The following is a 115,343-nucleotide window of genomic DNA, read 5'->3' as shown; positions in this document are numbered from 1 at the left end:
CTCGGGAAGAGATCTGTCTGAGAGTGAAGCTGCTCCTGGTTTCTCTCGAACGATGGAACTGGCCATCACAGACAAAGATCGCAGTCGCTGGACTGCATTCTGGAATAAACAGACGGCTGAATTTAAAAGCCGTCCCTTGATCTGTCTGAATCCAGGGGGAGCATTTGGCGCAGCGAAACACTGGCCGACTGCGCATTTTGCATCACTGGCGCAACGGATTACGACCGAACTGAAACGCTCGGTTCTGGTTGTTTGCGGCCCCGCCGAAAAGCAGGAAGCGCTGCAGATTGTAGCACAGGCCGACAATCCCTTTGTCACGTCGCTGGCAGCAGAACCTCTGCATCTGGGGCTCACCAAGGCTGCGATTCAACAGGCCGAACTATTGGTCACCACCGATTCAGGGCCGAGGCACTTTGCCGCACCGTTCCAGGTGCCTGCTGTGACTCTCTTTGGTCCGACGCATCAGATGTGGAGCGAAACGTTTTATGATCGCAGCCTGCCTGTGCAACTGGATCTGGATTGTGGCCCCTGTCAACAGCGGGTCTGTCCTCTGGGGCACCATCGTTGTATGAAAGATCTTGGCGCGGATCAGGTCTTCCAGGCAGTCGTTTCGCTCCTGAATCGAGAGCAGCAAAAAGCAGCTTAAACCGGCTTATGCTGCCCGTGCTGTTTTCTGTTCGATCAGTAAGTCTGTCTGCTGTCCTGCCGGCAGCTCATCCTCGCGGGCATGTGTTTCTACATAGACGATCTGCCAGACCATCAGAGGGATAATTCCCAGTGGCAGGATGGCGGGTGACCAGGAAGCAACAGGCAGCAATAAACGTTCGACGCCGCCAGTCCCCAGGGGAATCAGCATTAACCATGCGGCTACTGCCAGCGTCCGGTGACACTGTTCCTTAAAGCTGACAATCAGTGCCCAACTGGCGACAGGTGCAGCCAGGAGAAATGTCAGCCGCTCGGTTCCCGGTCCGACCAGCAACTGCCAGCAGACCCAGGTTGTGAGCACACCCGTGAAATAAGTTTGCATGGAATCAGATATTTTCGCCAGCCTGATGCACCAGAGCAGGGCCAGACCCGCCATCCCCAGCTGCAGCAGTGTGTAAACACGATCATCCACATAGGTCCCGAACTGTTCGGCAATGGTATAGGCATCGCGCAGGCCGCCTTGTCTGAGCGTGCGGTAAGGGCCGGTCAGTAATCCATACCAGTTCTGATATTGCTGAAGTACTACAGGCAGAGGACGTGTTAAAAAGGGAGGGATCACCAGAAATGCACATGCGGCTGCAAAACGGGGCGAAAGTTTCCAGGGAAAACGGGCCATCAACAGTAATGCCAGCGCCGCAGGCCAGAGCTTAATATGAACAGCAGCAGCCAGCAGGAAGGCGGCACTCCACCAGCGCTCTTTTTTCAGTGAAACAACCGCAAACACTGCCAGCGCGAAGACCAGAGAGTTGCTTTGTGCAGACCAGATCGCCCGCGTACAGCCTGCCAGACTGAGGATCAGAAAACCGGCTTCCTGAAACCGGGACCAGTCACCGGGGAAGATCTCTTTCACCAGTAATCGTAGCGCGAGCACCAGTAACGAAATATTCAAGGCTGTCCAGAGTATGCCTCCCAGTGAGGCAGGCAAGACAGCAAAAATAGAAAACGCCAGCGCAAACGTGGGGCTGTAGCGAAATCCCGTTTTGTACTCTTCATTATCATACAAATTCCGATCAGCCCACCAGTTGATGGACGAGTCGGCAAAGCAGGGATAAACAGATTTTTTCTCAGGTTGCAAAACGAATTTGACACTGACGGCGATCCATAAGACCGCCCAGAGAATCAAGGCGCGTTTCAGCCAGAGGACACCACACGATTCTTCCACCAGGGGGGATTTGAAAAACAGTGGATTTTGAGAGGATTGATTCATGTCAGACCTGAAAAATAGGTGTCTTACATGCAAAGACAGCAGGATAAAGCCGGGAGCGAAACGATCCGTGCTTTTAAGATGTTTCGCCAATCAGGGCAAGGTCAATCAGTCGGCCTGCGACTTGGATCGCGAGGTGATCAGGCTTTTTCTTAACAATTGAAAAAAATGTCGTCGCTCATTACCGGCCATTTGCCCCAGAGCAGCCTGTATACAGATGATCTGAAGAGAAAGGGGGACTGTAACTCCATCATTTAATGGTTGAATTGCCAGTCGATCCAGCATGCAGACCAGTGAATCAGCGAGCGAGAAACTGCTGCGGATTCCCACGGGGTCAATCAACCAGAGTGAGAGCGGGGTCGAATCTCGATGGGATACTTTCACTACGACATTTTCCAGTTTCAGATCGCGATGGCGTAAGCCTGCCTCCGCGATGCGACGGACAATCTTTCCCAGTTCCCTGGCGAGTTCGTATAACAAGTCAGACGATTCAGGGAGTTCTGATTTCAGCAGGTCGTAGGCTGTCGAGCCTTCAATAAAAGGCATTTCCAGTTGATAAAAAGAACCTGCCCGATAAACGGGGGTTGCTGGTTGTGGAGTATTGACGCCTGCCTTGAGTAGTTTCCAGGCGCCCGTCAGTTGGCGGTCAGGCTGAGACTGTCTGAAGAATGTTTTCCAGCGGAGTGGCCAGGTGACCGGCCAGCGTTTGAGTGTCGTCAAACCACGTCCTGGTAATTCCAGCAGCCATACGGAACGTAAGTCTTCTTCTTTCAGGCAGCGAATTGTCGTATAAGTGGTACTGCGATCGAAGAGTTGGAAACAGGGACCTGCTTGAGGATGGGAATCAGACAATTTCAATGCAGCTTTTCATGATTTTGACGATTGCTCTTTTCGAGACAGTAAATTCCTGCCAAACTCTCGGCAATCTTTCAGTAAACAAGTCAATAGATCATAATAACCTGAGACAGTCAGGTATTTTCTTTTAACAGGAACGCGCACGGTTGACAATCTTGAAAATTGTTCGACTCTCCTGTGAAACGTGGCCCGTTCGTCAGTAGCATCAAAGTCAGCTTTATGTCGTTATCGATTATTGTCATTGTCAAAAACGAAGAATCATCCATTCGCGAGTGTCTTGCGTCGGTTGCCTGGGCTGATGAAATCATCGTCCTTGATTCCGGCAGCACCGATCAGACGGTCAGCATCTGCCGCGAATACACCGACAAAGTCTATGAAACGGACTGGCCTGGATTTGGTCCACAGAAAAATCGTGCTCTGGAGTATGCAACGAAAGACTGGGTGCTCTCCATCGATGCCGATGAACGCATTTCGTACGACCTGCAGACTGAGATCAAACGCATCATTCAAATGCCAGCCCGCTTTGACGCCTACACCATGCCTCGCCGCTCGAATTACTGTGGACGGTATATGAAACATAGTGGCTGGTGGCCTGACCGGGTGGTACGCCTCTTTCGACGGGGAAAAGCCAGCTTCAGCGACGATCTGGTGCACGAGCGGATTATCGTGTCAGGCAAAACCGGAAAACTCAAGGAGCCAATTATCCATGAGTCGTTACTCACGCTGGAGCAGATTCTCAACACAATGAATTCCTATTCGACTGCCAGCGCAAAAATGCTGGCAGAAGAGAAACAGCAGGCAGGACTCTGTAAAGCTGTCATGCATGGAATGTGGACGTTCATCCGCACATACTTCCTCAGAGCTGGTTTCCTGGATGGAAAAGAAGGTTTCATGCTGGCTATTTCCAATGCAGAAGGAACTTATTACCGCTATCTGAAACTGATGGTCATTAATAAAGCGAATCAGAAGGAAGTCTGATCAGTTCATGCCGGGCATTGCAGTCATCATCACGACATATAACTGGCCTGCTGCGCTGGAGGCAGTGCTTGTCGGGTATTTATCGCAGATTCGTCCCCCGGATGAATTGATTATCGCCGATGATGGTTCGACTGCAGAGACGCGCGAAGTGATCGACCAGTTTCGCAGTCAGGCACCGTTTCCCGTCAAGCATGTCTGGCATGCTGACGAAGGCTTTCGTGCCGGAGCGATTCGCAACCGGGCGATTCAGGCTTCTGAGGCAGACTATCTGGTATTTACCGATGGTGACTGTATTCCGGCGCCCTGGTTTTTAGAGTCGCATGAACGGCTTGCTGAAACTGGCTGGTTCCTGTCCGGGAATCGGGTTCTGCTTTCCGAAGGTTTCTCCCGTGAACTGCTTGAGCAGAAGATTCCTGTCACCAACTGGTCCTGGGGAGACTGGTTCCAGGCGCGTCGACGCAAGCAGATTAACCGTCTGCTACCTTTATTCCAAATTCCACTGGGGGGCTGGTATCGACATCGGCTGGCCCGGCAGTGGGAAGGAGCTAAAACCTGTAATCTGTCGGCGTGGAAACAGGATTTACTGGCGATCAATGGATTTGATGAAGATTATACGGGCTGGGGAATGGAAGACTCCGATCTGGTACTGCGATTGATCAGAAATGGAGTCTGCCACAAAGATGCCCGCTTCGCGGCGGCTGTATTTCATATCTGGCATCGGGAGAATTCCCGGGATCAGCTGGAAGAGAATCAGCGTCGTTTGCAACAACTCATTGAGACAGACCGCATCCAGGCTCGCATTGGAATTGCGCAGGCGCAGTCTGCTTAAGCGTTCGGGGTCTGAGGAAAGGTCGCCGTCTTAATCTTTCCGCAAAATCTCTACGAAGAAGGCACCACGGGACACGCCATTCCCTTCATCCAGCCATGTCTGCAATTTTTTCTGGCCGCGCATCAGGTCGACTTGAAATGTCGTCGACAGATCGCCTTCTGCGACCGCCTGTTCCCGTTTCACATCACCAATCTGAATCCGAGCCGTTCCTTTTTTCAAAGGCTGACGGGCTGACTCCGGACGAGAGCGTAGGGTGATTTCATACGTGCCTGGCTCAATCACGTCCACAATCCAGAAGCCGTTTGCAACAGGATTTTTGGCAATCAACTGATGATTCCAGGGAACCTGCTCAATGGGCGCATGCCAGTCGTGGCAGGTCAGGTGTGATGGGTTCTCAAAACGGGAACCGATACCGATCGCGACGTAACGATTGAAAACCGGAGTCAAACTGCTCCACCATTTTTCATATTCGGCCGAAAGGTATTTCACGACACCTGCATATTCTGCGGCGACATTTTTTGTCTGGCCAGGATCGTTCTGGATATCGTAGAGTTCCTTTTCATTGACCAATCTCCAGCGTTCCGCCATGACCGATGACTTGCGCCATTTTTCCGGTGATTCAATCCGCTGAGAATGAACAATCAGGGTTCTGTTTCGTAGAGCGTCTTTGTTTCCGTTTAATATGGGAACAAGACTTGTACCGTCCAGCTTGAGTTCACTGGAAATCGTCAAGTCACACAACTCTGCCAGCGTGGGAAGAATATCGATATGTGCGGTTAACTGGTTGATATTCTTTCCCCCCGTCAATCCTCCCGCGGGCCAGTGAATATAACAGGGGACGCGGTGTCCACCCTCATATTCCGAACCTTTTGTTCCCCGCATGCCGGCATTGAATCCCGGCCAGGTTTCCAGTGTGATGGGTTTCCCTTTGGAGAGTCGTCTCTGCTGTTTTTTACTCAGGTCTTTAGGCTTCGGACGCTGCAGTCCTGCCGCGGTGCCATTGTCGGTCATGAATATCAATATGGTATTTTTTTCCAGACCGGAATCTTTCAGGTAGCGGAGCAGGCGTCCCATATTTTCATCGATATTGGTAATCATGCCATAAAAGGCCGCCATTTGTTTTGGAACTTCTTTCTCCTCATACGGATCGCTGTATTTAGGATCGACCAGATAAGGGCTATGAGGCGCATTGGTAGAAAGATAAGCGAAAAATGGTTTTGTTCTGTCTGCTTCAATAAACTTCAGCGTTTCATCAAACCAGATGTCAGTGCAATAGCCCTGAAACTTTTCCGGCTTTCCATTACGCAGATAAGTGTCGTCGAAATAATCGTTCTGCCAGTAATCGGGGGTCTGTCCGACCCCTCCGCCGCCATGCTGGACGACCGTATCAAATCCCTGGTCCTGGGGACGCAAGGGGTAATTATCGCCCAGATGCCATTTCCCAAAGAGGCCGGTGCGATAGCCGTTGCTTTTGAAGACTTCCGCCAGGGTGACTTCATTTGTATCCATCAGTGAACGGCCCATGATTGTGTGCCAGACACCGGTTCGTGTGGAATAGCGTCCCGTCATCAGCGCAGACCGCGTTGGAGCGCAGGTAGGATCGACGTGAAAATTCGTCAGTCGCAGACTCTTCTGATACAGTTGGTCCAGATTTGGTGTTTTGATCATCTGGTTGCCGTGGGCGGCAATATCTCCGTACCCCTGATCATCGGTGATGACGAGTAGAATGTTCGGTTTTACAGATTCGGGAGCCTCTGCCGGGCAATCCTTCAGGCTGACCAGTAAGATCAGGATGCAGGTCAAAAGGTGCAGAATGGGTCGCATAGCCTACTCGTCAAAGTGTTGATGACTCAGTAATCGTTACAGATATAAATCGATTTTTGTATGTATTTTTCCAGATTCCAGTTTAACTACCCCCCTCAGGGAAAGGTAGTAATATTTTAACTTGTCTTAGATTTATACTGACGCTGTGGGGCCTCTGTTGGTCGTTCCCGGGCTGAATTCATCAGAAAGGGAAAAGTAACAGGCTGAGAACCTTCTGACCGATCAATTCCTTTTGATTCGGGACTTCGCTATGATGGGCCGGAATCCGGGGAATATCTTGAAGAAAAGTGCGGATCGACTGCCGGATAAAATATTTCAACATCATTTAATTACTGAAAAGAACCATGGAAGCCGGAATTGTAGGCCTGCCGAATGTAGGTAAATCCACGTTATTTAATGCGTTAACTGCTGCGGGAATCGCCAGCGAAAACTATCCGTTCTGTACAATTGAGCCCAATGTGGGGATCGTCAATGTGCCAGATCCGCGGCTGGAGATTATTCATCAGTATATCCCTACCGATAAAGTGATCCCCGCCATTTTAAGACTGGTCGATATTGCAGGGATCGTGCGAGGAGCCTCGGAAGGTGAAGGGCTCGGCAACAAGTTCCTGTCGCATATCCGCAATGTGGATGCCATTCTGCACGTGGTGCGCTGTTTTGAAAACGGCGACGTGATCCATGTTGAGGGGAAAGTGGACCCGATCAGTGATATTGAAACCATCGATATCGAACTGATGCTGGCTGACATGCAGACTGTTGAATCCGCAAAACAGAAAGCCGCCAAAACCGCCCGATCGGGAAATGCGGAAGCGAAATCACGATTGGCCGTGCTCGAAGTCTGTGCCGCCCGCCTGGCAGAAGAAAAACCATTACGCGGTCTGACATTTGATAATCCGGATCAGCAGAAAATATTCAAAGGCTACCAGTTCCTGACTGCCAAGCCGGTCCTCTATCTGGCGAATGTCGATGAGGATGACATTCAGGGAGAAGGCGAACTGGTACAGCGAGTCCGTGAGCGCGCTGCCGAAGAGGGGGGCGAAGTGGTCGTTGTCTGTGGACGGCTGGAAGCGGAAATTGCCGAACTGGATGAAGCAGACCAGAAGGAAATGCTGGAAAGTGTCGGGCTGGAAGAACCAGCGCTGGCGGTTGTAGCCCGCGCCGCCTACCACACGCTCGGTCTGCAGAGTTACTTCACCGCCGGCAAGATTGAAATCCGTGCCTGGACGATTCCTATTGGTGCCACTGGGCCACAGGCTGCGGGAGTCATTCATACCGATTTTGAGCGGGGTTTTATCCGTGCGGAAATCTTTTCCGTTTCTGACCTGGAGCAGTACCACACGGAAAAAGCAATCCGGGAAGCAGGCAAGCTTCGCGTGGAAGGCAAAGAGTATGTGATGAAAGACGGCGATATCTGTCACTTCCTGTTTAATGTGTGAACAGGAAGTGCAATAAATCGACTTTCTGAGACTTCTTTTATTTTTTTGAGAACTCCAGTCTGAACGAAGTTGTCTGTATTCAGGTCCGATCCTGAGTGTCTCCGCACGTTCAGATTTTCTTACCACTTACATAAACGAATTGAGATTTGCATTATCATGAGTCTGTTTCGTCCCCAGGTAGAGCAAATGACCGGCTACACACCCGGTGAGCAGCCGCAGGAGTCCGGCTGGGTCAAGCTGAATACCAATGAGAATCCCTATCCTCCTTCGCCGCATGTGAAAGAAGCGGTGGAACGGGCGCTGTCAGGTCGGTTGAACATCTATCCCGATCCGCTGGCGACAGAGTTTCGCAAAGTCGCCGCTGACCTGTTTCAGGTGGAACCCGACTGGATTCTGCCTGGCAATGGCAGTGATGAAGTATTAACCATTCTGATGAGAACATTCGCGGATGCCGGCGATCTGGTTTCTGCTCCTTATCCCAGCTATACGCTCTACGAAACTCTGGCGGAAATTCAGGGGGCGCGCTTTCAGAAGATTCAGTTGAACCCCGACTGGAGCTGGCCCGTCTCGCAGGCACAGGAAGTTTCAGCCAAGAGTAAAATTCTGTTTACGCCAAATCCGAATGCACCGTCCGGAAACCGCTGGTCGGACGAGGAGATTATTTCGCTGGTTCCCCCACAAGGCGTGCTGGTACTTGATGAAGCGTACGGCGATTTTTGCGATCAGCCACACAAGGGAGAGTTGCTGCAGTCTGAAGCCGGCAAACGGATCATTGTGACGCGTACCTTCAGCAAGTCGTACAGCCTGGCAGGGATCCGGTTTGGATTTGCAGTTGCGCACCCGGATCTCATTCAGGGCATGCAGAAAGTCAAAGACAGCTACAACTGCAATACCCTCTCACTGGCCGCTGCACTGGCTGCGATCAAAGACCAGGAGTGGATGCAGGCCAACACGAAAAAGATCCAGGCGACCCGGGTCCGGTTGATTGCAGAACTGAATCAACTCGGTTTTGATACGGTAGACAGCCAGACCAATTTTGTCTGGTGCACGCATCCTGATAAAGAGCATGAGCGTCGCTATCAGGAATTAAAACGTCGTAAGATCCTTGTACGCTACATGAAGTTTGGTCTGACTGATGGCGTGCTGGATGGCTTAAGGATCACGGTCGGGACCGACGACGAAGTACAGACCGTTCTCAATGCGTTGAAAGAGATTGGCTGAATCACTGTTATATCGTGCACAGTTTGACATTCTCACAGGCGCGATTGAAACGGTTATGCAATTCAGGCCGACAGCATCTCTGCGAATTGACACCAAGTCGACCTGTCGCAGCGAAGCATTTTTGAGAAACCCGATCCGGGCTGTAAGATTATAGAAATCAACAAGTTGACCTTTATTAAATGAGTTCTCTGAAATGAGCCGCAAAGCATCGATTAAACGTGATACCGCAGAAACGCAGATTGAGTTGTCGCTGGAACTGGATGGCAGTGGCCAGTCGGATATTCAGACCGGCGTCGGTTTTTTTGACCACATGCTGACTCTGCTGGCACGTCATGCTCTATTTGATTTAACGGTCAAAGCCAACGGCGATCTGGAGGTCGACTATCACCACACAGTGGAAGACGTTGGCATCTGTCTGGGAAAAACACTCTGTGAAGCGGTGGGGGATAAAAAAGGAATCACCCGCTATGGCTCCATTACACTGCCGATGGAAGAGACGCTGGTCACGACGGCACTTGACTTGAGCGGTCGCTCCTGGTTTGTGTTTGACGTTCAGTTTCCAACCGAAAAAATTGGTCAGTTCGATACAGAACTCGTGCGGGAATTCTGGCAGGCGTTTGCCTCGAATGGTTTGTTAAACCTGCACCAGGTGCTTCATCACGGCAGTAACAGTCACCACATTTCAGAGGGACTGTTTAAAGGAACGGCGCGGGCGCTTCGGCAGGCGGTTACCATTGATCCACGTCAACAGGGAGTTCCTTCCTCCAAGGGTGTGCTGTAAAAATCGCGGTAAAAATTGCTGAATTAATCTCAAAGACCGCGACCGTTTTTCGCTGAAAACAACGAAAAAATGACGGACTTTTCTGACTGCATTTTCAATGCGAAAGTCAATCTTCGGTAAGTTATCACCGCTGAAAAAAACGAATTTTTTTTTCGTGCGCTTTTTCGTGGCATCTATGTTGACTCTCAGCCTGGAAAAGTTAATCTGAGAATTAGCTCTGGTTCGTTGAAGTGATTTGAACTGAATTTCATTTGATTCAAACCCTTTGGCTTTAACGTTTCAGTCTGTTTTTGAATTTAACTTTTGCCATTCCGACTTGGACTGTTTCCAGTCACAACCTGAATAGACAACATCGTGGCAAGATTGGTTCTTTAAAGTGAACTGAGTCAACACCATCAACGATGTTGAAACCACTCTTCGCAATGAGATCTTTGTTACACCCGGTATTCGGTCCCCGATCGTAATTATCTGTGGACACTTTGCATCTTGATTGCGCGGATCTGTTTGATTCTGGTTTGAAACAGATTTTGTTTCGGAACGCTGTAGAAATTAAATGAGGAAACTCCCGAAATCACCGCTTGTGCCAATACGGATGGCGACTTGGGTTGTTTTGACTGCCGAAAAAAATGGCCAGTAAGTGTCAGCGGCAGCCTAGGACTTGATGGCTCTGTACGGATTATGAGTAAGTTGGTTGGTAGTCAAATTTATTGTGATTGAAGCTCACAATTTTCTATTTCGGGAGTTTCCCTTTTTCTCTCAGGCGGCTGCCTGATTCTCCTCTTCAACTTCGTACAGCAATGCGTTCTTCTCTTTCCCGACCAGTTTAATTGCGCCGGTGTTACGCAGGCAGTATGCCATCTTCTGTGCCAGCCAGCGGGGGATACCAGCTGCTTTGGCCAGATCTTTGGTCTGAAAGGGAGCAGGGAGCTTTCCCGGGATCAGCTTGAGCAGGTCAGCCGCTGTGTTGAGTTCAATCTGTTCCTCGACGGATCGCAGAACTCGATCGGTCACCCGGTAGTCTTTCCCTTTCCAGCGGCGGGGCTTGCGTGCGATCCGATGTTCTTCCTGGATCGTCAATGCGACTTCCAGCGTCAGGCGTGGATGCGGGAACACATTGGAAAAATGCACCATGTCTTCAAAAAGATCAAACACCGAGCCACGACGGGGACTGAAGCGGGCCGAAATCGGTTCGCCATTCTTCTTCTGACGTTTGATCAGATATTTTCGGATCGCGATTGGCTTCACGACGTGCACATCATAGTCTTCCAGCAGGCAGCGGACCTTGTCGCGAATTGCTCCCAGGGAGCCATGCTGAATTTCAATCAGTCGGTCACCGTCGATGGCATCAATCCGGTAGGAACCCAGCGTGATTTCTTCACACTCGCTGTTCGGTGCATAGAATGATTTCAATTGACGATGCAGTGAGGTTTCCATACCAGGTGCACGTTCAGGAGAGGGTAAGTACAGTAAAGCAGACGCTGATTGCCGGGCATGGTAGGTCAGATAGAAAACTGTGTCTATATGAATCTCAAATGCAATCAGGCTGCTCACCTGATGCGGTCAGCAGCCTGAATCTTATGGCAGTCGAGATGATTAACCTATATCAGGAATCAATGATAGACAGGCGACCTGTGCTGTCGCCAAATGACTCGACCGGGGCTCCGGCCCGATCCAGCATGGAGACGTACAGGTTACTCAAGGGGGTTTCCGTTTTAACCTGATGATGGAAACCGGTCTTGATTGTGCCACCACCTTTACCAGCCAGAATAATCGGCAGGTCATGGTGGCTATGGCGGTTACCATCACCGATGGCACTTCCATAACAGATCATCGAGTTATCCAGCAGATTGCTGTTCCCTTCCGGTGTCTCTTTCAGACGTTTCAGGAAGTAGGCAAACTGTGAAGTCAGGTACTCATCAATTTTCTGAATGTCGGCCATCTTCTTCTCATCATTGCGATGGTGCGACAGTTCGTGGTGGCCTGAGTTCACGCCGACCATCGGGAAGGTCAGGTTGCTGCCGGCATTGCCCACCATAAACGTGGCGATACGAGTGGTATCGGTCTGGAAGGCAAGAACCATCAGGTCGTACATCAGGCGGATGTGTTCCTGGAACTCGCTGGGAATACCATCCGGCAGTTGCATTTCCGGTGGCTTGATTTTTTCCTGATGGGTACTGCGTTCAATCCGCTGTTCGATTTCGCGGACGCTGGTGAAGTATTCGTCAATTTTGCGCTGGTCATTGCGCCCCAGTTGTTTCTTCAACTGATCGGCATCGTGCTTGACCAGGTCCAGAATACTCTGGCGGTCTTTCAGGTGACGGGCACGTTGTTTTTCCCGTTCGGCTCCACCACCAAACAGGCGTTCGAATGCCAGTTTGGGGACGATCTCTTTTGATGTCGGAGTAGAAGGACTTCGCCAGGAGATATTGGATGAGTACGCACAACTGTAACCAGAATCGCATTGCCCGGCGTTTCGGCCGCGTGTCAGACCCAGTTCCAGTGAAGGCAGACGTGTCAGATGACCGACCTGCTGTGCGGCTACCTGGTCAACAGAGACTCCCGCTTTAATATCGGCACCGCTGGTTTTTGTCGGATGCACACTGGTGAGATACACGGAAGCACAACGGGCATGGTCGCCGGCACCGTCGCCGAGTGCGCGGGCATTGATCTGGGCTAACCCGGAAATCACATTGATGTCCGACTTCAGACCTTCCAGTGGTTTCAGGGTTTTCGGCAACTCATAGTTCTGACCTGCGGAGGTAGGATACCAGGAAGGACCAATCACCCCGTTCGGGAAAAAGATGAAAGCGGTTCTGATCGGCGCTTTCGCTCCAGCAGGAGCAGCGGCAGCCAGATTCAGCTGAGGCTGCATGATGTCCAGCAATGGCAGTGCCATCGTTGTTCCAAGTCCCTGCAGGAAGGTGCGGCGTTTCAGGAAATTAGTCATTGTGAGAACCTCATTGGCGTTTCAGGAAGGGATCGCTTGTGACAATTTCGGTGACGAGCGCCGAAAAGCGATATCCTCTGGTAGTAAAGTTGTTGGTGATTTCATCCAGCGCACACTTGTCATAGTATTCGACACCACGACCAATGGCGTAAGTTAGCATCTTCTCTGCTAAAGATCGGCAAAACCCCTGTTTCTGCTCTTCCAGAATCCCAATTAATTCTACGGGACTCTTAAAAGTCTGACCACTGGGTAATTGACCAGAAGAATCGATTTTATGCTTTCCTTCCTTGTCTCTCCAGCGACCAATGGCATCGAAGTTTTCGAAACCCAGTCCGAGAGGATCCATCTGATCGTGACAGGCGGCACAACCGGCGATTTTACGATGCAACGCCAGCTGTTCGCGTAATGTGGCATTTGGTTTTGCGCCGGCAACTTCTTCCAGCTCAGGAACATTTGGCGGCGGAGCAGGGGGAGGTGTGCCCAGAATGTTTTCCATGATCCATTTACCCCGTTTCACAGGAGAAGTCCTGCCCGGGTTGGAAGTCAAAGTCAGGATACTTGCCTGGGTGATCAGACCCGCCCGCTTCGATTTATCGAGGCTGACTTTCTGGAATTCTTCCCCTTTGATTTTGTCGTTACCGTAAAACTTCGCCAGATTTTCATTCATGAACGTGTAATCGGCGTTGATGAATTCAATCACACTTCGATCTTCTTTCATGATGTAGCTGAAAAACTCTTCCGTCTCACGACGCATGTCAGCTTTCAACTGCGTATTAAATACGCGGAATTTTCGCGGATCGGGGGTCAGGTCATCCAGGTTGCGCAGATTCAGCCACTGGCCGGCAAAGTTTTTGACGAATGCTTCCGACTTGGGATCTTCCAGCATGCGTTTGACCTGCACCTGCAGCGTACGGCGATCATGCAGTCGTCCCTGGGCTGCCAGATCGAACAGGGTCTGATCGGGCATGCTGCTCCACAGGAAGTAAGAGAGTCGGGAAGCAATTTCGTATTGAGCGATTGTCTTACTGTCGGTTTTGCTACCTGGATCCTGCAGGCCTTCAATCCGAAACAGAAAATGGGGAGAAACCAGAATCGCCTGGACGCCTACCTGGATACCCTGCTCGAAGGTGCGGCCCGACTTCACGCGTGCTTCGACCAGATCTACGATGGGAGCTACTTCTTCCCGGGCGACCGGACGCCGAAATGCCTGTGTGGCAAATTCGCGGATAATCTTCTCGGCACAAAAGTGGACCGAGCGACCGCTGCCTGGTGTGCAGGTGATGATTTTATGATGCGAGGCCGGCAGGTCCGACGGCAGTTGCCCTAACGGCCCCTTGAATGCGACTTCATTCACATACAGGTTCCGGTCCCGTTTATTGGGAGGCCCTTTAGGATCATAAAAGTCGTTCAGGAACGTAATGGTCAGGATATGTTTTCCCTTAGACAGTGGAACTGCCTGGGGCATGGTGAACGTACCGGGAGAGTTCCTGTCCTCTTTGACATCGAACGTTTTCAGCAGTTTGCCGTCCAGCTTGACTTCCATTTTAGCTGGTTCGGTACCTGCGGGAGTCGAGCCGGCAACGATCTGGAAGTCATATTTCCCGGCCTGTTTGATTTCAATTTTCCCTGACAGGGTACCGCGAGAATGAAAGCCGGCACCATTCTTTCTGATGGTGACAGCGCCTTCTTTGTCATAGTTCTTCTGCGAAAGCTTCTGCCAGGGATAGCTGTCGGGAGTGTTCGCAAAAATGGCTTTCTCAGAGATCTCTTCTGCAGCATCCAGATATTTTTCCATCAACAGGGGAGGCAGTGTCAGCACATCCCCAATATTATCGAAACCATAACCCACATCGTCGGAGGGGAAGTTTTCCGCTGGTTCGAAATCAATGCCAATCAGATCGCGAATTGTATTGTTATACTCGCTGCGGTTCAGTCGACGAACAGTGACGCGGCCCGGATCGATCTCGCCGGTGCAGTCCACTCCATACAAAGCATCGTCAAACCAGGCCAGAACGTCTTCCCGTTCCTTGTCTGTTGGCAGAACGCCCGCATCTTTAGGAGGCATCGATTGAATCTGGATGCGCTTCACAATTTTTTCCCATGCTTCGCGTTGTTCCAGAATGCTGTCGCGGGACTGATATTTTTCCAACGCGAGACCAGCCTCGGCTTCCTCTCCTGTGTGGCAGTCAAGGCAGTACTTTGTAATGAACTGTTTTACCTGAGACTTGAATTGCTTTTCCGATTTCTCCAGGCTCAGCGGGGCACCGTGTGCAGCGGAGAGACAAATCACCAGGCTCAGACCGCAGGCTGCGATGCAGACACTTTTCAGAGTCTTGAGTTTTGAGAGCCGGGATGTTGATTCAATCATTCGCATTTATAAAAAACCTTCGGGCGGGGGACTCAGGTTGGTTTCTTTCGAGTGGCCTGGGATCGAAAGTGGTGAGCGCGTTGATTGCACACGTTCAGACTGAGGCAGGTAATTAGTGGCAGGAAAAAATCTACTTATAGCCTAACGTCCCCAGAGACCGTTTTGCAAGATCAGTCTGCCACAGATCTCCTGTATTCAGGCTATTTTATAGCACGATGCTCTCCCTTTCTGTATTCTACCTAACAGCCTGACAATGGGTTTCAATATTTTTAGTTCTTAACTATTTAATGCGAACTTAATGAAACCCGACACTGCCTGATTGCTGGTTATTGACAGGCTCGATCCGGCTCTGCATCCTAGGAACAGGCGATCTGCTGTTCAGGCAGGTTTCTTCTTAAAATTTTGATCTCCCATCCTTTCTGGTACTGAACTGATGAATCAACGCGCGATGATTACTGTTAGTGTCCGGTGGAAACTTCTTTTTCTCTGCCTGTTTCTGTTGAATGGCTGTGCTTCGAGTACGGTCGAAAATTATCCGGATCGACCAATTACGATTATCTGTCCCTGGTCGGTCGGCGGTGCGACAGATCGCACGTCTCGACAGCTGGGCGTGTATCTGGAACAGGAACTCGGCGTTCCCGTCAATGTCATTAATGCGACAGGTGGTCGCGGAGTGACCGGCCACAGCCGCGGTCTCAATGCCCGTCCCGATGGTTATACGCTGGCCATCATTACCGGCGAACTCAACATGCTGCACTGGCAGAACCTGACTCAACTCACGCATCAGGATGCCACCCCGATCGTTTCCCTCGTCGACGGTGCTGCTGCCGTCTTTGTGAAAAAAGATTCTCCGTTTCAGAATATGCAGGAACTGCAGGACTATGTGAAAACGCACCCCGGCGAACTGACAGCCACCGGTACGGCGAGTGGCGGCATCTGGCATCTGGCGCTGGCGGGCTGGCTCGACTTCAGCGGGTTCAATGCCGAAGACATTAAGTGGATCCCCATGAACGGCGCGGGTCCCTCCATGCAAGAACTGGCCAGTGGCGGGGTTGACCTGGTCTGTTGTAGTCTCCCGGAAGCCAAGACGCTGTATGAATCCGGGGAAGTACGCTGCCTGGGAGTCATGGCTGAAGAACGCCTGGCAGAGTTTCCTGATGTGCCGACCTTTGCTTCGCAGGGAATGAACTGGAGCATCTCAGGTTGGAACGGCCTGGCGTTGCCTGCCGGGACGCCGGAACCGATCGTGGAGAAAGTTTCGGCAGCCGTCAAAAAAATTACGGACGGTGAGGTCAAACTCAATGGGATCTCATTTCCAGAGGCGATGCGGGAAGCAGGCTTAAGCACCCGTTATCGTGCTGGTGAAGAGTTCTCGGCTTTCCTGAAATCGAATGACGAGACGCTGGGAAAACTCTTGACCAGTGATGCCTTCGCGAAGATGTCGACACGGGATACCGGACCACTGGTCTTTCCCGGGATGATCGCGGTTGCCATGTGTGTGATCCTGAGTTGCCTGGCGGTACAGAAAAAGGTTCATGCACTCGCCCCGGAAGTAACCGGCGATGCCGTCACGCGGCAGGGCATCGTCAACACGGTTCTCGTTCTGGGTGGAATCGTTTTTTACTTACTGTTCGCCGAAGAACTGGGTTTCATTCTGACTGCAGGTGCCGTTCTGTTTCTGCTGCTCTGTAAGTTTGGTACACGCTGGTGGGTATCTGCTTTGATTACAGTATTGTTCATTCCAGGAATCTATACCCTGTTCGCCCAACTTCTGAGAGTTCCCCTGCCACGCGGTCTGCTTGGCTGGTAGCCTTTCGACTCGACTTTGTTCTGACTCTGACCTTCGCCTCGCAACTTGAAGAATCAACATGGAATCGACATTCATCACCGCGTTACAGAATATTGTCTCACCCGAAGTCCTGCTGGTGATCTTTCTCTCAGCCGTCTACGGACTGTTTGTCGGCTCCATCCCGGGGCTGACGGCAACGATGGCGGTGGCATTGTTGATTCCACTCACCTTTTATCTGGATAACCTGTCTGCCATCGCTGCGATTGTGACACTGGAAGCCTGCAGTATTTTTGCCGGTGATATCCCGACCACACTCGTTCGAATACCGGGGACTCCCTCTTCGGCCGCATATACCGACGATGCATATTCGCTGACCCGCCGCGGTCTGCACGAAACGTCTCTCGGTGTTTCGCTGGTTTTCAGTGTGGCCGGCGGTCTGTTTGGGGCACTCGTGCTGATCCTTGCCGCTCCGCAACTGGCAAAGATTGCGTTTGAATTTACAACCTACGAATACTTCTGGCTCTATGTGCTCGGCTTGAGTTGTGCCGCCATCGTCTCTACCGGTTCGCGTCTCAAGGGAGCGCTCGCTCTGATGATCGGTTTGATGTTTGCGACAGTCGGACTGAGCGAAGTACACAGCGTGCCTCGCTTCACTTTTGGGTTTGATGAACTGTTTACCGGGATCAACTTTATTCCAGCGATGATTGGTCTGTTCGGGTTATCCGAAGTGTTTCGCAATACACTGACTTCGAAGACAGACGAAGAAACCGAAAAACTCAAGTCGGCAATCCCTGTGGAAGAAGACAAGTCGTGGTTCAAGCATCTGAAACCCGTCTTTGGTGGCGTTCTGCCTCAACTCTGGAAACGGAAATTCAGCTGGTTCCGTTCCAGCTGTATCGGTTCGACGATCGGCATGATTCCCGGTGCCGGGGCCGACATTGCTGCCTGGATCTCCTATGCCGTCTCCAAAAAATGTTCCAGAACTCCGGAAGAGTATGGCAAAGGTTCTCTCGATGCGGTCGGCGATGCTACCAGTGCCAACAACTCGGCTCTCGCCGGTGCCTGGATTCCCGCGCTTGTCCTGGGCATCCCCGGCGACTCGGTGACCGCGATCGTGATCGGCGTGCTGTTGATGAAAAATATTACTCCCGGTCCTGGTATTTTCGAAAATCCAGATCAGCTGGTTCTCGTGCACGGGATTTATCTGACGTTTATCCTGGCCAACCTGCTGTTGATTCCCTTGGGATTCCTGGCCATTCGCAGTGGTGCGCAGCTGGTGCGTATTCCCCGCCGCATCCTGATGCCTTTAATTCTGATGTTCTGTGTCGTCGGTTCGTACTCCATCAACGGCAGCTACTTCGATGTCTGGGTCATGCTCGGCATGGGCATCCTCGGATTTATTCTGGAAGTCTTCGCGATTCCGCTCGGGCCGGTTGTGCTCGGCATCATTCTCGGCGGTCAACTGGAACAGTCTTTCGTACAGAACCTCTCCAAAGACGACAGCATCCTTTCCTTCTTTAACCGTCCTATCTCAGCCGCCCTGGGAATCTTCTGCATCGCGCTTTGGCTGGTACCACTCATCATGCCTCTGCTTCGAAAAAAATGGTCGACTCCTGTCTGAGAGGTTTGATTCCCGCACAAGAGAAGCAGTTCAAGCAGGTTTACGAGTCAGCAGCAGTTGGCCGGTGCGTATCAGGCCCAGACTCACGAATGCCAGGCTCGGCAGCAGCAGGGGGATCAGAAACCGTTCGCCGGCTGCGATAGGCAGATACCAGGCAAATGCCAGCCAGAACAGCAGCATCCAGATCAGGTACAGTCGCCGGGCTGGTCCGGTTTCCGACAGGAGGCCGATGATCAGAAACGGCAGCGCCAGCAGTCCAAAGAACAGTCGTCCCTCATCAAAGGGGAGGGGACCCAGACTGCGCAGGAAGATGAAGGTCTGCCACAGCAGGCCTTTGACTTCCCGCTTGATGATGTCAGTCATCGTATGTGTCTGCCAGTAATGCTGCGCCGCATTTCGGAGCGAGCCCCGTTCCTGAATCAACGCGTGGGGTTCACTGAATTCATCTTCAAACAGCAGGTACGAATTGGCATTAAAAGTGGGGCTGCCGTAAACGCGCACATTGCGAATCAATAAAGGAGCGGCAATCACAGAGAAGCTGACGAGGAGCAACATCAGACTGACAGCAACCCGTTTCAAGGGGACAGTCGTTCGTTCTGTCTGATTCTCTTTCGGCTTTGAATTATTTCCAGGCTGTTGTTGCAGCATTGCGGGAAACCAGCGCTGCCAGTTGACTGTGTACGAACACAGCCAGGCGATCAGTCCCAGCATCAGCAGGAGCGCGGTGCCTTTTGTGAGCCACGCCAGCCCGAGCAATAGTCCAATCCCCGTCAGTTTCAAAAAGGGGAAACTTTCTGACTTGCGCAGTTCGGGCATCCGCAAAACGATCAGCCACACTCCCGCCACGAAAATCAGCAACAGTCCTTCACAGACGACGCGGGCCGTCAACTGACAATAAGCGGCATTGATACTGAGCAGAATCCCCGTAAGGCCCCCTGCCAGATTTCCATAGTAACGGGCGATTCCCATTGTGAAGATCAGCAAGGCGCACAAGCCACACATTGCCGACAACCGTTTGCCTGTTTCATAACTGGGGAAATTTGAAAGCAGAGCGACATACAGCGGATGTTGATTCGCTTCGGTATAGTCACCAGTAAGCAGTTGCTGCAGGAGTGTTGCAGGTCCTCCCATCTCCTGAACGGCTTTCGCCTGCATCAGAAAGGAAGCCTGATCGTTATTGTCCGGCAGCGGTTGCTGCGGAAGAATAGTCATGATCACAATAAAATAGACAATCAGGGAACCAGACAGCAGCAGGCTGCCCGTCCAGTGATTCACCATGGGCCGCGGTAATGCCAGTGCCGAATGGAGCTGTTGTCCTTTCGACAGGATTCGTTCCCAGAACCGGCCTGGCATCAGACAGCCAGCGATTCCCAGCAGCACCACACCAGTGGCGCAGGGCGCCAGCAGCGTTGCCAGAGAAAACTGCTGAACGAGGGTTGCCCCTTTCAGCCGCAGCATTTCCATTACCGCCAGCCCTGCTAAAGCGGCGGTGAGTCCTGAGATCAGTCGAGGCACAATCGTGTTCATCTGGAAATCATGCTTTCAACGGAGATTCAGGGGAAAAAACAATGATCAAAGTCAAACCAGGCTGGAAATATCAATTCGGACTAGGCTTAACTCGCAGAATGGTCTATCTTTCGGTCTGTTTATCATAGCATATTGAAGGCATTCTGAAATCTCAGATCGGAACCAGAGATCTGTGCTTCAGAATCCAGGAGTAATGAGTCACGTGAATCCACAGAACGACTATCTGCATTGGGACATTAACCGCGTCCTGTTTGAAATCGGTCCGGTCAAGATTCGATACTACGGTCTCTTCTTTACCGCCGGTTTCATCTGTGGGTATCTGTTGCTGCGCTGGATGTTTCGAACCGAAAAACGGAACGTCGACGATGTGGAATCACTGCTGATTTATATGGTGCTCGGAACCATTATCGGTGCGCGCCTGGGACATTGTCTGTTTTACCATCCGATGGAGTATCTCAGCGATCCCATCAGATTCCTGCAGATCTGGAAAGGGGGACTCGCCAGCCACGGAGCAGCGGTCGGAATTACCCTTTCCGCCTGGCTATATTCACGCAATCATCCGGATCAGCCTTTGTTATGGCTGCTGGATCGTCTGACCATTCCTGTCGCTCTGGCCGGTTTTTTCATTCGCATTGGTAACTTTTTTAACTCGGAAATTCTGGGACGTGTGACCGATGTTCCCTGGGCGATCGTGTTTGAAGACGGCCTGGGTTTAGATCGTCCTGAAGATCGCCTGCTGCCTCGACACCCTGTCATGCTGTATGAGTCGTTCTGTTATGGCTGCTTTTTTATAATCCTCCTGCTGCTCTATCGAAAATATCGCAGCGAAACGCCGCGCGGGTTACTGATCGGCCTGTTCTTTATCATGGTCTTTACAGCCCGATTCGTGCTGGAATTTTTCAAGATGCGACAGGCGGAGTTCGCAGAGAGTCTGCCTTTGAGTGTCGGGCAGATGTTGAGTATCCCCCTGGTGATTGCCGGCATTGTCCTGCTGGTCAAACGGCGTCCGGCACCCCCTCTTGAAACCGAGCTGATGTCAAAAAAATCAGAAAAAACGAACTGATGTGAGATTTTGTATAGATTTTCTGGTTAGCAAGTTCTGCCTCAGACGTCTGTTAAAACGTGCCGATCATAGCTGAAAATGTGTGTTTTTGTATATTTTTCAGGATCGTATTGCCTTAAATCGCAGTTACCAGTAAAGTTCGCGGGCAAAATACCCAGATTTTACTACTAATGATCAGGTTAAAACGATCATTTCGATTTCGGGCATTTTTTTGCAACACGGAGGATGGACTTCGGTGTATAATGAGATGCAGGCTTAACTCGCTTGCTGCCAGACGGCAGCGACTTAAATGAATTGAGGCGACTTGTGGCTCTCACAGACATAGACAAGAATTTGCTCAGGCGTTGTCTCGCTGAAGAGCCGGGAGCATGGAAGGACTTCGTAGACCGGTTCATTGGCCTGTTCACACACGTCATCCACCACACCGCTCATGCACGCAGCATTCGCGTCACTGATAATGATGTTGATGATCTGCTGTCTGAAGTCTTTCTGGTCCTCCTCGCCAACGATTACCGGGTCCTGCGGAACTTTCGTGGCAACAGCTCTCTGGCTACTTATCTGACTGTGGTCTCACGGCGTGTCGTTGTAAAAAAAATGGTTGAGCGTCGCATGGCAGAAGCCTTAGGCCATGTTTCCACTAAATCCAAAATGGAATATGTGTCTGAAGAGCACGCGCGTCACCAGCAGGTAGTCGACGATCAGGAAGAAATCCAGAATATGATCAGGCAACTGCCTCCCACTGATGCACAGATTGTCGAACAGTACCATCTGCAGGGAAAGTCTTACCAGCAGATCAGCAGTGAACTGGATATTCCGGAGAATTCGATCGGCCCTACACTGTCACGGGCACGGAATCGGATGCGGGAAAATCAGTCCAACACTCGTACGCTTTAATCGTCTGCTTGCCCTCCTCTCTGCGAGTTGAGTTGCCGTCGAAAAATCTGCTTACTGTCCTCGGCTCGTGTTCTGAGTCCTGCCAAATGCAGGTGGACCACCAAAAGGGGGAGGACCGAATCCACCACGTCCCGATCCGCCACGCTGACCAGGTCCGGGGCCCCGTTTCTGGAAACTGGGGTCAGGTGTTCCGCGGAAATTTCTCGGCACAAACGGAAATGATTCGGTCAGATAATAGTGATACGTGCCTTCAGGATATTCAGGCGTGACTCCAAAGCGACCGTTGCACTCATCCAGATCACCGGAATCTTTCACATATTCAAAGTCTGCTGTAAAAGTTCCATCATATCTGCCCCCCGGGCCTCCCGACCGACTTCCTTTTTTAAGCTGATAGCTCGATTTCATCTTGCGAAGTTTGCTGGTCGCATCTTCTGCATTGCTGTAGCCGTACTGTGAATAAATCGGGAATCCGTCCGCGGCGACCCCGACCAGGGTCATTTCATTTGCTTTACCCTGTTTGGAAATCAGACCGTGGGGCAGGCCATGATAATGATAAGCTCCGGTAGGTTGTACATGCGCATTGCTCTGATCGAGTCCCAGATTGATCTTGCCGGAAAGTGCTTCGTAATTCCAGCCGGATCGGAAGTCACGATTCCAGAACTCCGCGGTTCCCGGATCGAAGACCACGCCGTTGACGGCGATACCAAAGATCGAATGCTGACTGGGTGTGCTGTTGCGGGAAACCTTGGGTTCCAGAGGCACACGATATTCATAATGTTGTGGCCGAATTGAGTTTGGATTATTCCGGTTGGGAAACTGACCCGCCTGATGATCGGGGATGCCATTAGAATAGATGTACCTGTAGTCGCCTTTGACAACCAGCTTTACCTGATTGGTTGCCGTAGTGCCTGTTGGCCCGAATCCCGGAGGGGGATACCCGAATACAGGTCCCGTACTGCAGCAGATCATGCCTATGGCACAGAAAGCGAGTCGTCGATTATTCAAAGTGAGCCCCTTTTTGAGTCAGATCTCGACTGGACAGATTATTCATCAATTCTTCTCACCAGTTCTGATAACGGGCAGGAAGTCGACGAATCCACCGGGTTTTATGGTTTTTCTTTAAAACATGCCAAATGTCGTCTTCCCAGAGAGTGGCTCGGATCGTGGCCTGAAACGGGCGTACTGTTGACAGCCACACACACGCTCACAAAAATCGAGGGTGAAGCAAGCAGTGGCCGTCATGATCGATCGGCACTGAATTCTCTCACTCACGGATTGAACGACCACCCCTATGATTCGACAGAATCTGGAAACGGATTGAACCAATGCAAACTCTTCGAACACGATTTTCGTTTGCGTTTCGATCAACTCTATTACTGCTGGCCCTGGTACTACTCCCGTCACCAGCTGAGTTGCAGGCACAGAAAAAAACAACGGAGACGGGTTTTGTCAACGCGGTTTACAAGGATGATCAGGGCGAACATCGTTATGTGGTTTTCGTTCCGAAAAACTATAACCCTGAGAAAAAATATCCGGTCATCCTGTTTCTACACGGTGCGGGGGAACGGGGCGACGATGGATTAAAGCCGATTCAGGTCGGTCTGGGACCTGTGATTAAGCAGCAGGAAAACTCCTTTCCGTTTGTCGTCGTCTTTCCACAGGCAGAGATCAGGCAGGAAAGCCTGCTGGCGGGCTGGCTCGCCGATTCACCCGGTGGAAAACGGGCGCTGCAGATTCTTGATAACGTGATGAAAGATTATTCGATCAACGCCGATCAGCAGATCCTGACAGGCTGGTCCATGGGAGGTTATGGTGCCTGGAGTCTGGCCGCCGCGGATCCCAAACGCTGGTCAGCTGTCGTGCCCCTCGCAGGGGGAGGTAAAGCAGAGTGGGCCTCTAAACTCAAAGAAACACCCATCTGGGCCTTCCAGGGAGCCGACGATCGGGTTGTATTACCCAGCGAAACAAAACAGATGGTCGATGCAGTCAAGCAGGCTGGTGGAAATCCCCGCTTCACGGAAGTGCCTGATGTGGGACACGATGTCTGGAAAGTCGCTTATACAAAACCACTGTTCGACTGGATGTTGAATCCGTCAAGTGACGTTGCCAACAGCGCGCCGCTGCTGGTCAAACCCGATCAGAAACGTCCTGCTGAAGTCGACGCTGATACGCCGTTTGTTCCTGCGCTCGTGATTGAGAACGCCGTCTCGGTTCGACTGGGGAACCGTTTCCTCAAAACGCTGGCAGATGCTGTTCCCAGTATGGTCCCTCCCGATATGCTCGAAGGGGGCATCGATGACATTTATGATTCCACGGTCGCCCAGGGACGCAGCTTCAGCGTACAGTTTTCCGGGATCTCTTACAAAGGGGAACTGGAACGTGCCGCCGTTGAAGCCTATGCAGCAGATACTTTAAACATTCAGCTCGGCATTAAAAACGTGGACCTCTACATCAGAAGTACCTATGTGAACGGCAATCGCCATGCTGCTGTCGCAGGGCCGATCTCGGTCAGCATCGGTTACCAGGAGCCAGTCTGGTTGAGTTTCGATGTGAAGCCTTACATTAAAGATAATCGGATCAAGCTGCAGTTACTGCGATCCCGGTTTAATATTCCCCAGAACAACTGGTCTGTCTCCGGACCGGCAGGCGTATCCACACGCGGGATCGGCATGACCTCGGAAAAGGTCTCCAGTGGGCTGGTTGACGGAATTTACGGCAGCAAAGGACGCATTGAAAACGAAGTCAAAGCCATCGTACCTGGCCTGGTTGAAGAACTGGAAAAGCAGATGAACTTCGACGAAGCCAGTGAAATCGTGGATGCCATCTGGCCGCTTCCCGTTTATCACCCTCGGATGCAGCTCGCGCCAAGCCAGGTGCTCACAGACAAGCAGGGGATTTCTCTCAGTTTTGGATTGACTGTTGCTGCTGTTGATTCAGCTGCGCCACCCGCGCAGATCCAGCGATTGAATTCGTTCGGGCGTTCCGTCAACGACATTCCCAAAGTGACTGACCTGCAGATTGGTGTCGCGCCTGGCATGCTGAAACCATTAACAGAAATGCTGGTCCAAGCCGACGTCGCGCGGATTCCCGTACAGGATATTCCCGGCCATTCATTCGACACACTGGTTGATCCTAAAACCATGCAACAGGTCTTTCCCGATCTGAAGCAGTACGGCGATGATTTGAAAATCTGGGCGGAACTGGTACTCACCAGACCCATCCAGGTCGAAGATGGCGGGAAGTCAAAAAAATCAGATATCAAACCGTTCCGATTCGAGGTGCCTCAGGCAGCGATCTCGATGGCGATTAAAAAATCCGCCTCGGATCAAAAATGGACTCCCTACGCGGAATTTACCCTCTCACTCGGACAGGATGTGGAAGCAGAAATTGTGGATCGCACTTATTCCAAACGCGCTTTGAAACTGGACTGGGAAGGGGGAGCTAAAATCGGCGGTACCGCTCGGTTCGCTCCCGATTATAAGCCCCAGGATACCAGCATCGATCAACAGAAACTGAGGGATCTGGTTCAGTCTGCCTGGAGTGGCTGGACGAAGCAGGGGCCAGCTTCCGTCGCAGAGATTCCTGACATCGAACTCGGTTTTGGACGTTATCGTATCAATAAAGTCGACTGGTCTGCCCCTCAACTGCTGGCGACCTTCACGGTACCCGAACTTAAACTGACCAATAACACCAAAGTTGATATGGAATACGAACTCAAAAGTCCTTACAGCGACTGGGGGGGACCTTACAAATTAAAACCCGGTGAGTCGCATACTTTTGATGCGGCCACTCCGTTGCTCTACCGTCGCAAGGTGAATAACCGGATGCAGGTCTTCACGCTGGCCGCGGGCTCCCATTTTGAATTCCTGCCGGAAAACGGTAATGAGAGTGGTACATTATTCGAAGCCGCAGATAACTGATCAGTTTTCCGCGTCTGGTGTTTCAATCTCAGTGATGCGGACAGGAAACAGCGGTAACAGGTTTTTTTCCGCCAGCGAAGCCGGGGAGATGCCTGTTACCAGGATCAGTAATAGAACGGGACCGAATGCCAGCCAGGCGAAGAGACGGTGTTCCTGTTCGTAATTCGTATCATCTTCTGGCTGCGCTTTAGTTTCTGCAGCAGTTTTCAATAATTGCCAGAAACCGCGGATCAAAGCCAGTTGAAACAGCAGACTGCCAGCCAGGTAAAACAGCGCCACCAGCAGGCTGTCTTGTAAGAGGTTCCATAATAAAACAAACTGCACTGCAAAGCCGCCCAGTCCCGGTAGTCCTGCGAGAGACAGAATCACAAAGCCGGCTATCCACACCAGTAGTCGACTGGATTTTCCTGTGACAGTAACTGACAGAACCGGAACCACCAGCAGTAACAGGCAACATGCCAGCCCCTGAATGACATTGTATATGATCAGATTTGCAACGGCGGCAGGTTCAGCAGCAAACAGGAGCGTAAGTGTTAATGCGGTTTGACCCAGCAGGAAACTGACAATGCTTTGCACCAGACCGCCACGACAGGCCAGCAGAGAAAAATAGAGAAAGCCACACATTCCCCAGAAGCTGATCTCTGCGGAGATGCTCTGTACCACTGATTGATTTAACGGGACCATAAAACGCAGCATCCCGTAGATGCTGATTTTGGTGAATAATGCCAGCAGGACCAGGCACCAGGTGGAGCGATCCTTTTCAAACAAAGCGGAATCCGATTCCTGTCTCATCCATTGCGTCATACCGTAATGAGCGGGGAAGATTGCCCCTTTGATGGTGAAACCTGTGATCAGAACCAGAAAAATCCAGGGGGAGATCGTACTCCAGTAAGTTTCTGCCAGCGGGTACAATGCGACATCGTCCACGGTGCCCTGTAAAATATCATTAAATTGAAATGTGACCGGTTGAGGCGATTCCAGCAGCAGCCCCTGCATCCAGGTATAACCCGTTGCTGCCAGCAACAGCCCGGTCACGATAAATGCATCGCCTAGAAACTGCAGAAACATGGTACTTTCCAGCAGCCGGATGGAGCGTGAACCGCTCCAGATGCGGATCAGACAAAGCATACAGAATGTCGAAGCCAGCAGGAAAGAAACAAAACTGATCAGGTCATAAGAAACAAACAGACCCGCCAGTAACGCCTGAAGCAGCATGAGCAGGAAATAATGTCCCCGCGATTCCACTCCTATGCGCCGGGAGAGCAGGATCAGCGCCGGCCAGAGAGCAAAGGGGAGCAGCAGAAACCAGAGGGAGACACGGTCGATTGCCCATTGAAAGTGACGTGGTGTTTCTCGACGCCCATGACTGACTTCATCTGCAGGCAACTTCAGTGTAATGGAAATGGCACGGGTAGGGCTTTCGTCTTTTAAGGCAGGTGCTGTCAGCAATGTGGCCAGAATCAGACAGGATATGAGTGAATTGGAAAATGCGGTCCAGCGATTGAACTCCATCCCCAGCTGGGAAATCCCCCAGCCAAAGCAGGCACCTGCGACGGGCATGATAACCAGTAACACAGGTGACAGTGAGATGACAGTGTTCAGAAACGAGTGCATACAGGACTCAAATGACAATAACTACATAATGAAAAAAGAAAGCGAGAAATAACGGCACTTAAATCTGCAGTACCATCAGCACAAAAATCAGGATCGACATCGTAAAAATCAGAACCAGAGTCGGAAAAGCCGTCTGTCCGTTTTGCATCTGACTCAATAAGTGTCCCCAGTATCCGGGCAGCTTCTCCAGCATGCGACGGCTAAGTGCCGTTACCAGCCAGTCATCGAGAAAAGCCACACATTGAACCAGATAATTCACTGTCTGAAGGATAACCCGGTTCAGAATCTGGTTGGCATGGTAATGCGATTCACCCAGTTGCAGCAGGCTGGAGGTGGCGTGCTGGCTTGTCGTTCCCCTGGTTTGAGGAGCCGTCATCCAGGCCAGAATCAAAGCGACCAGCACTGCGAGACAATATAGTGAGCAGAAAAACCAGTCCCGTTCAAATGACTCCGGACCGAAATTTTTCAGCGGCATCTGCCAGTACCCGGGCACCAGTGGGAGCGGGCAGAGCATCGCCATTGTCAGCAGGCAAATCAATCCGGTGATGCTCCACAGTAACAATGTGGGAAAATGATAATGCGACTTTGTGGTGGTCTGTCGCGAAAGACTGAAATAGAACCGGGTCAGCCCAAACACATACACGCCAACCAGTGGCAGTATCAACCAGATGAGAACGTCATTTCGTAGCTCGGTTACTGACTCACGTGCCGTGATCAGAGGGGGAAGTAATGTCCCCAGGCTAATAAAGGCTGCAGCCAGTAGCAGGAGCAGACAGACTCGGATCGTGGGTAGAATCGTTTCAGAGAGCCGTTGCTGTTGTTGTCGGCAGGCCAGAGAGAGGAGTACGGAAAGGACGCAGATTTGTACTATAATCAGAGGCAATAACACTGCAGGAAGTTCTGATCCGCTGAATCCCAGTGTGGCGACGATGATTCCCGTCAGGGTGGCTGTCAGCCAGCAGAGGCAGCGGCTCCAGTCTGATACTCGCATGAGAGTGATCGCAGAAAATCCGGTGAGCACGGCGGAGATGATTGCCAGTTGTGTGATTAAGTTCCGGGTCGCATCAACGGCCAGTAACAGCGGCGCACAGCGCATTAATAAAAACAGTCCCACAGGCATCGCCAGCAGATTCAACGCCGCCAGCGAACGACCGGGCCACGGGCGAGTATTGCTGATCACCAGCGCAGAAGCCGGAAACAATCCCAGGCGTGGCACCACTGCCAGAAAAAGGGTGACTCCAATTCCCGGCAAAGCGACCCGGTTATGCGCCTGCACTGCCTGAATCGCAGCAGGCTGTAATGTTTTCATAAAATCCAGAGAAGAGAAATTCGTATGGATCAGAAAGAGTGCCAGCAGGAGCAGCGCATCAGAAAAGGTATTCCAGCCCCACCAGTGTCGACTGACTGGCTCTACAGCAGACTCTGTCTGAAAATTGACTTCATGCAGCAGATTCAGGCCGAGTGAGAGAATCAGCCAGAAGAAAAACAGTTCCAGGAAGTTGGTCGACAGCACAATTCCCGTCGCAGCACAAAACCCAAGCAGATAGAGCGGCCACGCATAACGACTTTCGGAATCAAGCCTGTCTGCAGTCCTGGGGCTCAGTAACAGAAAAAACAAAGAGCACAGTGAAATCAGACCATACCATGTCAGGCTCACGGAATCGAACAATACGCCGATCTGTAATTGAGGAGTGGATTTTCCGGCGAGAGCGAGCCAGTTCAACAGTGTCAGTGAATAAGTCTGCTGCTCAAGGCGGGAACTGAAAAAACAGAGACAAGTCACAGCGACGATCGAAGTCAGCGTGACACCAGCGACGACCGGCCAGTGCGGCTTTCCTCGCAAGACGCCACAAGTCACCAGCGCAGCAATCAGCAGCATCACAAACGGTGTGACCAGGCTTAACTGCAGGAGCACTGTGATTGCTTTATCCACCGGAGTCTGTTCCTTGATCGGGGAAGATACGATAAGGGGACTCGGTCGCCGGTTCTTCTTCCTGTACCGGCTTCGGGTTCTGACGTTTCCGTTGTGACTGGAGAATCAGGAAGGAGAGCGTACTCAGCAGCGGTAAGAGAAACAGGAAGATAAGTAGAAAGGAAAAACTACCCTCTCTGACACCGCGCGACTGACCATAGGCGGCACAGATCAGACCGGCACCCTGCAGCCAGAGCAACAAAGAGAACACCATTGAAAAAGCATTCCGCTGCAGGAGCATACCCAGAAATCCCAAAGCAATCAGGAGTACCGCCACCAGTAATTGATTGTGTAACAGTGCGACAGATGTCAGCAGAATCATGGCTGCTTTCCCTGTTCATCAGAAATGAAACGCGTGATTCCCACAAAACAGACCAGAACAAACAGGATGAGTACAATCAAGGCAGGCCAGTGGTCCGTCAGCAGTTGTCTGACCAGCAGCAGGCCTTCTACTTCGACTGCAGCAGGCTCAGGTATCTGTCTGCTCGTCGGGCCCCATTCACGATGAATCACCCACAGAAATCCACACAACAACAGGCTGCAGGCCAGACAGGCTAAAAACGGTTCGCGAAACGATCCTTCCGGGTCTGCATCATCTGTTGGGGAATCTGCATTGGAAATACCCGTAAAGACAAACAGCAGCAGCATACCCCCAGCGATCAGCCAGCAGATCCAGATCAGAGGCAGGAGATCAGCCTGCAGCAACAGCATCCCTCCGCAAAGGAATGAGAGGGTGGCGGCCGTCAGTGACCATTTCAATTCGGAAGCAAAAACTGCTGCCCCTCCGAACCCGATCACGAACAGCCCCACAACGAACGGACTGAACTGCATGACCCATCCCCGGATCCCGCTACCGTCTTCCGTATTAAGGGGCTGCCCGAACCAGTAAAATAAGATGCTGACCGCAAACAGGGATAACACAGGCCAGCCCCACCGCTGTCTGGTCGATTCACTTTTCTGCTGTGTCGGCAGATTCAGGTAGCCGTAGATTCCGGTAATCATCAACAGCACCAGCACCGTCAGTGTCAGAAACAGCAGATTGTCACCCGTGCCCGGCAGATAAAATTTCAGGTCATCCATTTTACGTCTGATCTTCAATGAGGGGTGTCGAATTTTGTTTTGCGGTCGTTGTTAATCTTTTGAGGTTAGCTTTCGGCAGCAGGAACCCGGCCCAGATCGCCAGCAGGCTGAAATTCAGCAGTACATGCATCAGGGGATCGGACATTCCCAGCAGATGGAAGGCGAGAAACGAAGCCGTTAACGCGATCAATGCCAGCCACAAAATCAGCTTCCAGAGACGTTCCGGATCAAAACCACTGCATCTCTGGAGAAAGACTCGTAACCGCAATACAAGAACCACTAAAACGAGTATGAATACCAGCGAAGCTGCCAGTTCCCCGAACTGCATGCCGGTACTTTTCTCCCCCAAAGGAAAAAAACAGCTGGGACTGACTGCAACGAGATCCAGAACCAGGATACCAGTCACCAGCCGCAATTCACGGAGCCAGTTCTGCACCGGGCTCACCCGACGATCAGGGCAGGCATTGATCAATAAGTAAGGTGCCATCCAGGCAAGAATCAATGCGAAAGTTCCAGCAGGCTGAAGCACAATCAACGGGAGAGAAGTATGGCCTCCCTGTACGGCATGACTCGAATAGACTGGTAAATAGGCGACCACCGCGGCCCAGGCCAGTAGCAGTGGCAACCAGAAAAAAGCATTCAGAATCAATGAGATGGAAGCGATTCGCCGTCGCTCTGTGATTGCCAGACTGACTTCACCGGCAATCTGCAACAGGTTCAGCAGACCCAGAAACAGCAGGGGAGCAAAGCGACATGTCACCAGTTCCGATTGACTGGAGAGGCTGCCAGTTCGGGTTGAAAAAATTGTATAAAGCACTGGATACAAACAGAACATCAGCAGACTGCACAGTAGAGAGAACAAAAGCAGATACTGATCAGATCGATTTCGAATCTGCTTCTGTGCATGGGCAATCCTTCTCACCGCACACAACAGTCTCGCTTTGAAACCGGTTTCTGATAAAGGATAAGCCAGTTCCGAAAGTGTAAATGAGAGAACCAGTACCATGCATAATAAGCCCAGCATTCCCAGCAGAAGCAGCACCGTCTCAGTCATCAGACAACTCCTCAGATTCTGATGGCTGAGCGCGGAATGGCTCGTCGGCAATTTGACCCTCATGGAACTCAGAGAAATCTGCGAAATCAGTTTGTTGCACCGGTTCAGGGAAAGCCAGCATTCCCGTCCAGAATGTCATGCCCCAGACCAGCAGCAGTGCACCGGCAAGCGTGAGTGTGACAGGGTGATTCCACGATGCAGTCTGCATGGTAGTCCCCAATACCAGCAGCAGTGTGGGCACGACGATCAAGACTGAAGTAAAATTCCAGTACAGTCGCCGTAGAACTGTGGAGCGAGAATCATCGCCGGGCAGAACCTCGGGTTCAGGGGGAACTGCCTCAATGTCTGTGGAGCTGCGAAATCCGATTTTGATCGTAAACCACACGATCAGCGTGCAGCAGACGGCGATTAAAAGATATTTCAGAAAGAGAAACCAATCCATGGCGGACTTTCAACGCTGTGATGAGGTACAATCGTTGTGATCTTGGTCTTATTGACGCAAACATCACCTGCGGATTTTAAGTGAAATCGCCTCCCATGCGAAACGTCTTCATGCCCGTATTTCGTTCAATTGGAAAAAGTAATTTTCTCTGCATTCGAATCAGAGTATCCTGTAGTCGAAGTATTTCCAGAGATTCACTCAGAGAATAGACGACCTGTCAACCTGATAGAAACATGATGACACCAGATTCAGATAGATTGATTTTTGTCTATGGAACCTTGAAACGTGGTTTCTGTCGTGGACATTATTTGAAGGACCAGACATTTCTCTCAGACGCGTTGAGCACTGCCGATTATACCATGTACGATTGTGGCTCCTATCCCGGCCTGGTCAAAGCGGAGTCGGGGGGCACCAGTATTCACGGAGAGCTCTGGCGCGTTGATTCGCGATGCCTGAAAGTGCTGGACGAGGTTGAAGGAGTTGCCGAGAATCTGTATCAGCGGGGAGAGATTCAGCTGATACAGCCCGAAGTAACGGAACCAGTCCAGACCTACTTCTATCAGGAATCGGTGAATCAGCTGCCGGTTGTGGGAGCTACCTGGCAGTAATCTCTTGAATTCACACAGAATTACTTGTGAGAAATTACCTGTTTCTGCAAAATGAATTCTTCTATTTCTTTGCCGCCAGGACCAGACTCATGTCTTCACAGACCGCCACTCGTAGAAAAATATCGTACGCCACATTGCAGGAAATCATCGATGATGCCACCCGGTTAGCTGCTGCAGATGCACCCACGACGGGTAACTGGTCGAAAGGGCAGATTTTCGATCACCTGGCGCGGCTCATGGATTATTCACTCGATGGTTTTCCGTTCCGACTGCCCTGGCTGTTTCGATTGCTCGGGAAGCACTATTTCAAATCACGGATCCTGAAGAACGGCATGATGCCCGGCATCAATTTAAAAGGGGACTCAGGAAAAGCCCTGCTTCCCGATCCTATTGACGATCAGGCGGGGCTGGATCATCTGCGAACTGCGATCCAGCGACTGATAGCAGAACCCCAACGTTGCCCCAGCCCGTTTTTTGGTGAACTGAGCCGGGATGAATGGGATCTGCTGCATCGCCGCCACGCAGAACTGCACATGAGTTTCATCGCGGAACCATAGTCATAATTCCCGCAGCTGAGAAACAAGCCGAATCCAGATGACAATCAGTAGTGATGATATCGCGGTCTGTTTATAATCCAATTTGAGAATAATCTGACTTACCAGGAACAGACGAGAAAGGCAGCTCATGTCAGGGAAGAAATCAGTGAAGGTCGTGATTGTCGGAGGAGTCGCCGGCGGAGCCAGTGCTGCGACACGTGCCAGGCGCTGTAATGAAGATGCGGAAATTGTCCTGTTCGAGAAAGACGAACACGTTTCCTTCGCCAATTGCGGCCTGCCTTATTATATTGGCGGAGAAATCACCGAACGCAGTAAACTGCTTGTCGCGACTCCTGAGCTTTTCAAAAATCGTTTCAACATCGAAGTTCGCACAAAACATCTCGTCCAGTCGATTGATGTAGACGGGAAAACCGTCTCCGTATTGAACCAGGAGACAGGCGAATCTTTCACTGAAACCTGGGACCGGTTGATTCTCTCTCCCGGTGCGGCTCCCATTGTTCCTCCACTGCCGGGCATCGACGCGCACAACGTCTTTACGCTCCGTAATCTGAATGACACGGATGCCATCAAGGAATATATCGAACAGCATAATTGCCAGCGTGCCGTCGTGGTAGGTGCCGGATTCATTGGCCTGGAAATGGTTGAACAGCTGCATCATCTCAAAATGCAGACCGATCTGGTGGAACTGCAGCCCCAGGTGCTGCCTCCCCTTGATCCCGAGATGGCACAGTTGATTCAACAGGAACTCACGGCGCATGACGTTAATCTGCATCTGGGAACGGCACTGGAAAAGGTGACCGTCGAAAATGGAACCGCGGTTGGTGTTGCGCTGGGAAATGGCACGACAATCGACACCGATCTGATTATTCTCGGGATTGGTGTGGCACCGGCGACGGGGCTGGCGAAAGCTGCCGGGCTCGAAATCGGCAAGTTCGGCGGCATCTCCGTCAACGAATTCATGCAGACATCCAATCCTGAAATTTATGCGGTCGGCGATGCAGTCGAATACATGCATGGCGTGCTGATGGAACCGCTCCGCATTCCGCTGGCTGGACCTGCGAACCGTGCTGGTCGGATCGCAGGTCAACACGCGGTGACCGGATCTGCCGACCCCATGATGTCGCCCGTTGGTACTGCAATTGTCCGTGTGTTCGGCTTAACCGCCGCCATGACCGGCTTGAGTAAGAAGTTTGCAGAAAAAGCTTCCCGTGAGAATCGTTCCGTGATCGTCGTTCCCAAACATCACGCCGGTTATTATCCCGGTGCAGAATCACTGTTCTTCAAACTCACGTATAACCCCGAAACAGAGCGGGTTCTGGGCGCTCAGATCGTGGGAAAAGAGGGCGTCGATAAACGCATCGATGTCATCGCCACCGCTTTGAAATTCCGCGCCTCCATTCGCGATCTGGCCGGTCTCGATCTCGCGTATGCACCACCGTTCGGCTCTGCCAAAGATCCCGTGCATATCGCTGCTTTTGTCGCCGGCAATGATCTGGACGGCCTGGCCTCCATCGTGGAAGTCGACGCCGACCTCGATGAGTATCAGATTCTCGATGTCAGAACCGATCAAGAAGTCGAGGCCTTCCGCTTTCCCAATATCATTCACATCCCCGTTGACGAACTTCGTCAGCGGCTCTCGGAACTCGATCCTGCTAAACCGATCGTCACGGTCTGTCACACTGCTCTTCGGGGTTATATTGCTGCCCGCATTCTCAAACAGTCTGGCTTCAAAGACGTCCGCAACCTGACAGGCGGTATGCTCATGCAACGCTACGCTCGACCGGAATTGTTTAAATAGCATCACCGACAGTCGTAATGAGGATACTTGCCGTACGATGTTCGCCGACTTCGCCATCATTTCCATCCTGCTGGTCATCGCGCATCTGTTACGCTCTCGAATCAGGCTTCTGCAATCCCTGCTGATCCCGGCGCCCATCCTGGCTGGCTTTCTGGGACTGATTGGCGGTCCGCAGCTGCTGGATCTGCTCCCCTTCAGCCTGACTGCAGAAGGCAAGACGGCGATGGAGCGTTATCCCTATGAACTGATCGCGATTCTGTTCGCGACACTCTTTCTCGGGCATCAGCCGCGCCGGCCTTCTCTCCGGACAATGCTGCGCGATGTCGGCGATACCTGGTTTTATAACTTCGCCGCTTACATTGGTCAGTTTGGAGTGGCATTACTGTTCGGACTGTATGTGCTCCCATTTTTCTTTCCCGATCTGAATCCCGGCTTTGCTCTGATGATGCCCGCAGGCTTCGCGGGAGGACACGGCACCGCAACTGCTGTCAGCGAGTCGTTACAGGCAGGTGGTTTCGAAGACGCTTTGAGCCTGGGATATACGTTCGCCACCATTGGTCTCCTGCTGGGTATCTTTGGTGGACTGCTTTTGATCAACATCGCCACTCGCCTGGGATGGAGCCATCTCGTCAAGTCGGCTCAGGAACTGCCTAAAAGCACACGCTCCGGATTTCTGACTCCCGAAGAACAATCCTCAATGGGAACGAACACGGTGAGTGCCATGTCTCTCGATCCGCTTACCTGGCATTTCGCGATCGTCATGGCGGCCTTTGGCGGAGCACATGGCATCGACTACCTGTTTCGTCATATCCTGGAGTCGAAAGTTATCCTGCCCCTGTTCGCAGTGGCGCTGCTGGTGAGTGCGATCCTGCAACTGCTGCTCGAACTCTGTCACCTTGGCAAATATGTCGACCGACAGGTGATGGCCCGCATCGGTTCTTCGGTCTCCGATTACCTGATCGCGTTTGCGGTCGCTTCGATCAAGATCAGCGTGGTCGTCGAATATATGGCGCCTCTCATTGTGATGTCATTGCTCGGCTTTCTGTACGCGGTAGGTATGCTCTGGTTTCTGGGACGACACCTGTTTCACAACTTCTGGTTCGAACGCAGTATCTTCGCTTACGGCTGGATGACCGGCGTCGTCGGCATTGGCGTGCTGCTGTTGCGGATTGTCGATCCCCAACTGAAATCCAAAACTCTACAGGATTACGGCCTCGCCTTTGTCGGCATCTCGCCACTGGAGATCCTGCTGATCGTTGTCGTGCCACCACTCGTTGCGCAGCAGATCATTCTGGCCCCCGCGATTGTGATACTCGTCGTGGCAGTCACCTGCTTCTGTCTTTCTGCATATCTCGTCGGCTGGTTCCGTACACCGCCCGGTCAACTCCGTCCCGGCGAACAGGAAATCATCGACGACTTAAAGAGCTGATTCTGATACTCTCAAACAGAAACAGTCAGGGGATTGATTCACACTCTGGATTATTATTTACCCAGTGCCTGCAGGACCTCTTTCGCACTCGCCCGGTTGCCATGCGTCTTGCTGATCTTCGCATACTTGATCTTGCCATCGATGCCAATCACGAAAGTGGAAGGATACGCGGTTTCCCGTTTGGCATCCCAGCGGAGATGATAGGCGTTTGTAAATTTGTAATCCGGATCGACCAGGAAATAAAAGTTCTCAGGCAGGCTCTGATCGCGGATGAATTCGTCGGCCCGTTTTTCCAGATCTTTCGCGGGGCCGGGATAGACCATGACTACGCTGGCTTTTGCTGCTTTCAACCTGACAGCGTTGGAGATGAACTGGCCTACCTGTCGCGTGCAGATCGGACATTGATAACCCGGGTAACCCCGCAGTACCAGTAACACGACTGGTCCCTTTTTCAGCTGTTCTGACAGCGAAACCTTCTGCCCGCCTGGAGTCGCCAGCTGAAAATCTTTCGCAGTATCTCCGACAGCGGGCCTTGTGGCTTCTTTATTCGCGGTATCGGCTGCAACCGGTTTGCCGCCATGGATGAGTAACAGTGCCAACATGGTAACAGTCAACGGGCGGACGAATTCGAGCGAGCACATAGAGATCAGCTCCTGAAGAAAATAGACAGATAATGATACGTTGATAACATTACATCCAGCCACACAGAGTGGTCACACTGATATCATAGTCATGTCTTATTTTCTGATCTGTGAAATTTTGCACTAAATTTCAAACAGATAAAACGTTTTTTCTAATGATCTGCTTCAGGGATTGGACTGTAATACGCCGATTAACCGTTCAACTTCCCGGTCAAATATTGCTGGATCGGTTTCATTTTCCTGAAAATCAGCGGCGACCCGGTTGCAGAGTACCTCTTTCTGCTGATGTTCCCAACTCCCAAACAGATGCTGGTCCAGATTCAAAGGCAGCAGTGAATGAATGACGTTCGTGTCCCGTTTAAATTCACGGTCTTCATTATTAATCGCCAGTTCGATTTCCTGATTCACCCAGTCGCTCTGCAATGAATACTGGGATGCACACAACAGGACTTTATCCAGAATCTTCATGCCGCGATCGATGGAAGTCTCCCCAGCATGCAGAGTCTGTTTCTCATCCAGCCAGCAGCGAATTCCCTTCGATTGAAGTGCAGCATGGAGTCTTTCAGCAAACGCTGCATCTTCCGGGCTGTAACAGATAAAACAGGAAAAGAATTCCAGAGCGGTCTGTTCAAAATGATCGGTGATGTATGCAATCAATTCGTCCGACAGCCCACATCCCCGCAGAAACTTTGCCGGAATATGTCCTTTAGAACTCATCAATGTATCCATGCCTAAAGTACTTGGTCCCTCATGTACCACCATTTCCAGGTTCACAGCGCGGGAGAGATCTACTTTGACCCACAATGTATTCCGTGAGATTGCTCCATTAAAATCCACTTCGCGTAGATTGGAACCGTGAAAATTCACCCTGCTCAAATCCGTGTTACATAAGTCCGCGAAACAGAGATCGGCTTTTTCCAGGTTGGCTCCGGTCAGATTGGCTCCTGCCAGATCGGCACCACTCAGGTCCGCTCCGGCTAAATTCGCACCGCTGAGATCAGCTCCTAACAGATTCGTTTCCGTTAAATCTGCACCGCTGAGATCAGCGCCGCTTAAATCCGGTTTGACATCCGGATTTTCAGTCCGCCAGCGATCGATGGAGACAGCGCCGGTTCGAAATACATCTACATACTCAGAATTCGCCACAAACGCTCTCCCCGGACCAAATGAATCAATAACCGGCCCTCATTCTGACAATGCCGCCACCGGACTGCAATTCACTACTCAAACAGTTCTATAAAAGCAGTTAATTCTTGATCGAATCGGGGAAAAAGCCGATTGTTACGTCAAAAAAACAGTGAATCAACTTATCTCCATCCTTCCAGCACGATCTTGCCGATGGTGCGCCCGGCTTCCAGGGTTTTGTGTGCCTCTCGCAGATTGGCTGCGTTGATGGGGGAGAGCACCTGATTTGCCGTACAGGAAATCTGGCCAGAGTCAATCCAGTTAGCAACCCGGTTCAACAGATGGTGCTGCTCGATCATGTCGGGGGTTTCAAACATGGAGCGTGTATACATGAATTCCCATACGAATGACGCGGACTTGGTCTTCATCATCGACTGTGCCAGAGGATCTTTATTTTCTACGATCGAAACAATCTTCCCCTGGGGGCGAATCAGATCGACGACGCCGTCCCAGTGTTGATCGGTATTGTTAAAGAGTGCGATCGAATCGATGTATTTCATACCCAAAGCTTCGATCTGCGGTCGCAGGGGTTCATAGTGATTAATCACATGGTCGGCTCCCAGTTGCTTCACCCAGTCTGTTGATTCCGGCCGCGACGCAGTTGCAATGACGGTCAACCCCGCCAGTTTTGCCAGTTGAATTCCAATCGAGCCTACACCTCCGGCACCTCCGATAATTAACAGCGTCTCGCCGGAATTTCCCCCTTCGACATCCAGTTCCAGTCGTTCAAAAAATGCTTCGTAAGCCGTGATTGAGGTCAAGGGGATGGCTGCTGCTTTTGTGAAATCAAGTGACTTCGGTTTCGAGCCGACAATCCGTTCGTCAATCAGTTGAAACTCGGAATTGCATCCGGGGCGTGTGATGTCACCAGCATAGAAGACTTCATCGCCCGGCTGAAACAACTCTACGTCCGGACCAACGGCTTCCACGATGCCCGCAGCATCCCAGCCCAGCACTTTGGGTTCTGACTCGACCTTGTCCTTGGGAGCCCGCACTTTCGTATCCACGGGATTGACAGCGATCGCTTTCACCGCCACCAGCAGGTCCCGCCCGCCCGGCTCCGGTTTTTTCAGTTCCACATCCATCAAAGATTCCGGGTCATCAATGGGTAGATAGCGGGTCAGTCCAACGGCTTTCATCTCAGTATTCCTTTTGTGTATCAGGATTTTAAAAGAGTTTCCCTGCCGTTCATGTTCTTACGAATGTCAGGGGAAATCAAGTGAGCCTGCAACGCAGTACAACCTTTACAAATTGAAATGGCTAACCCAGATCATCAACCAGTCCCCCTTCGACACGCAGAGCGGCACCAGTCGTCGCCGATGAGACAGGCGAGACAGCATATGTCACCATTGAGGCGATCTCCTCCGGTTCAATAAACCGTTCGATCATGGAATCAGGTCGAAAGCGGGGAATGAACTCTTTCCGCATTTCTTCTGCAGAGATCCCTTCCTCCTCTGCAAGCTGCGCCACGAATTCGGCAACGCCGTCTGTCCACGTTGGTCCCGGGAGGACAGCATTCACATTCACGCCGGTCCCCCGCAGGGTCTTCGCCAGTCCCCGCATCACAGCCAGCTGCGCGGTTTTGGTCATCCCGTAGTGGACCATTTCATCGGGGATGCTGATTCCCGACTCACTGCTGATGAAGATAATCCGTCCCCAGCCACGCTCCTGCATCCCCGGTGCCAGCGCTCTGCTCAAGCGGATGCCACTCATCACATTGATTTCGAAAAACCGTGACCATTCGTCATCGGAAATTTCGAAGAAAGGCGTCGGCTGAAAAATCCCCGCATTGTTCACGAGAATATCGATGTTACCCACCGCATTCAGTCGTTTCAGAAACTCAGCCACTCCTTCTGCAGAACCCACATCGCCGTGTACGGGAACCGCTTTCCCTGCCCCCTGAATCGAATTAGCTGCTTCTGCTGTCCGAGCAGCGTCGCGACCGTTCACGACGACCGTCGCGCCTTCATTCACCAGAGTCTGTGCGATGGCCAGTCCGATTCCCGATGTCGAGCCTGTCACCACCGCTGTTTTTCCAGTCAGTTGTAAATCCATATCGAATCTCCAGTTACTTAAGTCTGCGTCGAAAATCCCGGTGGTATTCCTGTGTTCGAATCAGAAAACTCGCGAATTCCACAGGGGAGCTGGTATAATCAGAGAGCACGCAGGAATCATAGGCACGACTTCGACGGCGATCAAATTTCAGCAGGAATTTACCAGTTCCTGCAAGCTGACGGCATTTGATTCACTCTGAATTCACAGGGAGAGCAGTATGGGAAACTGGTTCAGAAAACGAATCTCGCTGATCGCGACACTTTCCATTCTGGCATTCTTCTGGATCATGACCGAAGTCTATGGCACTGTTGAAGTGCAGCAGGCTTATGTGAAGTTCAACCGCGCCGGCATCCCGGCCCAGACCCCCATCTACACAGACCATCGTCCCGCTGATCCCAACACAGTCTGGACACTGATCGCTTATCCTAAAGCTCCCTTACCGTTTATTGTCAGTCTGGAAGTCGATATGACACCTTGTGACATCTGGTGGCACCCCGTGCGACAATACTTCTTCTGGTGCCCCGGCTATCACACCACGTTCCCCATCTGGGGCAGAGAAGTCGCAGGGACTTATGAGGAAATCGAATCGGTAGCCCAATAGCCTGTTCGTGTGCTTTCGTGCTTTTCGTGGTAGTAATAAAAGTCCGTGGAAATCAAATGGAACCCACAATCAAAATAAAGCTGTTCCCCTGGAATGCCGGTGAATTCGGACGTGGGCTCTGCTTCATTCTCGCATTCAGCTTGCTTTATTGTTTTCAGGAGTTTGTGATAACCGGATGGGAATTGGACGGTGCTGTGATCATCGTAGCACTCACGATGATTTATATTCTAATTACTTTCTATCTGGCGCTCCTGTGCCAAAACAGATTGATACCCTGTCTGATCCTGCTGCTGTTTTGGTCAATGGTGGTTTTGATATCTCTGATCGACTCAAAGAGAAGGATTCCGGATTATTACTCGTTCGTCTGCATAGAATTCTTTATTTCCGCTGGTTTCATATTCGTTCTGCAATTGCGTTTCATTGCAGCAGAAAAAATGCGTTTGAGCAGCGAGAGAGCAGAGAAGACTGCCACAAACCAAAGTCTGTTTCCTGTCAGCACAAAAGAAATTGGCTGCGGAGTCTTCTTCTTGTTGATCCTCTGCTCGATTGATATTTTTCAGGTGTTTTATGTAAGAAATCTGGGACTGTTGCGCGGACTCGCATTCTTGATCTATGCATTTCAGATGTTTGTGTATATGAACTGTTTCATGGCGATCTTATGCCAGAACAGATTGATTCCCTATCTGGTGGTTACTTCATTTTGGACCTTCTTTGCACTGCTCGATTATCTGTCCCCGGATGCCCGGCTATACCAGACAGCAGGTACAGCATTTCTGATTAATGTCGGTTGTGTCTTCATTTTGCAACTCGTTTCCGGCGTAGCCGAAAGAAGACTGCGCGTTCGCCAACATCCTGCCATTCCACAGATCAATGAGAGCTGATGCTCTTTCTCTGTTCCGTGTGCTTTCGTGCTGTTCATGGTAGAATATCAGACAGCGATCTACTGACTCTTTGAACTCAGAGAACATATCTATGACTACGGAATTAAAAATCGAGCCCCTGACAGCCGTTGACCCCGAAATCGGCCGCTGGCTCTGGGCACTCGCCGAGGTTCGTCAGCGTACACTCCGGCTGGTTCAGGACTGTGATCTGCAACTGCTGGACTGGCGCGGTCCGGATGGCAAAGAGAATTCCATCGGCTCCTTGCTCTATCACATCGCCATCGTCGAAATGTCCTGGCTGTATCTCGATCTGCTGCAGCAGGAGTTCCCGCCTGAAGTCAAAGAACTGCTCCCCATTACCATGGCGGACGTGGATGACAAAGTCAGTCAGGTGACTGGTGTGCCTCTGACAGAACATCTCAATCGACTCCATGCGACCCGCGAAATTGCATTCTCAATCTTCCAGAAAATGGACCTCACCGAATGGCGGCGGCTCAGGCCTCCCGTCAATGAGCAGAATTACGAAACCACACCCGAATGGGCCATCTTCCACCTCATCGAACACGAAGCCGGCCACACTTTCCAGATCTCCTCGCTGAAGAGACGCTGGCAGCGGTTAGAGCAATAGCCAGATCACTCGACGTCTTCGACTTTTCCTAGTGCTGCCCCCACACCACCCAGGATCATGCCCGCAGTTGCCCCCAGTCCGATGGGTAGTCCAAACGCATACAGAGCCACCGGGTGCGTCGTCGTCATCACATTTTCATTTTCAATGAGATGCCCATTCGCTCTCTGTTCCACATTGACGGAACCAGCCCAGCCAGGGGGAGCAAACGGACTGTAAGCAAGCGAGAACCAGAACAGCAGCAACGACCCTCCCAGCATCAGCCCCGCAAAACCACCGGCAAAACCAAAGAACGCGATCGAAGAGAGAATTCCACTCCGTTTACCAATCGTCTTCCAGTTACCCGATTCCGGAGTTGTCAGGTCTGCTGGTTGACTCTCTGCCTCCGTCCGCTTCACAATACCCCGATTGTGGACGGCCCGTTTTGGTGTGAATGCGCCGATGAGTGCCAGTCCCACGCCCACAAACCAGCCGCAATGCATCCACCAGCCATAGGGTTCTGCTGAGGTAACCCGATCGCCGACAGAACTGACTTCCAGAATCAGAAAGGACCCCAATCCAAACAGATTCGCAAAAACCAGCCCCCCAACAGCCATCGCCAGCAGCAGACCATAGCCCTGTGCGAGTCGTTTCCCCAGCGTCAACAGCATCGGCATTTCTCCCCTCGGAAACTATAGAACAGGCTGTTATTACCTCTTCTCATTAGAATTAACGAGGAATTCTGCCAGGTGGATCAAATTTTTTTCGTGTCGTCATAGCAGAAAAATCACAAAGGCCAGTCAGCTCCGAAGCACCCGCGTTGAATCTCCGACAACTGCTGGATTCCTGCCGTCGCCAGTTCCAGTTGTGCGTCCAGCATGCCCCGGTTGAAGGTCTGTCCTTCGGCGGTTCCCTGAACTTCGATGAAGTCGCCCCCTCCGGTCATCACAACGTTCATATCCACGCCCGCGGTGCTGTCTTCGATGTAATCCAGGTCGAGTACCGGCTCACCATTCACTACGCCGACACTCACTGCAGCGACGCTGTCCGAGAAAATCCGTTTCGGGTCGAAGACTTCCCCCTCGGCCAGTTCGCAGGTTTCGGGAATCGCCAGCACTGTATCCAGCAGCGCCATGAAGCCACCTGTGATACTCAGTGTCCGGGTTCCTCCGTCGGCTTGAAGTACATCGCAGTCCACGGTAATCGTCCGTGGTCCCAGAGCAGCAAAGTCGACCACCGCTCGCAGACTTCGTCCAATCAGCCGCTGAATCTCGCTCGAGCGTCCGTCGGCCCGACGCTGTTTGCGAGGCGACGTACTGCCGGGCAGCATGTTGTATTCCGCAGTCACCCAGCCGCTCGGGTTTTCGTCGTTTTTCTTCCAGGGGGGGACGCTGTTATCCAGGCTCGCCGTGCAGAGGACCACCGTATTGCCTGCAGAAATCAGGATGCTTCCCGGCGTCGCGCGGGTGTAATGGCGTTCGACTTTGATAGTTCGGAGCTGATCGGGCTGACGGGAATCGTGGCGCATGGAAGTATCCTGTTCTGCTGGAGACGTCAATCGTAATCTGTGTTCAGTTGATTTTTCGCTAAAGTTACCACGCTTTCACCGTGCATTTCAATGCAAGAACCCGCGCTTTCTATTAAGATAGACTCATTGACGGTTCCCTTTGTTTGAGGATGTGACTCGCGTGTTGATCTCGGAAATATTTCACTCACCCCAGGGCGAAGGCAAATGGATCGGGGTCCCCTCGATCTTCATTCGCACCAGTGGCTGCAATCTGCGCTGCTGGTTCTGCGATACTCCTTACACCTCCTGGAATCCTGAGGGCGAAAAAATGTCCGTCGATCAGATCCTCGAACACATCTCTCAGTTCGACTGTGAACACGTCGTCGTTACCGGCGGCGAACCGATGCTCAGTCACGAGATCGAATCCCTTACCCAGCGTCTGCACGCCGACGGCAAGATCATCACCATCGAAACCGCGGGGACCATTCTCAGCGACGTGCATGCCGACCTGATGTCCATCAGCCCCAAGCTTTCGAACTCCACACCGGTTGATAATCCCGACTGGGCACATCGTCACGATGCCCGCCGCGATCAGCCGACAGTGATCCATGAGTTAATCAAACGACATCCTTACCAGATCAAGTTCGTCGTCGACCATCGCGAAGACATCGCCGAAATCGAAGACTACCTGATCCGCTATCCCGAAATCGATCGGGCGAACGTCTACCTCATGCCCCAGGGGATCACGGCAGAGATGCTGGCCGAACGTATGCCCTGGATCGAAGAAATCGCCGCCCAGCTCGGCTGTCAGGTGACGAGGCGGATGCACATCGAACTCTGGGGCAACGTCCGCGGCAAATAATGCTAGCCGTGGAAGATCGCGGCCCGTGCCTCTTTCACCCGTTGAACTGCTGCTTCCGAAGTCTCTGCCAGCGCCGTCAGGTGACCCATCTTGCGACCAATCCGCGATTCCTGTTTCCCATACAGGTGCACTTTCACGTCAGGAAACTGCTTCAATGCCGTCCAGTCGGGCGGACCCGGTTCCCAGTGATCTCCCAGCAGGTTCGCCATCGCAGTGGGGCCCAGTGACCTCGTCGAACCCAGTGGCAGTCCGCAGATCGCCCGCACCTGTTGCTCGAACTGACACGTCACGTGCCCGTCGATGGTCAGGTGTCCCGAGTTATGAGGCCGCGGCGCAATTTCATTAAGCATCAGACGCTGATCGCCGGTTAAAAAGAACTCAACACACAACACGCCGACCACATCCAGATGCTCAAAGACCGCCCGTGTCACTTCGACAGCCTTTCGGTTCACTTCGTCACCCATCCCTGAGGGAAAGACCGAAATATCCAGAATATGATTCGCATGGTCGTTCTTCATCGGCCCGTAAAATTCAAACGAACCGTCCAGACCCCGCACACCCACGACCGACAGTTCGCAGATGTAATCGATAAACGCTTCCAGTACGGTTTCATCCGCTCCCACTTCCTTCCAGGCGGCTTCCGCTTCGTCGGGCGAATCAATTTTGACCTGCCCTTTGCCGTCATAACCCGAAGTGGCCGACTTTAACACCGCCGGACATCCCAGTTCCGACAATGCCGTTTTCAGTTCCTCCACCGATCTGACCACCGCGAACGGCGTCACTGGAATTCCCGCGTCCCGCAGTTCCGATTTCTCACGAATCCGGTTCTGCGCGACGTGCAGCACATTGGCTCCCGGACGAACCGGTGCGAATTGCGAGGCGGTGTCGGTTGTCACGGACAGCACGTTCTCGAATTCGAACGAAATCACATCCACCTTTTTCGCGAAATTCGCGACTGCGTCAAGGTCATCATACTCGCCAACAACTTCCAGGTCCGCCACCTGTCCGGTAGGCGTCTGACTTTCGGGTGAAAAGACATGCACGTGGTAACCCAGTCGGCGGGCTTCGATGGCAAACATGCGTCCCAACTGGCCACTACCCAGCATTCCCAGCGTCGCGCCAGGGGCGATCAACTCACTCATAGTTCCGAATTTTCCAGTACGATGTCAGTTTGCTTCTTGCAGAATTCGTGCATCTTCGTGCGCAGCTCAGGACGGGAATTCCCCAGGATCCGAATCGCCAATAGCGCCGCGTTCTTCGCTCCCGATTCCCCAATCGCCAGCGTTCCCACAGGCACACCGCCCGGCATCTGTACGATGGACAGTAGCGAATCCAGCCCCTGCAGCGCCCGGCTCTTAACGGGAACTCCCAGAACCGGCAGCACCGTCTGGGCAGCCACCATGCCCGGCAGATGCGCCGCGCCGCCTGCTCCCGCGATGATCACTTCCAGGCCCCGCTGCTCGGCGTCCTTTGCATATTCGTTCATCCAGTCGGGCGTACGATGGGCCGAAACCACCCGGCACTCATGTTCGACCCCGAATTCCTTCAGGATCGTCGACGCTTCTTTCATCGTATCCCAGTCCGACTGACTGCCCATGATGACCCCCACCAGCGGGGAACTGTTTTCTGACATAATCAACTTTCCTGTTGAGGCAATTCTCGCCCCGCAAGCGGGTTAATTTCTAAGCAAGATTGTGTTATTTCCATTGGTTGTGGACCTGATAATACTCAATTTCCTTACCTGATAGGAGTCTGCCATCCCCTTTTTTTGCAGGCTCCTGCCGACAAGTGCACGTTCGTTTGACATTCTGAGTCCGCTGGTCTAGTGTTAGAGACGATTTCTTCATTCCCAGATGTGACAATTTGAAAGGATCTTCTTATGGCACGCCCTGTAACATTATTCACCGGACAATGGGCCGACCTCCCCCTGGAAGAGATGTGCAAAAAAGCACAGGATTTCGGTTATGACGGCCTGGAACTGGCCTGCTGGGGAGATCATTTCGAAGTCGACAAAGCACTGTCCGACGACACCTACTGCAACCGCAAACGCGAACTCCTCGAAAAATACGACCTGCAGCTCTTCGCGATCTCCAATCACCTCGTCGGCCAGGCCGTCCTCGATAACATCGATCAGCGTCACAAAGCCATTCTCCCCGAATACGTCTGGGGTGACGGCGATCCTGCCGGCGTCAACGAACGGGCCATCGAAGAAATGAAGAACACCGCCCGCGCCGCTCAGAAGCTCGGCGTCAGCGTAGTCAACGGCTTCACCGGTTCCAGCATCTGGCATCTGCTCTACGACTTCCCTCCCACACCACGGGAAATGTACGACGCCGGTTACCAGCTGCTCGCCGACCGCTGGAACCCGATTCTCGACGTCTTCCAGGAATGCGGCATCAAGTTCGCGCTCGAAGTCCACCCCACCGAAATCGCATTCGACATCTACTCGGCAGAAGCGTCGCTCAAGGCCCTCGACAATCGCGAAGAGTTCGGCTTCAACTTTGACCCCAGCCACCTCATCTGGCAGGGCGTTGATCCCGTCGAATTCATTCGCTACTTCCCCGATCGTATTTATCACGCTCACATGAAAGACGCCTCCGTCACCCTCAACGGTCGCACCGGAATTCTCACCAGCCATCTGCCATTCGGCGATCAGCGTCGTGGCTGGGACTTCCGCAGCGTCGGTCGTGGCGGTGTAAGGTTCGAAGAAATCATCCGCGCCCTGAACGACATCGGTTACGGCGGCCCGCTTTCCATCGAATGGGAAGACATGGGCATGAACCGCGACCAGGGTGCCCGCGAAGCCTGCCAGTTCACCAAGAACGTCGACTTCGCCCCCTCCGACATCGCCTTCGACGGCGCGTTCGGAGACTGAATTCAGAGCTTCGGTTAGATCGATCTGAAGAAACAGGGAGAGCGACTTTCGTTCTCCCTGTTTTCCTGCGCATTGAATCAAATTCTCAACTCCCAATGCAAAACATAATTAGCCGCAGGGCATTAGTCCCGGTTGCTTCCCAATCTATTCTTATTCTCACGTTTTGATTTTTACTCTAACAACAACCGCCGGGTGTCACAGTTGGCTTGCCCAACTGTGCCGCTCAGTTCCGACTCTCCTACGTCGAAGGGTAACCCCGAATGTAATTCGGGGTGAGCGCAGCGAGCAGGAAACTGACAGCAAAATCATCCGACCGCTCCTATGAAAAAGCTATCCTCCAGACAAAGTCCCGGGTGGCACTGTTGGTTTACCCAACAGTGAATTTCAGAGTTCGATGCAATATTTCTCAAGATGGATGACGTTCCCCTAAACACTGTTGGACGAGTATTTAGACCGGACACATGATACACAACCGTTCGGACACATAGGTAACACTTTCTATTGTTGTTTACGAGACGTTGAGAGAGTTCTGAGAGCGTAGCGAACAGAGCTCTCTCAACGTCTGCGACTTTTCCTGCGGGGACGGTGTTTTCTCAATTCGATCTTACCAACTTTGAATGTGCGATAATACACGTCCCATTCTCCCTCCTGCCCGTTACTGCGTATCCCCACCAGTTGCCCCCGAAACGAACGACTCAGGTAGTACTCTCTGCTTTGGAATACAATACGCCCTTCAGAACCAACTTTCCGGACAGCGAAGCTGGAATTGTATTCGAATTTCCTTCGTCGTTCCGGGTACTCTCGAGAGCTCACCCGATAACGTTCGATCGGCGTTTGATAGTCCAGGGCTTCGTGCGGACGCTCCTGATTATAAACAGTCTGCCAGCCATCGAATGTTTTTTGCAGTTCAGCATGATTCTTGAAGCGACGGCCCTGCAGGACCTCCTGCTTTAATGTCCGATGAAACCGTTCCTCTTTTCCCTGGGTCTGGGGATGGTAAGGCCTGCCATGAATCACCCGCACATCCAGATCCATCAGCCAGACTGAGAAGCGGGAATAACTCCCGGGACTGACCGTTGAACCCCAGGGCGTCCCGTTGTCCATCAACATTGCATGGGGCAGCCCGTAAAGGCGAAAAGCGTCTCGCAGGTGTTTTTGAACTGTGGGGCCTTTCTGATTTCCACAGGCCTTGAGAACCAGAGAAAAACGGGAATGGTCATCCATCACCGTGAGCGGATAGCACCAGCGTTGATCGAGTGTGGGAAACTCTCCCTTGAAATCCATCTGCCAGAGTTCATTCGGCTCACTACGTTCGAAACGCTGGAATTCCTGTCGTTTCTTTGATTCTTCTGGATCAATCCGCTGATGTCGTTTCAGGATCGCAGTAATCGTACTGGCAGCCGGAACATGTTTGTATCCCAGGGCCAGCAGGCGATGGTGAATTTTGCGACCTCCCCAGGTCGGATGCCGATCACGAATTGACAACACGGCAGTCTCCATCTTTTCCGATGTCGGAGAACGAAACGTATGGGGGCAACGAGAGCGGTCGGACAGGCCTGAATCCCCGTCTTCCCGGAATCGTTGTAACCATTTATAGCCCGTCTTACGCGCGATTCCAAAACGCAGACAAAGCTCTGAGATATTGGCCCCTTCCACCGAAGCCAGCAACACAAATTTTTTACGTTCAGACACCCGATTACACTCCTTCCAGACCATGTCATGCTCCCCCTTAAATGAAGTCACATAACAGTTTACATGAGTGTTACCCATGTGTCCGAACGTGTGTTACCTATGTGTCCGGTCTTTACAACGAGCCAACAGTGCCACCCTGATCATTAGGATGGGATGCCACCACTGCGCAAACCACCCAGCTGCAAATCCAGTCAGTAACCACAACGATCTGGAACAGATTGAACTTGACCCCGCCGCACCAACAGCGATAAACGTTGTTCTGAGTCGCGCGCGTGACCAGTTTACAGTGCACTGAAACACGCGACAGTTGTTCCTGTTCTTCACCATAAAACAGCCCCTTTTTTCCATGTTTTCAGTTCGCATAACCGCACCTGTTCCGAATGTATGCCTGCGGGTCGCCGCACTTCGCAGCCAGTTCACCACAAAACCGCCCCGGCGTCGCTTCATATCGGACCCCTGTCACCCTGTATCGCCACCCGATTCTGTCCATCCCCCCTTGACACCCTCGCGCCCCTGCAGAGAATATCCCTGTGAGCAATGAAAACAGAAGGAACCCGAAATCAGCTTCCACACGATATTCATCAGCAGATAAATCAGAGAAACAATCCATCACGTTACCTCATGCTTTATTTAATAGTCCCACCAAACGTTCGTGTGTTTTCGTATTTTTCGTGGTAGAAAAATTCACCCCGAATTATAAAGATCAGCTCCCATGCCCCGCAGATGAATCTTGCGAACTGATGAACGGCTAACCCCGAAAGTAATCCGGGCTGAGCATCGCGTGCTAGCCGTAGGGGCGTGACCCATGTGTCCGCCCGCCTGGCGATGTTCAAACCAGATTCGCACCGCAATGGCACCAGATGAAACCGGCTTGCTTCTTTTTTCTACCACGAAATACACGAAATGACACGAAAATACCGGGTAACCCCGAATGCAATTCGGGGCGAGCGGAGCGAGCAGGAAACTGTCAGAGCAAACGATCAAACATCCCTCCCATGCACCCACCAGAACAACCCGGCATGATCCGCCATCACACTGGCCATCGATTTTGTTTGATGAATATTGCCAAACTCTGGTACGATTGATTGAGTCTGAAGCGAATGAAGATTCTCTCGTACTCCCCTCGAGTCTCCTGAAATTCAATACCACAATTGGAAGCATGAAATGAATTATCCTCTCGCACCTGAGCCAACACTTCGAGCAGCACTCAGAGTCCTTCATGTCGCGGCATATACAACCCGTAACTGGACATTGAAGGAAGAAATCTCACGAGAGCAGATCAATGATCTATGGGAGGCAATACACGTAATTCCCTCGTTGATCGAGCACTGGCGCGATAACGAAGAGTGTCAACGCGAATTGAGAAGGTATCTACAGGAGTATGACGAGCGGTGGGATGATCTCAAGTTAGAAGTCCGGTTTGACGATGCTTTGAATCATCCTGATCTGTAAAGTGCTTGATTCGGTTATTGCCTGACATCAAGAGTTACCAGGGCTTTTCGTTTGAGGGATCGCTGGTTGATGACCAGGTAAATGATGTTACCCGACCTTGATCGGAGAATACACGATGAGTGTGTCCGCCAGCGAATTACTTTCGACCTATGTCATACGCCTGAAAATGCAGAAAGAAGGTATCACAAATCCATCCGACCATGTGAAAGAAGTAACAAGTCAGCTGGTAAACCGACTTTCCGAACTGGATGGATCAGAAAAAATCACCATTGAGAACGAAGCCGACGTCACCAGGTTTGTCGTAGCAAAGACAGGCGAAGTGCTCGCCGAACTAGAGAACAGCAGAAAAGAAAATTAGCCGCAGGGCGTTAGACCCGGTTGGCTCCCAATCAATTCTTAATCTCACATATTGTTTTCTACTCTCACAACAAACGGTAACCCCGAATGCAATTCGGGGCGAGCGCAGCGAGCAGGAGGTCGCAGCTCCCGCGTTCCCTGCTGAGCCAGGCTTCCCCTGCAAGCTTCCTGATGGATGGCACCAGCTTCTTTTGACCAGCTAACCAACGTCTGCTTCACCCCTCAACGAAAATCAATGCTGTTTGTTCCTCGGGCGTCGGTTACAATGGAACAGGACCGAAAGACGGCTCACGAACATCGAACTTTTGCGGATGTCTGCAATGAAACTGTTTCAGCGTTTTCCCTGGAAGCTGCTTAAGCATAAAGGTGTGATCACTTTTTTGCTGTTCGTCCTGTTCATCTACACGGCTGCTTCTTCCACATACCTGACCTACTTTGTCACTGGTTACGTATTGCGGAGCCCGTTCGAGTCCCAGGGAACGTATCTCATTCGGTCCATTCTGTTTCTGAGTCGTGAGCACAAACATTCGCCGGAAATGTACCGTGCGTATGTGGAAGAATTACAAACACTGGAATGGGACGATGTCAGGGGAGAGCTGATGCCCCGTTATCTGAGAAGCTCTCCATTTATCGGTTCCCGTTCCATGTTTTGTGTGAAAGACATGATGCGTCTCTGGCCCAAAGAGTTGAAGGCGGAATGCGAACATCTCATCGCGAAACAGGAGCAGCACCCGACGTTGACGGAACGCGAGTATTTGAACATTCTCTATTTACACTTCGAGCTGTGCAGCAGCACGCATCCACTCATGCAGGACGTGGCCTCGGGCAGGGGTGCCAGCGAATCCTGTATGAAAATCAGGGAGATCGTTAATAAGAAACCCCTCACCGAGGAGAGTTTCTACTCTGACCATGACATCTATATCATGAAAAGCGTTGTAGAAAACGCCTGCCCCACTGAAGTGGAATCGATGGGGAGCGCACCCGCCAGCGTATTAATCTCGATCTATGTCATCCGCGTCCAGAATCTGGAATCAGACACCCCCAAACCATCTACGCCGGAACAAGAACGAATGTGGCAACTGGTAAACCGACTTCTCGAACTGGACGAATCAGAAAAGATCACCATTGAGAACGAAGACGGCGTCACCAGATTTGTCGTAGCAAAGACAGGCGAAGTCCTCGCCGAACTAGAGAACAGCAGAAAAGAAAATTAGCCGCAGGGCGTTAGCCCCGGTTGTCTCCCAATCAATTCTTAATCTCACATATTGTTTTCTACTCTTACAACAAACGGCTAGCCCCGTATGCAATCCGGGCCGAGCAAAGCGATCTAACCGTAGGGGCGTGACCCATGTGTCCGCCCGCCTGGCGATGTTCGAATCAGTTTCACACCGCAATGGCGCCAGATGAAACCCGTATTCTTCTTTTTTCTACCACGAAATACACGAAACCACACGAAAGCAACGGGTAGCCCCGAATGCAATTCGGGGTGAGCGCAGCGAACAGGAAACTGACAGAACAAACAATCAAACGTCCCTGCCACCCACCCACCAGCACAAACCTCCGGGTGCCATCTGTCGGCTTGCCCGACAGTGCTCAGCTACCACCACACCCCAGACAAATTGACATCATACCCCCGTCCCCACATAATCAAAAGTTGATTCCTGCAACCTGTCACATTGAAATTCAACCTGCAAAGCACGCTCACCATGAACATTCCCCGTCTGAAATTTGCACTCCTCATCTGCCTCCTGGTCATCGCCACTCCGAAGTTCCTCCCCGCCGCACCACCATCAGACACCTACGGCCCCGCATTGACTCCCCATCGGGTCGACGGCGTCGATGCCTGTCAGGCTGTCGCCGTGGCTGGCAACCGCCTCTATGCCACCGGGCGCGGCAAGTTCCACGTGCTCGACATTACCCGGCCCGAAAAACCGGTCCCGCTCGGCGAACTCTCCGGCCTGGGCAACACCCGCCAGCTCTTTATCAAAGACAACATCGCCTATATCACCGCCCGCCAGGATGGACTCTGGCTCGTCGATATCTCCGATACGAACAAACCCCAACTCCTGAGTCACTACGACACCGTCGAGATGGCCACCGGCATCTGGGTCTCCGGCTCTCTGGCCTTCGTCGCCACGCGGCAGTACGGCGTTGAGATCATCGACGTCTCCGACCCTCGCGCCCCGCAACATGTCAGCATGCTGAAAACGGGCGAAGCCCAGTCCTGCTGGGCCCGCGACGGCCTGCTGTATATCGGCGACTGGGCGCCCCGAAAACTCGTCATCGCCGACGTCCGCAACCCGCGCCAACCCACCATCATCAGTGAAGCCCCCCTCGACGGTTTTGGTGACGGCGGCTGCCTGCGCGGCAACTTTTGCTTCGCCGCCACCGGACACCATTCGCGGGGGAGCCGCGATGACGGCAAAGGGCACGGACTCGAAATCTTCAATGTCGCCGATCCCGAAAAACCGACCTTCGTCTCCCGCGTCAAGTTCCCGGCCTCCTATCACATTTCGAACGACATGTGGACCGCCCGCGTCGCCGGTGATCACTGTGTCGTCGCCGACACCTGGAACGGACTCTTCGTCGTCAACATTCACGACATCAAGCAACCGCGGATCGTCGCCCACGCCATCCTCCCGCCCAGGTCAAAGAGTGACAGCACTCCCGACCCGGTTGGCGGCATCGCCCTTGGCCAGGGAGTGATCTACGCCGCCGGCATCTTCACCGGACTCTACGTCGTCCCCGCGCCCGGCATCGCCACTCCGGTCGTCCCCGAACAGGACCAGGCACCTGAACTGAAAGCCGTTGCAGACCAGTCCGGCGATCCCCGTTTCCTCAGCTACCAGCCCGGCGGTCAGGTCCGCTCTGCCACCGTCGTGGGGGACATCGCCTGGGCCGCCTGCGGCAGTGCGGGCATTCATGCCGTGAAGCTCGGTAAAACCCTGGAGCCGGTCAGCGTGACCCCGGGCAAAGGGGAAGTGATGCACCTGGCCGTCTCCGGTTCGCGACTGTATGCCGCCGAGAACGACGCCGGTCTCGCCATCTACGACATCGGCCCCGAATGGAAGCTGACGGAAATCGGTCGCCTCCAGTTGAAGAACCGCAATGTGAAACAGGTCGCCTGTCCCGCCCCAGGGCGGTTCGCCTTATACCACTGGGGCAGCTCCGCCGTGGAGATCGCCGACCTCCAGGATCCCGCCCACCCCCGTGTGGTCCTGAAAGATTCCCAGGTCGGCCTGTTCTACGGCGATCAGCTGGTCCCCGAACTGCTGGGGGGCCGTTACCTGGTCGCCTACTGGCACCGCAGCGGACCGGCCTGGTACGACGTCTCCGGTGAGAAACCCGTTTACCAGGGCAATACGCCCGACGAGCGGCGCTACAGCTTTACCGACGGCGTCTGTCTGTTGGGCGACCAACTGCTGCTCGTCAAACACGGCAAGCTGCAACTGCTCGACCCCGGCGACCAGCGCGAAGTCAGTCAGCTGCCCGCGATCTCAGTCCCCGGCCATCGTCTCCGCGGCCGCCCCAGCACCAACGGCAATTTACTGGCCCTCTCCCGCCGCCCCGATCAACGTGTGGAACTCTTCGACATCACCGACCTCCAGCACCCCAAACCGGTCGGCGAATATGATCTAACAGGCCACCCCGGCGCCTGCCGCTTCTGGAACAACCAACTCCTGATCCCCGCCGGGTATCAGGGTTTGTTGCTGGAGCGGAAAATGGAGCGTTGAGCGGCGCTTTTTCAGGCAAATCAACTCCCTCAACAAATCATTCCGATCCAATAAGGGTGTTACGTTTGGCCTGCTCAACATTGAGAAAGAATTTATCAACCTGGAAAAGCAAAACATTTCTCCCGAATGATTTTGCCAAGAAATAAGATGAGTTCTAATAAAGTTGTGATTCATGAGATGAGAAAAACAGATCAATTTTAGAGTATTTAAGTATGGCTGCTGGGCTGTGTAAATGTTTTTCTGTTATAGACTTGTGTTGATGCTGTGAGTCTAATATGCATTGACCCATTTATGCCGATGAGTATAAAATGCAAAAGAGATATATCTAAAATAGTGGAATATTCACGAACGGTAGGGTTACTATTACAATAATGATCACTTTACTCATTTGTGGTGACATATACTGTGATAGAATGTGATTAATGCGATAAAGGCTGGTAGATGTCTATGCTCAAATTCGGCCTTATATGGAAGAAAAACTCTCAGCATGAGTAACGAAAATTGCCCATCTTTTGACAATCCTCCTGTCATAGAGACTGCTCTTTCAATTCAATTTGATGAATTATCAAATTTCAAGACAACGCACTTTGGTATGTTCTATGAAACAGTCAAAGATAGATTTCCAATTGTCGTTGATAAGTCTAGGCTAGCTCCAGTAAAAGAATATTTCCCCAGAATCCCTCAAATGCAAGGAATTCGGTTTAGATCGAATGAGGGGGGGCCTGAGAGGGTTTGGTATAAAGAGCCTGATAATGGAAGTAAGATGCTGCAAATACAACCAGACAGGTATGTATTTAATTGGTGCCGAAAGGATCTTGAAGAGTATCCTCGGTATGAAACATATTTACCGGTATGTTTAAATGAATTTAAATCCTTTTCTGACTGGGCAGCAAAGAATGATTTGGGAGAGATAAAACCAAATCTCTGTGAAGTTACTTATATTAACCGACTTTATACTAAAGACGGTGAAAACCTAAGTGATTATTTTGGAACCGTCTTCACTGGTTTAGAGTGGAAAACTTCAGACGGATGGCTTCGTCAGCCGCCAGAGAATGCATCATTCAATCGAGTATTTGTAATTGGCGACATGCAGGGTCGATTATATGTTGAGGCTGGTTTTGCCGTAGATAGTGATGGTCAAGATTTTATTCTTTTAAAAATCACAGCAAGAGTGAATATCAATAAAACAGACGAACTTAAGGAATCTATGGATCTCGCTCACCTCTGGGTGGTGAAAGGTTTTGCGAGTCTTACTAGTGATCAGATTCAGAAAGAACGTTGGAAACGGAGTAAACCATGAGTCCAACATGCGTAGCAGATGATATTTCCGCTTTTTCAAAATCCAGCCTCGTGGAATCGATCGCCATGGATACAGGGGAAGGACTTACTGAATGGTGGCAGAAGCATTCAGAATGGTTTCACGAGTGCGAAAAAAATATTTTTAAACTCCAGGAATTGGAACCAAACTGGAATAGTTATGGTGCTAAACCTGTGAGTATTAAATCAATACAACTTGCTCGTGATATTATATTTGAGCTTTCCAAGATGTCTGCTGTGAATTGCCCTCGGATTGGTGCTTCACCAACGGGGAATGTGGTTTTGACGTGGGAATGGCACGATTTCACTCGTGAACTTGAGATAGAAATTGATCCTGCAGTTGGCATTCGCTATTCATATACCGATGAATGTTCTCCCGAAAAAGAATGTGAGGGCGAAACTGTTGATCCAATGGATATCAGGCTTATTCTTACCAAGTAATAAAAGGCACAGGAAGGGCTTCAATAATTTGTGGAATCAATTGACGACGAACAAATTATATTGAGAAGAGTACCACCCACTCAATCATTTTTAGCCACATGTGCTGATCGAAAAGGTGGAGGGTTGAGGGCAACCTCAATTGCAATGGCAACAGCGCGAGACGAAGACTTTCTCTCCTGTTCCCTTCTGAGTCATACTACACCAAAACAATTGTTAGACCAGCTTCAGGAATCTGGTAAAGACAATAATGGGTGGATGGTTTGTATGTTTCTTGCTAAAGACGTAAGAGAAGCAGGCTTTGAAATCTTTTATGATCCGACTCCTATTGACCCCGGGCATTGTAGTATCTCCGGTGAAGGAGGTATTGCGATCCCAAATAAAAAACTTCAAAAGCTCGCGAAGAGAACTCGGATTTTGACACATGAAGAAATAGAAAATCCCAACCAGATCGTTTGATTGTTGTTTTTTTCTAAAAACCTGTTTTTTGAAATTGATCTCATCTTCAATTAAGTCCTGACTCATTTCCCACTACATACCCGGCCCAAACTCAATTCTCATAGAACCACAGACACAGCAATTCCCCCAGTCAGATACCACGTGGCAATGTGCTGCTCCGTGCGTCTCTGCATCCTCCTGTCAATCGACTCCGCCTGAGGAACATTCAACGGACGCTGACGCTGCTGACCACCAGCACGCCGGAAAAACGCAATCGGGTCCGCACCCCGGTTCTATTTCCCGTACTGCGATTGGCAATTTCTGGTCTGCCTGAAAGTGAAGCGAACCTGCATTTAATCGTAGAAGAGGCACCTGTTTGACACGAAAGCCAGACCGTCAAAACACGGCAGTTCCTCCCGTTCCGGCGGGCTTTTTCAGTTCGAGCTTTTATTTTTATTTGTAATGGAAATCGTTCAGATGCCCGGTTATCTTAGAGCATCATGAATGGTTTGACTCAAATTCTTTCTCGCATCGAACAGGGGGATTCCGAGGCAGCAGATGAATTGCTGCCAATGGTCTATAGTGAGTTACGCAAACTCGCTGCAGCGAAACTTCGCACGGAAACTCCCGGTCAAACCTTGCAGGCAACCGCCCTGGTGCATGAAGCGTACTTGAGGCTCGTCGATTCTCCCCAGTCACAGCAGTGGGATGGGCGGTCACATTTTTTTGCAGCGGCCGCCAGAGCGATGCGCCGGATTCTCGTGGAAAATGCAAGACGCAAGCAGCGAGTCAAACATGGCGGCGGTTTAAAACGACAGGACCTGGATCTGGTGGCTGTGGTTGCCCCTGAAATCCACGAAGATCTGATCGCGCTCAATGAATCCCTGGAACGATTGGATTCCGTCGATCCGCAGGCAGTCGAACTCGTCCATTTACGATATTTCGTAGGCCTCTCCAACGTCGAGGCAGCAGAAATCCTGGGGATCTCCCCGCGCACCGCAGACCGGGTCTGGGCCTTCGCACGAGCCTGGTTGGCGACCGATCTCTCTGACTCGGAGAACGAATTTGAGAAAAATTAAGGATTCTCTGGCGTAATTGCAGCAGATTCGTCGCATTGTTTACAGACCCTTCGCTCACATTTCAGATCACCATCACGGGAACAGACTGTTTAAATTATGAACGAACGAGAGCTTTTTCTAGCCGCGTTGGCAATTGAGGATCCAGAGGCACGCGAGGAATATCTCGAAGCAGCCAGTGTGGACCATCCTGAACTGTGCACCAGGGTAAAAGCCTTACTGGCAGCGCACGAAAAAGAGAGCCAGTTTCTCAATACTCCTGTGGCCAGACAGATTTCTCCCCCATCCAAAAAACGCCCCGCGCCGACGACGGTTCACGCTGAAGATTCTTCGGATGCGCAACATGCGGAGGATGGCTCTGACCCGCTGGACGATGCAATCAAAACGATTATTCAGGACGAATTGACTGCGACGGACCCGATTCTTCCCGGCTATCTGGAGCCATCAACCCGACCTGATTCTCTTGGTCGACTGGGACATTACGAGATTCTCGAACTGATCGGCAAAGGGGCCTTCGGGACTGTGCTGAAAGGATTCGATGAAAAACTGCATCGTACGGTTGCCATCAAAGTCCTGGCACCTGAAATGGCGGCAACCTCACCTGCGCGAAAACGTTTTTTGAGAGAAGCCCGCACTTCAGCTGCGGTGCGACACGACAATGTGGTCAGTATTTTCGCGGTTGAAAATGAGCCGACACCCTATCTGGTGATGGAGTATATTCCGGGCGAGACGCTGCAGGAACGGCTCGATGGACAGGGGCCGCTTGATCTGATTGACGTACTGTTGATTGGCAAGCAGATTGCAGATGGACTGGTCGCTGCCCACGAACAGCAGCTCATTCACCGCGATATCAAGCCGGGAAATATATTGTTGAAGAGTGGCGTCAATACTCATGTCAAAATCACCGACTTTGGTCTGGCTCGTACGGCCGATGACGCAAGCATGACGCAAAGCGGAACGATTGCCGGCACACCGTTGTATATGGCTCCCGAACAGGCGCTCGGGCAGAAACTCGACCAGCGGGCCGATCTGTTTAGTCTGGGAAGTGTATTATACCAGATGGTCAGCGGACGCCCTCCGTTTCGTGCACCAACGACGGTTGCGGTCCTCAAACGTGTTGCTGAAGAGACGGCACGGCCCATTCAGGAGATCATTCCGGAAGCACCCGGCTGGCTCTGCAGGTTGATTGAAAATCTGCATGCCAAGGATCCTGACGATCGTTATGATTCCGCTGCGAAAGTCAGTGAACTGCTCACCTATTGTCTGAATGAAGTCCAGGCGGGACGGGTGCCTGTCATTGATGATCCGGAAGGGACTCAGGCGTATTCGGCCCAGGTGAGCCCGGCGGCTGAAGTTCAGACAAAGACAAAGCAAAACTGGTTCTATGCGGGGATTCCGATTCTATTACTGGTCGCTTTGGGATTCAGTGAACTCACCGGTATGACTTCGTTCTCGAATCGTCGTGCGGAGATTCCTTCTGTTGAACCTGCTGAAGAAGTTGCCTCGGCGGCTCCACAGGCTGCTCCTGTACTCAAAGCGAAAGCACCTGAAACAGTGATGCCTGCAGCTGCAAATCCACCAGTCGAAGGAAACAAGGGCGATGCTCCTCCCGTCAGTGAATCGCCTGAAAAACTTGAGTCATACCCTCTGAAACTGGCAGCGGAACCAGTCACGCATCAGCCGGGTGAACCGCTTTCGAAATATGCGCTGCTTCAAACGCCACCACAGTTGCCGGGCTTATTGAGTTGGACAATCAACAGCCGCATCCCTCGCAGCGAAGTGGGCCGGGCTCTGTATTCTCCTGATGGAAAACTTCTGGCTACCAGAAGCGATGACTCCACTGTGAGAATATGGGATGTGAATCTTAGGGAACTGCGTCATGTTTTTTCCGTCGATAGCAACGCGGGCGTTTTAACGTTTTCTCCTGACGGGAAATATCTGGCCACCGGAGGGACAGGCAAGACCACGCTTGGAATCAGAGATGTTAAAACCGGTCAGATGGTACGTTCTTTCTCCGAAGATGAGGTCGGTTCATCGGCCCTGGCATGGGATCCTCGGAGCCCACGACTGGCGACCTGCAATAATAATGACATTACTGTCCGCAACCTGGAGACGGGCGTGAAGCCGATTGTTCTGGAAGGACACCACGGAGAGGTCCGTTTCCTTTGCTGGTCACCAGATGGGCGAGAGTTAGCCTCCGCCAGCCGGGAAGACGGAGTCATTATCTGGGATACGAACAGTTGGGAAGAAATCAGTCGAATCAAACTTTCCGGTCAACTAAAGGGGCTGACGTATGCACCACGGGGAGAATATCTCGCGACGAGCAGACTCAAAAATAATAAAACGCTGCTCGAGTTCTGGCAGACATCCAACACTGAGCCTGCCAGGCCTGCGATCGAATCGGAACAAATTTACGCATTTGTTTTTTCTCCCACACGTCCCGAGATTATGGAACTGCGGGGGGGAAATGTCGTCGCGCGGCGGGATTTAACCACAGGTGAAATTCTCGCGGAGTACAAAGCCCCGTCGATGGTCCGTTCGATTGATATGTCTCCCGACGGAGAGACGTTAGTTACGGGCGGGAGTGACGTGCTGGCCTGGGGGCTGAGTCACGGTAAACCGGAACCGTTTTTTGAAGTCTCCCGGGGGAAGATTCTTTTCCTGAACTGGTCGCCTATAGGCAACCTGATCAGTTTCGCTGACTATTACACACTGCAAACCCTCTCCCTGGCTGACAACTACAGATGGAACAGGGTAGGCGGTCTGGGAGGGAACTTTGGTTTTACATCAGATGAACGCTACCTGTACGCGAAAGAAGCACCTGAAAAGGTGGGGTTTTTTGATCCCGAGACCGGAATCAAGGTCAAGACGATTCAGGTCAATGGTTATTGTAGAGTGAGTTTGTCACCGGATAGTCGCTTACTGGCTGCGGTAAGTACGAAGAAAAATCCCGATGGAGGGGGATTTCCGCTTGAATTGATCGATGTCGAAAATAAAAAGCCTGTCTGGACACACATCAGTAAGATTTCGGAACTAGGTTCAACAGAGTTCTCACCTGACGGAAAGTGGATTGCGATTTCGGGTTTGACACATGATAAGGAGAAGTCTGGTAATATCGAAGTGCTCAATGTGAAAACGGGTCAACTTGAGAAAGAATTCACCAGAATTCATGAAGGAGTGGGCGCGATTACCTGGTCACCAGACAGTAAGGCGATTGTTGCACGCAGGGGCTGGACTACCCAGTTTTACCCACTCCAGCCTGGTGATCCTTACGATAATTTACATTTTAGCAGTGTAGGATTTAATTTGGGGGGAGTCGTCCACTTTTGTCGTGATGGTAAAACGATAGTGGCCAGCAAGTATGGCGATGTAGCAAGCTGGGATCTTACCTCCGGGTTTAAATTACAAAATAAGATTGAACGACTGCGAAGTGCCGTCAGAAAACGCAACTTTTTTATCGGGACCTCGTTTCATTTATCCAAGGAGAATACAGCCTGGTCACCGGATGATCGTATCCTGGCAATCAATGTGAATAACCAACTGGTCGCGTTTTACGAACATCAACAAGATACTGTCCTCGGGGCATTGTCTCTGATACAGACTTCTGACCACTTGGGAGCGATCGCCGTCGACAAGTCCGGACATTATCGAGTATTAGGAAAGGTGCAGGATCAAGTCTGCTACACAATCCTGAAAGAAGATGGCGGTCAGGAAACCCTCACCCCGGCAGACTTCGAAACCCGCTTTGGCTGGAAAAACGAACCCAGAAAAGTCGAGCTGTTAAAGCGACTTGCTGAAACCGCTCCTGCACTCAAAGCGGAAGCTCCTGAAAGCAAATCGCCTGTAAAACTTGAGCCTTTCCCTCTGAAACTGGCAGCGGAACCAGTCACGCATCAGGCAGGTGAGCCGCTCGCGAAATATGCGCTCCTCCAGACGCCACCGCCGCTGCCCGGCTTATTGAGTTGGACGATCAACAGCCGCATTCCCCGCCTTCAGGTGAGCCGGGTTTTGTATTCTCCCGATGGAAAACTTCTGGCTACCAGGAGCGATGATTGCACCGTGAGATTGTGGAATGCGACTTCAAAAGAACTGCTTCACGTTTTTTCATTGGAGCATATCGCGGGTGAATTATCATTTTCTCCCAACGGGAAATATTTGACCATCGGAGGGACAGGCAGGACCAGACTTCAGATCAGAGATGCTAATACCGGCCAGAAAGTGCGTTCCTTCTCCAAAGATCAGGTTGGTTCACCGGTTCTGGCATGGGATCCTCAGCGCCAACTCCTGGCGACCTGCAATGGGAAAGAAGTGACAGTCCGTAATCTGGATACAGGTGTCAAACCGACTGTTTTGAAAGAACATCAGGGAGAGGTTCGTTTCCTTTGCTGGTCACCAGATGGCCGTGAATTGGCCTCCGCCAGCCGGGAAGACGGTGTCATTATCTGGGATACGACCAGTTGGGAAGAAATCAGTCGAATCAAACTTTCCGGTCAACTAAAAGGGCTGGAGTATGCACCCCGGGGGGAATATCTCGCGACGAACAGTCTCCAGAATAATAAGTCGCTGCTCGAGTTCTGGAACACCTCCCACGCTGAGCCTGCCAGGCCTGCGATCGAATCGGAACAAATTTACTCATTTGTTTTTTCTCCCACTCGTTCGGAGATCTTGGAACTTCGCGGTGGAAATGTAATCGTGCGACGGGACTTAACCACGGGTGAAATTCTCGCGGAGTACAAACCACAATCACACGTTCGTTCAATCGATGTCTCTCCAGACGGGCAAACGTTACTCACGGGGGGAGATGAGGTTCTGGCCTGGGGGCTGAGTAATGGTAAATCCGCTCCGTTTTTCAATGCCTATAATGGGAAAGTTCATTTCCTGGACTGGTCGCCCACAGGGAACCTGATTTGTTTCAACCTCGATCATTCAGAGCACACTCTCTCATTAGCAGAGGAAAACAAATGGACCAGATTAGGCCAATTGGGAGAAAGACTGTATTTTACCTCGGATGGACGTTACCTGTCCACGAGAGGTGCAAATGGCAATGTGGGATTATTTGATCCCGAGACCGGAAAACGGGTCAAGAGGATCCATATCAATGGTTATTGTAGATTGAGTATGTCTCCGGATAGCCGCTTTCTGGCTGCGGTAACTTGGAAACAAACTACCGGTGGAGGGGGCTTTCCGCTTGAAATGATCGATGTCGATACCGACAAGCCCGTCTGGACATACACCAGTAAGATTACGGAGCTAGTTTCAATAGAGTTCTCACCTGACGGAAAGTCGATCGCGATTTCAGGTTTGAGTATTGATGAGGGGCAGAGGCAGCTTGGCCATATCGCCGTGCTCCATGTCGAAACGGGTCAACTTGAGAAAGAATTCACCACGATCGATGGAGGAGTGGGTGCGATTTCCTGGTCACCAGACGGGAAGGTGATTGCTGCACGCAGGCCCTGGGTTACCGGGTTTTTCCCACTCCAGCCTGGTGATCCTTTCGTATTTTTAGAGACTCCTGACTTAGCATATAATTTGGGCGGAATCGTCCACATTTGTCGGGATGGAAAAACGGTTGTGACCAGCAAGTATGGCGAAGTGGCAAGCTATGAGCATACTTCCGGGTTCAAAATACAGGATGACATCAAAGGATGTCGTCCCGTCAGAAATCGCAAATTTCATTATGGTGGTTTAGATCACATGAATACAGCCTGGTCACCGGATGAAAGTATTCTGGCAATCAGTGTTTATGGGCTGCTGGTAGCATTTTATGAGCATCGACAGGATTCCGTTGTCGGGACATTGTCAGTGCTTAATGGTAACGATCAGTCGGGAGCCATCGCCATCGACAAGTCCGGACATTACCAGATACTGGGAGACGTGCAGGACGATTTTTACTACACAATCCTGAAAGAAGATGGAAGCCAGGAAACCCTCACCCCGGCAGACTTCGAAACGCGTTTTGGCTGGAAAAACGAACCCGGAAAAGTCGAGCTGTTAAAGCGACTTGCTGAAACCGCTCTGAAACCTGAAAATGCGAATGTAAAAGAATAGACATCGACGGCGGCGCTGCGTGCGTCTCTGTCTGCCCCTGTTAATCGACGCGCCTTGAGGAACATTCTGATGCAGCTGTTACGGTCCACATTGATTCTCTCTCTGACACTGGTTGCCTGCAGTTCTGACCTGTTGGCACAGCCAGCCGCAAAATTCGCCCCGGTGAAACCTGCCGGCGATCCGGCGACCTTCGGTGCGAACATTCAGCGGACGATGACGCTGCTGGCCACCAGCACGCCGGAAAAATGCAATCGGGTTCGCATCCTGTTCTACGGCCAGTCCGTCACCCGCAATCCGTGGTGGGAGGACGTGGCGGATGACCTGCGCAAGCGCTTTCCGCACGCCGACCTCGAAATCGAAAATCGCGCCATCGGCGGCTATGGCGGACCGGTCCTGATCAACACCGCCGAATTTGATCTCTATCCCTTCTACCCGGACCTGGTGATCTTTCACGTCTGGAGTGGGGTGGAAAGCGGTCACCAGGAAAAAATCATCCGCCGCATCCGTGAGCGGACCACCGCCGAGGTCCTGCTCTGGACCAGTAACCTGCGCTGGCCGAGTACCGTCCCGCCGGACGGCGACCCGCAGCATCCCGACGTGCTGGCCAAAGACGCGCAGGATCAGGCGATTTCCGATCTCTACTTTCGCCTGGGCCGCGAACTCAATTGCGAAGTGGCCGACGTCCGCACCGGTATGCAGGGCTATCTGAAACAAAATAACCTGGTGGTGAAAGACACCCTTCGCGACACGGTGCACCCCAATGCATTAGGAAACTTCCTCATCGCCGAGCTGGTCAAACCGCATCTGCGTTATGATTCCAGTTTTCCCGATGACAAATGGAAAGGCCTCGTTACCGATGTTCCCATAAATGATGCGCGTGTCCAGAAGAAGGACGATGGCTCCCTGACGCTGAATTTTCAAGGCAACCGCATCGATGTGATCGCGGCTCCCGGTGACGCAGCCAAAGCCGACGTGCTGCTGGACGGGAAATCCCCCTCGCAATTCCCGGAGCTCTACTATCACACGCGCCCCAGTCCCACGCCCGTCGCAGGACGCCCGGCCTTTAATCGCATCGATCATCGTACCCCGCTGCAGGTGGAAACCTGGACCGCCCGCATCCTCGAATGCGATCTGGAAAAGGATGTGCTGCGGTACGAGGTCAGCGGCTCCAAAACGGGCCCCGACGGCACTGGCGATCACAAACAGCGTTTCGTTTCCCACTCCGGTCGCGTGGTGATCGAACCCCGGATGTGGATGGTCAACTGGTCCCTGCGTTATCGCAAACAGAGTTTGCCTGAAGATTATCAAGTCACCTGGGAAACCAGACCGCTGTTCGTCGATGTCTGGCAATCCCCGGCGGTCACGGATTCTTCCAAAGAATATCCCACGGTCCTCGCTCAGGGCTTCAAAAACGGCGACCACAGCCTGACACTCACGCCACAGACTACAGGCAAACTGCCGATTAAAGCCTTCCGGATCTACCAACCTCCGTTGAAAGTTTCCGCTGAGGATTAAAAGGGAGTATGCAAACGCAACGCAACTGAGTCATAATCGGGTGGTGTCCCGCAGCTCGATCATGTCCCGTTTAAGTTTCTGTTCCTCTGTTATTATATTATTAAGACGAATTAAACTGATTGCGTTGGAGGCCGGGCATACGGAGACTGTTTTATTCTTCAGCGACATGATAGACTCCGTTTCTCATTTCCATTCGGCGACTGGCACCTTTTTTAAGGAGTGTGTTGTGGGTTTCACTCGATTTTTGACCGTCCTGCTTCTCTGCTTCCTGTCGACTGCCGCTAAGGGCGGTGAGACCGTTACCGTTCTGAACTACGTTCGCGCTGAGACGGACCTGCAGTTCAAGGATTATGCTGCCAAAGCGGGTGGCGTTGGCAAACTCATGAATCTGCGCGAGGTGTACTCGGTAAAAAACCAGACGACCATCCGCGGCAATCGGGACACATTGTATTCATTTGGCGTGTACGACCTGGCCAGCCCCGTGACGATCATCAAGCCGGCTTCCCCGAACCGGTTTCAGTCTCTGCTCGTGATCGACCAGGACGAGTACAATCCCGTTCTCAAGAATGGTGCGGGAAAGGTGACGTTGACGATCGACAACGTCGGCACACGCTACGTGATGTTGCTGTTTCGCACATTCTGTGATCCGAACAGCCCGGCAGACATGAAAAAAGCACACGCACTTCAGGATGCGATCAAGGTCGAGCAGGCGTCAGCGGGCACACTTGAGCTGCCAGACTGGGACATGGCGTCGCTTGTGGCAACCCGTCAAACCCTCAATCAGCTGGTCAAGCAGCTTGACGGCCTTCCCAATGCCTTCGGGCCAAGGGGGGAAGTGGATCCGACTCAGCATCTGCTGGGGGCCGCGTTCGGATGGGGCGGGAACCCGCAGCGCGGGGCGATGTACTTCAACGTTACGCCTGAAAAGAACGACGGCCAGATCGCTTACACACTTACGATGCCCAAAGACGTGCCCGTTGAGGCCTTCTGGTCGGTTAGCGTGTACAACAAAGAAGGTTTCTTTGAACCCAATGACCTCAATGCCTACTCGTTCAACAGCATCACGTCGCAACGCGATCATGACGGCAGTGTGACGATTCATTTCGGCGGCGACCCCCAGGCAACCAATTATCTCCCCATCACTGATGGCTGGAACTACATCGTTCGCTGTTATATTCCCGGCTGGCAGATCGTGGAAGGCAACTGGACACCGCCCGCTCCGCAGCCTGTCGAATAATGGCCCCGCACAGGCCCCGGAACTGATAACTGATTCCTGTCGACCGTTTAATCGTTTGCCGTCCCAGGCAACGATTGATCTGCGAGCATTTTCTCAATCTGAGTAATCGCCTTTGAGCGGTTTGAGCCCTTGATCAGCCATTGAGGGAGTGCATACAGCGCCGCCTGATTTCGGTCTTTGTTGCCTGTAAGGACATCTTGGATCTGCCGCAGCCGGCTTTCATTCTCGGCCCACAGCACGTGCTCACCAATGCGGATTCGGAACCAGAACCGATGTTCAAGTGAGGCGCCTGATTTGAGTTCGCCCACAACACCACATTGGGAGCACAGAATTCGTTTGACACAATACCCGATGTACGGGTTACGGTACGTGCCACGCACACCGCGCGCGTACGTTTTACCGACGCAACGACCACCGCATGCCGGGCAGACAAGGTCGTAGTCAGGACCCTTTTGGCCATAAAATGGTGTCTCTGTATCAAACCACATGGTGCCCGTTAACCTTTGAGAGATAGAATGACGAACCTGTCTAAATCTATCAGGATTACTGTCTCGTATCAATTACTGCCATCAAACAAATAAAGGTTCCAGGAACCTGAAATCCTGCCCCCGGTGAGCCTGATTGTCATACCGCGAAACTCTGCGCGAGTCAGTCGTAGTTTCTCACTTGATCAACTGATAGCCCGTGCGTGATGTCTGGTATTTGATTTCGTGCGCGCTGCCGAATCCGCGGGTTTTTCCGTCGCCGGTCATTGTTCCGTTTTCGCAACAGGCGACGACTTTCAACACGCCCTTTGCCTGCACGTTCACCGGTTCGCTGATGGTGATGTCGAACGTGCCGTCTTTTTCTACACGGGCCACGTAGGGCTTTTGGAAATACTGGGTTCGTACGTCAGGTGCCGTGTCGTAAACGATAATGCTGTGCGCCGGGACGTTCGAGGTAACGCGTCCGGTCAGATGTGCCACCCGTTGCTGGCGATCGTTCTTCACAGCGAGGTCATGCCATTCGACTTTGGGAATCTGATAGCGACGCTCTGCGGTTCCCGTGAATAACGGATGCTTCCACAGAATCGCCGCTGAGGCTTCCGTGACATAACCCCGTTCTTCCTTGTTTTTCATCACCCTGCGATAGTTGGCGATCGTCGCGCCCATCAGAGGCATACCCAGATCCTCTTTGATGAGCGGCCCATTGTGCGGCAGCCCGAGTGCATGACCGAATTCGTGGATGGTGCCTTTCAAAGTCAGGTCTTTCAAGAGGGGGCTCGCCAGCTTGTCTTCCAGAGAAATCTCCCCCGGCAGATTCGTATAGTTGACCTGCGACAACCCACCCGCTGCCGCGTTCCCCGAACCCAGGTAGCTGCTGTACTTCAGCGGCGGATCGCCCACGTACACCCAGACCCACCAGACGTCTAATGTTTTGGGAAGCTTGAATTTCTCCATTGCCAGCAGCTTCCCCTTTCGCGACAGGTTTCCGTCCTTCAAGGGAAATTTTCCACTCGCCAGCGTCTCCGGCGATTTGACGAATAAAACCTGCACGCTGCCATCGGCGTTTCGCTGGAAGATCTGCTCACGGGCGGGCGGGTAGTCCCACGCTTTCATCCACTTCACCAGCATCGCTTCCGTGTAGTCTGCGACTTGTGTGAGTCGCCGGGCGACACCGGGTGGCGCATCGACGTCAGCCGGGGTTAAGAAGACAATTTGCACCCGGGGCATTTTTGCCTGGCCAAAGGCCGAGATCGGGGAAGACAGTAAGAGCACAGCTAAGAAGAGTGAGCGCATCATTCTTAACCCTCGACACAATGAAGTTTCCACCTGATAAATCAATTGTCAATTAATGTTACCCGGTAAAACCCGAGTCACAAGCACAAAACCCGCAGGGAGGGAATTTGATCTGACGGAAATGTCTAAGTGACAGCAACCGGGCAGGGGGCCGCGTGTGTACTCTGCCTCTGAAGTTCCGTGGATGACTGCCAGCTCACTCCCTCGCAGCCACAATTTCATCGGGCGGGGGGACTTCTTTGAGCTGGACTGCTTTGATGGTCGATTGACCGCGGGCCAGGGCTTTGGCGACGCGGTGGGCGCCGTCGAACAGCTGGCCGTCGGGGTCGAGGAGAATCGGGTAAGCGGTGTCGGCTCGTTCCATTCTCTGAAAGTGCGCGACCACATTGCGTAACGTCGCCGGGTGATGGTCGTCGAACCAGCAGACGGCGTCCACGTGTTTGAGTGACTCGATTTCCACCTCAATCACCGTCGCGTCCCGGGTGGCCTCCCACAGCGGTTCCAGATGCCAGACATGGTATTGATCTCCTACCTGCATCATCATCCGATCAACGCGTTGCGATACCATACTGTTCCCTTCCGTAATCGAGGTGAATCAGGTTGTCAGGCATTAAGCCAGATCAAGAAGCCGCTTACGAGCAGCAGGCATGAGAGTGCCGCCAGCCAGAGTGCCGCCCGTCTCCATTGCGGATGGAGCAGGGCGGACAGAGTTGAAGTCAGCAGGCTTGCAATCAGTGAGAGCCCCACAATAAGCGAGCCGACAGCAAAATAACGCAGACTTTGCCAGCTGTCTGCCGCCGGTGCCCCAAAGGCAAAGATGACGCCGACCACAACCAGACAAAGCGAGCAGACAGTGATTCGCAGAAGCAGCGGCATGGCGATTCTCATTGGCCTGACTCGCGGGATGCGAATCGTAATAACCATAGAGATATACGTGCAGTAAAGAGAAGTCAATCCGGAACTCGTTTCACTGGCGGTTTCCGTTCTACACAATGCAGGCGGCTGGCTCGGAGAGGGGCAGGGGAACTGCTTGCAGACTGAAAAAAGGGCAGGGATTTCTGTTCAAATCCTGCCCCGTTTACGTGCCTGTTGTGCCGGACGTTGTCTATTTCGACTCGTGCTTTTTGAGGGTTTCTGAAATGCTTTTCGCCACTTGCGTTCCCAGTTGTGTATAGCCGTCTTCGTTGAAGTGCACATCTTTGGGATTTTGCGTTTCAGACAGTTGAGGTGTGATGAAGGTGAACAGATCGTCGATTGCGATGCCGTGCTTTTTCATGACCCGCGCTGCGATGACGTTTCGTTCTTCGATGGCGGTTTTGATGGACGGTCCTTCTTTCCAGTCGGTGGGAACCGGCGTCGTGCTGGCCCAGATGAGTGTGGCTCCCGTTTTCTGCAGGCGTTCTACGATGGTCTCCAGGCGTGCTTCATAATCGGCAATCGGCGTGCGGCGGTCGTGGATTCCGAAATTGAAATGAATGACATCCCAGTCCCCTTTGCCCAGCCAGACATCAAGTTGCTTTAACGCGGTCGCCGTTGGTCCGCAATTGGCGGGGGCGCGGTGCACATTCGCTTTCCCTGCCAGAGCGTTTCGGGTCGCCACAGTATAGCCGCGGGAAACGGAATCGCCGATCAGAATGACGCGCGGCAGCTGCGGATCATCGGCAACATAATCCCAGGCGGTGATTTTTCCCTGCAGCTTCGATCGCTGATAATGGGGGAGATAAAACCCGCCCAGGTTTTCTTCCAGAACGGTTTCCCATTCCTGCTGCTCGGGAGGGAGTGTCGCTTTCCAGGCGGCGAACTTCTGATTCAGGTCGGCTGCCTGTTTTGCTTTTTTGGCAGCCGCTTCACTGGCATTGGTCGGCTCTGTCTTTTGATCTTCACCCCGGGATGGCGTTGCGACCAGAATGATTAACGCGAAGAGAACAAGACAGGATCGTACATCATAAGCGGAACGGAACATGGTGATCTTTCTGAAAGTGAAACGCTGATTAAGAGAACAGGGCAGAAGTATGCTATCTGGTTTTGTTTTTTGGTTTTGATTTCAATTCCAGATTGATGACGTTATCCCCTTCTGTGACTTTGGCTGTCAGTTTGCTGAGTTCCTGATCGAACTGTTTGTAAGTAATGATACTCACATCATGGTCGTCGACTTTGGCACCATAGGTATTCCGGTTGAACAGCAGCGTGTATTCGCCGTTTTCGTCAGTCATGCCTGTGGAAGCGCGACCCGATGAAGGCTGGAACAGAATTTCCGCTTCGGGCAAAGGTTGGCCATCCAGGGTGACGACACCGGATACCGGTGCGATTTTCGGCATATCGTCAGGCTGATAAGAACAGCCCGCCAGAAACAGGCCTAACAGGCTGACCCATTTCAGCGTGTGTGATGAATCAAGTTTGAGCATAGCGCACCTCATAAGAGATAAAAAATGGTCCAGTTGTATTGATCGTTCGCGCAGCACGGGCACGAATCCCACAACGCCGGGGCCTCAAAGTGAGGCACCCGGATTGTTGGTATGGGGAACGCAGGCGAATCAGAATTCTCCAATAATTTCGCCACCGCCGATCGAAGTTAAGGCGTTCAATACGGAGAACTGATCGACATTTTCACTCATGAAACGGACAGACCCGTCTGCCAGTAAGACATGCACGCCCCCTTCATGCTCGCTTCCCGCTCCGTTACGGTTCACGCCGGGATAAGACGGGTCGGTATAAATTCGATTGATGCCCCGACCGGGGATATTGATCCAGTACACGTAGGTGTAAGCGTTCCAGTAGGGACCGTTCCAGTCTTCCTGGCCCTTCTTGCGCAATGGTGTTTCCGCCATGCAGAGGACGTTGGTAGTACCATCGGTTAAATCGCGTATCCGGGGTGAACCGTTGGGTCCCCACATCCCTTTCTTGGGGTCAGAGGTATTTGCCCAGGTCGTCGTCCAGTTCCCGTCGTAGCGGTCGGTCACCAGTCCATAGCTGGTTCGCTGGGCGCCGTTGCCTTGTGAAAAGGCATAGTCTTTCGAACCTTTAGTCGGTCCGGGATCGGAGGGGCAGAGGAATACGGGTACGGGAGAAGTGACTACCGAAAGCTGATCGGTCGTAGGAGTCGTGCCCGTACAACCTGAGCCTGCATAATTTGATTTTCCACTCGGTAAACTGAAATTGTAGCTGTTATACAAGGCCGTCTGTTCGAGGTAAGGCAACAGCATCTGGTAAGCCGTATGATTGAGGATTGTTCCTGGTGCAGTCCCGCTCATGGCGTCACAACTTGTCCCCGGTGCAATCGCCCCTGGTGGAAACAGGCTGTGGGAAGAGTGATAGTTGTGCATCGCAATTCCAATCTGTTTCAGATTGTTTTTGCAGGTGCTGCGTCGAGCCGCTTCCCGCGCCTGCTGCACGGCTGGAAGTAACAGGGCAATCAGAATGGCAATGATGGCGATCACCACCAGCAGCTCGATCAGCGTGAAACCCTTTCTCCTGTGATTGTGTTGTTCAGAGCACATAATCAACTCCTCTTTCTATAAAATGAATGAAACATGGTTACTTGAAATACGGTGATAAATAGCTAATGAAAAAACTCCTGGTCTCAATTCTGTAAGGGCAGGTCATCAAAGTCAGGCGAGCACACAAGCGGGCGTGCGAACCTTTTGAATCAACACGCTATACCTGTTCTGATCAGACGCTACTCTGAGTTTCGAATAAAATAAGTTCCGTCGAGCATGTATTCCCCCGAATTCACTTCGCCCCGGAACCGGTCCGGGATGAGCTGCAGATCACCTGACTGATATCCGGAAGGGATACCGTGAATGTGGTCCTGTGTGCCGGAAAAATAGGTGATCTCTCTTTTCTTCGGCCCCTTGGGGGGGCCAGAGGATTCAATCAAAGCCAGTACTAAATCAGTCGCGGCAGGGGTAAACGGGATCAGGCCTTCGTTACTCGGAAACTCCCACTCGGCTGTGGTTTCATTGAAGTAGACCACTGCATAATGTGCCGAAATTTCCGCCCGAGCCGCTTGGAAATCCTTATCCTGAATACGTTCGAGCAACGATGTGGGAGAATACAGCAGGTAGGATTTCCCCACGTGTTCATCGGCGCCAAAAATGTTTTGAACCTGCTCGGGCAGGAGTACGATATTCGGCGTCAGAGCCTGTTTGTTTCGCTGAATCACTGAATAGAACTTCCGGGAAAGGCGCGCTTCAGGCAGCCACTGGTCCTTACCTGCTGCACGTCGCATTGTGTTTCCTTCAATGAGGTTTACGGTCTTTCCCCGGGAATCAGCGAGTTCTACTTCACCTTGGAAGACCTGCACGCCCGATGTGCCCGCGTTGTCGATCTCGACACCAAACAGCGTTCCCAGATCACGCACCGGTCCGCCCGGTGTTCTGACAGTGAACCCCTTGCCTTTGGGTGTTGTCACTTTCGCCATCAGGATGCCGGCGGAGACATTGATTTCATTTTCCCCCGTGATCGCAAACGTGGCGGGCGCGGAAATCGATGTTTTCACTCCGGTGATGAAAAGCAGTTCCAACTGACCGCCGTCCAGTTTGTAGATTTTGTCACCTTCCAGCTGATCGCCGATACTCAACGGATCCTGATTGAAAAATCTCACTTCATGAGTGTCAGCGACTGTCACATGATAATCGACGATTTCCGGTACGATCACCTGAACCGCAACGGGTTTTTCGACAGGCGGATCGGGAAGTTGACTGGTAATCCAGACGCAGATCACCAGAATCAAGGCAGCAGGCAGACCCATCAGCATGAAATAAGGCATTTTCGAAGGGGCCTTAGGCTCCTGGATAAGTGCATTCAGACTTTCTCTGTTCGAAAAACCGCCTTTATGAATCTGTTCCAGTTGCGAATGGATTGCGATGAAATCGACGTAGAAATCCCGGGCCGACTCATCGATCTCCAGCGTATGCTGTAATTGACTGAACTGTTCTTCTGAAATCTTACTGTCCAGATGCAGTGATATCATTTTTCCCAACGCATCGATCTCCAGGGGCGAATTGTCCGACTGTGAATTGTTCATAAGCCGTCCTCCAGCTGGAGGGACTTGTCGACGCAGTCAATCAACGCCAGTCTCAGTCGATATAGTAATGAGGTGATACCGTTGTAGGTTCGTCCCCAGATGCCGGCGATTTCTTCCAGCGACTTCTCTTCCTGGTAACGCTGCTTCAGCAATCGCTGGTGATCGTCAGGCAGTTGTTCCAGGCAGTGAAACAGAGAACCCAGCCGCCTGTCGTACTGCTCGTTTTTTGAGATCGATTTCTCAGAGATTTCCTTGAGGAGCTCTGCGTTAAACAGTAACGATTCCCGTTGTGCATCCCGGTGATAAGAGAGCACTTTATAGTAGGCGATTTTCGAAGCCCAGGCCGAAAAAGAAGTGCCCGGAGTGAAGTCGACCGCTTTCTCCAGGATACTTTTATTGGTTTCCTGCAGAATATCGTGCGTATCGTTTTTGTTGCCGGTTAACGACAAAACATAACTGTACAGCTTTGCCTGGCAGTCGATGAGATTTAATACAAACTCTTCTGAAACCATCATTTGCGCTTGAATCATCTCTAAAATGAGAAAGTGGGTTGAACTGGCTGTTATATTAATATTCCATAAAGAGCCAGTTTTTGTCGAAGTGTTTGCCAGATAAATCCAGGAATATTCAAGATGAGTATTCAACACACTGAATCTGGTCCACCGCCTCCCCCTTTTGCATTTCCGGGCAAACCGATCATAATGCACTCTCGAACAGACAACATCCCAAACCACCAACGAAAACTCGCCCATGCTTTCTGAACTCAAACTCCTCGACGCCACACTCCATCGCACGGAGACGCAGACCCGCATGCCCTTTCGGTTTGGTATTGCCGTCATGACCGCGGCACCGCATGTCTTCCTCAAGTGCCGCTATGAAATCGGCGGGCAGGTCGTCACCGGCATCGCCTCCGAGGGACTGCTGCCCCGCTGGTTCGACAAGTCGCCCGAAAAACAGGCCGATCAGGAAATCGACGAAATGCTGCAGGTCATCCGGCAGGCCGTCGCATTCGCCCGGCAGGCGGCACCTGCGCCTGCGTTTGGTTTTTGGCGACAGGTCTATCAGGCACAGGTCACCTGGGCCGCGGAGCAGGGCTTCCCTTCGCTGCTGGCTCAGTTCGGCGTCACAATGGTCGAACGCACCCTGCTCGATGCACTCGCGCGTGCCGAACAGTGTAACCTGGCCACGCTACTGCGGGAGAATCGCGTCGGCCTCGATCTGGCTTCCATCCATCCTGAACTGGCAGGTCGCACGCCAGCTGAGTTCCTCCCCGCACAGCCGCTGACGAAAATCATCGCCCGCCACACGGTCGGTCTCTCCGATCCTCTGACCGCCGCCGACCTCACGTCCGAAGACCGCATCGACGATGGCCTGCCACAAACGCTGGAAGACTGCATCCGCGCCTACGGACTGAGGCACTTCAAACTCAAGGCCCAGGGGGATGTCGACCGCGATCTGGATCGACTCCGTTCCGTCGCAAAAGTCATCACACAACATTGCGGCAACGACTTTGCTTTCACTCTGGACGGCAACGAGCAATACCGCGAGTTCCCCCGCTTCGTCGAACTCTGGGATGGCATCCAGGCCGACGCGGCTCTGTCGGCTTTCTTCGAAAACCTGATCTTCATCGAGCAGCCCCTGCATCGCAGCGTGGCCCTCGACTCCGCCATCGCGCACATTGCCGACTGGGAAAACGGGCCGCCCGTGATCATCGACGAATCCGACGCTGAACTCAGCGCACTGGAACAGGCACTGAAGCTGGGTTATGCGGGAACGAGTCACAAGAACTGTAAAGGCATCCTGAAGGCGACCGCCCATCGCTGCCTGATCAACCACCGCAATGCCACCGAAAACACGAACCGTTACCAGATGAGTGGCGAAGACCTGGTGAATATCGGCCCGGTCGCCCTACTGCAGGACCTCGCCGCCCAGGCAGCCCTGGGCAACACCTCCGTCGAACGCAACGGCCACCACTATTTTAATGGTCTGACCCCGTTCCCCAGAGAAATCAGCCAGCTGATGCTCCAGCAGCACGGCGATCTCTACACCGAGATGGACAACGGCTTCGCCCGCGTCAACATCACGAATGGTGAACTCAACCTGACCTCTGTCAACGCCGCCTCGTTCGGCGTCGGAGTAGAAATTCCCCTGGATGGCTTTGAGGAATTGTCACTCTAAATAATAGCGAGACAAAAATGACTGCATGATGACTATCATCTTTCGTGCTTTTCGTGGTAGTAAAGAATTATTGAGGTTGGATAAAGTCCAGCCTCGCTTTCGGTCTGGCTGACTGTATTCAGACGGTGTCCACCACTCTATAATCGGGAACAGTCTTGCTAAATCTAATCGAACGAATCTGTTTCTAAGAGAGAGTCAGTAGTGGAAGACAAACACGACAGGGAACGGCTTCAGGCCTTCATCGAGCAGTTACAGAGTCAGAGCGGCCTGGATGCTGTGACGTATGAGCGGATGCTGGCGGAGTTGAACACGTCTCAGACGCCGGTCGGGCAGGATGCGGAAGGCCGCCAACGGATTGCTTTTTTTGATGCGAAACAGTACGACCTCAATTCGTTTTCGCATCAAAATGAGGGGCGTTTTGAATTGATCCCGATGGAAACGCCGCTCAATGAACAAACTGTTTCCGCAGCAGCCGGTTGCAAGGTGGTCTGTATCTTCGTGAATGATGAGGCCCATGAGCGGGTCATTGCGCGGCTGGCTGAACTGGGGGTGGAATTGATCGCTCTGCGTTGTGCCGGCTTCAATAACGTTGATCTGGAGGCTTGTCAGAGGCACGGCATCAGTGTCGTGCGGGTTCCCGCCTATTCGCCGCATGCGGTCGCCGAACATACAGCCGCGTTGATGTTGATGCTCAACCGGCATTTGCACCAGGCTTACCTGCGGAACCGGGCCGGGGCATTTGTGTTAGATGGGCTGACCGGTTTCGATATGTATGGAAAAACCGTGGGCGTCATTGGCACGGGTAAAATCGGGCAGTGCGTTGTGCAGATCCTGAACGGGTTCGGCTGTCGGGTGCTGGCATATGACGTGCAGGAAAATCCCGAAGTCGCCTCTCTGCCACAGACAGAGTATGTCGATCTGGACGCATTGTTTGCGCAGTCGGATATTGTCACATTGCATCTGCCGCTGTTCGAGGAGACGCATCATCTTATCAATTCCCAGACCATCGCCCGGATGAAGCGGGGCGTGATGCTCATCAATACGTCGCGGGGAGGCCTGGTGGAGACGGTCTCTCTGATCGAAGGCTTGAAGTCGGGGCAGATCGGTTATGCCGGGCTGGATGTCTATGAAGAAGAAGCGGGTATCTTTTTCCACGATATTTCGAACCAGGTGCTCGACGATGACGTGCTGGCGAGGCTGATGACATTCAACAACGTGGTGATCACATCGCATCAGGCATTCCTGACCCGCGAGGCACTGGATAACATCGCCGAAACCACCTTCGCCAATATCGCAGAATATTTCGCCGGCAAACGAGGAACAGAACTGACGCACCACGTGGGTTAAACTGACCCTTCGCAATCGAAAAATGAGCATGAGAACCAGGCCAGCCATTGACGATTGAGGAGGTGCGCAGAAAAAAAGAGGCCTGAGGAGAATACCACAGGTTCCGATGACCAGGAGCCTCTGAAGTCTTAGTGAAGGTCCGTTTTTCCCACGAGAGAGCAGATAGTGAAACCCTTAGTCCGACTATGATTACCGTTCGAGCCGGGGGGGATTCGAATCGACGACAGAAGCCCAGGAGGAGCCGATACGTAATTCGTCAAACAGGTAGTTGCCTTTTGTTCCGACGTGCAGGCGTACCAGGTCCCAGGTATTTGAGTCGTGAAAAGGGGTGGAGACGCAGGTCCAGACCGGCGGTTCCCGCTTCGGTATCGTTTCGGTTTCGGAAAGGACCCGCATGAAAACCTGGTCGGGAGCATTCTTGCTGGCAACGATTTTGGCCACGATGAAAAACGGTTTTCCCGTTTGCAGCGGCGGTGCCTGTTCCACAATCTGCATGTCGGCCTGCAATGTCGCATAACCTTCCGAGCTCATGCCAAACAGGATTTGGCGGGAATGCGCTAAAACCTTTGAGGTCTGCAGCGACAAATTTCCGAACTGTTCATCCTTTATATTCGGGCCACTGTTGTTTTTCTGCAGATAAAAACTGAGGTAATAAATGGCGTTCGTATCCATGCGGATCGGTTTTTCTAACGCGCGCCAGGCCATACTTCCATCGCGGAGTTCAATTAACCCCAGCTGGCTTACTGCCAGTTGAGTTCGAGACAGCGACTTGCCGGGGTGACTTTCACCCGCAGCGGGTTCGCTGCTGTTCTTGGCTTTTGTCCAGGGACTTTTCCAGCCAGTGCCCGCATTCTGCCACTCCGAAGCCGTTTCCGGATCTTTAAGGGCTGCAGGATGAAAACTGTCGTAGACCCGTAACTCCTGTTGAAGAGCGAGCGGCGTTTTGGAATCGCCGGGAACTTCTCTTTTGAATTTCTCCGGCAGCAACTCAATCTCGTCGCTCTTGTTATCTTTCAGCCGCCGGGCCTGGCCTTCCTGGACGATAATCGATTCCGCGAACTGCTCGTTCTTATGATTGGGGTCGACCCGGACCGCACCTTCGAACACATGCAGGTCGACTTCACCATCTTTGTCAATGCGGGCCCCGTATTCGGTGCCGATATCATGCAGGGTGAGCAGGGGAGTAACCAAAGTGAATTCGGGCGTGGGTTCATAGCCGTGTAACACCATGTTGCCATAATCGATATGGGCACAGCAGCCTGTTACCAGTTTGATTTTGGTTGGCCCCTCGATTACCAGACGGGTACCGGAATCGAAGCGAAACTCGGCAACCCCCTGTTTCAGTAACAGGTCTTCTGTCAGCAGACGCTGCCCGGAGAATTCAGGACGGGAACTACCTGCCCAGACACAGTCGGTCGCGCGAGTGAGCGTGGCGACATAAGGCAGTTCTGCGCGAATCGAGTCCGTGACGGCGTTAGGAGCGCGTTCCCAGAGGAAGTCGCCGGTGCTCATCCATTCGACCATCAGTAACAGTAACATTGACGCAGCAGCGACCAGAGCGTAATTGATGAACGCCGGCTGTCTGGTCGATGGTACAATTCTGTTGACCTGCGGCTCGGGGATGAAGGGGGGGGGAATTGCCTCTGCTTCCTCAATACCCGTCTCTTCCAGTGTCTTCAGTCGTTCGAGCAGTTCCGGGGAAATTCCCGAATCGATATCCAGGTATTCAAAGTAATGCTGCATGGCCTGAGGATTGTCAGCGAGATAGTTCTGGAACGCTGCAAATTCTTCTTCAGAGAAATCTCCATCCTCGCTGTTGAGCAGCTGGTTCAGTAACTGTTCGAATTCGGGGGGAAGATCCTTGATTGACATTAGACCTGCCGCTCACTCTTGAATTTACTTAAAATGCATTCGGCCAGTTCACGTCTGAGAAATGTCAGACGGTTATACAGGGTCTGCAGCGCCCGATCGGCCGTCTTTGCGAATTCCTTGACAGATTTTTTTTTCAGTACAACTTTTTGCAGCAGCTGCTGATCTGGTGTGGCCAGGCCATTCATGCAATCCTGCAGAAACTGAATTCGACGATTATACTTACCTAAATCTTTCTCTCGCTGTTGAGCCATGGCTTCAACGAGATCCTGGCTGAAATAATGCCGATCGTTTCGCGTGCTTCTGCGGTGATTGCAGACCGTATAAAAGGAGATTCCACAAGCCCAGGAAAAGAAGTCTCGATCTCGATCGAACTCATCAAATTTTTTCCAGAGCGTCAGGCAGACATGCTGGTAGACATCTTCCGCATCAGAATAATGAGGCACCAGTGTTCGAATATAATTAAATATCCGAAAACGATCTTTATCTAACAGAGAAGTAAAGACCGCTCTGGAGCTGGAATTGAGCGACGAAAATGAATCCGGCATATACCCGGTAACTCCGTTCAGAATCGCAACATGAAATGCAAACAGTCTGCTGACCTGGAAAGCGCATTTCAGGAGAATTAAATGGGGCGGACGTTTATTGAAAACGGGTGTTTTTACCTATAACTGATGTTAATAACAATACATACGATTAGTAAACATGCAAGCAAAAAGTGATGCTCATTTTCTAATTGTTCGCAAAGCAGTCAGGCTGTCCAACCGGTAATTCTGGAATTTGCGATTAATCAGTTGAATTACTCAACAGAGAGGGAAGAGGATAGAATGATCTGTTTTCCAATCGGACATTTTCCTCTTTTAAAGACGATGATGGGAACTGACCATTCGGCAAAAACGAAATGCCAGCAACCGGGTGGAGTGTCGTTCTCAGAATCTTTCGCAAAGAAATGGCGCACCTGTTCTACTAATTCACAGATTTCAAATCAACTCCATCAGCACCAGCATAACAGCCCTGCACGGACGATGAATAAAACGGCTATTCAATACGGGGGATCGCCATATGCAATGTATAGAAGTATAAAAGCGAACCATAAAAAAGATCCCAGATAAAGGTATATTCACCTGGTTTCTCGCGTACCAGCGCGATGATCAACAGCAGCGGATAGAATAACAGCAGGTAAGAGATGAGCAGCCACACGATCGGTCTGATGAATACACTGGGAGTACTGAGAAAATCGATGAGAAATCTGAGGTGACCAATTGCTGGCAGATACAAAAAAATAATCACAACAAAAGTGTGGATCCATAAAATGCGACGGACTGTTATGGAACACTGGTCCTTTGTAAAACTATCATGATGGTTCCATTCTAGTTCAACAGCTCTCACACTGCCAAAGAATTTCTCTCCAACGCACAGCTTGGGTGAGCCCGAATGCAATTCGGGCCGAGCGCAGCGAACAGGAAATTGTCAGCACAAGCGATCAACCCAACAACAGCATGCGATCTCCAGAAATGTAGGGGAGGACCCATGTGTCCTCCCGCCTGGCTCGTCACCCCGCATCACCAAACTCAAACAGCCGCGCGTTCCGCATCGTAAATTCTACACGTACCGGTTGCCCGATTATTACTGTTCGAGTACCAGTCGGGGGCGATCGGGATCGACGACCGAGGACCAGGTACTGCCGATGCGTACTTCATCGAACAGGTAGGCGCTATTCTTGCCTGCATGAAGCCGCACCACGTCAAACACGTTTGAGTCCTCGAAGGGAGTCGTGACACAGGTCCAGACCGGCGGTTCCTGATCCGGAATGGGTTCTGCTTCTGCAAACGCACGCATGAAGACCTGATCCGCCGCTTTTTCACTGGCGACAATTTTCGTGACGAACAGATATGTTTCACCGCTTTGCAGGGGGGGCGCTCTTTCGATGATCTGTGGTCCCGCCTGCAGAATCGCGTAGTTATTGATGCTCATCCCCATGCGGATTTTCTGGGGATCTTCCTGCTGGTCGGAAGGGAGCAGGGCGAAATTTCCATACTGGTAAGATTGATTTTTTTGATCTGTTTTGATTTTCTGCATGTAGAAACTGATGTAATAGATCGCGTTGATATCCATGCGAACTGGTTGCTTCAATTTACGAAAGAAAGAACTTGCTCCGCGGAGTTCGAGCAGCCCCAACTGGCTGGGAGCCACTTCGGTTCTGGCCAGTGATTCATGGGGGCGACTGAGTCCCTGGTTCGCTCTACCGCCGCTTTTCGGGGTCCGCCAGGGGTTCACCCAGCCGATTCCGGTGTTCTGCCATGGGGAAGTCTGCTCGGGATCAAGAATCTCCGGGGGATGAAAACTGTCATAGACCCGCAGTTCCTGTCGCTGTGCCTGTAAATTCTGTGGAGTTCCCGGAACTTCCCTTTTGAAGAGTTCCGGTTCCAGTTGAATATCTTCGATTTTCCTGTCGTTAAGATGCCGGGCCTGGCCCTTCTGGATGATCACCGATTCTGAAAACTGGTCATTCTTCTGATTGGGGGCGACCCGCACGGCACCTGCGAACACATGCAGATCGACTTCACCATCCCGATGAATCTGCGCGCCATATTCAGTGCCGATATCCTGCAAGGTGAGTAGAGGAGTGATCAGCGAAAATTCCGGTGCTGGATCATAACCGTGTAGAACGAGCTTGCCATAATCCAGTTCCGCGCGGCTGGACGTCACCAGGTTGATTTTGGTGGGCCCCTCAATAATCAGACGCACGCCCGTATCAAAGCGAAATTCAGCGACCCCCTGTTCCAGCACCAGGTCCTCCGACATCAGTCTCTGGCCGGAGAATTCAGGCGGAGACTCGCTGCCCCAGACGCAATCCGTAGAACGCGTGAGTGTGGCGACATAAGTGCGTTCCGCTTTACTGGACTGCGGATCGGGTGTCTGGTTCCCTGGGAAAAACCCTGCGAAGCTCCATGCCAGCAGCAGTCCCACCAGCAGCGAGCAACTGGCAACGGCAGAATAACGCAGCATCGCCGTCCGCCTGACGACGATCGGCTGCGGGGAGGGCTGAGGTTGTTGAGCGTTTTGTTCCTTGAATGTCTGTTCCAGCGCCTCCAGACGTGCCTTCAGATCACTCTGCAGTCCCAGGTTGATGTCCAGGTAATCAAAGTAGTACTGCATCGCTTCGGGATTGGTCGAAAGAAATGCCTGGAACTGGTCGAACTCGGATTGCGAAATCTCTTCGTCCGGACTGTCTAACAGCCGGTTCAACAACGGTTCAAATTCGGGAGGAAGATCCTGGATTGACATTTTGCTTACTGCTCATTCCGCAGCTTACGCGAAATACACTCTGCCAGTTCCCGTCGGAGAATTGACATACGGTTATACAGCGTCTGGATCGATTTCTCTGTTGTTACGGCGATCTCCGCGATGGACTGTTTTTCAAAAACAGCATCCCGCAGCAGCTTCTGATCGGACGAGGTCAGGGAGCTTAAACATTCATGGAGATATTCAATCCGACTGTTGTAGTTAGATAAATGTTGCACTCGTTTCCGAGACATGGTTTCCAACAGGTCCTGATCGAAATAAAGTCGATCATGACGCACGCCTCTATAGTGATTCCGCGCTGTATAAAATGCAATCCCACAGGCCCAGGGAAAGAAATCTCGATCCCGATCGAACTCTTCGAATTTTTTCCAGAGAGTCAGGCAGACATGCTGGTAGACATCTTCCGCATCAGAATAATGAGGCACCAGTGTTCGGATATAATTAAAAATTCGAAAGCGGTCTTTATCTAACAGAGAGGTAAAGATCGATCTGGAACTGGAATTGAGCGACGAAACTGAATTCGGCATATACCCCGGAACTCCGTTCAGCAGAACTGCGTGGAATGCAACCACTCCATAGACTTGGAAAGAAACGTACAGCTGCATTTAATTGAGCAGACGTTTTTTTAAAACGGGTGTTTTCACCTGTCACTTATGTAAATAACAATACAAACGATTAGTAATCATGCAAGTGAAAAATTGAAATAGATCTTATCACTATTTGCAAAGCAGTGAGGCAGTTCAACCAGTAATTTTGAGATTTGCGATTTCTCAGTTGAATTGCTTAGTGGTGAGAAAAAAGAATAGAAATATCAGTTTTCAATTGGACAAAGTCCTTATTAAATACCGAATCCAGACTCAATTTCCAAAATCCCCCTGATTCTCAGACAGGTCTCGTACCATTCTTATTTTTTACAAGATTGAATATTGTATAAGCGGCACTTTTCTCGCAGTACCCTGGTAAGTATCTGAGCGGTTTCCTCTGACGAATGTATATATGGAATTTGATATAAATCGATCATCACTTAATTGACCACTAATGTACTATCTGTTCAAATATTGAATGGTGGTGTTTTGGCAACTATTGTACGCAAAGCACTTGGTATGGAAACGAGTTCACAGGATGGAGCACAGGACAAATGATGAAGTATCTAATTTAAAAAGGACAATTCAAATGTCTAACGAATCTTTCGACGCATCTCGAGGTACTGCTCTTTGGGCTTTTAATCAATTTAAGCAAGACGCATTAACTCAATTACTTCAGGATTTGGTCGAGGTGGAAGAAACTGGAATTTCAGAAGAGGTTTGCTTGAAAGTTCAAAATTCACTGAAGCAAATTGCAAATGCGGCTTCTGCAATTCCAGATGGAAGTTTTTTCAGTCGAGCGATCTGGGTAGATATTGATGCTTTTAGAGATTCATATAGAAAATGGAATGATGTAAAGGGAGAAAGTACAGAGTCGATTCAGGAACGAGACAAAATGCTTAGACAACTTCGAAATAAGCGACATCGTATCGCCTGTAAAACCCGTAAACATCAACATGTCCTTTCTACCGAATTAGATCTTGAAGTTGTTACAAGTATGTATGGAGCCTTCAGTCAATTAGTGACTGCAGTGCCAGAATTATTTGCGAATCTGGCAAAAGCCATTAACCGTTTTAACAACAAGAAATAAAAGTTTGAATTTTCTCTTTGGGATCAAAATGGAACCTACACAAAGAGCTTTAATATTTCGACTTGATACCGTGTGTTTGTATATTCCAGAGAGAAAAAATTAAAACTGCTTGTCAATAAGAAATCAGAATCCAGGATTCGAAGATAATCATTTTTTCTTTACTGATCCCCAAATATCTGTCCCCCCCAATTCTCTGTTCATTTCCCGGTTGTCGGCGAAGAGAGAGCAGATACCATGTTATAAAAGTAACTGGTAACCGAAGGGGTGTTCGAAATGAAACAGACAGAGTCATCACAGAACCACGCACAGAGTCTGCCGGACCGGGAGACGATGTATGACGCACTCGTGCAACGGGACAGCAGCTTTGAAGGGGTGTTCGTCGCTGCGATCCGCACGACGGGGATATTCTGTCGCCCCTCCTGTTCGGCCCGGAAACCCAGGCCCGAGAATGTCGAATACTTTCCCGACGCGAAAACCGCCCTCGCGAATGGTTACCGCGAATGCAAGATCTGTCGTCCGCTGGTCGCTTTGGGATCGACGCCCGACTGGCTGCAGCCTCTGATTGAAGAAGTCGAGCAGGATGCCACCATCCGTCTGCAGGCGGAAGATCTGCGCGAACGGGGTCTCGATCCGGTGCGTGTACGTCGCTGGTTTCAGAAACTGCATGGCATGAGCTTCAGCGCGTATCTGCGGATGCGGCGGATCAACCAGGCCTTCAGTCAGATTCAACACAAATCGTCCGTCACCGACGCCGCTTTTCAGAGCGGGTATGAATCACTCAGCGGGTTCGGTGAAGGCTTCAAAAAAACAATGGGGACCGCGCCGGCGAAAAGCAACGGTCAGCAGGTGATCGTTGTGAATCGGATCTTGACGCCGTTGGGGCCCATGCTGGCGGGGGCGACGAAGCAGGGGATCTGTCTGCTGGAATTCACCGACCGCCGCATGCTGGAGACACAAATCAATCGCCTGCAGAAACATTTGAAAGCCAAAGCGCTGCCCGGCGACAGCCGCTTCTTTCCTCTGCTGGAAGGACAGTTGGAGTCCTACTTTGCCGGGAAGCGGACGGAATTCGATCTGCCACTCATCACACCCGGCACCGAGTTCCAGCAGAAAGTCTGGGCGGCACTGCAAACCATTCCCTGCGGTGCGACCCGTTCTTATTCCGAACAGGCCGAGATCATCGGCCAGCCGACCGCTGTCCGCGCCGTCGCCCGCGCCAATGGCGATAACCGCATCGCGATTCTGATTCCCTGCCACCGCGTCATCGGAGCCGACGGCACCCTCACCGGTTACGGCGGCGGCTTATGGCGCAAAAAACGCCTGCTGGAAATCGAGCAGGGTACTGATGCCCCTGTAAAGTAAACCCAAGTACGTCGGCGCACATTCATTGACAGCGGGTGGCCGCGAATGCAATTCGCGGTTGTCAAAGACAACAGGAGGTTGCGGAGTGAACGAGAACTGGTGCTATGTTGTGCCTCAAGCTGTTATCGGTTTATTATAGGAATCCGGGTTTAGCGTTGGACGTGGGAACTGCGACCTCATGCTCGCTGCGCTCGGCCCGAATTGCATTCAGGCCCACCCTTTTTTCTTCCCGGTTCGTCACGATCCTAAAATCTGAGCGGCATGGGAGTTCAATTTACTTCCCCGGCTTTCCTTCTCCCCAGCGCTCCTTATTAAACTGCTCCGACTGACCGCGGGGAATTGTCAGCGTGTTCCATTCATCACCGGCCTGAATACGAGCGACCTGAATGATCTGTCCCACGTGATAACAGGTGTGTCCCAGGGAACGTTGGATTGCCAGCGGGACGGTGTGGGCATCGCCGCGGATATAAACGGTTTTTTCTAGATCCTCAGGCGTCAGGCTTTTCAGGGAATCGAACAGCGTCGTCCAGCCCTGTTCCCAGTAAGCCAGCAGTTCTTCGCGTGTGGCGAACGTATCGACAAATTCTTTATCCCGGTTCCGGTCCCGTTTTTCGCCGTCAGTTGTCAGAAAATCAGTCCACCGCGAAATCAGATTCCCGGCGACATGCTTCATGATCACCGTGATGGAATTCGTATGCTCGTGCAGAGCCGTACGCAGCCCTTCGTCCGAAACCTGTGCAATTGCACGTTCTGTCATCTGTTTATGAGACTCAAAAACATTGAGCGTCGCCGAGAGGAATGGTGTGAACTGATCCATCTGAAATCCCTTTATGTTTGTGTTGTCAGTGCCAGTTTCAGTCTGGAGAATGAATCGGCTTTTCGCAAGCGAAGAGACAAACCCTTGTGGAAATTCTGGTAAGCAGACTGTCTTCTGCTCTGGTAGATCTCTTATAATATAGGAATGATGCGTCAACCCTCCCGAAAGATTTTCGTTCTGCTGGGCTTTTGTGTGACAGTCGCCTGCGCTGCCTATGTGTGGCAGAAAGCCGATCGACCTGTTGTAGTGCAGCAGGCGCCACCTCCAGAGCCGACTGCCCTGGCAACGCTGCAGCAACTGAAACAGCTGGGAGCCCGCTGGAAACGGAACCAGGACGGGCAGGTCTACTGGCTGTTTCTGAAACGTCTCCCCCTGGCCGATGACGATCTGACCGTGCTGAAAGAACTGCCTGAAGTGCAGACGCTGACCCTGCGGGGCGTGCATACGATCAAAGGGAACCACTTCACAGATGACGGCCTGCGTCACGTGGGGCAACTGAAAAAACTGCGTTATCTCGACCTGAGTGTGAATTACCAGCTGACCGATGCGGGGCTGCGTCATCTGGAATCGCTCAAACAATTAGAGTATCTCGATCTGAGCGGCTGCCGCAGATTCTCCGACGCCTGTGGCGCATCGCTGGCACAACTGACCAGCCTGCGGACACTGAAGCTGAGGCAGACCTCGTTAACTCCTGATGTTCTGACTGCCTTGAGCCAGTTACCGGAACTGAAGCATTTGGCAGTCAAATATTCTAAAGGCATGTGGCTGAATGAAAACACGATTGTTCCTCTAGAAAAAATGCCCCTGGAAGAGTTGGAGGGTATGCTGATTAAGGATGAGAATCTTCCCTTAATCGCGCGGCTGAAATCATTGAAGTCGCTCCCCTTTGAACAGGACAGGTCGATCAAAGATGATCAACTGAGTTACCTCATTCATATCAGACAGATAAAAAAATTGAATGTCGTTCTCACCCGGGGAACCAGCGATACCTCGCAACTGATACAACTTCAGGCGCTGCCTGAACTGGAGACGCTTTCGATCAGTCTCGGGAAAAGCACTGAAGGAGATTCGCTCGACAGATCGGGACTGCTTGCCTTGGCAAAGATTCCTGCTCTGAAAGAGTTGGGAATAGGCTTAGTGAATGTACCGGTTCTGGAAGCAATCAGCCACTGCACTCAGGTCCAGAAACTGAAACTCAACGTAGATACCAGTCAGTTTCAACCGACCGATCTGGCGTACCTGAAAGAGATGAGTCGCCTGAAGGATCTCACAGTGCAGATTGCTCTCGTTTCGGACGATCTCTGGGCGACACTGGGGAAGGTGAAGTCTCTCGAAGAAATTTCGTTTAACTGGGGTTGGCCGCCACAAAAGGAACCCCCACCGTTTTCTATGACCAGCCTGAAACAGCTCCAGAACTTACCCCATCTCAAGGGGCTGGACCTGAATGGTTTTCCTGTGACCGATGAGGGACTGGGTTACCTCGGTCAATGTCGAGCTCTCGAAAGACTGGAGCTGAATCATGCTCCGATTACGAATGCGGGACTGCTGCAGTTACGCCATCTGTCTCACCTGAAGAAGCTCAGTTTTTATGGCAGCAAAATTGATATGGAGCCGGCTGTGGAACTGCATCAATTCATCCCACAGTGTCAAATCGAAGATAACTGGTGCTGTGGCTGCATGACCATTTATGCGGATCGACGTCTCACTCAGAAAGAAAAAGTGGATTGAGCAGCGCCGCCGGGGAAAGCAGGTCACCGCTGATAATCGGCCACAATGCCATCGACGGCTTCCGCCAGCGCGGGCGTCAGTACTTTCATTAACTGGCTCCCTTTCTTTTTGCGGCTCTGATTATAAATGAGATATCGGTATTTCGCTGCTTTCAGCAGGGGCAGCTGTTTTTGGGTGACGGAGCCATCCAGCTTCGCTTGCTCTGTTTGATCCTGCAGGCATGCTTTCTCATAGTTAAATTTGTGACTGTAAAGTTCACACCAGGGAAGCAGGCCGCCATTGAGTTTACGGGCTAACGCAGGCTGGTCTCCCTGGTTGAGGCGGATATCAAAATCGATCAGATTTTCCTGATCCTCTTCGAAGCCGCCGACAATCAGCAGTCCGCCCCCATTTACGCCGACCAATGATTTGCTCAAGATCGCTTCGGTATTGCTGGAGATCTGCCCGCCCAGCGCCAGAAAACGCAGATCAATGCCAACCGACCGCGCGATGTCAACCAGCTTGCGACCATTGATGGCCCGTTTGGTGGTATAAACGGCTAAACAGTTTTGCATGGAATGCTCCCGATGTTTTTCCGGCTGTAGCTGAAATGTGCTTTCGATGTAAGGTGCCAGAGTCTATGATAGTCTGTATGAAACATCCGTTCAAAGTAACCTGTTCGACTTTATTTCTCTTCAGCAGTTTCTGCTGTCTGTCTGGCTGCGGTGAACCTCCGATCCCGACACAGACGGCTTCACTTTCGACAGAAGGCAGTGGCGAATTTTCGTCGATTCCGCGGGACGAAGGTAAAAAACCGGAAGAAACGGAACTCGATTACCTTCTCAGAAAAGGGGGCATTGATCGCATTAATCCTGAAGAAGGGGGAGGCTATTATTTTTCCAATTACTTCGACTACTGTAGCGAAGACGAATTGCCCATGCTGACCCGGGTCGAAGGACTGCGCGCATTTGATATGTTTGACGGAAATTCATTCAGTCCGGCTGGCTGGAAACAGATTGGTCAGATCTCCGGGTTGGAAGCGTTTAACGTCTCGTGTCAATCTGTGACTGATGAGCATCTGACTGGTCTGCACGGCCTGTCGCATCTGAAAGACCTGAAAATCGTCACACGTGGTGTGAAGCAAAGTCCCATTTCCGATCAGGGGCTACAGGTGCTCTCCTCTTTTCCCGCCCTGCGCCGTCTGGTACTGCATAGTCGCGAGATCAACGTGCGTGGTTGCGAACTGATAGGCGACTGCACAGAACTCCGTGCGCTGGAACTGTGGGGACCGATCACAGACGAATGTCTCAAGCCCCTGGGGAAGCTGAAAAATCTCAAGCATCTGATTGTGGTAGGGACGTTTTCGGATGCCGGTCTGCAGCATCTGTCTGGATTAAAACAACTCACTCGCCTGGTACTCCACAGTGACCAGATGACAGGCAGCGGCTTAAACAGTTTTGCAGAGGCACCGGAATTACGGGAGTTCGGATTTTCCGGCAGTTCTGCAGGCAAAGCCACATTAAAACAACTGGACCAGTTGCCCGGTCTTGCCGTATTGAATCTCTCGACTCCATCAGTCAATGACACGGTTCTGCAGACCTTGCCCGATCTGCCTCAATTGGAAGCACTCTCCCTGAAAAACTCTAACATTACCGATAAAGGTCTGGATGCCCTGGTCAAGGTGAAAAATTTAAGGGAGCTGGTTTTGTACTCGACTGAGATTACGAATGCCGGTCTGACTCGACTGGAACCACTCCAGCAATTGCGATTGCTGGTGTTGGGAAATCCAGGCCATACGGAATTGATTACCGGGAAGGGACTGGAGCCGCTGACGAAACTGTCTCGACTGGAGGTACTCGACATAGACTATATAAACGCTGAGAAACTTGATTTACGCCCCCTGGCACGCTGCCCTTCTCTGGTGGAGGTGATCCTGAATTTCGGCTCTGATGATGTCCGGAAACGCTGGCAGGAAGTGCAGGTTGAACGACCTGAGCTGAAAAAAGTTCAAAAGATCATTCCTGTGACGCGACTTTTAGAAAAATATTTTGCCTCTTACGGTGAAATTCCCTGAAATTGTCGTCCTCTTCTTAGAAGCATAAATTATAACCAGCTTGCGACCATTGATGGCCCGTTTGGCGGTATAAACGGCTAAACAGTTTTGCATGGAATGCTCCCGATGTTTTTCCGGCTGCGGCTGAAATGTGCTTTCGATGTGAAGTGCCAGAGTCTATGATAAATGGTACGAGACAAATGTTCAAAGTCTGAGATGTTAATTCTCCGATTCAATCAATGGTATTAACCAGTTCAGGAACCAGAAACGTTGCAGGTCTTCACAAGTATCGCACATCTGATGACAGTTGCTGTTGCCGTCGGAGTCTCTCTGATTGTTTATCTCCGCCTGATCATGTTTCCGATGAAGCATGATTTTGAAATCGAACTGGTGGCACAGCTTGCAGCTGCACTGACAATGCTCTTAACTGGGCTGGGGTTGAAACTGATTCGCAGAAATCTCTCGCCGTCGATGAAATCAACGATTCTCTGGAAGGATGTCCTGTTTACATGCTGTGTGGTGGGAATACTTGTTTTAGTGCTCTTTTTTTCAATGATGTCGATGGGACTGGGGTTAGTGATTCTGATACCGTTTTTAGGTTGGTTATCGACATTGCAAAATGGTCTGATCCTGATCGCGCTGTGTGCTGGTTTCAGCGCATATGTCGTCCTGCTCGCCAGTCTGGCATTGATCTATCCCTTTCTGTTTTCCCTGCAGTTCAACGAAATCTCCACTTACGAACTGCCGTGACGAAGCGATAATTTATTTACAGGATAAAATCATGCAAAGAATGAACCCCTGGATGTTACTGGTTACCGCAATCTTTTTCTCGATTACATTCTATTTCGGTGAGGGTAATACAGGAATGATTGCCGTCGGACTGCTGGTGCTGTTCAACCTGGTCACACTCTATCTGTTACAACTGCAGAAAGAAAACGACGAACTTCGCGCACGACTGGATGTATTGGAAGGCAAAGAGACTGCAGAAGAACTGCCTGAAAACCGGGCAGTGGTCCCTCGTTGATCAAGCTGTAATGATATGATCACAACACAGCACCTGAAGAATGCGATGGATACGGAACTGAAGCCGTATGGATTTCAACGCAAGGGTTCGAACTGGTATCTGTCCAGCGAAACAGTGATTGCGATGTTGAATCTGCAGAAGTCACAATATGGCGCGACTTATTTTCTGAATCTCGGTTTCTGGTTACAGCGGATTGAACACAACGATTTTCCCCGTGAACATCAGTGTCATGTTCGCACGCGTGCCAGTTCACTCTGGCCTGAGGGAACGCCTCGCCCGGAAGCAGGTCCGCCTCGCATCGCCGACCTGCTGAATATCGACGACTATCCCTGTGACGATACGCAGCGTCTCGACCAACTCAGACAATTTATCGCGGTCAAACTGATACCTGTATTAAAAGCAGGTCTCACCATCGAGGGACTCAATCAGTTGCTGGCGGATCACGATGAGTTCCTGATTACCCTGGCTGCACGGACTGCTCTGAGATTAGCGCCACTTGACTGATTCCTTCTCACAGTTCCGCCGTCACGCCCCGATAGGTGATCTTAATTCCCTTGGCGGCGAATTTTTCGGAGAGATGCGGGATGTCGTTACTGTGTACCAGTACGATGACAGAGTCTCCTTCCAGTAAAATCGTATCGGGAGCGAGGTTCTGTTCGACTTCCCCGTCGGCGCGGCGGATGGCAACCACCAGGAATCCCCGATCGCTGCGGACTTCGATTTTATCGAGTGTCTTGTTGACAAACGTGGAGCCCGGCGTCACCTGCAGTTCTTCAAACTGCAGGCCGAAGTGACCCAGCTCGTCGGTAATCGCACCTTCGCTGGTCAGCTGCTCCAGCATGTTTTCCATTGTGGGACGCATAATCAGTTGCGCGACTTTGCTGGCACCGATTGCGGTGGGAAGTACCACACGGTTCGCGCCACAGCCCAGCAGCTTTTTTTCGGTCTTGGGATTTTCGCCGCGTGCGATGATCATCACATCCGGGTTCATCTCCCGTGCGGTAATCGTGACAAACACATTCGTCGCGTCGGCTGAAAGGACGGTCGCCAGCACGGAGGCCCGGCGGATGCCCGCCTGTTCCAGGATGTATTCCTCAGAAGCATCGCCGTTGATCACCCAGTAGCCCTGATCTTCAGCCGCTTTCAGACGACGCTCGTCGCAGTCGATGACCACGAACGGTTTTTTGGCCGCGTGCAGGTTTTTGGCCAGGATCGAACCCATGCGTCCGACGCCACAAATGATGGTATGGCCCGACAGTCGTTCAATTTCTTTCGTCATTCTTCTCGCTCCCAGGGCACGGTTGAGTTCGCCATCAATGACCATCTGCATGAAACCGCCGATGGTGTAAATCACCGCTCCATAACCGGCAATGATCACCATGATCGTCAACGCCCGCAGCCCCGACGATTCAATCGGCTGCACTTCCCCGTAACCGACGCCGAAGATGGTGATGATGACCATGTAGATCGAATCTTCCAGCTTCCAGCCCGCGGAGACATAGCCAATGACGGCGACCAGGCAGATCGTAAAGAACAAGGCAATCCCGGTCATGATTTTACGGAACGGCCGGGAGTGACCTGGCTGGTTAAACTGAATCGGATCACCAGAGAATAATGATTCAGAATCCGACATGGCTGGGGGTCTCGATATCTGCGCTGAAGTCACACTTTTTCAGAAGACAACAGGAACAGAGCCGACTCAGCAAGACGCTGGTCGGCTCCGGTTCCGAAGACTCGATTGTTAACGACTGCTGTTATTTGATGAACAGCATTTCCTGGTAAGTTGGCAGCGGCCACAGATCGTCGGCCACAATACCTTCCAGTTCGTCTGCATATTCGCGGACTTTGTTCATCAGCGGCAGAATCGTATTGCAGTAGTAGTTTGCTTCGGCGAGCAGATCTTCCGATCCGTGCTCGGCACCGGCGGTTTCCAGTTCGCCAATACTGTCCTGCAATGCTTTGACCAGAGAAGTCACTTTATCCAGTGTCTTGGTGTCGAAATCGTAGTCCAGCATTTTCAGGCTGGCACAGTTGGAAACGAGTTCGCCCTGGTAACGGATGACAGCCGGGAAGATCATGGTCTTGGCCATCTTCAGTGTCAGGTTGTACTCGACTTTGATCGACATGACATACTGTTCAAGGTAGATTTCCAGGCGGCTTTCCAGTTCGCGTTCTGAAAGGACACTGTACTTCGTAAACAGTTCTTTGACTTCTTCGGTCTGCAGAATCGGCAGAGCATCGACGGTGGTTTTGAGGTTCAACAGACCCCGTTTTGCCGCTTCAGCGTGCCATTCATCACTGTAACCGTCGCCATTGAAGATGACGGCACCATGCTCATTGATGATTTCAGTCAGCAGTGACTGTAGAGCAGAGTTCAGTTTAGAAGAGTCGCCACCGGTGGCTTCTTCCAGTTTGGTCGCACAGTAATCCAGTGATTCAGCAACGATGGTATTCATTGCAACCAGTGGACCGGCGATAGACTGGTTAGAACCGACAGCACGGAATTCAAAACGGTTACCGGTGAAAGCGAACGGGCTGGTTCGGTTACGGTCACCGGCATCTTTCGGCAGTGGAGGCAGAACGTCGACACCAACGGTCAGCGTACCTTTAGGAATCGAAGAGTTAGCACCACCGGCTTTGATCTGTTCGAAGACGTCGGTCAGCTGATCACCCAGGAAGACTGAGATGATGGCTGGAGGAGCTTCGTTGGCTCCCAGACGATGGTCGTTACTGGCGGAAGCCACAACGGAACGCAGCAGACCCTGGAACTTGTGAACCGCACGGATGACGGCGGCACAGAACAGCAGGAACTGAGCATTTTCGTGAGGTGTATCGCCAGGATCAAGCAGGTTGCCCTGTGAAGAGCTGCCCATGGACCAGTTGACGTGTTTCCCTGAACCGTTTACGCCGGCAAAAGGTTTTTCGTGAGTCAGACAGACCATGCCGTATTTTTCTGCAGTACGACGCAGTGTGGTCATCAGCAGCTGCTGATGGTCGGTCGCGATGTTAGCGGATTCGAACAGCGGAGCAATTTCGAACTGTCCGGGAGCCACTTCGTTGTGACGGGTTTTCACGGGAATACCCAGTTTGAACAGTTCGCGTTCGGCTTCAAACATGAATGACAGCACGCGGTCTGGAATCGCACCGAAGTAGTGATCGTCAAATTCCTGTCCCTTGGGAGGCTTGGCGCCAAACAGGGTACGACCGGCGTTGAGCAGGTCGGGACGGGCGTAGAAGAAGTTCTTGTCGATCAGGAAGTATTCCTGTTCCGGACCGGCGGTCGATGAAACCAGGCTGCCGTCAGTGTGACCGAACAGCTTCAGGATTCTCTGAGCCTGGGCATTCAGAGCCTGCATGGAACGCAGTACGGGAGTTTTCTTGTCGAGGGCTTCCCCGGTCCAGGAAACGAAGGCAGTGGGAATGCAGAGGGTCGTTCCGTTGGTGTTTTCCAGAATGTAAGCCGGGCTGGTCACGTCCCAGATGGTGTAACCGCGGGCTTCGAAAGTAACACGGATACCACCAGTCGGGAAGCTGGAACCATCGGGCTCGCCCTGGATCAGCTGTGAACCACTGAATTCAGCGATCGCACCGCCGTCTCCATCGGGAGAGAGGAAGCTGTCGTGCTTTTCTGCGGTCGAACCGGTCAGCGGATAGAACACGTGTGCGTAGTGAGTGGCACCCTTTTCGATGGCCCAGTCTTTGATCGCGGAAGCAACAACGTCTGCAGTAGAGCAGTCCAGTTTCTCACCAGCTTCGATGGTCTTTACCAGTTTCTTGTAGACTTCTTTGGGCAGTCGTTTTTTCATGGCCGACTTGGAGAAGACGTTGGCGTTGAAGAGCTGTGAAGTTGGTTCTTCTTTGTAGTTCATCGGTGGGTAGCTCGGCTTATAGCTGGTGACGGCGGCGATGGCGGCGGAACGGGCCGTACCAACGGAGGTTTTGGTACCATTGGTGCCACCGGAGAACGAAGTGGATGCATTCGAAGTTGCTGTGTTCACTGTTTTGACCTTTTCATTGGGCGATTAAAACTACTGACAAAACTGTTGGAACTTGTGAGATCCATCAGAAAAACTGGCTTGATATCCAGGACAATTACTTTTCTTAAGATGTTTAATTCTTCTGAGTGATTCGCAATCGACTTGAAAACCTGGTTTGTGCCAATGGTCAGATGTACCGTGGGCTCGCGCCAAATTGCTCAGAACTTTTGTGAAATTAAGAAGTAGTAATTATTACAAAGCAGAATATGTGCCAAACTTCAGCAGATTTAGGATTTCCAGACTCCCTGCGCAGTCGCTGTCACGCGGACTCGGCGCTACTATGACAGATTGACATTCTAATCCACTGCATCTTCGGCATTTGAGTGAACCGAGCCCCCTTTTTCGAACTCCCGCTGATCGTCGAATCAGGGGCCTTAAATTCACGGGATCTCTTACAACCTGCCCACGGCTGTATTTCCTTAATTTTCCTATGCAAATAGAGCACGCATTCTCTGCCTGAAAAAACAGCACAGCATTTCAGCAGCCTTCATTCAGGGCAGATTCAGCGGACTGGAGGGTAGGGGCTTTGAGTGAATTCTAACGATTCATATGAGCGATCATTGATGAATGAAAGCCTCTGTCATGCAAGTCATTTTGAAGATGCAGCAGGCGATTTCAGCAGGATCAGATTCGCCAGTAAGAGCCGATGATCGGTGTCAGACGCGACTTCCACAGATACCTGTACAGACTCGAGGAAATGATCAATCGAAATCGGTCCATCAGCAGTAGCCGCGTCGAGTTGAGAGGGGTCGTCTGGGCCTGTGTTACCTGGAAACTCTAAATCGCTGACTCCAGATTCAAGTCTATCCGTCCTTTCTTTTATGGTTTAAGATCTGCTCGCCTGGATGGTGGTGGCTGCGACCCCTCATTGGATTGGGGAACGCCGGGGATGACCTTATCAATTCAAGTTGACAGGAATCGCATGATGAGATGGATCTTGATGCTACTGATCCTCTGCAGCGGCTGTACTGCGCCCCTGGAACTGCATGATATCGCAGACTTACGAGTGGACCAGGATCGCTGCCACATCCACAATGAACAACTCAAGGAAGACATTAACTCCGTCGAGGATTTCAACGGGACGGACTACAATCGTGTCAGTTATTTCTTCAACTACACGGAAGTCCGGCGTGAGTTGTTTCCCTATGCGTTTGATGATCAGGGTGACGTGACAGGCAATGGCGTCGCGCTGGTCAAGTATTGTCCCCGTTGTCGTGCCGCAAAACAGCAGTTCATAGCCGACTACCCGATTCTTGAAGATCCTGAAAAAGGGTATTGGAAAAAAGAGGGCTGTGGCTTCGATGCAAAGCTGTATATCAAAGATCATCCCCCCGTCGTCTCCGGTAAATGAACATGAAATTGATCTATCGGTATATCCTGTTAGCCGCAGGGCGTTATCACCGGTTCTAGCAAAGCTCAGTGATGATGATGGTCACTTTCTTGTGAATCAACATCAGAATTATTAAAGAAATCTGATCTGACAACCAAATAAAAATCAGCCGGTCCGACGAACTGGACCCGTTACCGGGATTCCGCACCGAAGAGAAACGTCTCAAAGTTCTGCTGTAATGTTGAATCAGCGAACTTCTCCGATGATTCTGAAACGTCCAATCCTCGTTGCTCCAGCCAGTCCTGTAAATGGGCCAGCAGCACGCTAACCGCTTCGTTTTTCGTGATCAGTCCTTTTTCGACCTGCCGACGCAATTGTTTCTCGTTTTCTTTCTGGATCAGAAAGGATTGCGTTTCCTGCAATGTCGCCAGCCCCAAGTCTGCAGTAAACTGCAGCTCGTCTAGCAACGGCCCCAACGGCGGTAATTGATTCTGATTCATTGTTGCTTACCTCTTGGAAAACATTTCTTAGTTCCAGATCGACGACTCATTCCTCACCCGGCTCCAGCAGTAGATCCGCAATCACCGACCGGTGGTCAGTATCTTCACTCAGTTCAGCGATGACCCGCAGCGGCTGGAAGCGATGGTCGCAGCGCACCTGGTCAATTCGCAGGAACGGAGCCTCGTTGGTAATCGTGTTTCCCCAGCCAACACCGGTTGTGGTAAAGGCGTCGCGCAGATTCGTCGGCAGTTCGTTGAAGATCGGATCGCGCGGGTTGACGTTGAAATCGCCCCCCACAATCACAGGCAGATCGGTCGGCAGTTCTGACAGGCGACGACTGAGCTGCTGCAGCTCATCCCGCTGATGAATTCGCTGATCACGGTAGGCACGCCAGCACTCCGGGTTCCACAGGTCCGCGCGAAATGGGGGCGGCGTCAGACGCAACGAAACGACGATGACCTCCTGGCCCGGTTTGACACTGACTTTGCCGATCGTGTAATTCACAGACGACGCCAGCGGTTCGATGGGAGTGCGACTCAGAATCGAAGCATCCACGCCCGCCAGCAGACCGAAATTTTCACCCAGCATGATTTGACCCACCTCGCGCAGCGTTCCCGCGCCCGGTGTCTCCTGAATCAGAATCAGGTCGGGCTGCCAGCGATCCAATGCTGCGACGGCGCGGCTGCTGCTATGCGCGTTGAGTGAAATGACCCGCAGTGCATTCTCTTCTGTCGGATGCGACTCTGCGGCGGCACTACTTTGCCACAATCCCCGCCAGAGACTCAAAGGCGTATCTGCAAATACAACCAGGAACAGAAACCAGAGGCCGATGGACGTCAACGCGATCCGCTGTCGTTTGGTCCGTAACAGAATCAACGCCAGACAGAGTCCGCCAACAAACCAGCACCAGCTCGGATAAACGGTTACCGCGGCGCAGGCATCGGGTTGCCACTGATAACAGGCACTGACGCCAATCCACAGCAACAGTGTGATTGCAGTGGTGATGCACGCGACAAATCGATCCAGCCTGCTTTCAGGGTTAGAAACAGGTTGTGGCTCGGGTTCAGTCATACGAGGCTTCATTTCAGAGAGGAAACAGTGCGGAAAAAGATCGCCTCTGAAATTATAGTTGGTGCGCCCACTCCCGTCAGCGGTGAATGCTGACAAACTGCGCCCCGTTTCTCCACCCCTCAATCCTCCAGCGGCGGTGCCTGATCCTCAAATACGTTTTTCCCTGCTTTGTCCTTGGTAATCGTAAACTGATCGTACAGTTGACCGGTCACCGTTTTGGCCTGATACACCAGGCGGTCCTGCTCGACGGTAATCACCTGGTACAGCTGCTTGCCCTGGGCGCGGCGGCGGAAGGGATCTGTCTGAATGGTCTCAGCCGGGTACTCCTGCAGTTCATACATCTTCGGGCCGCTGACCGAGACGACATACACGGGGCCGCCCGACTGATCCGCCACCCGCAGTCCGGTTGCCACATTCTGTTCCGTTTCAATTTTTCGGCTGAGTTGCAGGTCGATCGGCCCGGTCCGTCCGTAGCTGTGATCGTGTCCCTGCAGTACCAGATCCACTTTGTACTTTTCATACAACCTCTGCCAGAGCTGTCGCAGTTCCGGATTATCCCGTTTTTTACTGGAAGAATAGATCGGATGATGATGCGTCAGAATCGTCCAGCGGTTCGGATTGTTCTGCAGGACTTTCTTCAGCCACTCTGCCTGTGCTTCGGTCTCGCGATTCGAATCCAGGCCGATGATTCGCACCCCCTGCACGTCGACATAAAAGATATTCTCTGTAGAACCCTCGGGCCCGTTGGCCGGAAACTCAAACCGCTGACCCCAGCGTCGACTCAGTGTCTTGGAAATCTTTTCCTCCCCTTCGGGTTTGTCGGCAAAGGGATCGCGTGCGTATTCATGGTTGCCGGGAACTGCCAGTTGGGGGACTGTATTGAAAATCCAGCCGCCGCCGTAAAACCATTGGCCCCACTCCTGGTCATTGTTTCCATGATTCACCAGATCCCCGGCATGCAGCATGAACGTCATCTGCGGGGCATCGCGATACGATTCTCGAATCAGCCGCGACCAGTGACTCTTGATATCGTTCTGGGCATCCCCGACGTACACGAACCGGACCGGCGCCACCACGTCTCCGTTTGACTTCTGCGCGGTGCGGTACTGAGTCCATTCGCTCCAGGCATAATCGGCGGTCATCGGCTCGACCTCCTCCCGATCTTCCTTAGCGAGGGGCACCGTTCGACGGCTCCCCACACGATAGACATACAGGGTGTTCGGCTTCAGATCCTTAAAGGTCGCCGCATGCATGTGCACGGTGCCCAGGTTCGTTTTCAGTGGGGAAGTCGTGGCTTCGACCACTTGCGCGTGCTTGAGAAACTCCGATCCCGTATCGGCAGGCGCAATCTCGGCGACGGCATCAGGACTCACTTTGCTCCGCCAGGTCACGGCAAACGAAGTCGCCGGATCCCCCTTCCACGAGAGCAGAATCCGGTCCGGCACATCCGTCGCCACCGGCAGTGTCGGTTCGACAATCATCTTTTCGTAATTCTTCTTGTGCTCCCATTTGGTTTTTTCCTCTCCCCGGGCCGGCACAGCCAGACAGCAACAGACAGTCAGCAGGCACGATGCGGGAATCAATTTGAACATGGGAAACGTCCTTCTGGTGGAGAGAAAACAAAGGGGAAGCACGAGCAATCCTTCACCCCGATCATTCAAGTTCACACCAGTCTAACAAATCCTAGCGGCAAAAATGATGAAGCTTGTGTTATTTAATCGACAGGATCGTGTTAGAATGTTTTTCTGCAGCTGGTGCGAGTCAAAAAAACGGGATATCGCCAATACTGGTTCGGTTGACCTGCGAAGCTCTGATATGATTTCACAGGAATGAGAGTCCAGATGTTGATCTTGCTTGAAGTAATGAGCCGCAGGGTATTAGCTCCGGTTGCTCCCATTTGTAATGACGCATTCTAATAAAGAAACTCCACGTGGGAATCGGTTTTAAAAAATAACCATGTACGAACAGCTGATTGAGAGAATCAAAACTTTCACAAAGTCAAAGTCCTCAGAGGAACTTCTGCTTCCTGTCTCCCCGGATGTTGTCGCGCAGACTACAAAGCAGCTGGGCTTTTCACTTCCCATCTTACTTAGCGAGTGTTATCTGCAACTGGCAAACGGAGGATTCGGTCCCGGATATGGCGTGATGGGCCTTGCAGGGGGAGCCACTTCCGACTTTGGTGATCTCCTGGAAACATTCCAGCAGCTGAAGAGCGACCACGAATTGGAAGGGGAAATCTGGCCATCCGGTCTGCTCCCTTTCTGCGAATGGGGCGGCAATATTTTTTCCTGTGTGGATTGCCACGACCCCCGGCACCTCGTCACGACCTTCGACGCTGGTGCACTCACTCCACAAAACTATTCGATCACGGAGTTCTTTGAACTCTGGCTCAACGATATCGACCTGCTGGACTTTAGCTTGCCGACAACTGGCGACGTGGAAATCACAAACCCCTTCACCGGCGAGAAAATTCGCATTTCCAAACACAAGCCAGACGATCAGTAACCAGGCTCCCTTCCGCCGATCCGGATTCTCCTGCGGAAAGCTTACGTCCACCGATTTCAACCAGCTATGCAACTCCTTCCACAGCTGTTGTGCCTGCGCCGGTTTCTGCTCTGACAAATCGGTCGTCTCCGACGGATCCTGGCTCAGATCGTACAGCTCATTGTGATCGTCTTCGTAGTAATGAATCAGCTTCCAGTTCCCGGCCCGCACTGCGCTGGCGGGCGTTGTTGTCGGATAGTAATGCGGGTAATGAAAATGCAGCCGTTCGCGTTGCAGTTTCTGTGTTGAAACAGCAGTCAGCCAGAGCGAATTCGCCGGCAGTCTCGATCTATCACAACGGTGTCTGACTGGTAAACAGGATCGGACAGGTTTACGATGTAATTCAACTCCTGTTTATATTCTGAGTTGAGGATCATCGCATGAGATTTCACCGTCATCAAGTACCCGCGTGTTCTGTTTTCTTACTTGTTCTCCTGGCTGCCACAGGCTGGGCTGATGAATCGGAACCGGGCCGCGACAAGGCAGCGAAAGTGACTTTCTCCACCGTCCTGGATCTGGGACAGGATGTCGGTCAGAACTTTGGCTCACTTTTCGAACTCCGCGATCAAAGTGGTGCCGTCATTGCGGGGGCCGGCTTCATGGAAGTCTATAATACCCGCTTCCGCGGCGATCGTCATACGCTGCAGTTTTATGTCAAACCGACTCACGAATCAGAAAAGTTTCAAACGGAACGACTGCCTCATCCGGATCTGGGGTGTGGCATTTATCTGATGGATCTGAACCAGACCATCTCCGCCTGGGGCGGCGATCGTACCGAATCGCTGCGCACCTGGGACCCGTCTGCGGAAAACTGGTCGGCCCCTCATTCACCGGAAACGGGACCGCTGCGCAGCGGTGATGGTCAGATGCGGATCGGCAAGGGGCTGTTGACATTCTGTTCGAACAAAGCGACCTACAACGACCGGGTGATTCTGAATCCTCCCAAAGTGGGTCGCTACTATAACTTTTATTACGCGAACGGTTTCCTCTGTTTCTATTACGGTAACCGATCGGAGCAGGGGGGCTTCACCCGGGTCATGGCCTGTCCGTGGACACCCGCGGATCAGACGCCGATTGATCTGAGCAAAGCCATCAGTATCGAATGCAAGTTCGTCGGCGCAACACCGTTTGCCTGGGGGCAGTTTCAAAATGAACTGCTGACCGTCTCGAACTATGGTGGCGTATATGCCTTTGACGGCAAACAATGGCGGACCGTCAAAGAGGCGAGCAAAAAATACAGCTACCAGATTTATTCGATGCTCAACTTCCGCGACCGCCTGCTGCTGGCGCAGTATCCCTCAGGAGAGCTATTTGAATATCGCGGCGGAAGCGAAATCAAACAACTGCATGGCTGGCCGCCTCGACTGCCCGAAGTCTCGCCCAGTGCGCGCGAAGCGCAGACGCTGGCCATTTACCGCGGCGACCTGTTCGCAGGCGTCTGGCCGTGGGGTGAACTCTGGCGGTATAACGAAGATGAAAATCGCTGGTTTTCCCTCGGACGCATGTTCTCACATCCCGTCGCACATAAGCGAACCGTACATCCATATGAAGAGCAGGCTCTCGAACACAAGCTGGTGCTGAACCATTGGGGACAGCGCGTGACCGGCCTGGTTCCCCTCGGCGATTCGTTAATGGTCTCTACATCCACCAAAGGCACTTATCCCTGGTCTGAGAAATACAAGTTCCTCACAGACGACCAGCGACGTGAATATGGATCCGTGCTCCATTTCAAAATGAACGGTAATCTGGCAGCACAGATCAAATGGAAAGATCAGCCAATCCAACTGGAATTCGTAGTCGAACCCAACCAACTTGTCATTCGTCAGGACGGACAGGAACTCGGTTCGACTCCTTTTTCCACGAATGATATAAAACGTCTGCAGACAGCCACCCTCACCTGGGGCAACGGGATTTTCGGCAAGCTGAACGGAACTCTGCAAAACTCAATGCGAAAGCCCATAAAATGAAAACGATCATTGGCTTCTGTGGGAATTTGAATTGAGCATATCTCCCAGTGCACGTTTCGTTTTCACAGACACATTTGGAGAATTTCTCCAGATCAGGAATCTCTGATAGATCAGATCGTAATACAATAAGGAGAACAGTGGTGGTCTTTCTGGATGTGTTGAAAAATAATGAGGGGGTGTTTCTGGTTCCTTATGTCAAAGGTTCTCATGGGGCAAGTGTGGCTCGGGGAAAACTGCAACGTTTCTCGGATGAATCGTTTCGTTTAATCGGTGGGGCTGCAGTGGTTAAGATCGTAAACGATTTCTATGAGATTCCCTGGGAAGAAACAGAACCTTCCGAGTTGTATAACAGCATGACTTCTCGGGCTCGCAATGCGTTTCTCAAGAAGTCTCTAATGTTGATCATTGTGGGGCAAAAAGGGACCGGCCAGATTCAACTGGCAACAGAAGCAAACGATCGTTCCGAACCAATTTCTCTCGAAGAACCTGATCAGATTGCTGCGGAGATACTGAAATGGTTTGATCTGCATTTTGACTAAAGTCGGAAACAGAGGTTGAGCAGGTCTCGCTTCCGTCGTTGTCGTCTCTAAACCAAAATGCAGTCATTTAGTTTTCTGTTTTCGGTATCTCCAGAACCCGGCGATGCCGGCAGGGATCCAGCCCAGCAACACAGCCGCAAAAAAGAACGCGGGAATCGGGGGCATCCCCGGACTGCCCGGTCCCGCTCCGCCGTCCGAATTAAAGAGATCCTCACACAGCAGCGCGATCCCAATCAGCATCACCCACGTGCCGATTCCCCACAAACAGCCGAAGGCAGCCGGTTTCCAGCGTTCGTTATTTTGTGACGCGGGAGGATCACTCATTACTTCCGCCGCTCCGGAATCTGCTGTTTTCAAAATCTGTAAATCAATAATCAAACCATTGTGGACGACAACCATCCAGATTACTGTTGAGTTCATTGAGATCAGACCTGTATTCTATAGTTGAGTACCTGAGAATTCGAGTATGAATCTGGTCGCCTGTAATGTGTATAATGGCGAATGATTCATCAAACCGAGAAGGAGAACGTTATGCGATATCTGGCTCCCTGTTGCTTCAGTCTGAGTCTGTTTCTGGTTGCCTGTGCGAATGAAAGTTCCACGCCCCCGGTTCCCGCTGAGAAGCAGGTGACGGGCGAGGATGTGAAACAGAAAATGGAAGAAGCCGTTGAAACCACCAAAGAGTTCACCAAGCAGAAACGCGATGAATATTCCCAACAGATGCATGAACAGCTGGAAAAACTGGATGAAAAAATCGCCGAACTGGAAACCAGAGGCGCAAAACTCAAAGACGACGCCAAAGTGAAATGGAATGCGCGGCTGGAAGATCTGAAAGCGCAGCGGGAAAAAGTGAGCGAAAAAACAAAAGAATTCAGCGAGTCCTCCGCCGAGGCCTGGGAAGGCCTGAAGAAAGACCTGGATATCGCCTGGGGCAATCTCAAAGAAGCGTATGACAAAACTGCAGAGGAAGTGAAGGAGTAGAGTACTTTACGTGCCCCCGCTTCTGTCTCAGATGATTTCGCCGAAAATTAATAACTTAGTTGTAGACCACTGCTCCTTTAAAGCGGAAAATGGAAGTGTCATTCATTGCTGACGGATAGAAGTCACAAGGTCGCGCCGCCCGATTTCTGAATGAACCAAAGGCTGTCAGTGCATAGTTCAGCAAAGGAGAAGGAAATGGGATATGAAGCCTGGGTCACAAGTGGTATCGGCGCCCCGTTCAGTCTGCAGACACTGGAGCGGGAACCACTGGGGCCGGAAGAGATTGAGGTGGCGGTAGAACATTGCGGCGTCTGCCATTCGGATCTCTCCATGTGGCAGAACGAATGGGGCATGACCACGCTGCCTGCCGTCTTCGGTCATGAAGTCATCGGCCGTGTCACGGCTCTGGGATCGCAGGCGAAAGGGTTAAGTGTCGGACAGCGGGTCGGCGTAGGCTGGTTCAGTGGCAGCTGTATGCATTGCCGACAATGTCTGTCGGGCGATCAGCATCTCTGCCTGGAAGGGCAGCCCACGATTGCCGGTCACCTGGGAGGCTTTGCCAGTTCCGTGCGCGCTCACTGGGCCTGGACGATTCCGTTACCCGACGGTCTGAATTATGCCGATGCCGGTCCCCTGTTGTGTGGCGGCATTACGGTCTTCAATCCGCTCAGCCGATTCGCGACGCCTAAGAGTCGTGTGGGCATCGTCGGCATCGGGGGGCTGGGACATATGGCGGTGAAATTTGCGTCCGCGTTCGGCTGCGATGTGACCGCCTTCACCTCTCGCGAAAGCAAGTTCGACGAAGCCCGCAGTTTCGGCGCACATCATGTCGTCGCCAGCCGGGACTCGGCTGCGATCCTGGAGCTGCAGAATTCCCTGGACCTGCTGATTGTCACCGTGAACGTACCGCTCGACTGGGACGCGCTGCTGAAAACGCTCGCCCCCAATGGCAGGATGCACGTGGTGGGAGCGGTGCTGGAACCGATCCCCGTGCCCGTCTTCACACTGCTCACCCGTCAGGCCAGCGTGAGCGGCTCTCCCACAGGCTCCCCCGTCGCGATGGCCGAGATGCTCGATTTCGCCGCCCGACACCAGATCGCCCCGCAGACCGAACACTTCCCCATGAGCCAGATCAACGAAGCCTTCCAGCACGTCGCCGAAGGCAAAGCCCGCTATCGTGTGGTGCTCGATGCTGATTTTTGATATTGCGTGTGACGTGTTGTGGCTGGAATGAAACAGGGAGTGGGGAGTACGCTTACCGTCTCTTAACTCACTCATCAAAGTGCGATTTCTTCCGCAGCAGATGATGGTAATGCTGGGCGAAGCGGTGCGATTCGTCGCGGACGTATTGCAGGAGTCTTAAGCCGTATGAATGGCGGCTCAGGCGGCGGGGTTCGGTTTCGCCGGGGACGTAGACTTCTTCTTCCCGTTTGGCCAGGGAGATTGTGAACGGGGGCTCGACGCCCAGTTCGCGCATCGCGGTCATTGCCGCGTTCAACTGCCCTTTACCGCCGTCAATCAACAGGATGTCGGGGAACGATTCTCCTTCCTGATGCAGGCGTCGGATGCGGCGGCTGACGACTTCGCGGATCGAAGCGAAATCGTCGATTCCTTTGACCGTGCGGATTTTGAATCGCTTGTAGCCATGCTTGAAGGGGAGGCCGTCGATGAACTGCACCAGGCTGGCGACGGTTTCGCCGCCCTGCAGATGCGCGATGTCGACCCCTTCGATCCGGCGGGGCAGTTCGGGCAGGCCGAAGACTTTCTTCAGACCCTGCATTCCTTTTTTCGGATCGATGTAAAAGACTTCGGGTTGCGCGTGGTCTTCCAGATTGCCGCGGAGTTTGATGCTTTCGAGCAACTGGATTTCATCCCGCAGTCGGGCCGCTTTCTCGTAGAGTTTGGCTTCCGAGGCGGCCAGCATCTCTTTGCGCATTTCGTTGAGCAGCCGGTCTTTTTTGCCGTCGAGAAACAGTTTGAGTTTGTTGATGTCCTTGCGATAGTCTTCTTTACTGATTCGCAGATTACAGGGAGCCGTGCACTGGTTGATGCTGTGCAGCAGACAGGGGCGGAACCAGCGCCACTTCTCATCCCCCTCTTCGATGTCCAGCGAACAGTTACGGAAGCGAAAGATTTTCTGCAGCACCGTAATCGTGCCCCGCAGCTGTTTGGCATTCGTGAAGGGGCCGTACAGTTTGGTCCCCTTGCTGTGTGGCTTGCGGGTGAATTCGACGCGGGGGAAATCTTCGCGGGTCGTGATTTCCAGATAGGGAAACGTCTTGTCGTCTTTGAGTTCCGAATTGAACCGCGGGCGAATGTCCTTGATGAGCCGCGCTTCGAGGAGCAGGGCATCGACTTCGGTCTCCGTTTCCAGGTAATCGATATCCGCAATTTCGGTGACTAGTTCTGCAGTGCGACGTTCGACGGCAGCGGCCTGGTTGAAATAACTGGAGGCGCGGCTTTTCAGATTGACGGCTTTACCGACGTAGATCACACGGGCCTGCGCATCTTTCATCAGATAGACGCCAGGCGTGGTCGGAAACTTACGGACCTTCTCCCGTGGTGACAGCGCAGCGTCTTCCGGTGCGGGAGCGGCTGGCTCTGTTGCCGGCGGTTCACTGTCGGGAAGATTGTCCGTATCAGACACGGAATCCGATTCCTGTAGACGAAAGGTGCTGGTTAAACGATGCAGGGATTTTTGTATTATAGAAGGGGAGAGCCGATTTCAGAAGCCGCTATTTTCTTCGATCATCTGTTTGACGACTTCGCGGCGGTCGCCGGTCGCTTCCATGATCTCCAACTGCCGTTTGGCGCCGGATTTATGGACCAGGTCACAGATGCGGTTTAATTCGTCCGTACACTCCAGGCGTTCCGACATCGGCGCAACCAGGTCTACGAGTTGCTTTGTTGTGTCAATGACGGAAAACAGTTTGTAGTTTTCGCTGTTGACCAGGCTGGCATCGATGCCGTAGCGGGTCGCCCGCCACTTGTTCTGCTGCACCATCATCGGATGATGCTGCAGCTGATAGGCGCCTTCGTCGATTTCATCGGAAATGCATTTGACCATGCACTGCACGAACGCGGTGAGGGAGAGCACCTGTTCCAGGTTCGCCGGCATATCGCATACGCGGATTTCCACGGTGCCGAAATTATGATGCGGGCGGATGTCCCACCAGATTTCCCGAATCGTATTAATGAAGCCGGTACTGATGAGGTGATTAATGAGCCACGTGTATTCACTCCAGTTTCGCATCGTGGGGGGGAGACCAGCGGTCGGCAGGCCTTCCATGATTTTCGAGCGATTCGAATGCAGGCCAGTATTGCGGCCTTCCCAGAAGGGCGAATTCGAAGAGAGCGACAGCAGCAGCGGCAGATAGCGCAGCATGCGGTCGCAGACCATGACTGCTTTGTCGCCGGAATCGACGCCGACGTGGATGTGCAGACCGAACGTAACCAACCGGCGGGCGACGTCCTGCATCAGATCGACGAGTTCGTAGTAGCGATCGTTGACGGTGATTTTCTGATCCCGCCACGAAGAGAACGGATGCGTGGCTGCCCAGAACAGTTTCAGTCCCAGTTTGTCGGCGGCGGTGGTCACGTCCTGCAGTTTGCCCGTCAGATCCTTGCGCACATCTCCGACCGTGCGACAGACGTCGGTGTTGATCTCGAGGTAACTCTGCATCAGTTCGGGCTTGACGAATTTGCCGGTCTCTTCCGGCAGTTCAGCCAGTAGTTCGGTGATCGAATTCGAGAGGGCATAGGTCTCGGCATCGACGAGTTGCAGTTCCAGTTCCACACCCAGTGTCGGGTAATCGTTTCTGGCAAAGGAGATGGTTCCCATCGTACTAATTCCCTTTTTGGATGAGCCTGGGGTTCAATGTAAGTAACAAAGCGGTCTGCAGCATGATGCGACTGCCTATTATAAGGGCCCGTTCGTCGATATCGAAATACGGGGAATGCAGAAATACCGGCTTCACATCGGGTTTCGCACAGCCCAGCCGCAGCATGGCTCCGGGGATCTGCTGCAGGTAAATCGAAAAATCTTCTCCCCCCATGCTCGGTAGTTCGATGAGTCCGACCTGCTGCACTCCCAGGACATCTTTGGACGCCTGTTCCAGAGCGGCTGAAATGTTACTGTCATTGACGACGGCGGGCAGGGGAGATTGAAACCGGACCTCAATACGGGTTCCCGTGCTGCGGGCAATGCCGGCAGCGATGTCTTCAATCCGCTTATGCAGCACATCGCGGGCCTTGTCGTTCGTGGAACGCAGCGAGCCTTTCAGATGTGCAATTTCAGGGATCACATTGGGAGCCAGACCGGAAGAGATCTGGCCGATAGTAAATACAGCAGGCGTACGCGAATCGATCGAGCGGGGCAGGTTCTGATACAGGCTGGAGATCAGTTGTGCGGCGGTGGTGATCGGATCATTTCCATGATGAGGCCGTGCGGCGTGTGCTCCTACGCCATGAATTTCAAAGTGGACTTCGTCGCAGAAGGCCGTCATCACGCCATAGCGAATATTTGCTGTTCCCGCAGGAATTTCCGGGTCCATATGCAGGCCGATAATCGCATTCACGTCGTCGACGGCACCCTGTTCCACCATCCAGCGGGCACCCAGGCAGATTTCTTCCGCCGGCTGAAAAATGAATCGCAGACGAATTCCCTGGCCGGGCCAGTCTTTCTCTAACAGTTCGGAACAGCGGTTGAGGCTGAGGGCGGCTCCCAGCGCGATCGCGGTATGCGCGTCGTGACCGCACAGATGACCGACGCCGGGATTATGCGAACAGTATTCGACTTCTTTCAGGTCGGTTATCCGCAGGGCATCGATGTCGGCGCGAATGCCGATCAGCGGGGCATCGTCGGCCGGTGTTCCCAGTGTCATGTCGGCAATCACACCGACGCCGTTTTTCATCAGTTTCGGTGCGAGGCCGATTGCTTCGAGTGTTTTGCAGATCAGTTGTGACGTCTGTTTTTCTTCGCCGCTGATCTCGGGGTTTTTATGCAGCGTGCGACGAATGTCAATGATCGCCGGCTGCAGTTCGCTGAGTATTTGTTCGAGTTGTTTTGCAACGGCCTGGTAGAAGGCTCTGATGTCCGTCTGATCGAGCGAGAAAGATGCCACTGAATACTCCGGTTCTGCCCTGATTGATGCAGACCGTCTGCGCGACAGTCAATAAAATCAGAGACTGAGATAAAAAACTCTTAATTTATAATTCTTATTTTAATGAAGTTAAGGTTATCATAAAGGTATAAGCAGCAAACAATGGAGTTCAGGAAAAAATAATTGAACTCCATCCCGGAGTACCCACACCCAAAATCCCACCCCGTTCACTAAGCAGATTGAAACAGGAGGCGACCCCATGCAGGAACCGAATCAGGAACGCCGAACACTTTTAAAAGGGGCTGTCGCGACTTCTCTGGCATCGCTGGCATGCAGTCTTTCACTGGGGAAAGCGACTGCAGCGCAAGCCGACCCGGATTTAATCAAACGTGAGAATCAGAAAGAGGGTTCCAGCGACTGGCAGCTGACCCGTATTCAGCTGGATAAACGCGATGGTTTCCGCTCTCCCAAAATTGAAGGCTACTGTTCGCGACAAAGTGTCGCAGCCGGCGAGCCGATCGACATCATGGTTTCGACACGGCCCGCGCAGGAATTCAAAATTGAAATCTTTCGCACCGGTTATTACGACGGTCGCGGTGCGCGGCTGATGAAAACGCTGGGACCATTTCAGGGAAAACCGCAGCCTGTGCCTCAACCGGGGCACAAGAATCTGCACGAATGCCACTGGGATGCGGCGGTGACGTTGACGATTCCCGATGACTGGCCCAGCGGCGTCTATCTGGGCCGACTCTCCACGTTGAAAGATAAAACCGGCTACGGGTACTGGCAGAGCTACGTCGTCTTTATTGTTAAGGATGATCGTCCCGCGGATATCCTCTTTCAATGTTCGGACAATACCTGGCAGGCCTACAACAAATGGCCCAGCAACTATTCGGTTTACACACATCCCAAAGGGACACAAGGTCCGTGGGCCGATGTCAGTTTTGATCGACCCTATGCAAAGTACGCGCAGATTTATGAGAACCCGCAGTCCATCGGTTCCGGGGAATGGCTTTGCTTTGAATTCCCGTTTGCTTACTGGCTGGAAAAGCATGGCTACGACGTGACCTACTGTTCCAACAGCGACATGATTACTCCCGAACATGGTCTGAAATGCAAATCGTTTCTCTCGGTCGGCCATGATGAATACTGGGATATCCGGCAGTACGAATCGGTCGTAAAAATGCGCGACGCAGGCGTGAACCTGTTGTTCTTCTCCGGTAACTCGGTCTGCTGGGTGACTCCAATGACTGCCAGTTCGGACGGTCGCCCGAATCGCATCATGTTCCGCGGCGGACCGTACGGCGGAAAATACAAGTATGCGGAAGCCCGTGAGCGGGATAACGGACCGTTCCCCCATCGTGGCCCTGATGAAGGCTATCTGATGGGTTCACGGAATGTCGACCCGGTCAACGGCGGTGGTGACTGGGTCTGTGAACTGCCTGAGCACTGGATCTTCGAGAACACGGGTATGAAAAAGGGAGACGCGATTCCCGGTCTGATCGGCTGGGAATACCACGGCGATCCTCCGGCCGACATTCCCGGTCTGGAAGTGGTGGCAAAAGGGACCGCGTTGCAGGGGGGCGTCAATCCGCAGCAGTGGACCGCTACGATTTATCCCGGCCCAAAGAACAACTTCGTCTTCAACGCATCGACGATCTTCTGGTGCCAGGATCTCTCCAGCCCGCCCGGACACATGCTGCCCTGGTCCCACTGGTCGCGTCCGCACGGACCGGATGAACGCGTGCAGCAGATCACGCAGAATATCCTGCGACGCGCTACTTCCTGAATCAGACGGTCAGGGATTGAATTTCGCAGACAACGCCTCCTGAATCAGGGGGCGTTGTCGTTTTGAGGTTACGAAGTCTGTTGTTCTCATTCACGAACAACAGTGGTTGGTATCGTAAGCTTCAACAGAAATACATCAAATCTTCGCAATTGGTGAAAATTTCGAAATAAAATTTCTCAGGCGGGCATGGGGCGTTGCAGGGGAGGTTCGGTTTCCGTTCTGATTTCAGCAAATCCTAATTGCTTTTTGGTGGTTGAACCGGGGATGGCGCGGACATTCATTACCCGGTTCAGCGAAAATTTTTTTCAATAAAACGTGCCTGCCCGACACGGTAATTTATCTCGCCTTCATCAAACCTTTCTTATGTCCGGGTATAAGTAGGGGCTGAATTGCTGACGGACTCATTCCCGCGCTCGGCATACGCTTTTTTCAATCGACGATGTCAGCGCCTTGTCCTGAAACAGAGCGAACTCCAGCCCCGATTCTTTCAGGTGAATGTCCCGAAGTAAGACCGCTTTTTATTATCCCTCCCTTTTTTTCGTGAGGATTTCAGATGTCGTTCACAAACATCCCGCCCCGGCGACGTTCCGGGTTTACTCTGATTGAACTGCTGGTCGTGATCGCGATTATTGCGATTCTGATTGCTCTACTGCTGCCCGCCGTCCAGCAGGCCCGTGAAGCTGCCCGCCGTTCCACCTGTAAAAATAATCTCAAGCAGCTGGCCATCGGTCTGCATAACTACCATGACACGCATGATGTACTCCCTTTCGGCTGGGATCAGCGGGGTGCTGCCTGGAGTGCCATGATTCTGCCGGCGATCGAACAGGGAAATATCTACGATACGCTGATCTTCCAGGAGTCGGGAGACGGCAACTGGGACTCCGGCTCTGCCAATACCACCGCTGCGAGCACTTATCTGCCTGTCTTTAACTGCCCGAGTGCACCGCTGCAGAAGCACTACAATTTCAACAACATTCCCCAGCGTGCCCCGGGAACTTACCTGGGTAACTCCGGTTCAGAATCCAGTTCGGACGATGATTCGACTAAAGAGACCGGCTCGAAATCATTGGAAGAAGTGATTCAGAATGGCATGTTCTATGCCTGCAGTTGCGTCAGTTTTCGCGATGTCAAAGACGGAACTTCGAATACATTTATCATTGGGGAAACGCAGACCGACCTCGACTTTGGTAAAGATGGTCAGTCGATGGATCACTGGAATATCGGTTCTCCGCAGACCGATCCCTGTGGCTGTAATAACGGCACAGGGGGGACTGAATTCTCTGAGTTCGTCGGTTCTACTTATCCCAGGATGAACGCCCGCCGGACCGATCCTTCCGTCAGCGGCCACCTGATGGAACTCTCGTTTGGCAGCTGGCATTCAGGCGGTGGTCACATGGCGTACGCAGATGGCTCAGTGCATTTCATCTCAGAGAACATTGATAAAACAATCTATCAGGCACTCTCTACCCGCTTTGGTCGAGAAGTGACCTCGAATTAATCGTGCTGATTTGAGTGTGGATCGACCGTAACTCTGCCTCCCTGTTTTAGAGGCACGACCCCTGCTTTGATGATGTCTGGAATGCTGTAAGGTGTTGTTATGAAATTGTTTATGATTGTCTTTCATCGTTCGCTTTCCCTGTGTGTCTTCTCCTGTCTGCTGTTGTCGGCAGGGTGTGGGGGATCGATCGATGCTGACTACAGTAAGCTGGATCTGGTTGATGTTTCTGGCACTGTCACACTGGATGGGCAGCCCCTTTCCGGTGCGACAGTCGCCTTCGAAGCGCCGGATCGCACTTTTTCCTCAGGAGTGACGGATGCCGGCGGCAACTTTACGCTGATGTTCAATACCGAAAAATCGGGTTGCCTGACCGGACAGAAAACCGTGCGGATCAAGTTCGTCACCGATTCCGAAGCGCCGGAAGGGGAAACCGAAATTGAAGGCGCAGAGAAATCGCCGGCAGCGTCCGGACAGAAAATTTCGGAGCAGTACAACACAAAGTCAACGCTGACCGCGACTGTAGACGCGGATCACACCAGCTTCAATTTCGATCTCAAAAGCAAACCGTAAACGCGGGCTGAATTCTTATTCGTCCAGCTTTTCGATGCGTCGGGAATGGCGGCCCCCTTCAAACGGGGTGCTGAGCCAGATGTCGATGATCTCGTACACATCGTGTAGTGAGACCATACGCTCGCCGATCGAGATCATGTTGGCATTATTGTGCATGCTGGCCAGACGCGCTGATTTCTCATTCCAGCAGACGGCACAACGTACGCCTTTGATGCGATTGGCGGCGATCGCTTCTCCGTTACCGGAACCGCCCAGGACGATCCCTTTTTCAAACTTTCCTTCTGCAACTGCGCGTGCCGCCGGCATGATGAAATCGGGATAGTCGACCGACTCTGTGGAATCGGTACCCATGTCTTCGACCTGGTATCCTGCTTTCGTCAGATACTCAATGATGCGGCGTTTGTACCGATAGCCGGCGTGGTCGGAGGCGATAACAATACTTTTGACGGGGGTTTCTGAAGGAGCTGGAGATGTCATTCGTTTGAGATTCTAAAGTTGATAATCCTGATTGTGGCATTTTTCACAGCAGACATAACGGGCGAGGCAGAAAGAACTGACTCGCCCGCATGTCGAATCTGACTGAAAACTGCGGGAATCGAAAATGGGTGATTGTAAGAAGTGAACTGACTATTTGCCAATTCGGTAAAGCTGTGTTTTAGTCCGAATCAACAGTGTGTCCCCGGCGACGGCATAGGAAGCCAGTGTCGGTTCTTTCAGATGATTGCGGCTGATTTCTTTATAGGTTTTGCCGGGAGCGATGATCGTGGTTTCCCCTTCTTCGCTCTGGAAATAAATCTTGCCGTCGGCATAGAGAGGTGAGGCGGAGAAGTTGCCGCCGACCCGTTCTTTCCAGATCAACTCGCCGGTCTTCGCGTCAAAGCACTGAGCGATCCCTTTATCGCTGATGGCGTACAGTTCGTCTCCCACGATCAGCAGAGAGGGCGTATGTGGAATCTGGCTTTTGTTGGACCAGGCCAGATGGGTCTCCGTCACATCCCCTTTGCCGTCCGGACGAATGGCCAGCAGTGAAGGGCGGTCGTAGCTGGTAGTGACAAAAATCAGGCCGTGACTGTAGATCGGGCGGGGAATGACAGAATAACCTTCGTAGTTCAGATGCCAGATCTCTTTCCCGTCTTTCGGGGAATGTCCGGAAATCACATCGGTGCCCGGCGCGACAATCTGTTTCTCACCGTTGACGGTAATCAGTAAAGGTGTACCGAACGAGAATTTCTTGCGGCCTTCGACATTGCGCTCGACTTTCCAGACGATCTTTCCCGTGTTTCGATCCAGGGCGGCAATGAAGTTGGACCCTTTACCATCGCAGATGATGACGAGTTTGTCATCAACAATGATCGGCGAACCACCGTTGCCGTGCTGCATTTCGTATTCGAGCTCTTTGGTTTTCCAGACGACATCGCCGTCCAGTGTCAGACAGGCAGTGCCATGCGTGCCGAAATGCACATAGATGACTTTGCCATCGGAAATGGGAGTCGGGCTGGCGTGGCTGTTCTTTTTATGAATCCGTTGTGCGGTCTCTTTTGTTTCCTGAAAGATCTCTTTGTCCCATTCGGTCTTGCCCGTTTCAAGATCGAGGCAGACCAGTCGCAGTGACTGTTCGGGATCGCTGTCTGCCTGTTTGGGGACAGCCGTTGTGACGTAGACTTTTTCGCCAACGACGATAGGGGAAGACCAGCCAACGCCGGGCACATCGGTTTTCCATAATACGTGCTCGGTAGGGCTCCATTGAATGGGCAATGCTTTTTCGCCGGAATGTCCCTGGCCGGTCGGGCCACGAAACTCGAACCACTCTTCCGCACTCAGGGTTTGAGGCGACAGGGAAGTAACAACAGACAGAACGCAGAGGTAAATTATAGTGGGAACTCTCACGTCAGCAGGCCCTCCTGAATGAGGCAGTGGATCTGTACTTGTGTGCAACAGCGCTTTTTGTGATGGGTTAATTTTGTCACAATATATAGAGTCTGACAAGTTATGCGGGCTCTCTCAAGAGCCTGTATCTCAAGATATTTGCCGCCGAAAAAAGATTTAACCGGGATTTCAAATTTTTCATAACGTAGTTCATTGACTCTTTGGGAGGGACGGCTATGATTAACGAACCTGATACAAATCTGGTGTGCGTAAATCGTTCGCCCATTGGATTTAGATCATGATCTTTGACAAAATGGTTGGTGGCCCCAAATTTTAAGAGTGGAAGCCGGTATGTTCTGGAAGTGATTCTTTCGGG

100 protein-coding genes and 1 pseudogene (1 of these 101 running past the window's edge) are annotated in these 115,343 nt (G+C 52.1%); 50 read left to right on the top strand and 51 right to left on the bottom strand.

Annotated features, from left to right (window positions below):
- Nucleotides 1-646 carry the 3' portion of a lipopolysaccharide heptosyltransferase II gene (gene waaF, locus ACN0YN_RS18815; RefSeq protein ID WP_417386547.1) on the top strand. It extends 419 nt beyond the left edge of the window, so only the last 646 of its 1,065 coding nucleotides appear in the window; its start codon lies beyond the left edge, outside the window; its stop codon occupies nt 644-646.
- Nucleotides 647-652: 6 nt separating this feature from the next.
- Here waaF and ACN0YN_RS18810 read toward each other — a convergent pair whose 3' ends face one another.
- Together ACN0YN_RS18810 and ACN0YN_RS18805 are read right to left on the bottom strand one after the other, a co-directional pair.
- Complete coding sequence (locus ACN0YN_RS18810; protein WP_417386546.1) at nt 653-1,912, bottom strand: glycosyltransferase family 87 protein; 1,260 nt, start codon at nt 1,910-1,912, stop codon at nt 653-655.
- A 105-nt stretch (nt 1,913-2,017) separates the two neighbouring features.
- Nucleotides 2,018-2,767, bottom strand: a complete 750-nt coding sequence (locus ACN0YN_RS18805; RefSeq protein ID WP_417386545.1) for a hypothetical protein — start codon at nt 2,765-2,767, stop codon at nt 2,018-2,020.
- A gap of 216 nt (nt 2,768-2,983) precedes the next feature.
- Here ACN0YN_RS18805 and ACN0YN_RS18800 point away from each other — a divergent pair, with 216 nt between their 5' ends.
- Nucleotides 2,984-3,742, top strand: coding sequence for a glycosyltransferase family 2 protein (locus ACN0YN_RS18800; RefSeq protein ID WP_417386544.1), 759 nt, complete (start codon nt 2,984-2,986; stop codon nt 3,740-3,742).
- Between the two features lie 7 nt (nt 3,743-3,749).
- A complete protein-coding gene (locus ACN0YN_RS18795; protein WP_417386543.1) occupies nt 3,750-4,571 on the top strand; it encodes a glycosyltransferase family 2 protein in 822 nt (273 codons plus the stop codon).
- 30 nt (nt 4,572-4,601) lie between these two features.
- Here ACN0YN_RS18795 and ACN0YN_RS18790 read toward each other — a convergent pair whose 3' ends face one another.
- Nucleotides 4,602-6,395 carry an arylsulfatase gene (locus ACN0YN_RS18790; protein WP_417386542.1) on the bottom strand — a complete coding sequence of 598 codons (1,794 nt, stop codon included), beginning with the start codon at nt 6,393-6,395 and terminating at the stop codon, nt 4,602-4,604.
- 344 nt (nt 6,396-6,739) lie between these two features.
- Between ACN0YN_RS18790 and ychF the strand changes: the two genes are divergently transcribed.
- The 3 genes from ychF (at nt 6,740) to hisB (ending at nt 9,833) form a co-directional block, all read left to right on the top strand.
- On the top strand, nt 6,740-7,831 hold the full coding sequence (ychF, locus tag ACN0YN_RS18785) for a redox-regulated ATPase YchF (RefSeq protein WP_417386541.1): 1,092 nt from the start codon (nt 6,740-6,742) through the stop codon (nt 7,829-7,831).
- Nucleotides 7,832-7,987: 156 nt separating this feature from the next.
- Complete coding sequence (gene hisC, locus ACN0YN_RS18780; protein ID WP_417386540.1) at nt 7,988-9,052, top strand: histidinol-phosphate transaminase; 1,065 nt, start codon at nt 7,988-7,990, stop codon at nt 9,050-9,052.
- Nucleotides 9,053-9,245: 193 nt separating this feature from the next.
- Nucleotides 9,246-9,833 carry an imidazoleglycerol-phosphate dehydratase HisB gene (hisB, locus tag ACN0YN_RS18775; RefSeq protein ID WP_417386539.1) on the top strand — a complete coding sequence of 196 codons (588 nt, stop codon included), beginning with the start codon at nt 9,246-9,248 and terminating at the stop codon, nt 9,831-9,833.
- 756 nt (nt 9,834-10,589) lie between these two features.
- Here the strand turns inward: hisB and ACN0YN_RS18770 are convergent.
- The 3 genes from ACN0YN_RS18770 to ACN0YN_RS18760 all read right to left on the bottom strand — a co-directional run bounded on the left by ACN0YN_RS18770 (nt 10,590) and on the right by ACN0YN_RS18760 (nt 15,154).
- On the bottom strand, nt 10,590-11,267 hold the full coding sequence (locus tag ACN0YN_RS18770) for a hypothetical protein (protein ID WP_417386538.1): 678 nt from the start codon (nt 11,265-11,267) through the stop codon (nt 10,590-10,592).
- 169 nt (nt 11,268-11,436) lie between these two features.
- Nucleotides 11,437-12,780: a DUF1552 domain-containing protein gene (locus ACN0YN_RS18765; RefSeq protein WP_417386537.1), complete on the bottom strand. Its 1,344-nt coding sequence runs from the start codon at nt 12,778-12,780 to the stop codon at nt 11,437-11,439.
- 10 nt (nt 12,781-12,790) lie between these two features.
- Entirely contained in the window at nt 12,791-15,154 is a 2,364-nt protein-coding gene (locus tag ACN0YN_RS18760) for a DUF1592 domain-containing protein (protein ID WP_417386536.1), read from the bottom strand.
- Nucleotides 15,155-15,581: 427 nt separating this feature from the next.
- Between ACN0YN_RS18760 and ACN0YN_RS18755 the strand changes: the two genes are divergently transcribed.
- The gene (locus ACN0YN_RS18755; protein ID WP_417386535.1) at nt 15,582-16,958 is read left to right on the top strand and encodes a tripartite tricarboxylate transporter substrate-binding protein; all 1,377 of its coding nucleotides are present in this window, start codon (nt 15,582-15,584) and stop codon (nt 16,956-16,958) included.
- Between the two features lie 58 nt (nt 16,959-17,016).
- Nucleotides 17,017-18,558: a tripartite tricarboxylate transporter permease gene (locus ACN0YN_RS18750; protein WP_417386534.1), complete on the top strand. Its 1,542-nt coding sequence runs from the start codon at nt 17,017-17,019 to the stop codon at nt 18,556-18,558.
- Nucleotides 18,559-18,588: 30 nt separating this feature from the next.
- On the opposite strand, the gene ACN0YN_RS18745 is transcribed toward ACN0YN_RS18750, so the two are convergent.
- Entirely contained in the window at nt 18,589-20,085 is a 1,497-nt protein-coding gene (locus ACN0YN_RS18745; protein WP_417386533.1) for a hypothetical protein, read from the bottom strand.
- 193 nt (nt 20,086-20,278) lie between these two features.
- Here ACN0YN_RS18745 and lgt point away from each other — a divergent pair, with 193 nt between their 5' ends.
- Complete coding sequence (gene lgt / locus ACN0YN_RS18740) at nt 20,279-21,148, top strand: prolipoprotein diacylglyceryl transferase (RefSeq protein WP_417386532.1); 870 nt, start codon at nt 20,279-20,281, stop codon at nt 21,146-21,148.
- Between the two features lie 306 nt (nt 21,149-21,454).
- The gene (locus tag ACN0YN_RS18735; protein ID WP_417386531.1) at nt 21,455-22,042 is read left to right on the top strand and encodes an RNA polymerase sigma factor; all 588 of its coding nucleotides are present in this window, start codon (nt 21,455-21,457) and stop codon (nt 22,040-22,042) included.
- 51 nt (nt 22,043-22,093) lie between these two features.
- On the opposite strand, the gene ACN0YN_RS18730 is transcribed toward ACN0YN_RS18735, so the two are convergent.
- On the bottom strand, nt 22,094-23,047 hold the full coding sequence (locus ACN0YN_RS18730; RefSeq protein WP_417386530.1) for a YHYH protein: 954 nt from the start codon (nt 23,045-23,047) through the stop codon (nt 22,094-22,096).
- Nucleotides 23,048-23,367: 320 nt separating this feature from the next.
- Between ACN0YN_RS18730 and ACN0YN_RS18725 the strand changes: the two genes are divergently transcribed.
- Complete coding sequence (locus ACN0YN_RS18725; protein WP_417386529.1) at nt 23,368-25,962, top strand: alpha/beta hydrolase-fold protein; 2,595 nt, start codon at nt 23,368-23,370, stop codon at nt 25,960-25,962.
- On the opposite strand, the gene ACN0YN_RS18720 is transcribed toward ACN0YN_RS18725, so the two are convergent.
- From ACN0YN_RS18720 to ACN0YN_RS18695, 6 genes are read right to left on the bottom strand one after another with little or no spacing between them, the layout of a single operon-like run.
- On the bottom strand, nt 25,963-27,576 hold the full coding sequence (locus tag ACN0YN_RS18720) for a proton-conducting transporter membrane subunit (protein WP_417386528.1): 1,614 nt from the start codon (nt 27,574-27,576) through the stop codon (nt 25,963-25,965).
- 58 nt (nt 27,577-27,634) lie between these two features.
- Entirely contained in the window at nt 27,635-29,509 is a 1,875-nt protein-coding gene (locus ACN0YN_RS18715; RefSeq protein WP_417386527.1) for a hypothetical protein, read from the bottom strand.
- Entirely contained in the window at nt 29,502-29,870 is a 369-nt protein-coding gene (locus ACN0YN_RS18710) for a hypothetical protein (protein WP_417386526.1), read from the bottom strand. Before ACN0YN_RS18710 ends, ACN0YN_RS18715 begins: the two co-directional genes overlap by 8 nt.
- Nucleotides 29,867-30,628, bottom strand: a complete 762-nt coding sequence (locus ACN0YN_RS18705; protein ID WP_417386525.1) for a hypothetical protein — start codon at nt 30,626-30,628, stop codon at nt 29,867-29,869. Before ACN0YN_RS18705 ends, ACN0YN_RS18710 begins: the two co-directional genes overlap by 4 nt.
- A gap of 1 nt (nt 30,629) precedes the next feature.
- A complete protein-coding gene (locus tag ACN0YN_RS18700; protein ID WP_417386524.1) occupies nt 30,630-31,682 on the bottom strand; it encodes a hypothetical protein in 1,053 nt (350 codons plus the stop codon).
- On the bottom strand, nt 31,675-32,124 hold the full coding sequence (locus ACN0YN_RS18695; protein WP_417386523.1) for a hypothetical protein: 450 nt from the start codon (nt 32,122-32,124) through the stop codon (nt 31,675-31,677). The genes ACN0YN_RS18700 and ACN0YN_RS18695 overlap by 8 nt, the downstream gene beginning before the upstream one ends.
- Nucleotides 32,125-32,357: 233 nt before the next feature.
- Here ACN0YN_RS18695 and ACN0YN_RS18690 point away from each other — a divergent pair, with 233 nt between their 5' ends.
- From ACN0YN_RS18690 to ACN0YN_RS18675, 4 genes are all read left to right on the top strand, one after another.
- The gene (locus tag ACN0YN_RS18690; RefSeq protein WP_417386522.1) at nt 32,358-32,732 is read left to right on the top strand and encodes a gamma-glutamylcyclotransferase family protein; all 375 of its coding nucleotides are present in this window, start codon (nt 32,358-32,360) and stop codon (nt 32,730-32,732) included.
- An 89-nt stretch (nt 32,733-32,821) separates the two neighbouring features.
- A complete protein-coding gene (locus ACN0YN_RS18685; RefSeq protein WP_417386521.1) occupies nt 32,822-33,289 on the top strand; it encodes a DUF1569 domain-containing protein in 468 nt (155 codons plus the stop codon).
- 127 nt (nt 33,290-33,416) lie between these two features.
- Nucleotides 33,417-35,087 (top strand): FAD-dependent oxidoreductase, encoded by a 1,671-nt coding sequence (locus ACN0YN_RS18680; protein ID WP_417386520.1) that lies wholly within the window; start codon nt 33,417-33,419, stop codon nt 35,085-35,087.
- Nucleotides 35,088-35,124: 37 nt separating this feature from the next.
- On the top strand, nt 35,125-36,516 hold the full coding sequence (locus tag ACN0YN_RS18675; protein ID WP_417386519.1) for a sodium/glutamate symporter: 1,392 nt from the start codon (nt 35,125-35,127) through the stop codon (nt 36,514-36,516).
- A 53-nt stretch (nt 36,517-36,569) separates the two neighbouring features.
- Here ACN0YN_RS18675 and ACN0YN_RS18670 read toward each other — a convergent pair whose 3' ends face one another.
- The 4 genes from ACN0YN_RS18670 to ACN0YN_RS18655 form a co-directional block, all read right to left on the bottom strand.
- The gene (locus ACN0YN_RS18670) at nt 36,570-37,157 is read right to left on the bottom strand and encodes a peroxiredoxin family protein (protein ID WP_417386518.1); all 588 of its coding nucleotides are present in this window, start codon (nt 37,155-37,157) and stop codon (nt 36,570-36,572) included.
- A 165-nt stretch (nt 37,158-37,322) separates the two neighbouring features.
- Nucleotides 37,323-38,303, bottom strand: a complete 981-nt coding sequence (locus tag ACN0YN_RS18665) for a pentapeptide repeat-containing protein (RefSeq protein WP_417386517.1) — start codon at nt 38,301-38,303, stop codon at nt 37,323-37,325.
- Nucleotides 38,304-38,464: 161 nt separating this feature from the next.
- The gene (locus tag ACN0YN_RS18660) at nt 38,465-39,481 is read right to left on the bottom strand and encodes a zinc-binding alcohol dehydrogenase family protein (RefSeq protein ID WP_417386516.1); all 1,017 of its coding nucleotides are present in this window, start codon (nt 39,479-39,481) and stop codon (nt 38,465-38,467) included.
- 121 nt (nt 39,482-39,602) lie between these two features.
- Nucleotides 39,603-40,397, bottom strand: a complete 795-nt coding sequence (locus tag ACN0YN_RS18655) for an SDR family NAD(P)-dependent oxidoreductase (protein ID WP_417386515.1) — start codon at nt 40,395-40,397, stop codon at nt 39,603-39,605.
- Between the two features lie 217 nt (nt 40,398-40,614).
- Between ACN0YN_RS18655 and ACN0YN_RS18650 the strand changes: the two genes are divergently transcribed.
- The 3 genes from ACN0YN_RS18650 (at nt 40,615) to ACN0YN_RS18640 (ending at nt 42,507) form a co-directional block, all read left to right on the top strand.
- Entirely contained in the window at nt 40,615-40,998 is a 384-nt protein-coding gene (locus ACN0YN_RS18650) for a hypothetical protein (RefSeq protein WP_417386514.1), read from the top strand.
- Between the two features lie 182 nt (nt 40,999-41,180).
- Nucleotides 41,181-41,879: a hypothetical protein gene (locus tag ACN0YN_RS18645; RefSeq protein WP_417386513.1), complete on the top strand. Its 699-nt coding sequence runs from the start codon at nt 41,181-41,183 to the stop codon at nt 41,877-41,879.
- A gap of 91 nt (nt 41,880-41,970) precedes the next feature.
- Complete coding sequence (locus ACN0YN_RS18640) at nt 41,971-42,507, top strand: DinB family protein (RefSeq protein ID WP_417386512.1); 537 nt, start codon at nt 41,971-41,973, stop codon at nt 42,505-42,507.
- 5 nt (nt 42,508-42,512) lie between these two features.
- Here ACN0YN_RS18640 and ACN0YN_RS18635 read toward each other — a convergent pair whose 3' ends face one another.
- Nucleotides 42,513-43,160 carry a hypothetical protein gene (locus tag ACN0YN_RS18635; RefSeq protein WP_417386511.1) on the bottom strand — a complete coding sequence of 216 codons (648 nt, stop codon included), beginning with the start codon at nt 43,158-43,160 and terminating at the stop codon, nt 42,513-42,515.
- 110 nt (nt 43,161-43,270) lie between these two features.
- The gene (gene rph, locus ACN0YN_RS18630; protein WP_417386510.1) at nt 43,271-44,011 is read right to left on the bottom strand and encodes a ribonuclease PH; all 741 of its coding nucleotides are present in this window, start codon (nt 44,009-44,011) and stop codon (nt 43,271-43,273) included.
- Nucleotides 44,012-44,171: 160 nt separating this feature from the next.
- On the opposite strand from rph, the gene ACN0YN_RS18625 reads away from it, so the two are divergent.
- Nucleotides 44,172-44,852 carry a 7-carboxy-7-deazaguanine synthase QueE gene (locus tag ACN0YN_RS18625; RefSeq protein WP_417386509.1) on the top strand — a complete coding sequence of 227 codons (681 nt, stop codon included), beginning with the start codon at nt 44,172-44,174 and terminating at the stop codon, nt 44,850-44,852.
- Nucleotides 44,853-44,854: 2 nt separating this feature from the next.
- Here the strand turns inward: ACN0YN_RS18625 and ACN0YN_RS18620 are convergent, their stop codons facing one another.
- Together ACN0YN_RS18620 and purE are read right to left on the bottom strand one after the other, a co-directional pair.
- On the bottom strand, nt 44,855-45,994 hold the full coding sequence (locus ACN0YN_RS18620; protein WP_417386508.1) for a 5-(carboxyamino)imidazole ribonucleotide synthase: 1,140 nt from the start codon (nt 45,992-45,994) through the stop codon (nt 44,855-44,857).
- Nucleotides 45,991-46,485 carry a 5-(carboxyamino)imidazole ribonucleotide mutase gene (gene purE, locus ACN0YN_RS18615; protein ID WP_350196338.1) on the bottom strand — a complete coding sequence of 165 codons (495 nt, stop codon included), beginning with the start codon at nt 46,483-46,485 and terminating at the stop codon, nt 45,991-45,993. Before purE ends, ACN0YN_RS18620 begins: the two co-directional genes overlap by 4 nt.
- Nucleotides 46,486-46,731: 246 nt before the next feature.
- On the opposite strand from purE, the gene ACN0YN_RS18610 reads away from it, so the two are divergent.
- Entirely contained in the window at nt 46,732-47,727 is a 996-nt protein-coding gene (locus ACN0YN_RS18610) for a sugar phosphate isomerase/epimerase family protein (protein WP_417386507.1), read from the top strand.
- A gap of 555 nt (nt 47,728-48,282) precedes the next feature.
- Here ACN0YN_RS18610 and ACN0YN_RS18605 read toward each other — a convergent pair.
- Nucleotides 48,283-49,419 carry an IS481 family transposase gene (locus ACN0YN_RS18605; protein ID WP_417386506.1) on the bottom strand — a complete coding sequence of 379 codons (1,137 nt, stop codon included), beginning with the start codon at nt 49,417-49,419 and terminating at the stop codon, nt 48,283-48,285.
- Nucleotides 49,420-50,583: 1,164 nt separating this feature from the next.
- Between ACN0YN_RS18605 and ACN0YN_RS18600 the strand changes: the two genes are divergently transcribed.
- The 12 genes from ACN0YN_RS18600 (at nt 50,584) to ACN0YN_RS18545 (ending at nt 67,031) form a co-directional block, all read left to right on the top strand.
- Complete coding sequence (locus ACN0YN_RS18600) at nt 50,584-50,871, top strand: hypothetical protein (RefSeq protein WP_417386505.1); 288 nt, start codon at nt 50,584-50,586, stop codon at nt 50,869-50,871.
- 115 nt (nt 50,872-50,986) lie between these two features.
- On the top strand, nt 50,987-51,229 hold the full coding sequence (locus ACN0YN_RS18595; protein WP_417386504.1) for a hypothetical protein: 243 nt from the start codon (nt 50,987-50,989) through the stop codon (nt 51,227-51,229).
- Nucleotides 51,230-51,548: 319 nt separating this feature from the next.
- The gene (locus tag ACN0YN_RS18590; RefSeq protein ID WP_417386503.1) at nt 51,549-52,442 is read left to right on the top strand and encodes a hypothetical protein; all 894 of its coding nucleotides are present in this window, start codon (nt 51,549-51,551) and stop codon (nt 52,440-52,442) included.
- 462 nt (nt 52,443-52,904) lie between these two features.
- On the top strand, nt 52,905-54,962 hold the full coding sequence (locus ACN0YN_RS18585; protein ID WP_417386502.1) for a hypothetical protein: 2,058 nt from the start codon (nt 52,905-52,907) through the stop codon (nt 54,960-54,962).
- A gap of 487 nt (nt 54,963-55,449) precedes the next feature.
- On the top strand, nt 55,450-56,262 hold the full coding sequence (locus ACN0YN_RS18580; protein WP_417386501.1) for a TIGR04255 family protein: 813 nt from the start codon (nt 55,450-55,452) through the stop codon (nt 56,260-56,262).
- On the top strand, nt 56,259-56,720 hold the full coding sequence (locus tag ACN0YN_RS18575; RefSeq protein WP_417386500.1) for a hypothetical protein: 462 nt from the start codon (nt 56,259-56,261) through the stop codon (nt 56,718-56,720). Before ACN0YN_RS18580 ends, ACN0YN_RS18575 begins: the two co-directional genes overlap by 4 nt.
- A gap of 30 nt (nt 56,721-56,750) precedes the next feature.
- Nucleotides 56,751-57,176, top strand: coding sequence for a hypothetical protein (locus ACN0YN_RS18570; RefSeq protein ID WP_417386499.1), 426 nt, complete (start codon nt 56,751-56,753; stop codon nt 57,174-57,176).
- A 149-nt stretch (nt 57,177-57,325) separates the two neighbouring features.
- A complete protein-coding gene (locus tag ACN0YN_RS18565) occupies nt 57,326-57,535 on the top strand; it encodes a hypothetical protein (RefSeq protein ID WP_417386498.1) in 210 nt (69 codons plus the stop codon).
- Nucleotides 57,536-57,655: 120 nt separating this feature from the next.
- Nucleotides 57,656-58,234, top strand: a complete 579-nt coding sequence (locus tag ACN0YN_RS18560; protein ID WP_417386497.1) for an ECF-type sigma factor — start codon at nt 57,656-57,658, stop codon at nt 58,232-58,234.
- 96 nt (nt 58,235-58,330) lie between these two features.
- The gene (locus tag ACN0YN_RS18555; protein ID WP_417386496.1) at nt 58,331-64,279 is read left to right on the top strand and encodes a protein kinase domain-containing protein; all 5,949 of its coding nucleotides are present in this window, start codon (nt 58,331-58,333) and stop codon (nt 64,277-64,279) included.
- 69 nt (nt 64,280-64,348) lie between these two features.
- Entirely contained in the window at nt 64,349-65,794 is a 1,446-nt protein-coding gene (locus tag ACN0YN_RS18550) for an SGNH/GDSL hydrolase family protein (RefSeq protein WP_417386495.1), read from the top strand.
- Nucleotides 65,795-66,020: 226 nt separating this feature from the next.
- Nucleotides 66,021-67,031 (top strand): DUF1214 domain-containing protein, encoded by a 1,011-nt coding sequence (locus tag ACN0YN_RS18545; protein ID WP_417386494.1) that lies wholly within the window; start codon nt 66,021-66,023, stop codon nt 67,029-67,031.
- A gap of 47 nt (nt 67,032-67,078) precedes the next feature.
- Here ACN0YN_RS18545 and ACN0YN_RS18540 read toward each other — a convergent pair whose 3' ends face one another.
- The 9 genes from ACN0YN_RS18540 to ACN0YN_RS18500 form a co-directional block, all read right to left on the bottom strand.
- Nucleotides 67,079-67,519 carry a hypothetical protein gene (locus tag ACN0YN_RS18540; RefSeq protein ID WP_417386493.1) on the bottom strand — a complete coding sequence of 147 codons (441 nt, stop codon included), beginning with the start codon at nt 67,517-67,519 and terminating at the stop codon, nt 67,079-67,081.
- A gap of 174 nt (nt 67,520-67,693) precedes the next feature.
- Entirely contained in the window at nt 67,694-68,812 is a 1,119-nt protein-coding gene (locus ACN0YN_RS18535; protein WP_417386492.1) for a hypothetical protein, read from the bottom strand.
- Between the two features lie 193 nt (nt 68,813-69,005).
- Entirely contained in the window at nt 69,006-69,377 is a 372-nt protein-coding gene (locus tag ACN0YN_RS18530; protein ID WP_417386491.1) for a hypothetical protein, read from the bottom strand.
- A 35-nt stretch (nt 69,378-69,412) separates the two neighbouring features.
- Entirely contained in the window at nt 69,413-69,685 is a 273-nt protein-coding gene (locus ACN0YN_RS18525) for a hypothetical protein (RefSeq protein WP_417386490.1), read from the bottom strand.
- 229 nt (nt 69,686-69,914) lie between these two features.
- The gene (locus ACN0YN_RS18520) at nt 69,915-70,772 is read right to left on the bottom strand and encodes an SGNH/GDSL hydrolase family protein (RefSeq protein ID WP_417386489.1); all 858 of its coding nucleotides are present in this window, start codon (nt 70,770-70,772) and stop codon (nt 69,915-69,917) included.
- 52 nt (nt 70,773-70,824) lie between these two features.
- Nucleotides 70,825-71,214 carry a carboxypeptidase-like regulatory domain-containing protein gene (locus ACN0YN_RS18515; protein WP_417386488.1) on the bottom strand — a complete coding sequence of 130 codons (390 nt, stop codon included), beginning with the start codon at nt 71,212-71,214 and terminating at the stop codon, nt 70,825-70,827.
- A 129-nt stretch (nt 71,215-71,343) separates the two neighbouring features.
- Nucleotides 71,344-72,306: a DUF1559 domain-containing protein gene (locus ACN0YN_RS18510; RefSeq protein WP_417386487.1), complete on the bottom strand. Its 963-nt coding sequence runs from the start codon at nt 72,304-72,306 to the stop codon at nt 71,344-71,346.
- A 179-nt stretch (nt 72,307-72,485) separates the two neighbouring features.
- Nucleotides 72,486-73,835: a FecR domain-containing protein gene (locus ACN0YN_RS18505; protein WP_417386486.1), complete on the bottom strand. Its 1,350-nt coding sequence runs from the start codon at nt 73,833-73,835 to the stop codon at nt 72,486-72,488.
- Nucleotides 73,832-74,350, bottom strand: a complete 519-nt coding sequence (locus tag ACN0YN_RS18500; RefSeq protein WP_417386485.1) for a sigma-70 family RNA polymerase sigma factor — start codon at nt 74,348-74,350, stop codon at nt 73,832-73,834. Before ACN0YN_RS18500 ends, ACN0YN_RS18505 begins: the two co-directional genes overlap by 4 nt.
- 235 nt (nt 74,351-74,585) lie before the next feature.
- Here ACN0YN_RS18500 and ACN0YN_RS18495 point away from each other — a divergent pair, with 235 nt between their 5' ends.
- Both ACN0YN_RS18495 and ACN0YN_RS18490 read left to right on the top strand, forming a co-directional pair.
- Nucleotides 74,586-76,013, top strand: coding sequence for a hypothetical protein (locus tag ACN0YN_RS18495; RefSeq protein WP_417386484.1), 1,428 nt, complete (start codon nt 74,586-74,588; stop codon nt 76,011-76,013).
- 291 nt (nt 76,014-76,304) lie between these two features.
- Nucleotides 76,305-77,360, top strand: a complete 1,056-nt coding sequence (locus ACN0YN_RS18490) for a 2-hydroxyacid dehydrogenase (RefSeq protein WP_417386683.1) — start codon at nt 76,305-76,307, stop codon at nt 77,358-77,360.
- Nucleotides 77,361-77,549: 189 nt separating this feature from the next.
- Here ACN0YN_RS18490 and ACN0YN_RS18485 read toward each other — a convergent pair whose 3' ends face one another.
- The 5 genes from ACN0YN_RS18485 to ACN0YN_RS18465 all read right to left on the bottom strand — a co-directional run bounded on the left by ACN0YN_RS18485 (nt 77,550) and on the right by ACN0YN_RS18465 (nt 83,062).
- Nucleotides 77,550-79,232: a hypothetical protein gene (locus tag ACN0YN_RS18485; protein ID WP_417386483.1), complete on the bottom strand. Its 1,683-nt coding sequence runs from the start codon at nt 79,230-79,232 to the stop codon at nt 77,550-77,552.
- Nucleotides 79,232-79,777: a sigma-70 family RNA polymerase sigma factor gene (locus ACN0YN_RS18480; RefSeq protein ID WP_417386482.1), complete on the bottom strand. Its 546-nt coding sequence runs from the start codon at nt 79,775-79,777 to the stop codon at nt 79,232-79,234. Before ACN0YN_RS18480 ends, ACN0YN_RS18485 begins: the two co-directional genes overlap by 1 nt.
- Before the next feature lie 490 nt (nt 79,778-80,267).
- Nucleotides 80,268-80,429, bottom strand: a complete 162-nt coding sequence (locus ACN0YN_RS18475) for a hypothetical protein (protein ID WP_417386481.1) — start codon at nt 80,427-80,429, stop codon at nt 80,268-80,270.
- Nucleotides 80,430-80,855: 426 nt separating this feature from the next.
- Nucleotides 80,856-82,517 (bottom strand): hypothetical protein, encoded by a 1,662-nt coding sequence (locus tag ACN0YN_RS18470; protein WP_417386480.1) that lies wholly within the window; start codon nt 82,515-82,517, stop codon nt 80,856-80,858.
- 5 nt (nt 82,518-82,522) lie between these two features.
- Entirely contained in the window at nt 82,523-83,062 is a 540-nt protein-coding gene (locus ACN0YN_RS18465; RefSeq protein WP_417386479.1) for a sigma-70 family RNA polymerase sigma factor, read from the bottom strand.
- A gap of 646 nt (nt 83,063-83,708) precedes the next feature.
- On the opposite strand from ACN0YN_RS18465, the gene ACN0YN_RS18460 reads away from it, so the two are divergent.
- Complete coding sequence (locus ACN0YN_RS18460; RefSeq protein ID WP_417386478.1) at nt 83,709-84,209, top strand: hypothetical protein; 501 nt, start codon at nt 83,709-83,711, stop codon at nt 84,207-84,209.
- 273 nt (nt 84,210-84,482) lie between these two features.
- Complete coding sequence (locus ACN0YN_RS18455) at nt 84,483-85,571, top strand: bifunctional transcriptional activator/DNA repair enzyme AdaA (protein ID WP_417386477.1); 1,089 nt, start codon at nt 84,483-84,485, stop codon at nt 85,569-85,571.
- Between the two features lie 274 nt (nt 85,572-85,845).
- Here the strand turns inward: ACN0YN_RS18455 and ACN0YN_RS18450 are convergent, their stop codons facing one another.
- Nucleotides 85,846-86,388, bottom strand: a complete 543-nt coding sequence (locus tag ACN0YN_RS18450) for a DUF1572 family protein (protein WP_417386476.1) — start codon at nt 86,386-86,388, stop codon at nt 85,846-85,848.
- Between the two features lie 144 nt (nt 86,389-86,532).
- On the opposite strand from ACN0YN_RS18450, the gene ACN0YN_RS18445 reads away from it, so the two are divergent.
- Nucleotides 86,533-88,116, top strand: a complete 1,584-nt coding sequence (locus ACN0YN_RS18445; protein ID WP_417386475.1) for a leucine-rich repeat domain-containing protein — start codon at nt 86,533-86,535, stop codon at nt 88,114-88,116.
- 23 nt (nt 88,117-88,139) lie between these two features.
- Here the strand turns inward: ACN0YN_RS18445 and ACN0YN_RS18440 are convergent, their stop codons facing one another.
- Entirely contained in the window at nt 88,140-88,670 is a 531-nt protein-coding gene (locus ACN0YN_RS18440) for a hypothetical protein (RefSeq protein ID WP_417386474.1), read from the bottom strand.
- Between the two features lie 65 nt (nt 88,671-88,735).
- Between ACN0YN_RS18440 and ACN0YN_RS18435 the strand changes: the two genes are divergently transcribed.
- From ACN0YN_RS18435 to ACN0YN_RS18420, 4 genes are all read left to right on the top strand, one after another.
- Nucleotides 88,736-90,169, top strand: a complete 1,434-nt coding sequence (locus ACN0YN_RS18435; protein WP_417386473.1) for a leucine-rich repeat domain-containing protein — start codon at nt 88,736-88,738, stop codon at nt 90,167-90,169.
- Nucleotides 90,170-90,418: 249 nt separating this feature from the next.
- Nucleotides 90,419-90,898: a hypothetical protein gene (locus ACN0YN_RS18430; RefSeq protein WP_417386472.1), complete on the top strand. Its 480-nt coding sequence runs from the start codon at nt 90,419-90,421 to the stop codon at nt 90,896-90,898.
- Between the two features lie 31 nt (nt 90,899-90,929).
- Nucleotides 90,930-91,172, top strand: a complete 243-nt coding sequence (locus ACN0YN_RS18425) for a hypothetical protein (protein WP_417386471.1) — start codon at nt 90,930-90,932, stop codon at nt 91,170-91,172.
- A gap of 15 nt (nt 91,173-91,187) precedes the next feature.
- On the top strand, nt 91,188-91,676 hold the full coding sequence (locus ACN0YN_RS18420; RefSeq protein WP_417386470.1) for a DUF4304 domain-containing protein: 489 nt from the start codon (nt 91,188-91,190) through the stop codon (nt 91,674-91,676).
- A gap of 7 nt (nt 91,677-91,683) precedes the next feature.
- Here ACN0YN_RS18420 and ACN0YN_RS18415 read toward each other — a convergent pair whose 3' ends face one another.
- Nucleotides 91,684-92,805 carry a potassium channel family protein gene (locus ACN0YN_RS18415; RefSeq protein ID WP_417386469.1) on the bottom strand — a complete coding sequence of 374 codons (1,122 nt, stop codon included), beginning with the start codon at nt 92,803-92,805 and terminating at the stop codon, nt 91,684-91,686.
- Between the two features lie 121 nt (nt 92,806-92,926).
- Nucleotides 92,927-95,041 (bottom strand): glutamine synthetase III, encoded by a 2,115-nt coding sequence (locus ACN0YN_RS18410; protein WP_417386682.1) that lies wholly within the window; start codon nt 95,039-95,041, stop codon nt 92,927-92,929.
- A gap of 1,090 nt (nt 95,042-96,131) precedes the next feature.
- On the opposite strand from ACN0YN_RS18410, the gene ACN0YN_RS18405 reads away from it, so the two are divergent.
- A complete protein-coding gene (locus ACN0YN_RS18405; protein WP_417386468.1) occupies nt 96,132-96,560 on the top strand; it encodes a hypothetical protein in 429 nt (142 codons plus the stop codon).
- A gap of 170 nt (nt 96,561-96,730) precedes the next feature.
- Here the strand turns inward: ACN0YN_RS18405 and ACN0YN_RS18400 are convergent, their stop codons facing one another.
- The 3 genes from ACN0YN_RS18400 to ACN0YN_RS18390 all read right to left on the bottom strand — a co-directional run bounded on the left by ACN0YN_RS18400 (nt 96,731) and on the right by ACN0YN_RS18390 (nt 99,703).
- Nucleotides 96,731-97,039: a hypothetical protein gene (locus tag ACN0YN_RS18400; protein WP_417386467.1), complete on the bottom strand. Its 309-nt coding sequence runs from the start codon at nt 97,037-97,039 to the stop codon at nt 96,731-96,733.
- A 46-nt stretch (nt 97,040-97,085) separates the two neighbouring features.
- On the bottom strand, nt 97,086-98,111 hold the full coding sequence (locus ACN0YN_RS18395) for an endonuclease/exonuclease/phosphatase family protein (RefSeq protein WP_417386466.1): 1,026 nt from the start codon (nt 98,109-98,111) through the stop codon (nt 97,086-97,088).
- A 119-nt stretch (nt 98,112-98,230) separates the two neighbouring features.
- On the bottom strand, nt 98,231-99,703 hold the full coding sequence (locus ACN0YN_RS18390) for a metallophosphoesterase (RefSeq protein ID WP_417386465.1): 1,473 nt from the start codon (nt 99,701-99,703) through the stop codon (nt 98,231-98,233).
- Nucleotides 99,704-100,067: 364 nt separating this feature from the next.
- On the opposite strand from ACN0YN_RS18390, the gene ACN0YN_RS18385 reads away from it, so the two are divergent.
- The gene (locus ACN0YN_RS18385; protein WP_417386464.1) at nt 100,068-100,616 is read left to right on the top strand and encodes an SMI1/KNR4 family protein; all 549 of its coding nucleotides are present in this window, start codon (nt 100,068-100,070) and stop codon (nt 100,614-100,616) included.
- A gap of 63 nt (nt 100,617-100,679) precedes the next feature.
- On the opposite strand, the pseudogene ACN0YN_RS18380 reads toward ACN0YN_RS18385, so the two are convergent.
- Nucleotides 100,680-100,892 (bottom strand): annotated as a pseudogene (locus tag ACN0YN_RS18380) (sulfatase/phosphatase domain-containing protein); the annotation flags it as partial.
- A gap of 143 nt (nt 100,893-101,035) precedes the next feature.
- On the opposite strand from ACN0YN_RS18380, the gene ACN0YN_RS18375 reads away from it, so the two are divergent.
- The gene (locus ACN0YN_RS18375; RefSeq protein WP_417386463.1) at nt 101,036-102,622 is read left to right on the top strand and encodes a hypothetical protein; all 1,587 of its coding nucleotides are present in this window, start codon (nt 101,036-101,038) and stop codon (nt 102,620-102,622) included.
- A 140-nt stretch (nt 102,623-102,762) separates the two neighbouring features.
- The gene (locus ACN0YN_RS18370; protein ID WP_417386462.1) at nt 102,763-103,161 is read left to right on the top strand and encodes a hypothetical protein; all 399 of its coding nucleotides are present in this window, start codon (nt 102,763-102,765) and stop codon (nt 103,159-103,161) included.
- 63 nt (nt 103,162-103,224) lie between these two features.
- Here the strand turns inward: ACN0YN_RS18370 and ACN0YN_RS18365 are convergent, their stop codons facing one another.
- Nucleotides 103,225-103,581, bottom strand: a complete 357-nt coding sequence (locus tag ACN0YN_RS18365; RefSeq protein ID WP_417386461.1) for a hypothetical protein — start codon at nt 103,579-103,581, stop codon at nt 103,225-103,227.
- A 111-nt stretch (nt 103,582-103,692) separates the two neighbouring features.
- Here ACN0YN_RS18365 and ACN0YN_RS18360 point away from each other — a divergent pair, with 111 nt between their 5' ends.
- Both ACN0YN_RS18360 and ahr read left to right on the top strand, forming a co-directional pair.
- Nucleotides 103,693-104,142: a hypothetical protein gene (locus ACN0YN_RS18360; protein ID WP_417386460.1), complete on the top strand. Its 450-nt coding sequence runs from the start codon at nt 103,693-103,695 to the stop codon at nt 104,140-104,142.
- 195 nt (nt 104,143-104,337) lie between these two features.
- The gene (gene ahr, locus ACN0YN_RS18355) at nt 104,338-105,345 is read left to right on the top strand and encodes an NADPH-dependent aldehyde reductase Ahr (protein ID WP_417386459.1); all 1,008 of its coding nucleotides are present in this window, start codon (nt 104,338-104,340) and stop codon (nt 105,343-105,345) included.
- Nucleotides 105,346-105,412: 67 nt separating this feature from the next.
- On the opposite strand, the gene ACN0YN_RS18350 is transcribed toward ahr, so the two are convergent.
- From ACN0YN_RS18350 to ACN0YN_RS18340, 3 genes are all read right to left on the bottom strand, one after another.
- Nucleotides 105,413-106,789 (bottom strand): excinuclease ABC subunit UvrC, encoded by a 1,377-nt coding sequence (locus ACN0YN_RS18350; RefSeq protein ID WP_417386458.1) that lies wholly within the window; start codon nt 106,787-106,789, stop codon nt 105,413-105,415.
- A 78-nt stretch (nt 106,790-106,867) separates the two neighbouring features.
- Nucleotides 106,868-107,983 carry a carboxylate-amine ligase gene (locus tag ACN0YN_RS18345; protein ID WP_417386457.1) on the bottom strand — a complete coding sequence of 372 codons (1,116 nt, stop codon included), beginning with the start codon at nt 107,981-107,983 and terminating at the stop codon, nt 106,868-106,870.
- 4 nt (nt 107,984-107,987) lie between these two features.
- Nucleotides 107,988-109,265, bottom strand: coding sequence for a M20 metallopeptidase family protein (locus ACN0YN_RS18340; protein ID WP_417386456.1), 1,278 nt, complete (start codon nt 109,263-109,265; stop codon nt 107,988-107,990).
- Nucleotides 109,266-109,503: 238 nt separating this feature from the next.
- On the opposite strand from ACN0YN_RS18340, the gene ACN0YN_RS18335 reads away from it, so the two are divergent.
- From ACN0YN_RS18335 to ACN0YN_RS18325, 3 genes are all read left to right on the top strand, one after another.
- Nucleotides 109,504-111,033, top strand: coding sequence for a N,N-dimethylformamidase beta subunit family domain-containing protein (locus tag ACN0YN_RS18335; RefSeq protein ID WP_417386455.1), 1,530 nt, complete (start codon nt 109,504-109,506; stop codon nt 111,031-111,033).
- Between the two features lie 553 nt (nt 111,034-111,586).
- Nucleotides 111,587-112,531, top strand: coding sequence for a DUF1559 domain-containing protein (locus ACN0YN_RS18330; protein ID WP_417386454.1), 945 nt, complete (start codon nt 111,587-111,589; stop codon nt 112,529-112,531).
- Between the two features lie 99 nt (nt 112,532-112,630).
- Complete coding sequence (locus tag ACN0YN_RS18325; RefSeq protein WP_417386453.1) at nt 112,631-113,101, top strand: carboxypeptidase-like regulatory domain-containing protein; 471 nt, start codon at nt 112,631-112,633, stop codon at nt 113,099-113,101.
- Between the two features lie 15 nt (nt 113,102-113,116).
- On the opposite strand, the gene rpiB is transcribed toward ACN0YN_RS18325, so the two are convergent.
- Nucleotides 113,117-113,578 carry a ribose 5-phosphate isomerase B gene (gene rpiB / locus ACN0YN_RS18320; protein ID WP_417386452.1) on the bottom strand — a complete coding sequence of 154 codons (462 nt, stop codon included), beginning with the start codon at nt 113,576-113,578 and terminating at the stop codon, nt 113,117-113,119.
- 150 nt (nt 113,579-113,728) lie between these two features.
- On the bottom strand, nt 113,729-114,988 hold the full coding sequence (locus tag ACN0YN_RS18315) for a PQQ-binding-like beta-propeller repeat protein (protein ID WP_417386451.1): 1,260 nt from the start codon (nt 114,986-114,988) through the stop codon (nt 113,729-113,731).
- Nucleotides 114,989-115,343: the final 355 nt, after the last annotated feature.

This window comes from Gimesia sp. (assembly GCF_048260065.1).
In the GTDB taxonomy this organism is placed as follows: domain Bacteria; phylum Planctomycetota; class Planctomycetia; order Planctomycetales; family Planctomycetaceae; genus Gimesia.
This window is presented reverse-complemented; position numbering and strand designations above follow the sequence as displayed.

What these genes read in the sequence shown, in the direction of transcription:
- ACN0YN_RS18530 (WP_417386491.1), bottom strand. Translation starts at nt 69,377, where the DNA reads ATGGTATCGCAACGCGTTGATCGGATGATGATGCAGGTAGGAGATCAA.
- ACN0YN_RS18445 (WP_417386475.1), top strand. Translation starts at nt 86,533, where the DNA reads ATGATGCGTCAACCCTCCCGAAAGATTTTCGTTCTGCTGGGCTTTTGT.
- ACN0YN_RS18485 (WP_417386483.1), bottom strand. Translation starts at nt 79,232, where the DNA reads ATGTCAATCAAGGATCTTCCCCCCGAATTCGAACAGTTACTGAACCAG.
- ACN0YN_RS18540 (WP_417386493.1), bottom strand. Translation starts at nt 67,519, where the DNA reads ATGTGGTTTGATACAGAGACACCATTTTATGGCCAAAAGGGTCCTGAC.
- ACN0YN_RS18330 (WP_417386454.1), top strand. Translation starts at nt 111,587, where the DNA reads ATGTCGTTCACAAACATCCCGCCCCGGCGACGTTCCGGGTTTACTCTG.
- ACN0YN_RS18745 (WP_417386533.1), bottom strand. Translation starts at nt 20,085, where the DNA reads ATGAACACGATTGTGCCTCGACTGATCTCAGGACTCACCGCCGCTTTA.
- ACN0YN_RS18405 (WP_417386468.1), top strand. Translation starts at nt 96,132, where the DNA reads ATGATGAGATGGATCTTGATGCTACTGATCCTCTGCAGCGGCTGTACT.
- ACN0YN_RS18760 (WP_417386536.1), bottom strand. Translation starts at nt 15,154, where the DNA reads ATGCGAATGATTGAATCAACATCCCGGCTCTCAAAACTCAAGACTCTG.
- ACN0YN_RS18635 (WP_417386511.1), bottom strand. Translation starts at nt 43,160, where the DNA reads ATGCCGATGCTGTTGACGCTGGGGAAACGACTCGCACAGGGCTATGGT.
- ychF (WP_417386541.1), top strand. Translation starts at nt 6,740, where the DNA reads ATGGAAGCCGGAATTGTAGGCCTGCCGAATGTAGGTAAATCCACGTTA.
- ACN0YN_RS18810 (WP_417386546.1), bottom strand. Translation starts at nt 1,912, where the DNA reads ATGAATCAATCCTCTCAAAATCCACTGTTTTTCAAATCCCCCCTGGTG.
- ACN0YN_RS18420 (WP_417386470.1), top strand. Translation starts at nt 91,188, where the DNA reads ATGATCACAACACAGCACCTGAAGAATGCGATGGATACGGAACTGAAG.
- rpiB (WP_417386452.1), bottom strand. Translation starts at nt 113,578, where the DNA reads ATGACATCTCCAGCTCCTTCAGAAACCCCCGTCAAAAGTATTGTTATC.
- ACN0YN_RS18680 (WP_417386520.1), top strand. Translation starts at nt 33,417, where the DNA reads ATGTCAGGGAAGAAATCAGTGAAGGTCGTGATTGTCGGAGGAGTCGCC.
- ACN0YN_RS18480 (WP_417386482.1), bottom strand. Translation starts at nt 79,777, where the DNA reads ATGCCGGATTCATTTTCGTCGCTCAATTCCAGCTCCAGAGCGGTCTTT.
- ACN0YN_RS18770 (WP_417386538.1), bottom strand. Translation starts at nt 11,267, where the DNA reads ATGGAAACCTCACTGCATCGTCAATTGAAATCATTCTATGCACCGAAC.
- ACN0YN_RS18590 (WP_417386503.1), top strand. Translation starts at nt 51,549, where the DNA reads ATGAAACTGTTTCAGCGTTTTCCCTGGAAGCTGCTTAAGCATAAAGGT.
- lgt (WP_417386532.1), top strand. Translation starts at nt 20,279, where the DNA reads ATGAGTCACGTGAATCCACAGAACGACTATCTGCATTGGGACATTAAC.
- ACN0YN_RS18495 (WP_417386484.1), top strand. Translation starts at nt 74,586, where the DNA reads ATGCTTTCTGAACTCAAACTCCTCGACGCCACACTCCATCGCACGGAG.
- ACN0YN_RS18400 (WP_417386467.1), bottom strand. Translation starts at nt 97,039, where the DNA reads ATGAATCAGAATCAATTACCGCCGTTGGGGCCGTTGCTAGACGAGCTG.
- ACN0YN_RS18515 (WP_417386488.1), bottom strand. Translation starts at nt 71,214, where the DNA reads ATGCTCAAACTTGATTCATCACACACGCTGAAATGGGTCAGCCTGTTA.
- ACN0YN_RS18595 (WP_417386504.1), top strand. Translation starts at nt 50,987, where the DNA reads ATGAGTGTGTCCGCCAGCGAATTACTTTCGACCTATGTCATACGCCTG.
- ACN0YN_RS18600 (WP_417386505.1), top strand. Translation starts at nt 50,584, where the DNA reads ATGAATTATCCTCTCGCACCTGAGCCAACACTTCGAGCAGCACTCAGA.
- ACN0YN_RS18535 (WP_417386492.1), bottom strand. Translation starts at nt 68,812, where the DNA reads ATGATGCGCTCACTCTTCTTAGCTGTGCTCTTACTGTCTTCCCCGATC.
- ACN0YN_RS18385 (WP_417386464.1), top strand. Translation starts at nt 100,068, where the DNA reads ATGTACGAACAGCTGATTGAGAGAATCAAAACTTTCACAAAGTCAAAG.
- ACN0YN_RS18500 (WP_417386485.1), bottom strand. Translation starts at nt 74,350, where the DNA reads ATGATGGTTTCAGAAGAGTTTGTATTAAATCTCATCGACTGCCAGGCA.
- ACN0YN_RS18325 (WP_417386453.1), top strand. Translation starts at nt 112,631, where the DNA reads ATGAAATTGTTTATGATTGTCTTTCATCGTTCGCTTTCCCTGTGTGTC.
- ACN0YN_RS18640 (WP_417386512.1), top strand. Translation starts at nt 41,971, where the DNA reads ATGACTACGGAATTAAAAATCGAGCCCCTGACAGCCGTTGACCCCGAA.
- ACN0YN_RS18560 (WP_417386497.1), top strand. Translation starts at nt 57,656, where the DNA reads ATGAATGGTTTGACTCAAATTCTTTCTCGCATCGAACAGGGGGATTCC.
- ACN0YN_RS18620 (WP_417386508.1), bottom strand. Translation starts at nt 45,994, where the DNA reads ATGAGTGAGTTGATCGCCCCTGGCGCGACGCTGGGAATGCTGGGTAGT.
- ACN0YN_RS18510 (WP_417386487.1), bottom strand. Translation starts at nt 72,306, where the DNA reads ATGTGCTCTGAACAACACAATCACAGGAGAAAGGGTTTCACGCTGATC.
- ACN0YN_RS18795 (WP_417386543.1), top strand. Translation starts at nt 3,750, where the DNA reads ATGCCGGGCATTGCAGTCATCATCACGACATATAACTGGCCTGCTGCG.
- ACN0YN_RS18580 (WP_417386501.1), top strand. Translation starts at nt 55,450, where the DNA reads ATGAGTAACGAAAATTGCCCATCTTTTGACAATCCTCCTGTCATAGAG.
- ACN0YN_RS18555 (WP_417386496.1), top strand. Translation starts at nt 58,331, where the DNA reads ATGAACGAACGAGAGCTTTTTCTAGCCGCGTTGGCAATTGAGGATCCA.
- ACN0YN_RS18395 (WP_417386466.1), bottom strand. Translation starts at nt 98,111, where the DNA reads ATGACTGAACCCGAGCCACAACCTGTTTCTAACCCTGAAAGCAGGCTG.
- ACN0YN_RS18685 (WP_417386521.1), top strand. Translation starts at nt 32,822, where the DNA reads ATGTCTTCACAGACCGCCACTCGTAGAAAAATATCGTACGCCACATTG.
- ACN0YN_RS18575 (WP_417386500.1), top strand. Translation starts at nt 56,259, where the DNA reads ATGAGTCCAACATGCGTAGCAGATGATATTTCCGCTTTTTCAAAATCC.
- purE (WP_350196338.1), bottom strand. Translation starts at nt 46,485, where the DNA reads ATGTCAGAAAACAGTTCCCCGCTGGTGGGGGTCATCATGGGCAGTCAG.
- ACN0YN_RS18695 (WP_417386523.1), bottom strand. Translation starts at nt 32,124, where the DNA reads ATGGATTGGTTTCTCTTTCTGAAATATCTTTTAATCGCCGTCTGCTGC.
- ACN0YN_RS18450 (WP_417386476.1), bottom strand. Translation starts at nt 86,388, where the DNA reads ATGGATCAGTTCACACCATTCCTCTCGGCGACGCTCAATGTTTTTGAG.
- ACN0YN_RS18465 (WP_417386479.1), bottom strand. Translation starts at nt 83,062, where the DNA reads ATGCCGAATTCAGTTTCGTCGCTCAATTCCAGTTCCAGATCGATCTTT.
- ACN0YN_RS18365 (WP_417386461.1), bottom strand. Translation starts at nt 103,581, where the DNA reads ATGAACTCAACAGTAATCTGGATGGTTGTCGTCCACAATGGTTTGATT.
- ACN0YN_RS18390 (WP_417386465.1), bottom strand. Translation starts at nt 99,703, where the DNA reads ATGTTCAAATTGATTCCCGCATCGTGCCTGCTGACTGTCTGTTGCTGT.
- ACN0YN_RS18750 (WP_417386534.1), top strand. Translation starts at nt 17,017, where the DNA reads ATGGAATCGACATTCATCACCGCGTTACAGAATATTGTCTCACCCGAA.
- ACN0YN_RS18765 (WP_417386537.1), bottom strand. Translation starts at nt 12,780, where the DNA reads ATGACTAATTTCCTGAAACGCCGCACCTTCCTGCAGGGACTTGGAACA.
- rph (WP_417386510.1), bottom strand. Translation starts at nt 44,011, where the DNA reads ATGCGCCACGATTCCCGTCAGCCCGATCAGCTCCGAACTATCAAAGTC.
- ACN0YN_RS18705 (WP_417386525.1), bottom strand. Translation starts at nt 30,628, where the DNA reads ATGGATGACCTGAAATTTTATCTGCCGGGCACGGGTGACAATCTGCTG.
- ACN0YN_RS18375 (WP_417386463.1), top strand. Translation starts at nt 101,036, where the DNA reads ATGAGATTTCACCGTCATCAAGTACCCGCGTGTTCTGTTTTCTTACTT.
- ACN0YN_RS18800 (WP_417386544.1), top strand. Translation starts at nt 2,984, where the DNA reads ATGTCGTTATCGATTATTGTCATTGTCAAAAACGAAGAATCATCCATT.
- ACN0YN_RS18415 (WP_417386469.1), bottom strand. Translation starts at nt 92,805, where the DNA reads ATGTCGGATTCTGAATCATTATTCTCTGGTGATCCGATTCAGTTTAAC.
- ACN0YN_RS18675 (WP_417386519.1), top strand. Translation starts at nt 35,125, where the DNA reads ATGTTCGCCGACTTCGCCATCATTTCCATCCTGCTGGTCATCGCGCAT.
- ACN0YN_RS18720 (WP_417386528.1), bottom strand. Translation starts at nt 27,576, where the DNA reads ATGCACTCGTTTCTGAACACTGTCATCTCACTGTCACCTGTGTTACTG.
- ACN0YN_RS18335 (WP_417386455.1), top strand. Translation starts at nt 109,504, where the DNA reads ATGCAGGAACCGAATCAGGAACGCCGAACACTTTTAAAAGGGGCTGTC.
- hisC (WP_417386540.1), top strand. Translation starts at nt 7,988, where the DNA reads ATGAGTCTGTTTCGTCCCCAGGTAGAGCAAATGACCGGCTACACACCC.
- hisB (WP_417386539.1), top strand. Translation starts at nt 9,246, where the DNA reads ATGAGCCGCAAAGCATCGATTAAACGTGATACCGCAGAAACGCAGATT.
- ACN0YN_RS18520 (WP_417386489.1), bottom strand. Translation starts at nt 70,772, where the DNA reads ATGTTCCGTTCCGCTTATGATGTACGATCCTGTCTTGTTCTCTTCGCG.
- ACN0YN_RS18790 (WP_417386542.1), bottom strand. Translation starts at nt 6,395, where the DNA reads ATGCGACCCATTCTGCACCTTTTGACCTGCATCCTGATCTTACTGGTC.
- ACN0YN_RS18490 (WP_417386683.1), top strand. Translation starts at nt 76,305, where the DNA reads ATGCTGGCGGAGTTGAACACGTCTCAGACGCCGGTCGGGCAGGATGCG.
- ACN0YN_RS18525 (WP_417386490.1), bottom strand. Translation starts at nt 69,685, where the DNA reads ATGCCGCTGCTTCTGCGAATCACTGTCTGCTCGCTTTGTCTGGTTGTG.
- ACN0YN_RS18460 (WP_417386478.1), top strand. Translation starts at nt 83,709, where the DNA reads ATGTCTAACGAATCTTTCGACGCATCTCGAGGTACTGCTCTTTGGGCT.
- ACN0YN_RS18670 (WP_417386518.1), bottom strand. Translation starts at nt 37,157, where the DNA reads ATGTGCTCGCTCGAATTCGTCCGCCCGTTGACTGTTACCATGTTGGCA.
- ACN0YN_RS18725 (WP_417386529.1), top strand. Translation starts at nt 23,368, where the DNA reads ATGCAAACTCTTCGAACACGATTTTCGTTTGCGTTTCGATCAACTCTA.
- ACN0YN_RS18455 (WP_417386477.1), top strand. Translation starts at nt 84,483, where the DNA reads ATGAAACAGACAGAGTCATCACAGAACCACGCACAGAGTCTGCCGGAC.
- ACN0YN_RS18425 (WP_417386471.1), top strand. Translation starts at nt 90,930, where the DNA reads ATGCAAAGAATGAACCCCTGGATGTTACTGGTTACCGCAATCTTTTTC.
- ACN0YN_RS18435 (WP_417386473.1), top strand. Translation starts at nt 88,736, where the DNA reads ATGATAGTCTGTATGAAACATCCGTTCAAAGTAACCTGTTCGACTTTA.
- ACN0YN_RS18755 (WP_417386535.1), top strand. Translation starts at nt 15,582, where the DNA reads ATGAATCAACGCGCGATGATTACTGTTAGTGTCCGGTGGAAACTTCTT.
- ACN0YN_RS18345 (WP_417386457.1), bottom strand. Translation starts at nt 107,983, where the DNA reads ATGGGAACCATCTCCTTTGCCAGAAACGATTACCCGACACTGGGTGTG.
- ACN0YN_RS18655 (WP_417386515.1), bottom strand. Translation starts at nt 40,397, where the DNA reads ATGGATTTACAACTGACTGGAAAAACAGCGGTGGTGACAGGCTCGACA.
- ACN0YN_RS18440 (WP_417386474.1), bottom strand. Translation starts at nt 88,670, where the DNA reads ATGCAAAACTGTTTAGCCGTTTATACCACCAAACGGGCCATCAATGGT.
- ACN0YN_RS18660 (WP_417386516.1), bottom strand. Translation starts at nt 39,481, where the DNA reads ATGAAAGCCGTTGGACTGACCCGCTATCTACCCATTGATGACCCGGAA.
- ACN0YN_RS18690 (WP_417386522.1), top strand. Translation starts at nt 32,358, where the DNA reads ATGATGACACCAGATTCAGATAGATTGATTTTTGTCTATGGAACCTTG.
- ACN0YN_RS18610 (WP_417386507.1), top strand. Translation starts at nt 46,732, where the DNA reads ATGGCACGCCCTGTAACATTATTCACCGGACAATGGGCCGACCTCCCC.
- ahr (WP_417386459.1), top strand. Translation starts at nt 104,338, where the DNA reads ATGGGATATGAAGCCTGGGTCACAAGTGGTATCGGCGCCCCGTTCAGT.
- ACN0YN_RS18360 (WP_417386460.1), top strand. Translation starts at nt 103,693, where the DNA reads ATGCGATATCTGGCTCCCTGTTGCTTCAGTCTGAGTCTGTTTCTGGTT.
- ACN0YN_RS18650 (WP_417386514.1), top strand. Translation starts at nt 40,615, where the DNA reads ATGGGAAACTGGTTCAGAAAACGAATCTCGCTGATCGCGACACTTTCC.
- ACN0YN_RS18470 (WP_417386480.1), bottom strand. Translation starts at nt 82,517, where the DNA reads ATGTCAATCCAGGATCTTCCTCCCGAATTTGAACCGTTGTTGAACCGG.
- ACN0YN_RS18710 (WP_417386526.1), bottom strand. Translation starts at nt 29,870, where the DNA reads ATGATTCTGCTGACATCTGTCGCACTGTTACACAATCAATTACTGGTG.
- ACN0YN_RS18550 (WP_417386495.1), top strand. Translation starts at nt 64,349, where the DNA reads ATGCAGCTGTTACGGTCCACATTGATTCTCTCTCTGACACTGGTTGCC.
- ACN0YN_RS18700 (WP_417386524.1), bottom strand. Translation starts at nt 31,682, where the DNA reads ATGACTGAGACGGTGCTGCTTCTGCTGGGAATGCTGGGCTTATTATGC.
- ACN0YN_RS18505 (WP_417386486.1), bottom strand. Translation starts at nt 73,835, where the DNA reads ATGAACAATTCACAGTCGGACAATTCGCCCCTGGAGATCGATGCGTTG.
- ACN0YN_RS18410 (WP_417386682.1), bottom strand. Translation starts at nt 95,041, where the DNA reads ATGAACTACAAAGAAGAACCAACTTCACAGCTCTTCAACGCCAACGTC.